Origin of the sequence: Paraclostridium sordellii, from assembly GCF_000953675.1 — a bacterium.
Lineage (GTDB): Bacteria > Bacillota > Clostridia > Peptostreptococcales > Peptostreptococcaceae > Paraclostridium > Paraclostridium sordellii.
This window is the reverse complement of sequence record NZ_LN679998.1, coordinates 1376327-1491669: the sequence shown is the minus strand read 5'-3', so window position 1 is coordinate 1491669 and position 115343 is coordinate 1376327. Positions and strand designations below refer to the sequence as shown.

Annotated in this window: 122 protein-coding genes, 1 riboswitch and 1 other annotated feature; of the genes, 28 read left to right on the top strand and 94 right to left on the bottom strand. The window is 25.6% G+C overall.

From position 1 onward, the window contains the following. Positions 1-36: 36 nt before the first annotated feature. The 12 genes from ATCC9714_RS07235 to ATCC9714_RS07190 form a co-directional block, all read right to left on the bottom strand. Positions 37-930, bottom strand: coding sequence for a sensor histidine kinase (locus ATCC9714_RS07235; protein WP_057574281.1), 894 nt, complete (start codon positions 928-930; stop codon positions 37-39). A 26-nt stretch (positions 931-956) separates the two neighbouring features. Beyond that, positions 957-1646, bottom strand: coding sequence for an ABC transporter permease subunit (locus tag ATCC9714_RS07230; protein ID WP_054630034.1), 690 nt, complete (start codon positions 1644-1646; stop codon positions 957-959). Beyond that, positions 1639-2562: an ABC transporter ATP-binding protein gene (locus tag ATCC9714_RS07225; protein WP_054630033.1), complete on the bottom strand. Its 924-nt coding sequence runs from the start codon at positions 2560-2562 to the stop codon at positions 1639-1641. The genes ATCC9714_RS07230 and ATCC9714_RS07225 overlap by 8 nt, the downstream gene beginning before the upstream one ends. Before the next feature lie 82 nt (positions 2563-2644). Next, entirely contained in the window at positions 2645-3307 is a 663-nt protein-coding gene (locus ATCC9714_RS07220) for a response regulator transcription factor (protein WP_054630032.1), read from the bottom strand. Between the two features lie 348 nt (positions 3308-3655). Further along, a complete protein-coding gene (locus tag ATCC9714_RS07215; RefSeq protein ID WP_021124354.1) occupies positions 3656-4021 on the bottom strand; it encodes a zinc ribbon domain-containing protein in 366 nt (121 codons plus the stop codon). Between the two features lie 182 nt (positions 4022-4203). After that, positions 4204-4392: a hypothetical protein gene (locus tag ATCC9714_RS07210; RefSeq protein ID WP_021124353.1), complete on the bottom strand. Its 189-nt coding sequence runs from the start codon at positions 4390-4392 to the stop codon at positions 4204-4206. Between the two features lie 316 nt (positions 4393-4708). Next, complete coding sequence (locus tag ATCC9714_RS17710) at positions 4709-4843, bottom strand: hypothetical protein (protein ID WP_021124352.1); 135 nt, start codon at positions 4841-4843, stop codon at positions 4709-4711. Positions 4844-4945: 102 nt separating this feature from the next. Further along, positions 4946-5146 carry a cold-shock protein gene (locus tag ATCC9714_RS07205; RefSeq protein WP_021124347.1) on the bottom strand — a complete coding sequence of 67 codons (201 nt, stop codon included), beginning with the start codon at positions 5144-5146 and terminating at the stop codon, positions 4946-4948. A 794-nt stretch (positions 5147-5940) separates the two neighbouring features. Next, positions 5941-6450 (bottom strand): DUF3278 domain-containing protein, encoded by a 510-nt coding sequence (locus tag ATCC9714_RS07200; protein ID WP_021124350.1) that lies wholly within the window; start codon positions 6448-6450, stop codon positions 5941-5943. Positions 6451-6454: 4 nt separating this feature from the next. Then, positions 6455-6646, bottom strand: a complete 192-nt coding sequence (locus ATCC9714_RS07195; protein ID WP_021129927.1) for a helix-turn-helix transcriptional regulator — start codon at positions 6644-6646, stop codon at positions 6455-6457. 350 nt (positions 6647-6996) lie between these two features. Continuing rightward, positions 6997-7128 carry a hypothetical protein gene (locus ATCC9714_RS17705; protein WP_021124348.1) on the bottom strand — a complete coding sequence of 44 codons (132 nt, stop codon included), beginning with the start codon at positions 7126-7128 and terminating at the stop codon, positions 6997-6999. A 102-nt stretch (positions 7129-7230) separates the two neighbouring features. Continuing rightward, positions 7231-7431, bottom strand: coding sequence for a cold-shock protein (locus ATCC9714_RS07190; RefSeq protein WP_021124347.1), 201 nt, complete (start codon positions 7429-7431; stop codon positions 7231-7233). Positions 7432-7733: 302 nt separating this feature from the next. Between ATCC9714_RS07190 and ATCC9714_RS07185 the strand changes: the two genes are divergently transcribed. Beyond that, positions 7734-8048, top strand: coding sequence for a hypothetical protein (locus ATCC9714_RS07185; protein WP_057544879.1), 315 nt, complete (start codon positions 7734-7736; stop codon positions 8046-8048). A gap of 188 nt (positions 8049-8236) precedes the next feature. Here ATCC9714_RS07185 and ATCC9714_RS07180 read toward each other — a convergent pair whose 3' ends face one another. Further along, positions 8237-8635 carry a hypothetical protein gene (locus ATCC9714_RS07180; protein WP_057544878.1) on the bottom strand — a complete coding sequence of 133 codons (399 nt, stop codon included), beginning with the start codon at positions 8633-8635 and terminating at the stop codon, positions 8237-8239. A gap of 260 nt (positions 8636-8895) precedes the next feature. Between ATCC9714_RS07180 and ATCC9714_RS07175 the strand changes: the two genes are divergently transcribed. Beyond that, positions 8896-9324, top strand: a complete 429-nt coding sequence (locus tag ATCC9714_RS07175) for a GNAT family N-acetyltransferase (RefSeq protein WP_021124344.1) — start codon at positions 8896-8898, stop codon at positions 9322-9324. 140 nt (positions 9325-9464) lie between these two features. Here ATCC9714_RS07175 and ATCC9714_RS07170 read toward each other — a convergent pair whose 3' ends face one another. Together ATCC9714_RS07170 and ATCC9714_RS07165 are read right to left on the bottom strand one after the other, a co-directional pair. Beyond that, positions 9465-11606, bottom strand: coding sequence for a leucine-rich repeat domain-containing protein (locus ATCC9714_RS07170; protein ID WP_057544877.1), 2142 nt, complete (start codon positions 11604-11606; stop codon positions 9465-9467). Positions 11607-11921: 315 nt separating this feature from the next. Next, a complete protein-coding gene (locus ATCC9714_RS07165) occupies positions 11922-13091 on the bottom strand; it encodes an aminotransferase class V-fold PLP-dependent enzyme (RefSeq protein WP_057544876.1) in 1170 nt (389 codons plus the stop codon). A 184-nt stretch (positions 13092-13275) separates the two neighbouring features. On the opposite strand from ATCC9714_RS07165, the gene yedE reads away from it, so the two are divergent. The 5 genes from yedE to ATCC9714_RS07140 all read left to right on the top strand — a co-directional run bounded on the left by yedE (position 13276) and on the right by ATCC9714_RS07140 (position 16598). Further along, positions 13276-14364, top strand: coding sequence for a YedE family putative selenium transporter (gene yedE / locus ATCC9714_RS07160; protein WP_057544875.1), 1089 nt, complete (start codon positions 13276-13278; stop codon positions 14362-14364). Next, positions 14348-14566: a sulfurtransferase TusA family protein gene (locus ATCC9714_RS07155; RefSeq protein ID WP_057544874.1), complete on the top strand. Its 219-nt coding sequence runs from the start codon at positions 14348-14350 to the stop codon at positions 14564-14566. The genes yedE and ATCC9714_RS07155 overlap by 17 nt, the downstream gene beginning before the upstream one ends. Position 14567: 1 nt before the next feature. Further along, a complete protein-coding gene (locus ATCC9714_RS07150; protein WP_021124336.1) occupies positions 14568-14807 on the top strand; it encodes a DUF3343 domain-containing protein in 240 nt (79 codons plus the stop codon). Between the two features lie 545 nt (positions 14808-15352). After that, entirely contained in the window at positions 15353-15835 is a 483-nt protein-coding gene (locus ATCC9714_RS07145) for an RNA polymerase sigma factor (RefSeq protein ID WP_057544872.1), read from the top strand. Next, positions 15828-16598, top strand: a complete 771-nt coding sequence (locus tag ATCC9714_RS07140) for a hypothetical protein (protein ID WP_057544871.1) — start codon at positions 15828-15830, stop codon at positions 16596-16598. Before ATCC9714_RS07145 ends, ATCC9714_RS07140 begins: the two co-directional genes overlap by 8 nt. 109 nt (positions 16599-16707) lie before the next feature. Here ATCC9714_RS07140 and metG read toward each other — a convergent pair whose 3' ends face one another. From metG to ATCC9714_RS07120, 5 genes are all read right to left on the bottom strand, one after another. Next, positions 16708-18339, bottom strand: coding sequence for a methionine--tRNA ligase (gene metG / locus ATCC9714_RS07135; RefSeq protein ID WP_057544870.1), 1632 nt, complete (start codon positions 18337-18339; stop codon positions 16708-16710). Positions 18340-18399: 60 nt separating this feature from the next. Beyond that, positions 18400-18657, bottom strand: a binding site (T-box leader). A 418-nt stretch (positions 18658-19075) separates the two neighbouring features. Next, positions 19076-19414, bottom strand: coding sequence for a hypothetical protein (locus tag ATCC9714_RS07130; RefSeq protein WP_021124329.1), 339 nt, complete (start codon positions 19412-19414; stop codon positions 19076-19078). A 198-nt stretch (positions 19415-19612) separates the two neighbouring features. Further along, a complete protein-coding gene (locus ATCC9714_RS17450) occupies positions 19613-20092 on the bottom strand; it encodes a hypothetical protein (protein WP_206541462.1) in 480 nt (159 codons plus the stop codon). Positions 20093-20103: 11 nt separating this feature from the next. After that, complete coding sequence (locus tag ATCC9714_RS17445) at positions 20104-20400, bottom strand: helix-turn-helix domain-containing protein (RefSeq protein WP_021124326.1); 297 nt, start codon at positions 20398-20400, stop codon at positions 20104-20106. A gap of 144 nt (positions 20401-20544) precedes the next feature. Next, a complete protein-coding gene (locus tag ATCC9714_RS07120; RefSeq protein WP_057544869.1) occupies positions 20545-21246 on the bottom strand; it encodes a hypothetical protein in 702 nt (233 codons plus the stop codon). Positions 21247-21393: 147 nt separating this feature from the next. Between ATCC9714_RS07120 and ATCC9714_RS07115 the strand changes: the two genes are divergently transcribed. The 4 genes from ATCC9714_RS07115 to ATCC9714_RS07100 all read left to right on the top strand — a co-directional run bounded on the left by ATCC9714_RS07115 (position 21394) and on the right by ATCC9714_RS07100 (position 24646). Continuing rightward, positions 21394-22560: a YkvI family membrane protein gene (locus ATCC9714_RS07115; protein WP_057544868.1), complete on the top strand. Its 1167-nt coding sequence runs from the start codon at positions 21394-21396 to the stop codon at positions 22558-22560. A 341-nt stretch (positions 22561-22901) separates the two neighbouring features. Then, positions 22902-23321, top strand: coding sequence for a hypothetical protein (locus ATCC9714_RS07110; protein WP_057544867.1), 420 nt, complete (start codon positions 22902-22904; stop codon positions 23319-23321). Positions 23322-23415: 94 nt separating this feature from the next. Further along, entirely contained in the window at positions 23416-23706 is a 291-nt protein-coding gene (locus ATCC9714_RS07105) for a hypothetical protein (protein ID WP_021124320.1), read from the top strand. A 226-nt stretch (positions 23707-23932) separates the two neighbouring features. Beyond that, complete coding sequence (locus tag ATCC9714_RS07100) at positions 23933-24646, top strand: hypothetical protein (RefSeq protein WP_057544866.1); 714 nt, start codon at positions 23933-23935, stop codon at positions 24644-24646. Positions 24647-24936: 290 nt separating this feature from the next. On the opposite strand, the gene ATCC9714_RS07095 is transcribed toward ATCC9714_RS07100, so the two are convergent. The 3 genes from ATCC9714_RS07095 to ATCC9714_RS07085 all read right to left on the bottom strand — a co-directional run bounded on the left by ATCC9714_RS07095 (position 24937) and on the right by ATCC9714_RS07085 (position 27296). Continuing rightward, positions 24937-25266 (bottom strand): hypothetical protein, encoded by a 330-nt coding sequence (locus ATCC9714_RS07095; RefSeq protein ID WP_057544865.1) that lies wholly within the window; start codon positions 25264-25266, stop codon positions 24937-24939. Positions 25267-25445: 179 nt separating this feature from the next. After that, complete coding sequence (locus ATCC9714_RS07090) at positions 25446-26675, bottom strand: MFS transporter (protein WP_057544864.1); 1230 nt, start codon at positions 26673-26675, stop codon at positions 25446-25448. A gap of 147 nt (positions 26676-26822) precedes the next feature. Beyond that, positions 26823-27296, bottom strand: coding sequence for a MarR family transcriptional regulator (locus tag ATCC9714_RS07085; protein ID WP_057544863.1), 474 nt, complete (start codon positions 27294-27296; stop codon positions 26823-26825). A 156-nt stretch (positions 27297-27452) separates the two neighbouring features. On the opposite strand from ATCC9714_RS07085, the gene ATCC9714_RS07080 reads away from it, so the two are divergent. Beyond that, positions 27453-27890, top strand: coding sequence for a hypothetical protein (locus tag ATCC9714_RS07080; RefSeq protein WP_021124310.1), 438 nt, complete (start codon positions 27453-27455; stop codon positions 27888-27890). A 566-nt stretch (positions 27891-28456) separates the two neighbouring features. Here the strand turns inward: ATCC9714_RS07080 and ATCC9714_RS07075 are convergent. Further along, positions 28457-28894: a GNAT family N-acetyltransferase gene (locus tag ATCC9714_RS07075; protein ID WP_021124308.1), complete on the bottom strand. Its 438-nt coding sequence runs from the start codon at positions 28892-28894 to the stop codon at positions 28457-28459. A gap of 519 nt (positions 28895-29413) precedes the next feature. Between ATCC9714_RS07075 and ATCC9714_RS07070 the strand changes: the two genes are divergently transcribed. Next, on the top strand, positions 29414-29620 hold the full coding sequence (locus ATCC9714_RS07070) for a hypothetical protein (RefSeq protein ID WP_057544862.1): 207 nt from the start codon (positions 29414-29416) through the stop codon (positions 29618-29620). 212 nt (positions 29621-29832) lie between these two features. Beyond that, positions 29833-30291 carry a hypothetical protein gene (locus tag ATCC9714_RS07065; protein WP_057544861.1) on the top strand — a complete coding sequence of 153 codons (459 nt, stop codon included), beginning with the start codon at positions 29833-29835 and terminating at the stop codon, positions 30289-30291. Between the two features lie 146 nt (positions 30292-30437). Here ATCC9714_RS07065 and ATCC9714_RS07060 read toward each other — a convergent pair whose 3' ends face one another. The 8 genes from ATCC9714_RS07060 to ATCC9714_RS07025 form a co-directional block, all read right to left on the bottom strand. Continuing rightward, positions 30438-31007 carry an HD domain-containing protein gene (locus ATCC9714_RS07060; RefSeq protein WP_021124305.1) on the bottom strand — a complete coding sequence of 190 codons (570 nt, stop codon included), beginning with the start codon at positions 31005-31007 and terminating at the stop codon, positions 30438-30440. Between the two features lie 371 nt (positions 31008-31378). Beyond that, on the bottom strand, positions 31379-36451 hold the full coding sequence (locus ATCC9714_RS07055; protein WP_057544860.1) for an NPCBM/NEW2 domain-containing protein: 5073 nt from the start codon (positions 36449-36451) through the stop codon (positions 31379-31381). Positions 36452-36857: 406 nt separating this feature from the next. Beyond that, positions 36858-37526 (bottom strand): ABC transporter ATP-binding protein, encoded by a 669-nt coding sequence (locus ATCC9714_RS07050; RefSeq protein ID WP_057544859.1) that lies wholly within the window; start codon positions 37524-37526, stop codon positions 36858-36860. A gap of 13 nt (positions 37527-37539) precedes the next feature. After that, positions 37540-40083, bottom strand: coding sequence for an ABC transporter permease (locus tag ATCC9714_RS07045; protein WP_057544858.1), 2544 nt, complete (start codon positions 40081-40083; stop codon positions 37540-37542). A 23-nt stretch (positions 40084-40106) separates the two neighbouring features. Beyond that, entirely contained in the window at positions 40107-40496 is a 390-nt protein-coding gene (locus ATCC9714_RS07040; protein ID WP_021124292.1) for a DUF3139 domain-containing protein, read from the bottom strand. Between the two features lie 10 nt (positions 40497-40506). Beyond that, a complete protein-coding gene (locus ATCC9714_RS07035) occupies positions 40507-41091 on the bottom strand; it encodes a hypothetical protein (RefSeq protein WP_077065670.1) in 585 nt (194 codons plus the stop codon). A gap of 162 nt (positions 41092-41253) precedes the next feature. Beyond that, the gene (locus ATCC9714_RS07030; protein ID WP_244465163.1) at positions 41254-42294 is read right to left on the bottom strand and encodes an ATP-binding protein; all 1041 of its coding nucleotides are present in this window, start codon (positions 42292-42294) and stop codon (positions 41254-41256) included. Positions 42295-42629: 335 nt separating this feature from the next. Next, positions 42630-43340 carry a LytR/AlgR family response regulator transcription factor gene (locus ATCC9714_RS07025; protein WP_021124288.1) on the bottom strand — a complete coding sequence of 237 codons (711 nt, stop codon included), beginning with the start codon at positions 43338-43340 and terminating at the stop codon, positions 42630-42632. Between the two features lie 216 nt (positions 43341-43556). On the opposite strand from ATCC9714_RS07025, the gene ATCC9714_RS07020 reads away from it, so the two are divergent. Continuing rightward, a complete protein-coding gene (locus ATCC9714_RS07020; RefSeq protein ID WP_057544856.1) occupies positions 43557-43766 on the top strand; it encodes a hypothetical protein in 210 nt (69 codons plus the stop codon). A gap of 167 nt (positions 43767-43933) precedes the next feature. On the opposite strand, the gene ATCC9714_RS07015 is transcribed toward ATCC9714_RS07020, so the two are convergent. Then, positions 43934-44239, bottom strand: coding sequence for a nitrous oxide-stimulated promoter family protein (locus tag ATCC9714_RS07015; protein WP_055331792.1), 306 nt, complete (start codon positions 44237-44239; stop codon positions 43934-43936). A 179-nt stretch (positions 44240-44418) separates the two neighbouring features. Between ATCC9714_RS07015 and ATCC9714_RS07010 the strand changes: the two genes are divergently transcribed. Together ATCC9714_RS07010 and ATCC9714_RS07005 are read left to right on the top strand one after the other, a co-directional pair. Then, entirely contained in the window at positions 44419-44796 is a 378-nt protein-coding gene (locus ATCC9714_RS07010; RefSeq protein WP_057539337.1) for a hypothetical protein, read from the top strand. A 284-nt stretch (positions 44797-45080) separates the two neighbouring features. Beyond that, a complete protein-coding gene (locus ATCC9714_RS07005) occupies positions 45081-45590 on the top strand; it encodes a GNAT family N-acetyltransferase (protein ID WP_021124285.1) in 510 nt (169 codons plus the stop codon). A 172-nt stretch (positions 45591-45762) separates the two neighbouring features. Here ATCC9714_RS07005 and ATCC9714_RS07000 read toward each other — a convergent pair whose 3' ends face one another. The 4 genes from ATCC9714_RS07000 to ATCC9714_RS06985 form a co-directional block, all read right to left on the bottom strand. Further along, a complete protein-coding gene (locus tag ATCC9714_RS07000) occupies positions 45763-46371 on the bottom strand; it encodes a histidine phosphatase family protein (RefSeq protein ID WP_021124284.1) in 609 nt (202 codons plus the stop codon). Positions 46372-46404: 33 nt separating this feature from the next. Next, a complete protein-coding gene (locus ATCC9714_RS06995) occupies positions 46405-46938 on the bottom strand; it encodes a GNAT family N-acetyltransferase (protein WP_057544855.1) in 534 nt (177 codons plus the stop codon). A gap of 38 nt (positions 46939-46976) precedes the next feature. Next, the gene (locus tag ATCC9714_RS06990) at positions 46977-47180 is read right to left on the bottom strand and encodes a helix-turn-helix transcriptional regulator (protein WP_021124281.1); all 204 of its coding nucleotides are present in this window, start codon (positions 47178-47180) and stop codon (positions 46977-46979) included. Positions 47181-47398: 218 nt separating this feature from the next. Then, positions 47399-47914 (bottom strand): GNAT family N-acetyltransferase, encoded by a 516-nt coding sequence (locus tag ATCC9714_RS06985; RefSeq protein ID WP_057544854.1) that lies wholly within the window; start codon positions 47912-47914, stop codon positions 47399-47401. Positions 47915-49021: 1107 nt separating this feature from the next. Between ATCC9714_RS06985 and ATCC9714_RS06980 the strand changes: the two genes are divergently transcribed. Further along, entirely contained in the window at positions 49022-49381 is a 360-nt protein-coding gene (locus ATCC9714_RS06980; protein ID WP_021124278.1) for a hypothetical protein, read from the top strand. A gap of 86 nt (positions 49382-49467) precedes the next feature. On the opposite strand, the gene mreB is transcribed toward ATCC9714_RS06980, so the two are convergent. Together mreB and ATCC9714_RS06970 are read right to left on the bottom strand one after the other, a co-directional pair. Beyond that, on the bottom strand, positions 49468-50484 hold the full coding sequence (mreB, locus tag ATCC9714_RS06975) for a rod shape-determining protein (RefSeq protein ID WP_021129981.1): 1017 nt from the start codon (positions 50482-50484) through the stop codon (positions 49468-49470). Positions 50485-51324: 840 nt separating this feature from the next. Continuing rightward, positions 51325-51876, bottom strand: a complete 552-nt coding sequence (locus tag ATCC9714_RS06970) for a class I SAM-dependent methyltransferase (RefSeq protein ID WP_057544853.1) — start codon at positions 51874-51876, stop codon at positions 51325-51327. Between the two features lie 229 nt (positions 51877-52105). Here ATCC9714_RS06970 and ATCC9714_RS06965 point away from each other — a divergent pair, with 229 nt between their 5' ends. Then, on the top strand, positions 52106-53773 hold the full coding sequence (locus ATCC9714_RS06965) for an ABC transporter substrate-binding protein (RefSeq protein ID WP_057544852.1): 1668 nt from the start codon (positions 52106-52108) through the stop codon (positions 53771-53773). 291 nt (positions 53774-54064) lie between these two features. Here ATCC9714_RS06965 and ATCC9714_RS06960 read toward each other — a convergent pair whose 3' ends face one another. Next, positions 54065-54937 (bottom strand): tetratricopeptide repeat protein, encoded by an 873-nt coding sequence (locus ATCC9714_RS06960; protein ID WP_057544851.1) that lies wholly within the window; start codon positions 54935-54937, stop codon positions 54065-54067. Positions 54938-55139: 202 nt separating this feature from the next. Here ATCC9714_RS06960 and ATCC9714_RS06955 point away from each other — a divergent pair, with 202 nt between their 5' ends. Further along, positions 55140-56510 carry a glycosyltransferase family 2 protein gene (locus ATCC9714_RS06955; protein WP_057544850.1) on the top strand — a complete coding sequence of 457 codons (1371 nt, stop codon included), beginning with the start codon at positions 55140-55142 and terminating at the stop codon, positions 56508-56510. 85 nt (positions 56511-56595) lie between these two features. Here ATCC9714_RS06955 and ATCC9714_RS06950 read toward each other — a convergent pair whose 3' ends face one another. The 25 genes from ATCC9714_RS06950 to ATCC9714_RS06840 form a co-directional block, all read right to left on the bottom strand. Next, a complete protein-coding gene (locus ATCC9714_RS06950) occupies positions 56596-57774 on the bottom strand; it encodes an alginate O-acetyltransferase AlgX-related protein (RefSeq protein ID WP_057544849.1) in 1179 nt (392 codons plus the stop codon). A gap of 14 nt (positions 57775-57788) precedes the next feature. After that, the gene (locus ATCC9714_RS06945; protein WP_057544848.1) at positions 57789-59195 is read right to left on the bottom strand and encodes an MBOAT family O-acyltransferase; all 1407 of its coding nucleotides are present in this window, start codon (positions 59193-59195) and stop codon (positions 57789-57791) included. Positions 59196-59749: 554 nt separating this feature from the next. Next, complete coding sequence (locus ATCC9714_RS06940) at positions 59750-60526, bottom strand: MFS transporter (protein ID WP_057544847.1); 777 nt, start codon at positions 60524-60526, stop codon at positions 59750-59752. Next, the gene (locus tag ATCC9714_RS17560; RefSeq protein WP_151433016.1) at positions 60523-60714 is read right to left on the bottom strand and encodes an MFS transporter; all 192 of its coding nucleotides are present in this window, start codon (positions 60712-60714) and stop codon (positions 60523-60525) included. The genes ATCC9714_RS06940 and ATCC9714_RS17560 overlap by 4 nt, the downstream gene beginning before the upstream one ends. A gap of 443 nt (positions 60715-61157) precedes the next feature. Beyond that, positions 61158-62564: a HAMP domain-containing sensor histidine kinase gene (locus tag ATCC9714_RS06935; protein ID WP_057544846.1), complete on the bottom strand. Its 1407-nt coding sequence runs from the start codon at positions 62562-62564 to the stop codon at positions 61158-61160. After that, entirely contained in the window at positions 62546-63232 is a 687-nt protein-coding gene (locus ATCC9714_RS06930) for a response regulator transcription factor (RefSeq protein ID WP_057544845.1), read from the bottom strand. Before ATCC9714_RS06930 ends, ATCC9714_RS06935 begins: the two co-directional genes overlap by 19 nt. Before the next feature lie 28 nt (positions 63233-63260). Further along, on the bottom strand, positions 63261-64016 hold the full coding sequence (locus tag ATCC9714_RS06925) for an ABC transporter ATP-binding protein (RefSeq protein ID WP_057544844.1): 756 nt from the start codon (positions 64014-64016) through the stop codon (positions 63261-63263). Between the two features lie 11 nt (positions 64017-64027). Next, on the bottom strand, positions 64028-66373 hold the full coding sequence (locus ATCC9714_RS06920; RefSeq protein WP_057544843.1) for an ABC transporter permease: 2346 nt from the start codon (positions 66371-66373) through the stop codon (positions 64028-64030). A 206-nt stretch (positions 66374-66579) separates the two neighbouring features. Further along, a complete protein-coding gene (locus tag ATCC9714_RS06915) occupies positions 66580-67338 on the bottom strand; it encodes a GNAT family N-acetyltransferase (protein WP_057544842.1) in 759 nt (252 codons plus the stop codon). A 29-nt stretch (positions 67339-67367) separates the two neighbouring features. Further along, complete coding sequence (locus tag ATCC9714_RS06910; protein WP_057544841.1) at positions 67368-67988, bottom strand: GyrI-like domain-containing protein; 621 nt, start codon at positions 67986-67988, stop codon at positions 67368-67370. Positions 67989-68171: 183 nt separating this feature from the next. Beyond that, the gene (locus ATCC9714_RS06905) at positions 68172-68516 is read right to left on the bottom strand and encodes a GyrI-like domain-containing protein (RefSeq protein ID WP_021124246.1); all 345 of its coding nucleotides are present in this window, start codon (positions 68514-68516) and stop codon (positions 68172-68174) included. Positions 68517-68604: 88 nt separating this feature from the next. Beyond that, positions 68605-69522: a helix-turn-helix transcriptional regulator gene (locus ATCC9714_RS06900; protein ID WP_057544840.1), complete on the bottom strand. Its 918-nt coding sequence runs from the start codon at positions 69520-69522 to the stop codon at positions 68605-68607. Between the two features lie 116 nt (positions 69523-69638). Continuing rightward, entirely contained in the window at positions 69639-70055 is a 417-nt protein-coding gene (locus tag ATCC9714_RS06895; protein WP_057544839.1) for a hypothetical protein, read from the bottom strand. Between the two features lie 25 nt (positions 70056-70080). Then, a complete protein-coding gene (locus tag ATCC9714_RS17555) occupies positions 70081-70335 on the bottom strand; it encodes a MerR family DNA-binding transcriptional regulator (RefSeq protein ID WP_057544838.1) in 255 nt (84 codons plus the stop codon). Positions 70336-70459: 124 nt separating this feature from the next. Next, entirely contained in the window at positions 70460-71998 is a 1539-nt protein-coding gene (locus ATCC9714_RS06885; protein ID WP_057544837.1) for a M4 family metallopeptidase, read from the bottom strand. Between the two features lie 938 nt (positions 71999-72936). Then, the gene (locus ATCC9714_RS06880; protein WP_057544836.1) at positions 72937-73701 is read right to left on the bottom strand and encodes a transglutaminase-like domain-containing protein; all 765 of its coding nucleotides are present in this window, start codon (positions 73699-73701) and stop codon (positions 72937-72939) included. 199 nt (positions 73702-73900) lie between these two features. Further along, on the bottom strand, positions 73901-75805 hold the full coding sequence (locus ATCC9714_RS06875) for an endonuclease MutS2 (RefSeq protein WP_057544835.1): 1905 nt from the start codon (positions 75803-75805) through the stop codon (positions 73901-73903). Then, complete coding sequence (locus tag ATCC9714_RS06870; RefSeq protein WP_057544834.1) at positions 75798-76118, bottom strand: CD3324 family protein; 321 nt, start codon at positions 76116-76118, stop codon at positions 75798-75800. The genes ATCC9714_RS06875 and ATCC9714_RS06870 overlap by 8 nt, the downstream gene beginning before the upstream one ends. 319 nt (positions 76119-76437) lie before the next feature. Continuing rightward, a complete protein-coding gene (locus ATCC9714_RS06865; RefSeq protein ID WP_021130009.1) occupies positions 76438-76728 on the bottom strand; it encodes a hypothetical protein in 291 nt (96 codons plus the stop codon). 135 nt (positions 76729-76863) lie between these two features. Continuing rightward, complete coding sequence (locus ATCC9714_RS06860; RefSeq protein ID WP_057544833.1) at positions 76864-77571, bottom strand: hypothetical protein; 708 nt, start codon at positions 77569-77571, stop codon at positions 76864-76866. Between the two features lie 15 nt (positions 77572-77586). Beyond that, positions 77587-78858: a S41 family peptidase gene (locus tag ATCC9714_RS06855; protein WP_057544832.1), complete on the bottom strand. Its 1272-nt coding sequence runs from the start codon at positions 78856-78858 to the stop codon at positions 77587-77589. A 27-nt stretch (positions 78859-78885) separates the two neighbouring features. Next, entirely contained in the window at positions 78886-80148 is a 1263-nt protein-coding gene (locus tag ATCC9714_RS06850) for an MFS transporter (RefSeq protein ID WP_021130012.1), read from the bottom strand. Between the two features lie 17 nt (positions 80149-80165). Beyond that, on the bottom strand, positions 80166-80795 hold the full coding sequence (locus ATCC9714_RS06845; protein WP_057544831.1) for a hypothetical protein: 630 nt from the start codon (positions 80793-80795) through the stop codon (positions 80166-80168). A gap of 112 nt (positions 80796-80907) precedes the next feature. After that, positions 80908-81030, bottom strand: a complete 123-nt coding sequence (locus ATCC9714_RS17700) for a hypothetical protein (RefSeq protein ID WP_021124222.1) — start codon at positions 81028-81030, stop codon at positions 80908-80910. After that, positions 81027-81563 (bottom strand): GNAT family N-acetyltransferase, encoded by a 537-nt coding sequence (locus ATCC9714_RS06840; protein WP_054629759.1) that lies wholly within the window; start codon positions 81561-81563, stop codon positions 81027-81029. The genes ATCC9714_RS17700 and ATCC9714_RS06840 overlap by 4 nt, the downstream gene beginning before the upstream one ends. A 331-nt stretch (positions 81564-81894) precedes the next feature. Between ATCC9714_RS06840 and ATCC9714_RS06835 the strand changes: the two genes are divergently transcribed. The 3 genes from ATCC9714_RS06835 to ATCC9714_RS06825 are packed head-to-tail and all read left to right on the top strand — an operon-like array spanning position 81895 to position 84273. Next, positions 81895-82689 carry a MerR family transcriptional regulator gene (locus ATCC9714_RS06835; protein WP_054629758.1) on the top strand — a complete coding sequence of 265 codons (795 nt, stop codon included), beginning with the start codon at positions 81895-81897 and terminating at the stop codon, positions 82687-82689. A 4-nt stretch (positions 82690-82693) separates the two neighbouring features. Continuing rightward, positions 82694-83557 carry an ABC transporter ATP-binding protein gene (locus ATCC9714_RS06830; RefSeq protein ID WP_057544830.1) on the top strand — a complete coding sequence of 288 codons (864 nt, stop codon included), beginning with the start codon at positions 82694-82696 and terminating at the stop codon, positions 83555-83557. Further along, complete coding sequence (locus ATCC9714_RS06825; protein WP_021124216.1) at positions 83557-84273, top strand: ABC transporter permease; 717 nt, start codon at positions 83557-83559, stop codon at positions 84271-84273. Before ATCC9714_RS06830 ends, ATCC9714_RS06825 begins: the two co-directional genes overlap by 1 nt. A 50-nt stretch (positions 84274-84323) precedes the next feature. Here the strand turns inward: ATCC9714_RS06825 and ATCC9714_RS06820 are convergent, their stop codons facing one another. From ATCC9714_RS06820 to ATCC9714_RS06775, 10 genes are all read right to left on the bottom strand, one after another. Further along, a complete protein-coding gene (locus ATCC9714_RS06820; protein WP_057544829.1) occupies positions 84324-84812 on the bottom strand; it encodes a hypothetical protein in 489 nt (162 codons plus the stop codon). Positions 84813-85084: 272 nt separating this feature from the next. Further along, the gene (locus ATCC9714_RS06815; protein ID WP_054629754.1) at positions 85085-86245 is read right to left on the bottom strand and encodes an iron-containing alcohol dehydrogenase; all 1161 of its coding nucleotides are present in this window, start codon (positions 86243-86245) and stop codon (positions 85085-85087) included. A 140-nt stretch (positions 86246-86385) separates the two neighbouring features. Continuing rightward, positions 86386-87078, bottom strand: coding sequence for a ferric reductase-like transmembrane domain-containing protein (locus tag ATCC9714_RS06810; RefSeq protein ID WP_057544828.1), 693 nt, complete (start codon positions 87076-87078; stop codon positions 86386-86388). 199 nt (positions 87079-87277) lie between these two features. Beyond that, positions 87278-88312, bottom strand: a complete 1035-nt coding sequence (locus ATCC9714_RS06805; RefSeq protein ID WP_057544827.1) for a hypothetical protein — start codon at positions 88310-88312, stop codon at positions 87278-87280. A 223-nt stretch (positions 88313-88535) separates the two neighbouring features. Beyond that, a complete protein-coding gene (locus tag ATCC9714_RS06800; protein WP_057544826.1) occupies positions 88536-88727 on the bottom strand; it encodes a DUF4829 domain-containing protein in 192 nt (63 codons plus the stop codon). 329 nt (positions 88728-89056) lie between these two features. Next, complete coding sequence (locus tag ATCC9714_RS06795) at positions 89057-89299, bottom strand: hypothetical protein (protein ID WP_021124206.1); 243 nt, start codon at positions 89297-89299, stop codon at positions 89057-89059. A gap of 161 nt (positions 89300-89460) precedes the next feature. Then, positions 89461-89853, bottom strand: coding sequence for a DUF3887 domain-containing protein (locus ATCC9714_RS06790; protein WP_057544825.1), 393 nt, complete (start codon positions 89851-89853; stop codon positions 89461-89463). Further along, positions 89840-90610, bottom strand: a complete 771-nt coding sequence (locus tag ATCC9714_RS06785) for a YhfC family intramembrane metalloprotease (RefSeq protein ID WP_057574282.1) — start codon at positions 90608-90610, stop codon at positions 89840-89842. Before ATCC9714_RS06785 ends, ATCC9714_RS06790 begins: the two co-directional genes overlap by 14 nt. 23 nt (positions 90611-90633) lie before the next feature. Then, positions 90634-91938, bottom strand: coding sequence for a sensor histidine kinase (locus tag ATCC9714_RS06780; RefSeq protein WP_057544822.1), 1305 nt, complete (start codon positions 91936-91938; stop codon positions 90634-90636). A 5-nt stretch (positions 91939-91943) separates the two neighbouring features. Further along, entirely contained in the window at positions 91944-92657 is a 714-nt protein-coding gene (locus ATCC9714_RS06775; RefSeq protein WP_057544821.1) for a LytR/AlgR family response regulator transcription factor, read from the bottom strand. A gap of 244 nt (positions 92658-92901) precedes the next feature. Continuing rightward, positions 92902-92963, top strand: a riboswitch (Fluoride riboswitch). A 57-nt stretch (positions 92964-93020) separates the two neighbouring features. Between ATCC9714_RS06775 and ATCC9714_RS06770 the strand changes: the two genes are divergently transcribed. Then, complete coding sequence (locus ATCC9714_RS06770) at positions 93021-94250, top strand: chloride channel protein (protein WP_054629747.1); 1230 nt, start codon at positions 93021-93023, stop codon at positions 94248-94250. A 441-nt stretch (positions 94251-94691) separates the two neighbouring features. On the opposite strand, the gene ATCC9714_RS06765 is transcribed toward ATCC9714_RS06770, so the two are convergent. The 13 genes from ATCC9714_RS06765 to ATCC9714_RS06705 all read right to left on the bottom strand — a co-directional run bounded on the left by ATCC9714_RS06765 (position 94692) and on the right by ATCC9714_RS06705 (position 107283). Then, positions 94692-95180 (bottom strand): dCTP deaminase/dUTPase family protein, encoded by a 489-nt coding sequence (locus ATCC9714_RS06765; RefSeq protein ID WP_054629746.1) that lies wholly within the window; start codon positions 95178-95180, stop codon positions 94692-94694. Between the two features lie 114 nt (positions 95181-95294). Continuing rightward, positions 95295-96488 carry an MFS transporter gene (locus ATCC9714_RS06760; RefSeq protein ID WP_057544820.1) on the bottom strand — a complete coding sequence of 398 codons (1194 nt, stop codon included), beginning with the start codon at positions 96486-96488 and terminating at the stop codon, positions 95295-95297. 67 nt (positions 96489-96555) lie between these two features. Next, positions 96556-97377 carry a MerR family transcriptional regulator gene (locus tag ATCC9714_RS06755; protein WP_057544819.1) on the bottom strand — a complete coding sequence of 274 codons (822 nt, stop codon included), beginning with the start codon at positions 97375-97377 and terminating at the stop codon, positions 96556-96558. Between the two features lie 71 nt (positions 97378-97448). Further along, positions 97449-98339, bottom strand: coding sequence for an FAD-dependent oxidoreductase (locus tag ATCC9714_RS06750; protein WP_057544818.1), 891 nt, complete (start codon positions 98337-98339; stop codon positions 97449-97451). Positions 98340-98343: 4 nt separating this feature from the next. Continuing rightward, entirely contained in the window at positions 98344-99765 is a 1422-nt protein-coding gene (locus ATCC9714_RS06745) for an NAD(P)/FAD-dependent oxidoreductase (protein WP_057544817.1), read from the bottom strand. 192 nt (positions 99766-99957) lie between these two features. Further along, positions 99958-102015, bottom strand: a complete 2058-nt coding sequence (locus ATCC9714_RS06740) for an ABC transporter permease subunit/CPBP intramembrane protease (protein ID WP_057544816.1) — start codon at positions 102013-102015, stop codon at positions 99958-99960. Next, complete coding sequence (locus tag ATCC9714_RS06735; RefSeq protein ID WP_057548597.1) at positions 102005-102808, bottom strand: ABC transporter ATP-binding protein; 804 nt, start codon at positions 102806-102808, stop codon at positions 102005-102007. The genes ATCC9714_RS06740 and ATCC9714_RS06735 overlap by 11 nt, the downstream gene beginning before the upstream one ends. Positions 102809-103168: 360 nt before the next feature. Then, positions 103169-103534: a hypothetical protein gene (locus ATCC9714_RS06730; protein WP_057544815.1), complete on the bottom strand. Its 366-nt coding sequence runs from the start codon at positions 103532-103534 to the stop codon at positions 103169-103171. Positions 103535-103778: 244 nt separating this feature from the next. Then, positions 103779-104189, bottom strand: coding sequence for a PH domain-containing protein (locus ATCC9714_RS06725; RefSeq protein WP_021130037.1), 411 nt, complete (start codon positions 104187-104189; stop codon positions 103779-103781). 83 nt (positions 104190-104272) lie between these two features. Then, a complete protein-coding gene (locus ATCC9714_RS06720; protein ID WP_021124181.1) occupies positions 104273-104581 on the bottom strand; it encodes a DUF3784 domain-containing protein in 309 nt (102 codons plus the stop codon). Positions 104582-104603: 22 nt separating this feature from the next. Next, positions 104604-105395 carry a GNAT family N-acetyltransferase gene (locus ATCC9714_RS06715; protein WP_057544814.1) on the bottom strand — a complete coding sequence of 264 codons (792 nt, stop codon included), beginning with the start codon at positions 105393-105395 and terminating at the stop codon, positions 104604-104606. 41 nt (positions 105396-105436) lie between these two features. Further along, complete coding sequence (locus tag ATCC9714_RS06710) at positions 105437-106369, bottom strand: peptidase associated/transthyretin-like domain-containing protein (RefSeq protein WP_057544813.1); 933 nt, start codon at positions 106367-106369, stop codon at positions 105437-105439. Between the two features lie 110 nt (positions 106370-106479). Continuing rightward, positions 106480-107283, bottom strand: a complete 804-nt coding sequence (locus ATCC9714_RS06705) for an EcsC family protein (protein ID WP_021130041.1) — start codon at positions 107281-107283, stop codon at positions 106480-106482. A gap of 174 nt (positions 107284-107457) precedes the next feature. Here ATCC9714_RS06705 and ATCC9714_RS06700 point away from each other — a divergent pair, with 174 nt between their 5' ends. Next, on the top strand, positions 107458-108090 hold the full coding sequence (locus ATCC9714_RS06700; protein ID WP_242853398.1) for a biliverdin-producing heme oxygenase: 633 nt from the start codon (positions 107458-107460) through the stop codon (positions 108088-108090). A 77-nt stretch (positions 108091-108167) separates the two neighbouring features. Here ATCC9714_RS06700 and epsC read toward each other — a convergent pair whose 3' ends face one another. The 5 genes from epsC to ATCC9714_RS06675 form a co-directional block, all read right to left on the bottom strand. After that, entirely contained in the window at positions 108168-108689 is a 522-nt protein-coding gene (gene epsC / locus ATCC9714_RS06695; RefSeq protein ID WP_057544812.1) for a serine O-acetyltransferase EpsC, read from the bottom strand. A 24-nt stretch (positions 108690-108713) separates the two neighbouring features. Then, a complete protein-coding gene (gene cysK / locus ATCC9714_RS06690; RefSeq protein WP_057544811.1) occupies positions 108714-109610 on the bottom strand; it encodes a cysteine synthase A in 897 nt (298 codons plus the stop codon). Between the two features lie 207 nt (positions 109611-109817). Beyond that, positions 109818-110384 carry a PepSY domain-containing protein gene (locus ATCC9714_RS06685; RefSeq protein WP_021130045.1) on the bottom strand — a complete coding sequence of 189 codons (567 nt, stop codon included), beginning with the start codon at positions 110382-110384 and terminating at the stop codon, positions 109818-109820. 132 nt (positions 110385-110516) lie between these two features. Next, positions 110517-111713, bottom strand: a complete 1197-nt coding sequence (locus ATCC9714_RS06680; RefSeq protein ID WP_054629735.1) for a S41 family peptidase — start codon at positions 111711-111713, stop codon at positions 110517-110519. A gap of 148 nt (positions 111714-111861) precedes the next feature. Then, positions 111862-112632 carry a sugar phosphate isomerase/epimerase family protein gene (locus ATCC9714_RS06675; protein ID WP_057544810.1) on the bottom strand — a complete coding sequence of 257 codons (771 nt, stop codon included), beginning with the start codon at positions 112630-112632 and terminating at the stop codon, positions 111862-111864. A gap of 139 nt (positions 112633-112771) precedes the next feature. Between ATCC9714_RS06675 and ATCC9714_RS06670 the strand changes: the two genes are divergently transcribed. Continuing rightward, entirely contained in the window at positions 112772-113095 is a 324-nt protein-coding gene (locus ATCC9714_RS06670; RefSeq protein WP_021124165.1) for a hypothetical protein, read from the top strand. A gap of 132 nt (positions 113096-113227) precedes the next feature. On the opposite strand, the gene ATCC9714_RS06665 is transcribed toward ATCC9714_RS06670, so the two are convergent. Further along, a complete protein-coding gene (locus tag ATCC9714_RS06665; protein WP_057544809.1) occupies positions 113228-114067 on the bottom strand; it encodes a DegV family protein in 840 nt (279 codons plus the stop codon). Positions 114068-114317: 250 nt separating this feature from the next. On the opposite strand from ATCC9714_RS06665, the gene ATCC9714_RS06660 reads away from it, so the two are divergent. Beyond that, a complete protein-coding gene (locus ATCC9714_RS06660) occupies positions 114318-114866 on the top strand; it encodes a TetR/AcrR family transcriptional regulator (protein WP_057544808.1) in 549 nt (182 codons plus the stop codon). A 169-nt stretch (positions 114867-115035) separates the two neighbouring features. Next, positions 115036-115338, top strand: coding sequence for a hypothetical protein (locus ATCC9714_RS06655; RefSeq protein WP_055331845.1), 303 nt, complete (start codon positions 115036-115038; stop codon positions 115336-115338). The last annotated feature ends 5 nt before the right edge of the window (positions 115339-115343 follow it).

The following is a 115343-nucleotide window of genomic DNA, read 5'->3' as shown; positions in this document are numbered from 1 at the left end:
AAACTACATATCCTAGTATTTCTGTATATGTACTTTTTATAATTCTTTGTCTAATTCAACAAAAGCTTTAAACATAATTGAAATACTTAAAATACCATCTTCTAAACTTATGTCCCTTACTTCGCCACCAATTTTTTTTAATAATAGTTTTACAATATATAATCCTAATCCACTACCACTACGGTTACGAGATTTATCTACAGTGTAAAATCTTTCAAATAAATGATCTAAATTCGATTCTTTTAATTCCAAAACACTATTTCTAATAGTAAATACTACTTCATTGTCAAATTCGTCAAGTTGTATTGAAATATATCCATTTGAGTATTTAATTGAATTAGATATTAAGTTTTGTATTATTCTTTTACAAGTAAGTTCTTCCCCATAAATTTTTATTTGCTTCTCTGGCAATCTATTGTCTATTTCAATTTCATTATTTTTTATCAAAGCATAATTAGAAATAACAATTTCCATAATTACTTGAACAATATCTATTGATGTAGTCTGTATTTTTAGACTACTATTATCAAATAAGGATATTTCATAAAAATTATTAATTAATAATTTTAACTCTTCAGATTTTCTTTCAATAATATTTATGTATTCTTTCTTTTCTTGTTCTGTACAATTATCTAAAAGAGTTATATAACCTCTAATTGATGCAAGTGGTGTTCTTAAATCGTGAGCTATATCAGAAATATCCTGTTTTAATCTCTCTTCTCTATTCATAATATCTATTTCAACCTGTTTTTGCTCTTGCACATTGTTATTTATAGTCGCAGCTAAATTTTCTATATCTTTATCATTTAGAGTGATATTAACTCTTTCTTTATTGTAAACTTGTTTTTCAATTTTTCTTAATTGTTTTTTTAATGATATAAAACGGATTAAAGTATATAACATAATTATAATTATTAAAATCTCTAGCATACTATAATCCATCCTTTCATAGAAATTTATTGTATATCCATTTTCTTAAAATTATAATTACAAATTAAATATAATAAACATGTAATAACTATAAAAAATAGACTAAAAATAATAGAAGTAAATCCTAGAGAAGTATCTTTACTCCCCATACTATAAGCAACTGTGTCCCAAGGCATTTGAGATAATGCAAATATAAGTCCAATTACACCAGCAGATAATGCCATTGCAATACTTGAGTTTCTTATAAGCATGCATATAAAAAATGGAATAGATACAATACACAAGTCAAAAAATATACCCATTGATATATATACTATTACAAAGTATATCTCTGATCCATTAAAGGATTGTCCCCATCCATAAAGTAGGCTATATAATCCACCCATAAATAAGTAATTTGTTATTAAAATAATTATACAGGCTACAATGTATGATATATATTTGCTTAGTAATACTTTGTTTCTTCTATGGCCTGCTGTTAATGTATGATTTATAGTTTTAGATACAAAATCTTTCCCAATATATGTAATAGCAAACAAAGTACATGCCATAAGCCCAAACATTTCACGACTTTGACTTGATAAAGATTCCTTTCCAGTTGATTCTCCACCATAATAAATAGTTATTGCACCTAGTACAAATAATCCGATTATACAAGTTAATAACTCCTTGCTATATTTTAATTTGTAAGTCTCTGCCTTTAAAAGATTATACATAAAGTTTACCTCCTATTAAATTTTTGAAGTATGACTCTAAGCATTCTCCTTTAATACTGATTTCTTCGACTAATATACTATTTAATACTAAGGTTTTATTTATTTGCGAACATTTATCAAAATTACCATATATCTTAATAATATCATCATCACATACAATAAAATCATTAATTCCTAAATCTTTCTCTAATATCATAGATGCAATTTTAATATCAGAAACCTTTATAAAAATATGTTTTTTACACCTATCATCTAAAATTTCTGCTGATATCTCTTCAACTATTTTTCCTTTATGCATAATCCCATAGCAAGTTGCTAGTTTATAAAGTTCGCTAAGAATATGACTTGATAATATTATTGTAATATTTTTTTCAATATTTAATTTTTTTAAAAGATTTCTTAACTCAGAAATTCCAGTAGGATCAAGCCCATTTAACGGTTCATCTAAAACCAAAATCTCTGGATCATTTAATAAAGCCACTGCTAAAGCTAATCTCTGTTTCATTCCTAATGAAAAGTTCTTAACTTTCTTTTTATCAGTATCATTTAGATTCACCATACTTAGGACTTTATCAATATCACTAGTTCCTGGTATTCCCTTTTCTATACGTATCACCTCAAGATTTTGTCTTGCCGTCATATCCATATATAATGCAGGGGTTTCAATTGTATATCCAATTTTTTTTTGCAATCTACATAACTTATTTTCACTAGTTTCCCCAAATAATTTAACATTACCTTCTGTTGGTTTTATAAGTTGTGCAATAATTTTAATTAACGTAGTTTTCCCAGCACCATTTTCTCCAATTAGTCCATAAATTTCACCTTTTTTAATATTAATATTTACTTTTTCAAGTGATACAGTATCTTTATATTTTTTTGACAAATTTACTGTTTGGCAAATAATCTCTGACATTTATATCATCTCCTTTGCCTTATATAGTAATATTTATTATTTAAATTTTTCTAAAGTTATTTCTAAAGAATATCTAAAGATTTTACTTTAACTTATATCCCATTCCCCAAACAGTTTCAATTAAATCAATATTAATCTTTTTCCTAATATTGCTTATATGAGTATTTATTGTATCATTATCATATGTATACATGTCTTCCCATACAGCTTCATAAAGATTTTTTTTAGAAAATACTTTATTTGGATATTTAATTAATAAATACAAAATTTCAAATTCCTTTGAAGTAAGTTTTATTAGCTCTTCCCCTACTAACACCTCTTTTAAGTCATAATTTAATGTTAGATTTTTGTAGTTATATATTATTGTTTGATTAAATGATTTTACATACCTTTTTAAATTTGTTTCAATTCTAGCTAAAAGTTCAGATAAATCAAAAGGTTTTACTACATAGTCATCTGCACCTATTTTTAATAAATCTACCTTCATTTGTATACTCTCTTTTGCAGATAAAATAATTACAGGAGCATTAGAAAATTTCCTAATTTCTCTTAATACTTCATCGCCACTTTTATATGGCAACATTATATCAAGAATAATTAAATCAGGATTCTTTTCTTTTGTAATCTTAACTCCATTTACTCCATCTCTTGCTATATACGTATCATAATTATTTTTAGAAATATAATCATTTAGCATATTAGATATTTCTATATCATCTTCTATAATTAAAATTTTATTATTCATACTCCCCACCTCTAAATTCTATAACTCATATTTCACATTATATAACAATTATAAAATGTTTATATTATATTTTATTAAATTATTTACTAACTAAAAAATAATTTTACTAATAACTTCATGATTTTAAACTAATTCAATATATATCTCTCTAATAGAGTTTATAGTAATACAAGTCAAATGATTAGCTATTCGTTAGATATTATATTAAAAAGGTGTTCTATATCTCTTAAACCTTCATAACTAATACCTATATTGTAACTATTTTATACAGTAAATCACACAACAATCTACCATATACTTATAATAAAAAAAGCTAGTCAAGTTGACTAGCCCTATATATGTATTTAATTATAGTTTGTTTGAACATTTTGGACAGTATGTAAAGTCTTCTGTAGTTTGATATCCACATACAGAGCATACTTTTACACTATTTTCACTACATCCAAAATCTAGATTTTCTGTATCAATATTTACTGGTTGTCCTTTTTCAATTTTTTTACCGATTTCTTCATCTATTTTAGCTATTTTATTACAACAAGTGGTTTTTACATAGTATTCTTTATTCCATTTTGCAATAGGTATAAAGAAAAACATAAAGTACCAATAGGTCATGTAAACTTCTAGGTTTGAATATTTACCACAACATTTACATATGTTTAGTTGTTTATAATCTAGCTTTTTTTGATTTTGGCTAACTCCCATTATGAAAAACACTATTTTTCCTCCTACTTTTCTAAAGCTTTATATAACTTATATTTACTAGTTATTTATTTTATATTAATTAAAAATCTTAATTGTTTTAAATTTGCCATTCATAGATTAATTATACCAAATTTCACTATATTTATAGTATATAAAAACTTCCTATAAATTTTGTATTATCTGATAAACCTATATTACTTTACCTCTTTAAATACTAATTTGCTCATATTAGCCACTAATATAGATGACATAATTAAAACAAATACTGATAGTCCTCGAATATATAAATTATCTACATAATAACCTACTATCCCAATCCCACCTACCATCGTAATTAAACTCATTATTAAAGCTAAAGTACTAATTACTTTAAAATTCTTCATCCTTAATCCCCCTATAATTTATATTTGTCAGATTATATTCCAATACCCATTTCAAATTTTATAACGATTTAAAATCTTGATTATATTATACATAATATTTAATTATTTCCAAATCACAAAATAGTTTCATAAATCTTTAAATAAAGTACCTTATTTTAAGAAGTAATAAAAGTAATGCCCTTAAAATCTATTAATAAATTTTAAGGGCATTACTACTATTTATGTCAAATAAGTTATTAGATAATGTTATCTTTAGAACTTTTGAATATTTTCTTTTGCTTAAAATCAAAATGATCTTAACTTAAATAATAAAAATTTATTTAAGATTTTTTATTATCTTAGTTATCTTTTTTTCAACAGAGCACATTGATTTATATCCAACATATAAAATCCCTACTAAAATAAAAGGATTTAATATTTGAAAAAATAATTTATGCGTAATACTAATCATAAAATTCACCACCTGCTATATTACATAATATGCAATATAAATGTTTTGTTTCTAAATAAAAAAAGACACAATTTGTGTCTTTTGAATTAACATGAATATATATTATAATATAGTTATGTTTTCTGCTTGAGGTCCTCTAGCACCTTTAACTATATTAAAGCTTACTTTTTGACCTTCTTCTAATGATTTAAACCCATCAGTTTGTATAGCTGAGAAATGAGCGAATACGTCTTCTCCTCCATCTACTGTTATGAAACCAAATCCTTTTTCATTGTTAAACCATTTTACTATTCCATTATTCATTAAATGTACTCCTATTAACCTATATCAAGATTTTATCTTGATTTACTTTTGTATCTCTACAAATATTATTATATCATATATTTTTAATATTAGCTATAGTTTTTTATTTATTTCTTTATTAATAATAATTTATCCTCTTAATCACTTTTTTCTAATACTTAAAACCACCTTATTAAAAATTATATTTCATTCCCTAATAATTAAATCTTAGTCCAAGTTTAATATTTATCCCTATTTAAATGTTAAACTCATTTTTAATATTTAAATATACAATAAATTTTATCTAAAGGAGAATTTCATGAATTTTTTTGCTTTTATATTTTTTACTTATGGACTATTTTGTATAATCTTAGCTCTATTACAAATAAGATACTTTTATAAAAATAAACCAGATAAAAAATTTATAAATTTTAAACAATATACAAAATCTATGGTTTCCTTACTTTTAACAGTAAGTATTTTATCTATTTTATTAAGCTTAATAATGTTTTTCAAATCACTACCTATAACTATTGCTAACTTATGTTTTTCGTTAATTTTATCTTTTTACATATTTACTCTTAATAAACTTAATAAAAAATATGTCATCCCTAAACAAAAAAACTAAAAAAATAACGAGGAAAGAGTTTTAGGTTATATAGCAATCTGATGAAACGTTAAAGCCTGCACCTTAGGCTTTCAGTGAAGGAAGATGCTATATAACCTCAAACTCCCCCACAAAGCAAACTAAAAAAGCACTAACCTAAAGTTTTAAACGCCTTAAATTAGTACTCTTAACAATAATTAAATATATCTTAATCTTCTAATTTCTTTAACTTTCCTTTTGCAAAAATATAACAAAGTACTCCAAATAAAATACCACCACAAATAAATATCATTATTTGAGTAAAATCCATATTTATTGGATCTCCCCATAAAGTTGGGAAAATATATCCCATTGCAACAACCATCCACAAAGTCCACTGTATAGCCCCTATTATAGTTTTATTTCTTAAAATCTTTACTTGTTCCTTATAATCCATATCATCATCAAATTCAGTTACATCTACTCCAGATTTTCTCATTTTACTTAAAACATAATAACAATTAAACTGTTGAATAAAAAACAAAGCAAAAGTTCCAAAGGTAAACTTATGATTAATAGAATCAAAAATAAGACTAATTACCATACAAATTGTAAGTAAGTAAAAAGTGTATAAATTTGCAGTTGTAAGTGTTTCATTAATTACACCTTGTTGATACTCATCCCTTGGTTGTTCATATCCTATGTAATGTTTTAAAAGTTTTGTCTCTAGCTTATTCATACTTTTACTCATCCTCCCAAAATAGTGTATTCAAGTCAGTTCCCAAAGCTTTTGCAATCCTAATGCATAAATCCAAAGATGGATTATACTTTTGATTCTCAATTAAATTTATAGTTTGTCTTGCAACCCCTACTTTTTTTGCCAGTTCTAACTGAGACATCTTCGCTAAAGTTCTATACTCTTTTACTTTATTCATAAAAAATCACCTCTACAATAAAAGTCATATATATATGACTTATTTCTATAATACTCTATATAAATTTTAGTGTCAATTATATATGACATTTATAAAAATTCATTTAACCAAATTAATATAAGATTTATTGAAAACGCTGATAAACTTAAGATTATAATTTTAGAAAGTAAAAAATTGCCGTTTATGTACTTTAAATAAAAGTAATGCCCTTAAAATCTAAATTAATAGATTCCAAGGGCATTACTTTTATCTATATTTAATAAGTTTTAGATAATATTATCTTTAAAACTTTTGAAAATTTTCTTTTGATTAAAATCAAAATGATCTTAACTTAAATAATAAAAAATTTATTAAAAATTCTTTATTATCTTAGTTATCTTTTTTTCAACAGAGCATATTGATTTATACCCAACAAATAAAATTCCTCCTAAAATAAAAGGATTTAATATTTGAAAAAATAATTTATGTGTAATACTAATCATTAAATTCACCACCTACTAGATTATATATTGTATAATCTAAACGTTTTGTTTCTTAAATAAAAAAAGACACAAATGTGTCTTTTGAATTAACATGAATATATATTATAATATAGTTATGTTTTCTGCTTGAGGTCCTCTAGCACCTTTAACTATATTAAAGCTTACTTTTTGACCTTCTTCTAATGATTTAAACCCATCAGTTTGTATAGCTGAGAAATGAGCGAATACGTCTTCTCCTCCATCTACTGTTATGAAACCAAATCCTTTTTCATTGTTAAACCATTTTACTATTCCATTATTCATTAAATGTACTCCTATTAACCTATATCAAGATTTTATCTTGATTTACTTTTGTATCTCTACAAATATTATTATATCATATATTTTTGATATTAGCTATAGTTTTTTATTTATTTCTTTATTAATAATAATTTACCATCTTAATCACTTTTTTTCCAATACTTATAACTTTCCCTTATACAAAGTCATATTTTAGTCTATAATATCTAAACCTTAGTCCAAGTTTCACACTTCTCCCTCTTTAAATGTTAAACTCATTTTTTAATATTTAAATATACAATAAATTTTATCTAAAGGAGAATTTTATGAAGTTTTTTGCTTTTATATTTTTTACTTATGGAATATTTTGTATAATCTTAGCTCTATTACAAATAAGATACTTTTATAAAAATAAATCAGATAAAAAATTTATAGATTTTAAACAATATACAAAATCTAGGGTTTCTTTACTTTTAACAGTAAGTATTTTATCTATTTTATTAAGCTTAATAATGCTTTTCAAATCACTACCTATAACTATTGTTAACCCCTGTTTTTCATTGATTTTAGCTTTTTACATATTTACTCTTAATAGACTTAATAAAAAATATGGTATCCCTAAACAAAAACTAAAAAAATAACGGTGAAAGAGTTTGAAATTATATAGCAATCTGACGAAACGTTAAAGCCTGCACTTTAGGCTTTCAGTGAAGGAAGATGCTATATAATCTCAAACTCCCCCACAAAGTATTCTAAAAAGGCACTAACCTAAAGCATAAAACCTTTCAAATTAGTACTTTTTATCAATAAATTAAATATATTATTATTTTTAATCAATTCTATATTCACCTATTACTGTTTTACCATCTTTTTCATAAACCGGAATTAACCTAGACCCTTCTTTTTCTCTTTTTTCCATATAAGCAATTGCTTCTTCAGGATTATTTGGCTGGTTTTCTTCATCATATAAATCAGCTTTTTTTACAAATCCCTCAACATCATTTACCCCAATAACTGCCATAAGGTCTGGTTCTTCATATTCACCCTCCCCCTTATCAATGTAAGTTCCATAAGTTTCTCCATTATCATTAGTTTTAAAGTAACCTCTAATAGTATCAATAGTTTTAGATATTTTACCATTATCATCCGCTGAACTACTAGTGATTATTCCATATCCTGAAACCAAAACTGACACTGCTAATCCCATTACACAAAATTTCAATTTCATTCAAATCCCCCCCTTTCCTATTTGTTTATATTATACGAAATATTCAATCATTTTCCAATTGTAAAATAGTTTCATTAATTCGAAATACAATGCCTTATTTTAAGTTATATAAATAAAAGTTTATTTATTATGTACATAACTAATTTTATTATCTAAATTATCACTTGTATCTTATCTAGATAATAATTAATAAGCTCTAAATCTGCTACAATTAAATTATCAATTATTCCATATCTTAAACTATTTTAGGGGGTGATAACATGAGTATATTAAGAAAAATGTCTAGCATTGAATTTGAAAACTACATAGATAATGCAGTAAAGTCTTATGCTAAAGAAAAGATTGAATCTGGAAATTGGACTGAAGATGATAAACTACTTCCTAATGGAGTAAACTCAAATAACAATTATTTATTTTCCATATTAAATGAAATTGATAAGGTTATTGGCATGATTTGGCTTAATGTAAAGGAAAATAATTTAGGCTTTATATATGACTTAAATATATACAAAGAATATCAAGGCAAAGGTTATGGATTAAAAGCAATGGAGGAAATTGAAAATATTGCAAGGTCATTGAAATTAGAAAAGATAGAACTTCATGTGTTTGGACATAATACAAAAGCTATAAATTTATATGAAAAGTTAAATTACAAAAAAACTAATATAATAATGAATAAGAAACTTTAATAATTCTATAAATATAAGAATTCTAAAAAAGCAAATGAAGAAAGTAAGTAAAATTGAATTTTAATTTATTAATAAAGGACTATGAATTTTAATTCATAGCCCTTTATATACATACTCTAATTTTACTTTTTAATAAATATTTATATCTCATTTACCTCTACTTTAGATATATCTTTAACTCCATCTTGAGTTATATCAAAAGTCATTTTTAAACTATACATACCATATTCTAATACTGCAGTAAATTTAGTATTAGTTTTTTTAGAACTAGTATTTTTACCTACTGTTAATTCCAGTTCATTAGTAAATTTATTATATCTAAGAGATATATTTTTATTTTCATCTTTATTAGATATTGCTGGAAGTCCTTCAGTTATTTCATAAGTTTTATAAATTTTTTCAATATATTTATCAGCTCCAGTAACTCGACATTTCATTTTATAAACAATTCCTTCACTTGGAGCTTCTACCTTAATATCTTCTTTAAGCATTTGTCCATACATATTAAAGAACTTATCTCCTGACCAATCTTCAAAAGAATCAGTAGCTAAAGCTTGTATATAACTTAAATCAGTTACATAATTGTTATTACAACTAAAAGTACTTAACTTTTTAAGATTTCTTACAAAACTAAGGTCATCAACAAAATCATCATCAATACTTAAAAACTCTAGATTTGTAAGACTTCCTAAATCTTCAAAAGTTACTCTAGCGCTACGTCTATTACAATAGTGCATATCAATAAAGTTTATTTTGTTAAGTTTAGAAATAGGTTCTAAATTAACTATTCCTTTATTGTTATATATATCTAAGTGTTCTAAATTTTTAAGGTTTTTTAATGGCGTTAAATCACTTATTTCATTTCTAAATACTTCTAAAAACTCTAAGTTTGTTAAATCTTTTATTGGAGTTAAATCAGTTATACTGTTCATACTTACTTTAAGAGTCTTAAGATTTTTAGCATACTCTAATCCTTCTAAGCTTTTAATACCTCTTCTTGGTTCTCCTTTTTCATCTGTGTATAATGCTAAAAACCCACTATCAATTTTAGTTATGTTTTCCATATCCTTTGCTGTAATTTTATCTTGAGAATTTTCATCTCTTCCTAAAGCCTTGTTAACAGCTTTTCTTAAATATTCATCATTTATATTAACTAATTCTTCATCTGGCTTGTTAACTTCATCTTTTGTCTTTTCATCTTCTTTTACTTCATTATCTGTATCTAGTTTATTGCCTTCGTCTTTTGTTTTTTCATCTTCTTTTACTTCTTTATCTTTATCTGGTTTGTTAACTTCATCTTTTGTTTTCTCATCTTCTTTTACTTCTTTATCTGTATCTGGTTTATTGCCTTCGTCTTTTGTCTTTTCGTCTTCTTTTACTTCTTTATCTGTATCTGGCTTATTAACTTCATCTTTTGTCTTTTCGTCTTCTTTTACTTCATTATCTGTATCTGGCTTATTAACTTCGTCTTTTGTTTTCTCATCTTCTTTTACTTCGTTATCTGTATCTGGTTTATTGCCTTCGTCTTTTGTTTTTTCATCTTCTTTTACTTCGTTATCTGTATCTGGTTTATTGCCTTCGTCTTTTGTTTTTTCATCTTCTTTTACTTCATTATCTGTATCTGGTTTATTGCCTTCGTCTTTTGTTTTTTCATCTTCTTTTACTTCATTGTCTGTATCTGGTTTGTTAACTTCATCTTTTGTTTTATCCTCTTTTCTTACTTGGTTGTCTATATCAGGTTTAGTATCTTCACCTTTTATTTTTTCAACTTCTCTCACTTCATTATCTTCTTTAGGCTTGTTATCTTCTTTTTTGACTATATTGTTTTCTTTTGCTTGATTATCTGCCTTATGTCTAATGTCCTCTTTTTTAATTTTATTGTCTTTTTTTACTTCCTTTTCTTCAATAAACTTGGTATCTTCACTTTTGATTTTATTGTATTTTTTATTGGCATTATGTACTTCATAACTATTTTTTGAAACTTCCTTTTTAGATACAATCCTATTTCCATCTGATTTGTTATTTACAGTTTTCTTATCTTGATTACTTAATATATCATCATTTAAGTAATCTTTTGTTGAAATTTCCTTTATAGTTTCATTGCTATGTTTTTTGGAAGTTAAGGTATCTGGAGCTTTTTTATTAGCTTTAACTACTTTCTTTTCATTAGTGCTAACACTACTATCTTGATTCTTATTTTTAGCTAAATTACAGCCTGTTAATAGCATAGAACTTAAAACTAATGATATTACCAAACTACAACTTTTTTTTAAAAATTTCATTTTTATCCCCCTTGTGTGATAACTCATTCTGTCAACTTTTATAACTAAAATCACAGTTTAACCTATCTGTTTCTAATTAACAGAATTTCATTTTAATAGAATCGTCTTAATTGGTAAAATTCTCCTTTTACTAGGATAGATATTATCATATGTTTATTTTTAATTCCAAAAGTTATTTTCTATATCAACAATTAAACCTATAAATAAAATCTATAGTTGTCTTTTTTATATCCTTTGATAATTTATATAAATACAAATATAACTGAGAATTAATTTTTAATAAATCACTCCCAGTTATATTTTCTAAACGTTAAATTATAGATTCTTACAATTATTTTTATTTAATATTTTCTTTATACAATCAATAACATAATCAACTTCTTTTTCACTGTTAAAATACCCAAAACTAAACCTAACTGTGCCATCAGGAAATGTTTTTAATGTTTTGTGGGCAGAAGGAGCACAATGAAGTCCACTTCTAGTTGATATATTATATTTTTTATCAAGTTCATGGCAAACTACACCATTATCAAGTTCCTTAAAATCAAGAGAAACCACACTAGTTCTATTATCAATATCCATTTTTCCAACTATTAAACTTTCATCAATAGCTTTTATTTCATCTATAAATTGTTTTGTAAGTTTCATTTCTTTTTTATGTATATTAGAAATCCCAATCTCTTTTATATATTTTAAAGCTCTATTAAGTCCATAAATTCCAATTATATTTAAAGTCCCACTTTCATACTTATCAGGCATATAATTTGGCTGAGTTTCATCTTCAGATAAACTACCAGTTCCACCTTGTATTAATGAATCAACTTTTGATACCAATTCATCTTTTATCAAGAATCCACCTATACCTTGAGGCCCTAGTAATCCTTTATGGCCTGTAAAACAAAGTATATCTATATTACATTCTTTCATGTCTATATCAATCACTCCACTAGTTTGAGCAGTGTCTAATATAAATATCTTATTATGCTTTTTACACAAAGCCCCTATTTCTTTTATAGGCAAAATAGTTCCACATACATTTGATGCATGATTTATAATTATAGCTTTGGTATTATCTTTAATTGCATTTTCCACATCTTCTAAATTAATTTCTCCTAAATTATTACACATAACCCTTGTAAAAGTTACATTTTTATCTTTTAAAAAATTTAAAGGTCTCATAACTGCATTATGTTCCATAGAGGAAACTACAACATGATCATTTTCTTTTAGTAATCCCTTAATAACTACATTTAAACTATTAGTAATATTAGGTGTGAAAACAACGTTTTCAGCTTTATCAAAATTAAATAACTCACATATTAATTCTCTTGTTTCATAAACAATATTTTCAGCTTCATAAGAAGTTGAATATGCCCCTCTATTTACATTACACCCTATATTATTTATATAATCTGAAATTACCTCTGCCATTAAAGGCGCTTTTGGATATGATGTTGCTCCATTGTCACAATATACTCTACTCAATTTTTGTCCTCCTATAAAAAATTATACTAAGTTTAATATAGCATTTACTTGAATTAATCTTTAATTGTTTTTTTCTATAGGTCATACCACTTCTATCAAATTTATATATACTCCAGTTTTTGACAAAATTTGACAATTTCTAATGTTATACTCTAATGGAAAATTTATCCAAGGGGGTTTTATTATGAAAGAAAAAAGAAATATAATTATTGGAGGTGCTCTAATCGGATTTATTTCGGTAATATCTGTATTTTTAGGAAATCCAAAGAATATGGGTATATGTATAGCGTGCTTCATAAGAGATATTGCAGGTTCTCTTGGTCTTCATAATGCTTCAGTAGTTCAATATATCAGGCCTGAAATAATTGGAATAGTTTTAGGGTCATTTATCTTATCATTATCAAGTCGTGAATTTAAATCTCGTGGTGGTTCATCAATATTTATAAGATTTTGCTTAGGCTTTATGATAATGGTAGGTGCTTTAATGTTTTTAGGTTGCCCTACTAGAATGGTACTTAGATTAGCTGGCGGAGATTTAAATGCTATATTTGGTATAGTTGGTTTTGTTGCTGGTATAGGTATTGGAATCTTTTGTCTACAAAAAGGCTTCTCTCTTAAAAGAAATTACAAACAAACCAAACTTGAAGGTTTCTTATTTCCTGCAATAAATGTTATATTGCTTGTCTTATTAATATCATCATCTTCTTTACTATTATTTTCAATAAAAGGACCAGGTTCTCAACACGCTCCAGTAATAGTTGCTTTAGCAGTAGGACTTGTAGTTGGGGTTGTATGCCAAAAAACTAGATTATGTATGGTTGGTGGATTTAGAGATTTATTTTTATTTAAAGATTCTTATCTTTTATTAGGATTTTTAGCTATGCTTGTAGCTGCATTTGTTGGAAACTTAATATTTGGATTTTTCAAACCAAGTTTTGTAAATCAACCAGTAGCTCATACAAATGGTTTATGGAACTTTTTAGGTATGGTAGTAGCAGGATGGGGTTCTGTATTATTAGGTGGATGCCCTATGAGACAGTTAGTTTTATCTGGTGAAGGTAATATCGACTCTGTAATAACAATATTAGGTATGCTTATAGGTGCTGCTTTCTGTCATAACTTTAAGTTAGCTTCTTCTCCAAAAGGCCCTACTCCAAATGGCCAAATAGCAGTTATTATCTGCTTTGTAATATTAGGTTTCATATCATATTATAGTTGTAAATCTGAAAAAACTAATAAAAATAAAATAAAAGGAGATGTTAATTTTGGTTAAAAAAATAGATGCTAGAGGATTTTCATGTCCTCAACCTGTTCTTATGTCTAAAAAAGGGCTAGAAGAAAGCCCAGATGGTATAGAGGTTTTAGTTGATAATCATGCTGCATGTCAAAACATTAAGAGATTTATGGAAAATTCAGGATATGAAGTTTACATAAAAGAAATTGATGATGAATTCATAATAGGATGTGGTAAGTAGTATGAATTATTTTGCTACATTTTTTACTCACTCTGGTGCTATAAAATTTTCTAGGTTTTTAACTAAAGTCAAAATAGTAAATGAGTCTTGTCCTGTTCCTCGAAAACTAAGTTCTAATTGTGGTATTGGTGTTAGTTTTTCTTATACAGGGGATATAGATGAACTTTATATTGATGATATAGAAAAAATTTATTTTATAGATAATGATAAATATTGTTTATACAAAGATTTCGATAATTAATTATAAGTTAGTGCCCTTAGAATTTAAACAAATAAATTCTAAGGGCATTTTTATTATCTTTAGATATGTTTTTTAACTAATTTAATTAGTTTTTATTTTTAAATTTTGTTCTTCAATTTCTATTTCTCTCTTATCAAGCCTTTCAAATAATATATAAATATCGCATGATAAATTATATTCTATATCTTCTATTTCACCCCATTTTTCATAACTAATATATATAATTCTTAAATTATCAGAAAATTCATGATATTATAAAGTTAATATAGTATTTATAATATCTTTTAATACCAATCATTTTAGAGTTTTATTTTAATTTCTAATTAACTAATAGATTTAAAATTCAAATAAATAGATTTTAAATGTATTTTTGCTATTAATCTTTAAATATTAATATACGAATACAAAACTACTAGTTCAACTCAAAATTATATTAATCTTATAAAAAAATTAAAAATAAAATGAACCTTTTACCCAGTAAAAATATCTAATTTAATGAAAGCAAATAGTAGCGCTACAATTTGTTAAGAAAGGTAGGAAATTAGTTGGATAGAAAAACATTTATAACCAAGGTTCTTGAATGTGAAAAAACTCTATACAATGTGTCAAAATCAATACTAATAAATGATGCAGATTGTGAGGATGCCGTTCAAGAAGCTATTTTAAAAGCCTTTAATAAATTACATACATTAAAAAATGAAGAATACTTTAAAACATGGTTAATTAGAATTTTAATGAATGAATGTTACAGGCTAAAGTCAAAGAAAAAAATAAGCATTCCTTATGAGGATTGTATCAATGACTTAAAATCAGAAAATGAAAAAGACTATAGTGAACTTTATATAGCAATAAAAAATTTACCTAAACGCATTAGTATAACTATGGTTCTTTACTATGTAGAAGGATATTCTATAGAAGAAATTAAACGAATTTTAAAAATACCATCTGGTACTGTTAAAAGCAGATTATCAAAAGGAAGAAAATTATTAAAAACAAATTTAGAAAATATGGAGGCACTTTATGAATAAAAAGGATTTAAATAGTGCATTTTTAGATCCCCCAGAAAGTTTTAAAAATATAGTTCGTACTACATTAAATAATTTACCTGAAAAAGGAGATGTTTATTATATGAAACCTAGAAAGTTATATAAAAGTTCATCGTTTATGAAAAAATCTGTGGCTGTAATAGCAGCTACATTTATATTAACTACATCAGCTTTTGCAATCGGTAAGATAACCTCTTTACTAGAGGTAACCAGTAATATACCTACTTACACAACTATTCCAAGCAATGAAAAAATAAGTTCCGATTTAGGATTTAATCCAAATTTAGTTGAAAAGTTTAAGAATGGATATGAATTTAAAGGCGGATATATTTCAAAAACAGAAGGTCTAGATGAAAATAATGAAGTCGCTGGAACATCAAAAGGTGTTAGTTTTAAATATACAAAAAATAAAGATACATTAATGCTTTTTATGAAAGGTAAAATGTTAGGAGAAAGCGATAAAAATAAAGAGTTGTTAGAAAATTACAAAAATATTAATTTATATTATTCTTCTTATACAAATAAGCTTGTCCCTGCTGATTATAAAATGACAGCTCAAGATAAATTAGATGAGCAATCTGGAAAATTTGTATTTAGCTATGGTTCATCAAAAATTGAAACTCAAAAACAAACTTTTTTAAATTGGAAAGACGGAGAAGTTTATTATTCATTCCTAGCAACAGATTCTGATTTAACTAAAGATGAATTAGTGAACATGGCTAAAGAAATAATAGATTCTAAATAAAAAATACTTTTTAAGTAAATTATTACTCTTAATTATCTATTTTTCATGAAATTAATGACCTTAGAATCCAAATAAATTCTAAGGTCATTTTCATTGTTTTTTAATTAATTTAATTAACTTTTACTTTTAAATTTTCTTCTTCAATTTCTATTACTTTCTTATCAAGTCTTTCAAATAATATAGAAATATCATCTGCTAAATTACAATGTATATTTTCTATCTCACTCCAATTACTATGATTAATAGATAACCAATCTTTTATTTTAAATGAAGAGTCTGGTAAAAAGGGCTCTAATAAATTAGCTAAATTAGAAATTGCATAAATACAAGTATATATACTATTTCTACACTTTTCATTATCCTCTTTTACTGTTAACCAAGGTGTACTTGTATCAAAATACTTATTTACACTTCTTATAACTTCAAAAATACTCTCCAGTGCAATTCTTAAGTTTCCTTTTTCTATAAGAACACCTACTTCATCATATAAATCTTTTATACTTTTCTTAATAGCTTCATCAATCTCACCATTAGTAACTTTATTATCATAATACTTTTTTATAAATACTAAAGTTCTGTTTACTAAATTCCCATAAGCTCCTAGTAACTCTCCATTATTGCTATTTACAAATTCCCTCCATGAAAAATCTGAATCTCGTTTTTCTGGAGCATTTATCAAGAAGAAGTACCTTAAGGAATCAGAGTTATAACTCTTTACTATATCAGGAACCCATACAGCCCAGTTGTTACTAGTTGAAATCTTTTTTCCTTGTAATGTTAGATATTCACTAGATACAATTCTATCAACTAATTTTTTATAACCAATACCTTTTAATAAAGCTGGTAGTATTATTGAGTGAAACGGAATATTATCTTTTCCATGGACATAATAAGAAATTGCATCCTCCTTCCAAAACTCTTCATATGACTTGTTATTATCTATTGACCATTTTTTACTCATAGTAAGATAACCAAGTACAGCATCTATCCAAACATAAACTTTCTTATCTTTAAATTTATCTATTTGTATATCTATACCTAGAGAAATATCTCTTGATATGGCTCTATCATGTAATCCTTCAAAAAGATATCTTTCTGTATTATTTACAGCATTTATTTTCCATTTATCTTTGTTTTTATCTAGATTATCTTTTATAACATCTTGAAATTTAGATAAAGCAAAGTATAGTTGTCTAGATTCTTTTACTGAAGGAAAGTCACCACATAACTTACATTTTCTATCTGATAGTTCTATTGGGTCTAGTAAAGAACCACAGTTGTCACATTGATCTCCCCTTGCATTTGATTTACAATTAGGACATATGCCTTCAACATATCTATCAGGTAAAAACTGCTTACAACTATTACAGTAAATCTGTTCTACATCTTTTTCATAAATCAAACCATTGTTATATAAAGAAGTTATTATATTTTGAACTTCAACTTTATGAAACTCATCATCAGTTCTTCCGTAACAATCATAGGAAAAGTTCAATTTATCAAAACAATACTTAAATTCACTATGATACTTGTTTGCTATTTCCTTTGGAGTAACTCCTTCTGACTTGGCTCTAATTGATATTGGTGTTCCATGACAGTCACTACCTGATACATAAAGTACATTATCTCCTTTTTTTCTATAGTATCTAGCTATAACATCTCCAGGTAATAATGCTACTATATGACCAATGTGAAGTGATCCATTAGCATATGGCCATGCTCCTCCTATAAAAACATTCATATTAAATACCTCCTAAATAATTTTTTATAATAAAAAAACTCTCATCCCTAAGAAATTAATCTTAGGAACGAGAGTTAAACTTCGTGTTACCATCCTAATTCATGTATATTTTACAATATACACCTCTTCAAGTACGCCATATTATATGGTTATACTCTATCACTATAACGGGTGAACCCGTTGCAGCCTTAATTTTATAAAAATCTCGGTGCACAGCTCCAAGGCCATTTTCACTTTAATATCCTCTGCTTCCTCTCACCAAATAGAAGTTCTCTGTAAAAGTATTCTTAAAGCTACTTTCCTTTTCATTGCCTTTATTATAATTTTAAATAATCTTTATATTATTATATACTATTTGGATAAAAAAATCCTCTAATACATTATATTTAATCAAATATCAATTAACTATAATATAACCAATTTGAAAATATTGAAATAAACTATAAGTAGGAGTATAATTTAGCTTAATATAATTAAATGTTTATTTCACAAAATTATAAAGGGGGTAAACTAAATGGCAGATTTTGTTCATGCTGCATTTCCTTGGGTTGCTTTTTCAATTGGTCTTGCTCTTTTTCTTACACATATGAATTCAAAAAAGATACATCAAGATAATAACTAAAATTGAATGTTAATTTATAAGCCAATAACTTAATCTATTATGCATAAATAAAAAAGAGATAATTTATTGAATTGATTTTCAATAAATTATCTCTTTTTTATTTATGCATATGCTTTACCCTTTGTAAAATTTAGTTGCTTTAAAAGTTGTTTTATACACATATGTGAATATAGTTATAATTATGATTATATCCATAAAAGAATATACGTTGTCCATAAATATAAAATATCTTGCAAGTATAGAAATTATACCTTGAATTATATATATAATTCCAACTAATATATGTAGTTTAAAATTAAACCTAATATAACCATCTTTATCTTTAATTTTATCAATATTAACCATATTATTTTTAATTAGTCCTATATCCCGAGTTGTTTGCAACCTTAATGCTAAATATATAAAATATACTCCTAGTACAATAAAAAATATTCCAAAAACAAATTTAAACATACGTTTGCCCTCCCAACTATTTTTAATTAGAATAACATACATATCAAAATTTTATTTTAAAATGCACTGAAACTACTAAATTTTGGACTAAAAAATAATTTTAAATAATAAGTTATTGCCCTTAGAATATATCTATTTAAATTCTAAGGGCGATTTTTAATATTTACTTTAAAATAGTTTTCTACTAAAATTATAGTCCTATATCATCGACTTTTTATCTCTAAACTTTTTTAATATTTTAAAGCTTAATTTATTAGTATATTCTTCATTTTTTACTATTAGCTCATAAGAATCCATAATAGAATAAAAATATATAAATGGGTATGCACCAATTAAGATCATAAGTGTAGATATTAATTGATAAAAAGGTATATTTATTCCAACTCCTAAACCTTTTTTTAGTAATAATAAAATAGTACCACCTGCAAATATAAAACAAATTCCTATGATTATTAAAGTAACATACCTTTTTCTAAGTGAATAATATTTCTCAGTAAACTCCTTTAAAAAGTTTTTATCAAAGATTAATGGTTCTTTTCTCAAAAATCCATACTCCTCACTCATAAAACTAGATTTTATAATTAATCCAAATCCCAATGTAGCCATAACTGCGATAATTACAGAATATATCTCAAATGACTGTTTAAATATTAAATAAGGTATATAAGATAATATCAATAGACTAATTCCTAAAGATAAATACTTATGTGATTTTTTTCATTAATCAAATATCCTTCAATAACTTCTTTACTTGCATAATATCCCTTTTTATTCTCTATATCTTGTTCTAATGTATCTTTTAATAAATAATCAATGGATACATTAAATATATTTCCGATTAAAAGTAACTTTTCAGTTTCCGGAAATCCTTGCCCATTTTCCCATTTGCTAATTGCTTGCCTACTTGTATTTAGTTTTTCAGATAGGGCTTCTTGAGACATCCCCTTTTCCTTTCTCAACCTTAATAGCTTATTCCCAAAATTCATATATTGCCTCCTACTTAGTATTTTACTTTTATTCTATATAATCAAAGGTTTATATGCTATCACTTACCAAATGCACTTTGTCAACTTAAAGTTGCAACTACGCAACTTTGTTCAAATTTACCCATTTGTAGCATAATCTACTTATTAAAAAGCATTCCATATAAAGCAAAATACAAATACACATCCCCATGCATTATTAGTTTTATCTTTTACTATAAGCATCCCATAAATAGCTATAAACATAGTAATTATTTCAACAATTCCCCAAAATGATGTGCTAAATGGATGAAATAAAATACATACTATAGCACAAATAATGGCTCCAACATTAAACCATTTGTTTTTAGATGGATATAAATTATTTAATTTATCACTAATAACAGCATAATTAAAGCCTTCAAAAAATCCCCATACTACAATAATTAATATCATTCCTAAAATATTAATTGGAACCCCACTATTTAATACATCATTTGTAAGAATAATACTAAAAGGCTTATAGCCTGTATATTGCCCCGATATAAAAATATACATTATATATGGCACAAAACATATAATTGAGTAAAAAATAGCTTTAATTGTATTTCTTTTTACCAATCCAAATTGAGAAAATCTTTCTTTTCTATAAATACATACCAATGTAATTCCTAGTCCAGCGATACCAAATTGAACTCCTCCATTAAGTGCCAAACGTAAAATAATAGAATTACTAGAATTTTTTATATAGTCCATCATCTGATTTCCAAACATCATGTAAAATAAAAACATTCCCATTGTTATTAATGCAATAATCCAAATATCAGTATCTAGCTTCTTCTGTTCTAAAGTTAAGTCCTTCTTTCCCACAATACCCCTCCCCTATAATAATTATAATTAAAACAAGTTCATGTACTTTTTTCCTTAATATCTGCTATAGTTTAATTATAATCATCTTTGTTGTTTTTGTAACAAATATGGTTATAATTAAAAGTATAACAAAGGGAGATGTTTATATTGAAAAGCAATAACTTAGACTCATTAAGTTCTAAGCCGAATGTAAAAGGTATTTTCGGTGTTGCTTCAGTTTGGTTTGCTGCTCATGTTGGTGGGGGCTTTGCCACAGGTAATCAGACAATGAACTTCTTTGTTAAGGAAGGTTGGTACACATTTTGGATACCAATCTTAATCATGGGTATTATAGCTTTAGTTTATAGGGAAACAATGATTATGGCTAGAAACCACCAAGCTTTTGATTATAGAACCTTATCTAAAAAACTCTACGAACCTTATGATAAAATTTTATCCATAGTATTTGAGATTTGTTATATTATAATAGTTTTACTTGCAACAGGTGGCTCTATTGCAGGTTCTGCTGCACTATTTAATAACTTTGGTCTTAACTATAATTTAGGGGTTGTAATTACAGGAGCTATATTATTTTTACTAACAATATTTGGAGCAACCCTAATTAGAAGCGCTTCTTCATTTATGACTATAATAATTGTCATTTGTCTTACTCTAATCTGTTACATAGGAATATCTGCCAACTCAAATAATTTTATAAATTTAGCAACAACTTATTATACTACTGAATCAGTTTGGAAGGCTCTCTGGTTAGGATTAAAATATGCCGGATTCCAATGCATAGTATTTTCAATAATCATAAGTGTTTGCCAACCTCTTAAATTAGATAGAGAAATTAATGCAACAACTATAATAGGATTTATATTGAATAGCATAATGATTGTACTTAGCTGTATGATGTTGTTTGCATGGCTTCCTCACACTTCAGATAAAACTCTTCCAATTCTTTATATTTGTAAGCAAATAGGAAAAGATTGGCTTGTAATATTATATACTGTTGTGCTTTTCCTAGCATTTATATCTACAGGTATAAGTTGTGTTTTTGGAGCAATTACAAGATTTGAAAATTTTATTAAAGTACCAGAAAATATAACAATTAGACGAGGTTTACTTTCTCTATGTTGTATGATTTTATCTATGGCTATATCTTTGTTTGGACTTACATCTATAGTTAAAATTGGTTATGGATATACTGGAGTATTAGGAATTTTTGTTGTAATAATCCCCGTGCTTACTGTCGGCCACATTAAAAATAAAAAATTCAAATTAGATCAACAAAATTCAGTAGAAGTTGAAGTTGAAATAGATAATATATAAATTTTTTAAAATCATTAAAATTAAAGCCCTTAGAATCTATGAACATAGATTCTAAGGGCTTTAATTTATAACAAATCTATAAATACATATTTTTAGAATATCATATGCTTTTTTACATTTCACTCCTCTATAAATCCATCTTAATCCACTTTTGATACTTTTTATCCAAATTTTTGTATAATTGCTAATAGTCTTAAAAAATTTAATAATTAGATTTAAAATCTAATTGTATTTTATAATCTTATAAAGTACTTTAATTTATTAAATATATTTTAACCTCACAATATACAAGAAAAGCTTTATATCTTGAGCTTAAACATCATCTAAGGAGGATTTACAAATTGAATAAGTCTCACAAAAAAATTCTAGGAGTGGTTTTAAGTTTACTACTTTTAATAGCTTTATTAATTATAATCAATGCTAAAAATCCAAAACAAGTTAATATTAATAATTCGCAAAAAACAGATATTAAAAATTCACAAGAAATTACAGATGAAAATCTAAAAGAAACAAATGATCTATATCAAAAAGGAATAGAGTTTGGAGCCATAGATCCATCCGAAGTTAGTAAGGAAGATTGGCAAAAACAAGAAAAAGATTATAGGGAAAATTATGATACAGCAATAAAAGAAGGTATATTACGAGATATTACATATGAACAGTGGTTAGAGGAAAACAATTATGGACAATTCCCAAAGGTGGACCCTGAAGTATTTGATGTGTTTATAATTCCTCCACAGTCTCAAGAAAATAAAAAATAAGTTTAAAACCATATACTCTATCTAGAGACATATTAGCTTCAAATGAAATAAGATTGTTTTACAATAAATTAATTTGAATGGAGTGAATTTATAAATGAGTACGTATAAGGACTGGAAAATGATAGATTGGATTGTATTAGACTTTGTAGGTATATCTTTTATAGTGGTACCCGATTTTATTCTTGACCATAATTTATATGAACTTCTTACAATGGCAACCGTTTATGATTACCCATATAATATTCCTATAATAGGATCAGGCATATTTTTAATATATTGTTTGTTATCAGGAATATATTGGATAAAAAATAAATCTGGTAATTCATTATTGATTATTAGCAACCATATATATAATACTTCCTATTCTATATGTTATTGCATATAACTCAGGCATGTAAAAAACATAATAAACATTTTAATTACATATGAATTTAATATCTGCAATTGGAGCACATTCAATAGTAGATATCATTCGTTTTTGTACTTTCGGTATATAGTTATCCATATGAATTTTCCATTTATTGTAAATTAGTTAAAGGTAATTTTTTATAAGTCGTACATTTATATTGAATTATATTTGAAGATTAATTATTAAATAAGGAGGTGAATACATGAACATTTTAAATGTAAATAGTAGTAATATACTATTAAAAAGTTATAACAGTAGTTCTTTAAACAAAATACAAATTAATGTTTCTAATAATAAAAATAATCCAGCTAAATCACTGAAAGAATTACCTATTATTATTAAAGGTAAGCACTTAGCTCGAGAAAACCTAGATGTTACATATAATTCAAATATAAATAAAAAAATGCAAGAATCTTTAGAACGTAAATTATCACAGCTTAGCAAACTAAAAGACAGGATTGAAAATAAAGATAAAAAAGATGATACAAAAGATAATGCAGTAGAAAATCCTAAAATTGATAGCTATGTCAATGTTACAGAAAAAATTAAGGATATAAAAGAAACTTCACTTAGTGAAGAAGAACCTTTACTTAGTGAAAAACAGATTAATCTTCAAGATATAAACAAGAAAATAATTGAAACTCATTTTGAATTAAAAGATATTAAAATTTCATCTCAAGAGTTAAGTAAACAGTCTGAGGTTATTGATGCCAAAATATATATGTTTAAAAAAATGTATGGCAATGATATGTTTAAAAAGGCGGAAAAAGAGGCAATTTTAAAACAAGTCTATGATACTCGAAACAATCCACTACTTCAAGAGTTAAAGAGTACTTTTAATGAAATTATAGAACTTGAAGAACAATTAAATGATAAATTAAATAAAGATCACCCAGAAGATAAAAAAGAAATATAATCATAAAACTTAATATTTAATATTTTAACTAAAATACTTCTCATACATTAAATAACAATATAAATTTTTATTAAAAATATAACTAGTCACTAAATTTATACTTTATTTATAATTAAATAAAACAGAGTGTATATACGGAAATTGATATATACACTCTGCTTTATTTTTACATAAATTAAATCTAATACAAACAACTCTATTTTAAGTTCATATATAAATTTATAATCTATTTCTAAAGTTTAAGTTATATTTTTAATTCGCGCCTACTCAGAATATACTTTATAATATTTCTAAAATTTTGGAGCTTTAAAGGTAACTTTATACGTATATACAAATATAGTTATAATTACAACTATACTCATAGAAGAATACAAGTTATCTACAGATATAAAATATCTACTTAATATACAAAGTATCCCTTGAATTGTATATAAAATTCCAATTACTATATGTAGTTTTAAATTAAACTTAATATAGCCATCTTTATCTTTAATTTTATCAATATTAACCATTTTATTTTTAATTAGTCCTAAATCTTTAGTTCTTTGTAACTTTAATCCTAAGTATATAAAATATAATCCTACTACAATAAAAAACATTCCAAAAACAATTTTAAACATACTCTTATCCCCTCAACTGTTTTAAATCTATAATAACATAAATTATAAACTTTTTTTCAAAATGCACTAAACCCTCTAATATTTGGACTGAAATCATATTTATCTCATATTTTACTGTATATATTTTTTAAATGATGTATATATGTTAAATTTATACTTGCCTAAATAAAATAAATAACTTATATATTTGCATTTGTACTCTTATACAAAACTGGTATTGCAGTTCCTATAAGTATTATCCCCATAAAAGCAGGTGCTGAATGACCAAGTGATACATAGATTTGACCTCCAATAATAGGTCCAATTATTCTAGCTAAAGCCTGAATCGATTGACTACCTCCTTGAATCCTTCCCTGTTCACTAGCATCCACAGACCTTGAAACCATTCCATTAAATGAAGGCCCAAATACAGAATCACCAAAACCAAATATAAACATTCCACCTATAAAAAGATGATAAAATGAGAATAAAGCCGATGCTGCAATAAGACCGTAACCTATAATTTCTGAAGTCATTCCAAGAACTGCTATTTGTACATCACTAAGTATTTTTAAAAGTTTTGGCATTATAAAACCTTGTGAAATAATATCTTGGATACCCATAATTGAAAACATAAGTCCAATTAGTGCAGGATCCCAATTGAAAGTATCTATTGTAAATTGTGAAAAAACTGCCTGTAAAGAACCGTTTGGTATCCAAAGTAAAAAAGCTGATATAAGTAACCTTTTTAAGTTTTTTATGGAAAGTATATCTATAAGTTGTGTAAATGGATTTAGCCTTACAAAAGTAATTTCCTTTAATCTATTGTTCTTAGCAAGGCTCTCCGGCATATAGACTATTCCATAAATAACATTTATTAAAGTTATTATTGCTCCAAAATACATAGGTACAGAATAACCAAACTTGGCAAGTAATCCTCCTAAAGTAGGTCCAATGGCACAACCTACACCGGCAACTGCACTCACCCAACCAAAGTATTTACTTCTCTGTTCCCTAGGAGTGATATCTGCAAAATATGCAAATATAGTACTTATACTCCCCCCTGTTATACCTTCTATTATTCTACCAGCAAATAGTACCCATAAAGCTCCTCCTATACCAAAAACTAGGTACCCTATTGCAGAACCTAAAAGGCATACTAAAAGTAATGGACGACGACCGTATCTATCACTTAAAGCTCCAAGTCCCGGTGCTGCAAAAAACACGCATACTGCATAAACAGATGTCAAAAAAGTAACCACTATAGCTTGATTTGATGGATTACTTATATAAGGTTTAACTAAAAATGGTACTACAGGTGTTATAATACTAAATCCTAATCCGCAAAGAAATACAGATATAAGCCCAAATATTAAAGCATGTTTATTTACGGTTTCTTCTTTGCTTTGTTTGTTGTTTAATTTTAACATTTAAATTCTCCTTCCAAAGTCTTATTGTTTCCTTGTCAACAAAATAATACCCTAATTTTGTTTCCTTGTCAACAAAATTTTAACAATAAAAAAGCAGCCTCTTCTCTATAGAATCAGACTGCTTATACTTTTTCTCATTATTTAAATTTATTCCGACTTAATATCTATACCAAGTTTCTTTATTTCTCCATCCAAATGACTACTATACTTTTCTATAAAATTAAGCATACTGTCAAATTGCTCTTCAGTTACCTGTTCAAATATAGCTTTATCTCTCTCTTGAAACTCTTTGTGTAGTTTCTCATGGGTTTTATACACTTCTTTTCCTTGCTCAGTAAGTCTAAAGTATATTTCTTTCTTATTATCCGGTTTTTGGTAGCTTTCGATAACGCCTTTTTTCATTAGCTTCTTAGTTAGTTTACTCATGGCACCTCTAGTCATATAAAAGTACTCTGAAAGTTTTGTCACATTTGTATCTACATTTCTTCCAATGTATTCGATACAATGTACTTCAGAAGACTTATACTCTTTAAGGCTCTTCTCCATCTTAAACTTATTAAGCCAAACTATCTTATTAAATAAGTCCCTAACACCCATTATAACCTGTTCTTCTTTGTTCATGGCCTATCCTCCTACCCATTAGTTCATTAACAATATTATATTAAAGTTTTGTTTCTATTTCAACAATCCTAAAACATTTTATACATATTTAAATTTTACTACTATGATATAATAATATAATTAATTTTTTTAATAGAATATGAGGTGTAGTAAAAAATGTTTGATACTTTAAGCTATATTGGAGATAAACTTAATAAAGCTAATATATTATGGGGAGTAGGTGCATCTATATTACTAAATCAGTTTGGCATGGTCGATACTCCTAATGATATAGACATTTTTATAGATATTAAGGATATACATAAATCAGATAAAATATTAAAAAAGCTTGGGAAAAAAAGAGAATATGAAGAAACTTCTACATATTCAACAAAATACTTTTATGAATATGTTATAAATGGAATTGATATTGATGTTATGGCAGGTTTTGCAATTAATCATGATAATGGCGTATATAATTATATATTTGATAATATGTCTATTTCAGAATATAAGCTAATTAATGGCGTAAGCATACCTTTTACATCTTTAGAAGACTGGTATGTAATATATCAATTGATTCCTAATAGAGAGATTAAGGTAGAAATGATATAAAAATACCTTTTAACTAATATAGTAAAAAAAGATAACTTGTTAAGAAGGTCTTTAGATTGTAATTTACCATCAATCGTTAAATGTAAAATAAATAATATTTTAACACCTAAAACTATATAGACAATAGAAAGAGTGGATATATTTTAATTTGTATATTCACTCTTTTTATTTAATTTAGAACTAGAAAACTTATCTAGTATAAAACATTGTGTTCTCTTTAGCAAAAACTTTGACCATATTTTCAAATGCATTTTATAAAGTAGTCTCTTGCTGAACTTTTATTTTTTATTTAATGATTTTAATGTTATTAAATTAAAATCTAATGTTAATATCTCTCCAATAAATAATTCAGTTGCAACATTATATGACTTAACTACATAAAGCACTATGATATCTAATATTTATTAAAATACCACAACTTCCGCTTAAAATAGAGCATTTTCTTCTTACTTCTAAAGTTGCTGTAAATATATTATAATCTTTGATAATTTTTTTGACTTTTACCACTGATTGTAAAATTTTTTCTTTAGATTTTAAATAATTGCATGTAGCTCCTTTGGATATTTCTAATCATTATATAAATTAAAATACCTACACTCATATCTATTAATATTTGAATGTTTTTCGCCTAAATTAACTATTTCAAATTGTTTCTTTTCATAAAATCCAACTGCATCATCATCTGTCTCTGCAACTAAAATCCTAGGTTTAAGCCCATAAATTACATAATTTAATAGTTCACTTCCTATTCCAAGTTTTTGTTTATCTTTTCTAACAGCTATATCTAGTATTATCATTTCATCATTACTGGTCTTATCTAAAACTATTAAACCTAAAATCATATCATCACAAATATACCCATATGAAACTATTCCCTCTTTACTTTCATAGTAATTGGCACTTTTTATTAATTTTTCTTTAGTTGGCTTAAATACACTTTCTTTAAGAATTTCTAATGTTAAATCATTTCTTAGACTACAACTTATATCAACTATTCTATACATAAATATCTCCCCCATAATATAATCTTTTATATTATTTTTATTTATATAATATATAAATAAATCTATATTATTATATAAATATAACTATTTACTAAGTTTGAAATTTCACTATAAATAGGTTATATATTTAAGTTACTATACAGACTCTTTTTTCATTTATATATAAATAGAACTTTACTTGATTTCTTCATAAAATTCAAAATAAATTTAATAAAACCTAAGGTCTACCTGTAATATTACTTGTTAGTTAGAAATGAATATATTTATCTACTCTTATATTTCACTCCTAAATAACTCTATCTTAATCCAAATTTTACTTTTATTTAAATTTACATGTTAAAATAAATTCAATATTTTAGATTAAAGGTGGTTATTTTTTATGGAAATCATTATAGATATAGTTTTAATTATCGCAGATTTCATACTTACTTCAGGGATAAGTTATGATAAAGGAGATTCTAAAACCTTAAAGTTATAAATTAATATAAATTCTTTATATGCTAGGAAGGTTAAATTATTATGAATATAAACAGGTCATACTTTACTATTTTAATAATTAGCTTAATATTAATGCTAGTTATAATAATTAGTAAGTCATATATATATATGATTGGAAAAATACTGTTAGGCTTTGCAGTTGCTTTTATAATTTCATCTCTTATGAATATAAAAAAAATAAGACTTGATTATAATAAAAATAATTTTGCATCTCCTAACGATATGTAACAATACTAAAGTTATAGTCCTTAGAATCTGAAAAAATGGATTCTAAGGGCTATTTTTACTAAAATCTTTAATATGAATTAAGTTGTTTTTATATTGTAATACATTCTTAATATTTTCTTAATAAATTTGAAGTAGTTTTGAAATAAATGTTTGATATACTTACTTTAAAAGTTTTAGGTAATCTTTAATAAAATTGAAAGGTGTGATAAATTATGAAAATTAAAAAAATTCTTAGTTTAAGTCTAGTTATTATTTCTATATCTTTATCTTTCGTTGGGTGTAGTAAACAAAGTGATAAATCAAATGATATTCAAAACTCTGTGGATAAAACTAATAGCACAGAAAAAAGTAATACTGATAAAGAAAATAAGATAAGCAGTAGTGAGGCAAAAAACATAGTCAACGATAAGTTTAAGAATATAGTTGATTCTGATAGCCTACTTATTGGTGGGGACTTTTTTAATTTAACTGATGTAATTGGTATAGAAAATCAAAATTATTATGTTTTTTATTTCAAAAATAAAGATCAAAGTATTAAAACTGATAAAAGAGTATTAGTTAATGCTACTACAGGCGAAATTTATGGAAACTATAACTCTAATAAAAATAAGTTAATACCTATAGATAATTTCATAAATGATTTGTCTAAAGACAAAAGTAATTTAAATTAATTTTAGGATGTATTAATCTACTTTGTAATAAATATTATATAAAAATAACTGTACCTTAGCAATTTCAATATTTTAGCTATAAGGTACAGTTATTTTCAAATTTTATATAGATGAGTTTATTATATATTGTTATCTATTCTAAATAACTAAGCTTCATTCTTTTTAGCTATTTTTTCTGTAGTCCTTTGGTCTATCTCTTTCTTTAACTTCTTTAAATACGGAGAAAATTCCACCTTATCCGAACCATAAGTAAACTGTAAGTCATATTCTAGAGGAATCCAAGTACTAATATCCGCCTCGTTATGCTGAATCACTGCTTCTAAATTATCTAATGCTTTGTAAAGCTTTGCTTCATCAGTTTTACGTTCATTCATTTCCTTTAAAAGTTCTGTAAATTCCTCACGATAAGGACTGGGGAAAGTTGCAATCCATTTAAAAAATATCTCATCCTCTTTTTCACTATCTTCTTCTTTCTTCTCAAAAGTAGGAATATCACCAGTAAAGGCTTCTCCTAAATCGTGAATCAAACACATACGAATTACCTTGTCCATATCAATTTCTGGAAATTCATCACGCATTAATAACGCCATTAATGCAATACGCCAGCTATGTTCAGCTACACTTTCATGGCGTCCACTTGATGTCCATGAGTGTCTAGTATTGCATTTTAGTTTTTCTGCTACTGTTAATATTTCTAAAAATATTGCTGTATTCATCCAAAGTTCCCCCTCATAAATTCATATTATCTATATCATATCTAAAATATCTTTATTTAACATTATATAATATAAAGCTTTTCTATACTTAAGAATTTGATATAAATGTTTAATAAATTTTAAATTTAGAATTTCAATATAGTTAAATAAAAAATAACAGATTAAAATGCTTATTTATAATAGAATGTTTTTATAAAAAACAAATAAAAAAGCTAGAGTTTTACCTCTAGCTTTTTCATTTTATATAATAATATAGTTTAACGATGAAAGAGTTTTATATTTATAGTAATCTAACGAAACATTAAAGCTTGTTCCTTAGGCTTTACAGTGAAGGCTGATGCTATAAACATAAAACTTTTCTAAACTAAAACTTATTTAGTACTAGCTATATTTATTAGTATCCCATTCATTTCATTACCCTCAAAATAAACATGAACACCATAAACACCTGGCTCTACATTAGAAACATCTAGATCAACCTCTTTAGTATTAGGTTCTAAGTTTTGTTCCTTAATTACCTTACCACTACGATCAACCATAACAACCTTAGTAGAAATGTTTTTACCTTCTCTATTATATGTTTCTGTATTAACTTTAATTTTACCGTCAATTGGATAAAGTTCTCCGACTTCTACATATTGATTTTTAAAGTTAACACTTTTTAGCTTATCTAACTTAGATAATACTCTAAGATCCTTAACTTGATTACCTTCACCATTTATACTCTCTAAGTTAATAGCATATTGTAATCCCTCAAGACTATTAACACCATGACTTATGTTAAGGTTAGTTAACTTACGCATATCACCTATTGTGAAATTACCATCTTTACCTAAAGCACTACTTAAAGATTTAACTAGATACTTATCAGGTACATTCACAACCTCATTAAGATTAATTAAAACTAAAGCTTTAATACTATCTTGAAGTTCTTTTGTCATATTATCGATAGCATCTTGTTTAGCATTTTTATCCTTTGATAATTCTTCTGCCTTAGTTAACTTATCATTTAAAGCCTTACAACTATCTTCAGTATAATTTTCTTTATTTATCTTCTTAGCTTCTTCTATAGTTTTTAATAATTCTTTATTATCTACTCTATCAGCATTAACATAATATAGTTTTGCATCACCCCAAGTAGCATGGTCAGAACCTATTCCATTTCCACCATCTTTAACTACTAACTTTAATTCCTTAACTCCTGCAACGTTTAACTCTACATACTTTTGTGTATCTTTAGAATTCATAACTCCACTATCAAAGGCTTTATCTCCATCTAAATAAACTTCAAATTGTACACTTCCTACTGTACCATACATTGCACGGTCTACTCCAACATAAGAACTAAAGAAATCTGCATTTTTACCTTCTAAGTTATAAACTATTGTAGAATTTGCATGTGTTCCTATCCCTTTTTCATATACAACTTCTTTTCCATTTTCATCTGTAAGTCTAAGCTTATTATCACTTACAGCTTTGTCTTTTTTTACACTTGACCAACTAGTTTGTGCTGACTTCCAGTCATAATCACTTAAGTACTTAAAGTCTTCCATATTAACTACACTTATTACTCTAGTTTTTTCAACTTTATTACCATCACTATCCGTCACACTATAAGTTAATTGATATTTACCTACTCTATTAAAATTAATTTTATCTTGCCCAGTTACTACTACCTTACTAGTTAAATCGCCATCTTCGCTATCTATAGCTTTGTAATTCCCTACTACGTTTTCTAATGTTTCTCCAACTTTAACACTTTGAGATTTAGGTATTTCTAAAGTTGGTTTAGCATTATTACTTGTAAGTTTTGGCTCAACTATTATACCATGGTCAGAGGTATTCCCATTTCCACCATTGTTAACCTCTATTTTAAGTTCCTTAACTCCTTTTACAGGAACCTTTATATATTGTAAATCATCTTCATGTTTTAATACTTTTGTTGTTGCTAACGTCTTTCCATCACCTATAACTTTAAAAGATATACTTGAGTTGTTTTGTGGTGCTATATTCATATCTACTCCTACTTTAACTTCAAAGTTATCATAGTTATGTTCACCTAAATCATAAACAACATTTCCATTAGCATGAATACCTATACCTTTTTCATAGTTTTTAGGTTCACCTAAAGTTCTTCCTTTTATATCTTTATTACGTCTAGGAGTTCCCCATTGAGTTTCTACACTCTTCCATTCTTTATCAGAAAGATAATCATACTTACTAACAACATCTACATTCATTGTTTTAGTAGTAACTACATCGTTAGCCTTTACTTCATAAGTAACTGTATAATTACCTTTTTTATTATTATCTACGTTACTTGTAACCTTAATATCACTTAATTTATTGCCTTCATAATCCGTTGCTTTTACATAATCTAGTGGGTTAAATTTTTCATGTAAACCTAAAGTAACTCCATCAGCTGTTTTTATAGAAGGTTTAAATGCTTTAACACTTGTTTCTTTAGCTTTGCTTAAATCCTTGGCATAAGCTATAACATCATATTTTGCATTTTCATTAACATCTACATTTTTAACAACAAATGTATTTGACTTAGTAAATCCTAAAACCTTTCCATCTTTACTTACTTCATAGCCTAATAAGTCTCCACTATTGTCTTTGTCTATATTAAGGTTTAATGTATTTGTTTTTGCTGATTTATCTAACTTAGAACTAACCTCTACTTTAACATCCTCAGTAAATCCTTTACCCTTATAATTCATTGCATCACTATTTAAATACCAAATCTTTTTATCTAATTTGGGATATTTATTTAACTTAGCTTTACACTCATCCGATAAAGTCATCCCATATCTAGTTATGTACTCTGTTAAATTTGCACCTAGTAATTCACTTGAGTACTCTGCAAATAAATCACACTTTTGTTGATAATTTTCAGCTTTAGGTTTTCTTTCTCTATACATTCTTTCTAAACTTTGCCAATAATCAGCTTTAGCTAATCTAAGTTGCCAAAACATTCCAAGCCTAGCTGATAAGTCAAAATCTTCATATTTATAGTTAGTGTCAACATCAGAACTAACTCTATCATAAATAGAATTATAGTTAACATTATCTCTAATTCCAGCCTTTATGTATTCTTCATTAGACCACATATTGTTAGTTACTTCTCCCCAAGTTCTAGGTATAATATCTAACTGATGTCCAAGTTCATGAACTGTCCCCCAACGTATACCATCCATGCTATGTTTATCTGTTCTTAAGAAGTCATCTGCTACATGATACTGTATACCCACATGATCTCCTGCTGCATAAGCTCCTCCAAAAGGTTGCATTACTCTTACAGTTGTTCTTATACCTGTGCTATCATGTTTAGGATCTTTAGAATTTTCTTCTAATCCTGCAAATTTTAACATATCATCTACAACTTTACTCCAAGCTAAAGTTGACTCAGCTACATTTACCTTTTCAACATTATAAACTTGATTAGCATCTGATGCTCTACCTGTAAATAATATTCTAGGTGAATTATATTCAAATATATCTACCGCTGTATCAGGATTAGCTTTAACATAATCACTATAATCTTTTAATTCTTTTAAGAAAGCTTGTTCATCGTCACCTTGATTGTATAATGGGAACTTTTGACCACCTTCTAAAACTATCTTAGGAGCTTTACCTTGTTGTTCTGTTGTGTAAGGATTTATAAAATATATAGCTCCACCTGGATTAGTTTTATGTGACCATTTTTCATCATATATCTTAGGAACTTCAAATTTATTATATCCTGGCTTTAAGTTATACTTACGTTGCCAATTTCCATAATGACCTTGTGATTGACTAAACATTATTTGTGGTAATGGCTTAGATCCATCTGCATCTACATAAACTTCTATAGTTTCTCCTGGTTTAGCTAATACACCTGTAGATATAAAGTTAGTACCAAAAGAAGACATTAATAAGTCATTTCTACAATGACCATGTACATCACCATTTTGTGGTAAAGTCATTTTAAGTATATTACCTTCAAACTTATTGTCTAATATCTTACGTGCTCTTTCGATGATCTTACCTAAATCTGACTTAAGTGGATGTGTTTTAACTTCTTTGTCTAGAGCATCTATTGCTTCCTTAGAATTATATTCTTTCTTTAATTCTGATTGTGTTTGGTCTGTAAATATATTATTAAGTTTATCTGATAATTTATCTTCCTTAAAAAACATTATTTCATTTAATGTAGCCCAATTTTGATTACTCTTAACAGCCTTTAATTTTATTCTTTTAAATGTTGTAGGTTTAAATTTAGCTTCAACTAATCCTTTATCCCTATTTGCTTTTCCTGTAGATACTAATTGGAAAGTTTCACCCTTACTAGTATTTGAGCCATAAACTTCAAACTCTTCTATAAATCCTTTTGTATCACTTTGTCTTGCCCCATAAACTATTTTATCTATAGTTATAGGGTTTACAAACTCAACTGTTATCTCATTATTCCAATCGTTATTATTGCTTTTATTAGTTTCCCAGTAAGTACTTACATCGTTATCTACTGCTTTTTGTATGTTTTGTGCTGCATAATGACCAGCATTATTACTTATACTTTTTATATTATTGTAAGGTATTCTAAATTGATTTATATATTCTTTATTATCTAGATAATTAAATTTTTTAGTAGAAGCTACTGATGATTCTAATTTTCCTTGTTCAATTACAACTTTAGCATTTTCTATATCTTCCTTAAAATCATTATAAAAAGGATGATTCTTACATTCATCTTCTAAAGCTTTTAGTTTATCCATTGTATTAAACTCATCACTTACTACATTCATGTTGCTATCTTTAAATAATCTACTCATCTTATCTAAAATCTTATCTTCTTTATAGAACCAAAATTCAGAAGCACTTGCCCAATTTTGATTTGCTTCTTTAAATACAAATTTAACTCTTTTTGCACTTACAGTATCGAATTTAAACTCAACCATTCCTCCTGTAACTTTACTTCCTTTTACTTCTCCTGCTAGTTCAAAGTTATCCCCTTTATCTTCTTTAGAAACATATATATCTGCACTTGTAGGATATCCTTTACCCTTAGCCCCATCTTGTCTTGTAGCATAGGCCAATCTGTTTATTTGTGCTATGTCATCAAATTCAAATGTAATTTCATTTTTAAAAGTTTCACTATTAGGTTTCCCTGTTTCCCAATGTGTACTTAGATTTCCATCTATAGCTTTTGTTAATGGTGCGTTTGGATAGTTTCCACCATTATTTGTTATAGATTTTACACCTACTTTATATAACTCGTTATACTTGTTAAAGTTAGGGTTATTTTTTATTTTAAAATCAGTAACAGTCATATTTTTAGAAACTGATTTTTCTATAGCTACAGCTTTATCCTTTACAACTTCATTTGCAAAAACATTTACAACCGGTATACTGTTTGTAGCTATCATAGACATAGCCAGTATTGACACTATTTTCTTCTTCATAAATTCCCTCCAATTTATTTCTTTAATTTTTATTTTCTCTTTCTAAAGTATAAATTGTTATTCATTCTAGGCTAAAATACCTATGCATCATTTGCAATATATTCATCCCCTTTCAAATATACTAAATAATTAAACATTAAAGTAAATTTGAAAATTGTTACATTCTAGATTTTTCATGATAGTTTTAATATTATTAATAATTAACTTTTAAAATCTATTTTATTTGATATTACAATTGTAAAAATTTTCATTTAATTTACTATTATATAAATCGGTTTTTGAAATTAAAACTTTATAATTTTTTTAAAATGATTTGAATATAAAAAGAGTGTATCTATTGAAATTGATGCATTTCATTAGGTACACTCTTTTTTATTATTAATATGTTTTTATAATTTATATTTCATTAATTATATATAATTTTCCCATCATTAATAGTTATAATATTATCGGCACTATTAGCTATATCATCATTATGAGTTATCATAACTAATGTCTGTTTATATTCATTAACGCAAAACTTCAATATATCAATTACCTCTTTAGTCGTTTTACTATCTAAGTTTCCAGTGGGTTCATCTGCAAATATTATTGATGGTTTGTTTGCAAGAGCTCTAGCAATTGCTACTCTCTGTTGTTGTCCTCCTGATAGTTCATTAAGAAATTTCTTAACTTGCGATTTAATACCTAATTTAATTATTAAATCTTCTATATAATCCTTATCTACTTTTTTACCACTAATTGAAATAGGAAGCACTATATTGTCATAAACATTTATAACTGGTATTAGATTATAACTTTGAAATATAAATCCAAATTCTTCACATCTTATCTTAGATAGTTTATCATCATTTAAAGTATATAAATCTAGATCATCCATAAGTACTTTCCCAGAAGTCGGTTTATCAAGACCTGCCATACAATGAAGTAATGTACTCTTTCCTGAACCACTTTGTCCAATTATAGCTGTAAACTTATGTGGTTCTATTTCTAAGTTTATTCCATCAATAGCTTTAACTTCACTATCATCTTTTCCATATATTTTTCTTAAATCTATAGTTTTTAAAGTTTTCATAACTTCCCCCTAATTAATCGTTATCTTTTATTCCTTGGATAATACTCATATTTTTTAAATCCCTACTACTTGTAGCTACTGCTATAAGACACACAATAACCGATAAAACAAAGAATACTATGGATTCCTTAACTGGGAATGTAAAATTCATAAAATGTTTTATTCCAAAATTTGTATAGGCATTATTGTTCCAATTTACAAATTTAACTAAATTTATTATGGATGGTATTAAAGCAATTGCAAAACTTATTATGGAATATGTCAATGCTTCATAAAGAACCATTTTCTTCATATTTTTAATGCTTAATCCTATTGCTCTAAGTGTTGAAATTTCTTTTTTCCTCATTAATAAATTTGTTCTTATTGTACAGAATATATTAATTCCTGCTATTATTAAAACTAATGATATTGTTGATATTTGAGACTTATAGTACTCTCTACTAGAATCTATTCCTCTTTGTTTAAAATTAAATCTACTGTCAAATCTAGATAAATGAATATTATTAGAAATTTTTTCTATTTTCTTATTTGCATTCTCATCATATGAATCTTTTAGATTTATTCCTAACTTAGTGTATTTATCTTTACCTGTAAGAACTATAGCATGATTTTTATCTGTTATAATCTCAATGCTAGTACCCCCATCTCCATTAGACATCCAATTTGGTGTTAAAGTTGCACACACTCTTACCTTATTTTCTTTATATATAGTTTCCCCATTTTCTGTAGTTTGAACTTTTACTGGTATAATATCTCCTACTTTTAAATTTTTGTAAACATCTTTATAAGTATGGTCTGTAACTATATCATAAAAATAATTGTATACTGCTACATTAGGATAACCATCGGTTACTTTTCCAATATCTTCTAAACTTCCATCTTGTATAAAATCTTTTATATTTTTATTTAAATCATTATTGTCATACAATCTTAATGTAAATTCAGCTTCCATATTATCTTGTTCTTTTACTCCAAAGTACCTTGGAAATTCTTTATTTACTTCCTTCTTTTTAAAATCAAACAAACCACTTACTATTTGTATAGGTTCTACGCTTTTCACCCCATATATATTTTTTATCTTATCTATATCACTATTTATATATTCTAAATTGTCCATATCTGAAGTTGATGGAATAAACTGCATTGTTATATCGTATTTATTGTATATATCTTCAATTTTATTATCTACCTCAGACTGCATACTTGAAAATGTAGTTAAATATACATATCCACCTAGTGCAATTGATAGTATAGATATAACTGATCTAGTTTTATTTCTCCCAATATTTTTAATCCCCATATATCCATAAAATCCAAATATATCATTTAAAGTTTTACTTAATTTATAAAATTTCCTATGTTTTTTCATCTTGTCTGTTGTCTTTGTAGATTCAATAATTGATATATTTGAAACCTTTATAATAGGTATAATACATGATGCCAGTACCGAAATTATACCTGCTATTATAGATGTCATAATAATTTCTTTACTTATATATAAACTTGGCCTTATTAATGCTTCTTGATATAATGAAAAATTGTATTTACTAATTCCTATATATGAATATATAAGCCCAAACATCAATCCAATTGTTATTCCTAAAGCCATTACAATTAACCCTTGATATATTATCATACCTCTAACACTTCTTTTGCTTGAACCTATTAATCTAAGTAAACCTGTTTCTTTTATTGTTTCATTTAGGGTAATATTAAAAATGTTAAATATTAAAATAGCTGATGTAATTACAATTAAAATTTGATTTTTAATAACTTGAGGACCATAACCTCTTTCCTCTATCTCCATTGTATTTTGCATAAGTGCTATATTTGGTGTATAACTATTTTTTCCTAAGTCATTTCTTTTGGTAATAGTTTTAATTTGTCCCTTAATATTTCTCCATCCACTTTTTAAAGTTAATATACTATCATAACTAATTATATCCTCTGGGATAATACTATTATTTCCATAAGTAAATGCTTCGAGATTTAGGTTCATATCATAAAATTTTTGTGGCTTTTCTATAATTCCTACAAGCTTAAATTTTTTATCTTCAGTATATACATTTTCATCTCCTTGTGAATCTTTGTATTTCTTTTTTATTTTTAAATCTATAGTAGAATTTAACTTTTCAGGTATACCCATAGCTTTTAAAGCTTTCTTTTCAAGTACTATCTCATCATTATTTTTAGGAAGTCTTCCATTTATTAATTTATTTAATTTACCTTTTACATAGTTTTCATCTACTGATTTTAACTGAAATGAGTTTCCTTTTTTGTCTAATACATTACCTAAGTTTTGTACTGTACTAGTTTTTAAAACATCCTTGTCGTTTTTTAATTTTCCAACTTCCTCATGATTTAAATCATTAAATTCTACGTGATATCCACCATATAGTTTATTTACAGCATTTAAATCATTTTTACTTTGGGATTCTCTTATTGTACTTGTCCCAAATATTAAAGCTACCCCTAACGCTACCGCTAGTATTAATAGTACAGTTCTAAGCTTATTTTTTCTTAAATATGCTATTGATAATTTTAAGTATATTCCCATGTCATCCCCCTATTTTTTATAATCTATTTATTCAAATATGTTGGAGGATACTTTACCTTTTTAAAGTCCTCTCTTTCTAATCGCTTATTATCATTTAAATTATAAATTCGTAATACAACTTTGTATTCTTTATTTAAAGCATAAATTTCATCACTGTAAAAATATTTATATTCATGATCCGAATCATCTTTATAAATTACCTTATAAAGGATTCCATTATAACTTTCTAATTTTGCTTTTTCTTTTGTAATTTTACTTATAGCATCTTTTGAAACTCCTTGTTTTACCATATATTTATTAATATTTTCCTCAGCTTCCTTCCAAGGCTTAGAATAATTATTATATATAAATAACCCTGTAAGTCCTATAATTACTATAATTAATGCTAATAAAATAGCTTTATATTTTTTCATATAAACCTCCTTATTTTAATATAAATTCATCCTCAAATCTTAACTCTAAAATCTTAGTTTCCTTATCTATTTCTTTTGCTGAGATATGTACATCACCCATATCAGGAAGTTCTACTATCCCTTCACCTTTATTAACAACTTTTTCAACTTTATTAAAAAATTCTTTTTCAGTTATATTGGTATCCGTTAAAAACTTATATATGTTATAGATTGCTTTAACGAACTTATCATCCTTTGATAATTTTTCATCCTTTAAGTAATCCTTAACACATTGAATAAATAGTATTTCCTTATCTTTTTTCTTATCTAAAGTCATAGAATAATTTAAAACTTGTTTAGGTTGTTCTTTAGAATATTCCAAATTACCTAAAGATAACACAAAACTTCCATCTGGTTTTACTTCAGCTACTCGAAGTCCACTATCTTCTATAGCTTTTGAAATCTTCTTTGATAAATCTTTTTTAATCTTTGATACTTCTGTAGTTGTATAAACTTTTTTATCATTGTCAATTGTATAAGATTCACAACCAACCAAAAAAGTTGAACTTATACTTGTAGCTAATAATATAGCTAGTATAATTTTTTTTACTTTCATATACATTTACCTCCATTTTTAAAATTTCATTAATTTATTAATTCCCTTCGTATTTCAAGGTTTTATAGCTATTTAATCGTAAAAAATAAGGACATTATCTTTTTCTATTAAAAGATAACATCCTTATTTTTTAGTCTCAATACATATGCCCCAACTAGCACCTTAATCGACCCAACTGTCAGTATTTTGATTAAGTGGTATGTATAGATTTAGTATAAATTTGTCTTTTTCATCTTCAAATAATAGCTCTCCATCATATTTGTCTAAAGATGATTTAATACTTTGAGTTCCTATTCCATGTACAAACTTGTCCATTTTATCTGTTAATAATTTATTCTTCTTAAACTTAATATTATTAACTTTACTATTTTCACATTTAATTACAAAATATGCTTTTGATATAGTTCCCTTAATTCTAATATATTTTTCAACATCTTCATCATGTATCTTATCACAAGCTTCTATTGCATTATCTAAAATATTAGCAAATATACTAGACACATCTATTGGTTTTATAAAATCAACCTTTGAGAAGTTTATATCACAAATAAATTTAATTCCTTTTTTACTGCATATATCACTTTTTTCATTGATTATAATGTCTAGTATCATATTCCCTGTATTATAATTATCTTTAAAAGATTTAATTTCATCTTTTAAATTATTTATATATTCACTAACTTCTTTATTATTATTTTTAAGATTATCTATACAGAAAATATGATTATTTATATCATGATAAAGTTTTTTAATCTTCATATGAGATTCTTGAATACTTAGATAATGTTCATATTGCATATCTAGCTTGTTTTTCATAAGTTCATATTGAGTTTTTTTCTTATTTTCTTTTACTATTTGTCTAAATAATAATATAAGAACTATACTACTAGCCACTACTAACTTTGGAGTTAAAAGAAAATCAAATACATAACGTTCTGAATATAAACTTCCAAATCTCTCAAGTTTGTAAAATATATAATTTCCAACTATACTAATTGAATTAACCATTAAAGCAAATATCAAATATATATAATTTCTTTTTTCGCTATCAAGTAATTGTAAACGCTTATTAAAAAAAGTAAATACCAAATATATAAATAAAATAACCAAGTTAGTATATATATCAACTTTTAATTGTTCAAAATTAGATACTAAAAGTGCCTCTTTTGATGATATAATATACCCTGTAATTAAAAAAAACAAAATTCTCTCTAATAGATAGCTTTTAATCAAATCGTAATATATATTAAATAAACAAAAGAATGTTATATATTTAATATATCTTATCTTATAAAAATACTTATAGTAACCTCCAAAAGCTATAAGTACTAAAGCATTAAATAAATAATTTCCATTTTTAAAATAACTATAACTCCCTTCTATATTAGACAATAGAGATATAATATAAATTAAAAACAATAAAATATAAAATACAGTTTTTCTATAGTTCTTACCATCTTTTTTATAAACTAATATGCTATTAAATATAGTAAAGCGTATAACTATTGATAAAGCTAATAATAAATTAGTCATGAAATTTAACATATTGAATCACCAAGAAATTTTAAAAATTTCTCCTTGACTTCTTTGTATCTATATCTACTAACAGGTACTTCTTCCCCACTTTCTAAAATAGCAGTATTTAGCTTTATATTTTCTACATAACTTAGATTAACTAAAAAGCTTTTATGACATCTTACAAATTTATCTAGTTTTAAATCTTTTTCTATTTTTTCTAGACTATATATTACATCAAAATCTTTATTTATGGTATGTATTATCATATTCTTTTTTTGAACTTCTATATATTTTATTTCTTCTAAGCAAATCTTATAATTGTTAGATTTATTTTTTATTAATATATAACTATTTTTATTTTCAATTTCTTTAATACATGTTAATACATGCTTTTTTAATTCTTCTTCTTCTATAGGTTTTAACAAATATCTATAAGCTCTTACCTCATAGCCTTCCTGTACATAATCTATTAATGAAGTTATAAATATTATCTCCATTTTATTATCTACTTTTCTAATTTTTCTTGCTGTATCCATTCCATTAATTTGTCCCATTTGAATATCTAGAAGTAATATATCTATTTCTTTTAAATTGCTTTCAAGTAACTCTTCTCCCAAATTATATTTTTTTATTTCATAATCTATATTTATACTTTTTAATATACTATGAAGATAAGTTTCTATTAAATCTTGTATTTCTTTTTCATCTTCACAAATTCCTATCCTAATCATAATTTCCCCCTTATAAACTCTTTCTATCACTATTAATATATCATATACTTTGATATTGAATCTTTAAATATTAATAATTTAAATAAATTGAACACCTTAAAATATATTTATTAGAATATTAAAATTATTTTAAATATTAATTTCTAAATGTGTTTTAAATGAGATTTGAACATGATAAAATAGAAAATATTAACATTAGTAAAGGAGGTGTCTTAAATGGATTCAGATCCATTAATAAGCGTTTCATACGAACTTTTTTTCCAGATTTTTAATACTGTTCTTATTCTATCAATTCTTGTAGTTATTATTTATATAATTTTTACTTTTTGTAAAAAGCTTACAAGTAAAAATAAATATGAAAATAAAATTAAAGAATTAGAAAACAAGGTTAACAATTTAGAAAATAAAATTAATGATAAACTATAATTTTTTGAATTTCTATTATACATAAACACTTAAATTTTTAAAACTATTTATATAAATGTATTTAGATTATAATAACAATTAACTTATATAAATAAAGTAGCACTATATTAATAATATAATGCTACTTTATTTATTGGATTTATCTTAATTAAAAACGCTTATATTTTTTATTTAAATATATGTCTTATGTATTCTAAAGGATTGTATATTAGTATTCTAGGTCCTGAAAATTTCATTACCTCTTTAACTTTCTCTCTCATATCTTTCTTATAACAATGAATAGGACACTTTTTGCAAGAGCTTTTTTCATTTCCAAACTTACAATAAGTTAATCTTTTATGTGCATATTCTTCTAAGTCCCTACATCCACTACATAGTTCATTATTTAAACTACCATGTTTTTTCTTACAATAAAGGTTTATCATCAATGTTATTATCTCTTTTTCCTTATCAATTCTGTCCAAAACTCCCACCTTCTTTTACTTTTTTTATTTTATTACTATCTTTGATTTTAATACAAATTAATCTTGCACATCTATGCAAATTTTCATATTTCATACCCAAATAACTCAATCTTAGTCCAAAATTTACTTTTCTACCTTTTTAAATGTTAAAATTTTCAGTATATTTCAAAAGATAGAAAGGTAAAAAAATGAAAAAAACTATAATAAATATTTTAAATTTAATTTTATCTGGAGTACCCTTTATATTTATATCAATGTATTTAGATTATACTAAAAGGTCAATGATAGGTTATTTAATTATGATTTTAACCTATATATTATTAGCTTCTATCAACTCCGCTAAAGTTAAAAAGACTATTATTTTAGGAAACCTAATATCATATTCACTGTCTTATGTGTTTATTATTAATATGCCAATAGGGCCATGGGATGGTTACTTTAAACCATTTTCAACTACTGATTTCTTGATGTTTGCAACTGCACTAAGCATATTGATGCAACTATCTTTAATGAAACCTATACATAAAATAAGTAGATTAATAAAAACTTTAGTACTTAAAAATTAAAAATAAAAATACCTTTAAACCCTATTTAGATAGATTTTAAAGGTATTTTTATTTTTAATCAATAATTTTTCACTTATTATCTCTTCTAAAAATCTTAATTTAATTGATATATATTTTCTAATACCAATTTTATATACCAAATCTAAATGGATTTAATATTTAAGTAAATTAAGTAATTATAGAATATTAAAGTTTTTGAAATAAATTAATAAGTATTAGTTGAAATTTTTTAATTTAAATATCATCATTAAATTAATAAAAAATTTTTTAATGGGGGGTTAGATATGTTTGAAAAAATAGAGTTAAAATCACCAAACATTATATATAAAGACAGTTTTTTAGAAAATATAAATGACTATAAAAAAAGTAGTAATACAGAATATTTTAATATATATAAAAAAGCATTAGATGATTTTGAACAATATGTAGAGATTTTAAATAATAATTCAAAAGGAATTGATTTACCTAAAGGCTATGTTCCTTGTTCTACTTTTTGGTTGGTAAATGGAGATAATAAAGTCTTAGGAGTAATTAGAATTAGACATAAAAGTATACCTCTTAATGGTCATATTGGATATGATATTGCTCAAAAGTATAGAGGTAGAGGATATGGTACTAAAATATTAGAACTAGCACTACCTATCTCAAAACAACTTGGTATAGATAAAGCTATATTAAGCTGTGAATCTATAAACATAGCTTCTGAAAAAGTTATAAAAGCCAACAATGGAATTTTATTTAATACTATAGAGGAAAATGGTAAAATATATAATCAATTTGTAATTAACTTATAATTATCTATACCTTAAAATTTCTACTTTATTAAATATATCTTAACAATAACTTTTAAATACTGGATAAAATTGATTAACATACAACTCTTGACTTGATTATAAGCCTGTCTATATTTTATAAATCATATAAAAATAAAAGGTGAATGAATATTTGCACTCACCTTTTATTTTATTAATTTTCTATATATGACGTATCTGCTTCTAATATAAATTTATACTTATCTTCATTATACTCTAATATGGTTAAACAGGTATTTTTTATATATGGAGAATTCCAAAAGTCCTTTAATTCATATTCATTAATAATTGCATATATAGCTTTTATAAAAATTGCATGTGTAACTAATAATATATTTTCACCCTTCTTTTCATTTATAATATCATTTAAAGTATTTTTAACTCTTTTTATGAGTTCTTCAAAAGTTTCTCCGCATATTGATTTATATAGGTGAGGTTCATTCCAAAATTTATAATACTCATCTTTATATTCTCTTCTAACATTATGACTATGCATACCTTCCCATACACCAAAATTCATTTCTTTTAAGTTTTCATATACCTCTATTGGTATATCTCGATTTCTTTTTATAAGTAATGCTGTATTGTATGTTCTTTTCAATGGACTAGTATATATGTAATCTATTTTAGTATATCTTAATTTATCCCCTAGATTTAATGCATCCTGTTTTCCTTGTTCTGTTAGATTTGAATTTTGACTTCCTTGTATCCTATCTTCTATGTTCCACTGTGTTTGTCCATGCCTTGTTATATATATTTTCAAATTTTATACCTCCTAGGTATTATACATTTTAATTTATATAAACTTAATACCTAAGTAATCCTCATTTGATAAATCAAGAATAATCTGATTTTTTTCAATACTAACTTCTTTAAAACCTACCTTTTTATGCCCTTTTATAGCATACTCCCTACCTAGTGGTATAACATTTCTTAATCTTTTAATATTAAAATCATTAAATGCTACATCTGCAAGCTTAATTAACCCATTTGAGCAATATCCTTTACCTCTATGTACACTTTCAATAACTATACCTATACGATACAACTTTTCTTCTTCCTCATAGTAAAAGCATACTTCTCCTACAAAATCGCCTGTATTACTTTCTACAATATATGCATAATACCTATCTTTAGCTTCTAAAATCCACTTAGCATACCACTTCTCCCAGTACTTTTTTGAAAAATCAATGCATCCAGTTTCATTATTATAATTTTCCATTAAAAGATTATATCCTTTATTATAAGACATGGTATCTTCCTGTCCTAAAATTTTTTGCCTATAATCTAGTTCATCAAATGTTGGAACATGTAAATACAAGTTTTCCATATTTTTCTCCTTTATATATTTTTATAATAAAACTTAATTTAAAACTCAAAAATAAATAGTTTTTCAAGTGAGATATTTAACTCATTTGAAATTCTAACAGCTAATTCAAGTGAGGGATTATATTTTGCATTTTCTAAACGAGCAATAGTTTCTCTTCTAACATTAACCTTATTGGCTAATTCTTCTTGAGTTAATTCATTAAACTGGCGATATTTCTTTAAATTACTAATAAATTTTGTCATATCCTTTAATTCCCTAACTTGTTACACCAAATATGAGAAAGTTGCCCAAATAATGCAAATACCCACGAATACTTTTTTAATCTATTCATAAAAATCCCCCCTTAAACTAATGTGATATATTTCTCTCTCTATATTACATATATATCACATTAATTTTATTTATGACTAAAATTTATAAAGTATATATTTTGCTTCTTATACTAAAAACGCCTATAAAATTATTTAATACTTGATATTAATATATCTAAATTATGTTTTTTATCTCCCATATCTATAGTTGTAGATTTTATTTTTTTATACCCTAATGAATCCCAAAACCTTTTACCTTTAATATTCTCCTCCATTACTCCAATTCTTAAAGTATTTGCCCCTTGACTTAGAGCATAATTTTTCACTTCTTCATGTATTATTTTACCTAAATTTTTATTTCTCTCCTCTGGTGAAAGTAAAAGTATACCTATCATCCAAGTATCTTCTTCAGGATAATTTTTAAATATATCTACCATCCCAATTAACAGCTCACACTGATTATATACTCCAAGTGTTAAGGAATTCTCAGCTGTCTTTTTATCATTATATTTAAAAATGTTGTCTACATCCTCATCAGTTGCATTTTTACCACTAGACATAATATGATAATCAGAACATAAATCATACAGTTTTTTTATTTCACTGCGATTTAGTATAGTCATGGGCTTAATTAAATAATTATTATCTACTATAGCTTTTACCAAAACTTCATCCCCTTTAGTTTAAAATATATAAGTTGTTAAATACTCGTTAATTTAATTTTAACATATGCTAGTTTTATAAATATTTCACTAAATAATATATTTGTTTATTACTCCTTCTCAGCCCTAAATAATTAAATACCCTTCTAACTCTTCTCTTTGAAACAATATAATTTGTCCTACCGTATTTATAAATTGACCGACTAGATAAATATAATTTTCAATCATGAACCCCTCCCCATATTTTTAAATTTATTAAATATCTTATTTAATAATATAATAGCTGAAATTTTTGATATACTCACTAATATATAAATTTCGCTACATTCATCTTAGCAAAATTTTAAATATTTTTTAATTACACTCAACTATTTGGCTAATAATTTATTTTTGAAATGGAATATCTAATTTATAAAACGTAATTTTTTAATAAATTTTTGATTTATAATTAATTTTTATTATTTTATTTATAGATTAATATATTTTATTCCATATATTTCCTTTTTTATCCTTATATGTTAAAATTTTTTATATATAAAATGTATTAAAAAATTTTAAAATTATTATTTTCTGAGGTGATAGAATGGGCGGTTCCAAATTGATCTTATTAATTTTTTCTATTTTACTAAGTTTATATAACGTGTATTCACTTTATAAAAATGAAAAAAGATAAATTATCTGTTTAATTAACTATAACTAATTCTAAAACAGATATAAAAATTGTATATTGTTTTCTTCTTAATGTGAAAAGTTTAGATGCTACTTCTACCATATTGTTAGTTAAATTTTAAAATATTATAAAGTAATTGATAGAGTAATAATATAAAAATTATTATTCTATTTTTATGTAAAAGTATATGACTTTTTATTTAATATTAAAAAATTCAGAATATATAATAATAAAATAAAATTCTTAAAATTTTTTCTTAAGTATATATTCAAATTTACGTATATATATAATAAAATTACTCCCAAATTTATTTATAAAAATAAATATAAAACTCAAATCATACAATAATTTAAAATATATTCAACAATTCAAATAAAATAATAAAAAACATAACTTATTTATATAAAAAATTGGGAGAATAAAATGAAAGGAGTATTAAGATGATCAACAGAATAGTAAATAATAACTTTTTTAATTCATCAAATTATAGTTTTTCTAAGTTAAAAAATGAAAAAGAAAGTAAAGACCCTATATTAAAAGCTATTGAAGAAATGGTAATGCGCAAATCTATAACTGAAAAAGAGATTAAGGGCGAAAAGCTTACTAAAAAAGAACAAGAATTTAAAGATAATAATATCGTAATTCCAGACCCTGACGTTCTTTTATTAAATATGCTAAAGTCAAAAGATATTAAAAGTCATAATTCTAAACAATCATATCTTAAAGATGAAAAAAATGAATGTTTTAAAGATAGTAATAATGATATTTTTAGACTAAGTGAAATTTCAAATAATTTTTAACATGAATTTAATGCACTTAAAATCTAAATAAGTAAATTTTAAGTGCATTTTTACTAAATATATTCAAATAAGTTTTTAATTAATAATTAATTAAACTCACTCTTTTTTACTTTTGCTAATAAATCTAGGGATTCAAGTGAAGCTCCCGTTCCTTTTGCAACACATAATAATGCATCTTCCGCAATTCTAACCTTTATATTAGTTTTCTCTTGTATTCTTTTATCTAATCCATTAAGAAGTGATCCTCCCCCAGTCATAATTATTCCATTTTCCCAGATATCTGATGCTAATTCAGGTGGTGTTTTTTCTAATACTGAACATGTAGTCGATAATATTTTTTGTGTACATTCTTCAATTGCATCTTTTATTTCTAATGAACTGATTTTTATTTTTTCAGGAAGCCTTGTAACTAAATTTATTCCACTTACTTCCATAAGCGTTTCTTCTTCACCATAACTTGTTCCAATTTCAATTTTTATTTTTTCAGCTGTTCTTTCACCTATAAGAAAATTGTGATGTTTTTTAATATACTTTACTATAGCATCATCAAACTTATCTCCACCTATCTTTATTGATTCACTAATCACAGCTCCACCTAAAGATATAATAGCTATATCTGCAGTTCCTCCTCCTATATCTATAACCATACTTCCAGTTGGATTAGAAATATCTATTCCTGAGCCAATAGCAGCAGCTATTGGTTCTTCAATTGTGTAAACTTCTCTTGCTCCAGTATTTCTAACAGCATCTTCTAAAGCTATTTTTTCAACGCCTGTTACTCCACTTGGTACACACACCATTATTCTTGGCATAAAAAACTTCTTCATACCTTTTTTGTCTAACACCTTGCTTATAAAGTAATTTAACATCTTTTCAGTAGCATCATAATCAGATATTACACCATTTTGTAATGGTCTTATAGATACTATATTACTAGGTGTTTTTCCTATCATGTTACATGCTTGTCTTCCAACTGCTAAAACGGTTCCGGTATTTTTTTCTATAGCAACTACTGATGGTTCTGATAGTACTATTCCTTTTCCAGAAACTGATATTAATACATTAGCAGTCCCTAAGTCTATACCTATATCATTACTATTCATGCTACTCAACTCCTCTTAATATGTCTGCATTTAAATTTTATTGTTTAAATCTATTTCTTTTAAATATTTATTTCTAGTTATAATACTTTATCTATTAAATTTTTACTCGTTATCTTATATTAAATTCTTATGCATTTAATAAATAATTTATTTATTTTATAAAGATAGTATATTATTAATGAATAAATATAACAATCATCAATATTTGTTAATTTTGTTGATTCTCTAAATAGGACATATGAAAATTCTTATACACTACACTCTGTTATTCCTAAAAATTCCCACATGTTTTTACAAAAACTACCTAATAGTTTTTAAAATCTACAATTATCTTTATTTATATATATTTCTTTAAATAGTTAGTTTCTATTTCCTAGGAAAACATTTTTAAAATTTCTCTATTAATTGGTAACTATAAATAAGTTAAATATGGCAAAATATACTTAAGTTTAAGTTAAAGGATGTGACATTATGTTTTTTAATATTAAAGAAAGTGGTAAAATAGCTATTGATGAAATTTTAGAAAAATCAAATAAAAAAGATAAAACTTTTAGAATCTACATCCGCCGAGTAAGCAATTGACTTGGTCCTGTATTTGATGTAGCTCTGGATGAGCCTACAGATAAAGATGATGTATTTGAATATGAAGATTATAAAATCATAATTAGAAAGGAACTTTCCGAGAAAATAAACTCTATTGAAATATTCTTCAAAGAAGGAATAAGTAAAAGTGGATTTAGAGTTTTAACTGATATTAATTGGCAATACAATTACAGATTTGAAGATTGGGCAAAGTAAAATATAGGAGTTGTTTCAAATTTGAAGCAACTCCTTTTATATTTACGGCTCAATTTTCATTAACTTTTTCGCATCTATTATAATAGATACCATACCTAATTTTTCTAAACTATTTCTAGTGTCAAATCTAAAAGAACGGCCTATCTTTCCATCTTCTTCATTCCAATACTTATAATGAAATACCCCTTCTTCATCACAATATTCTAAAAGTTCAACCTCAAAACCAGCTGCCTTAAATACTTCCACAAAACTTAAATAATCATATACTATTTTATGTGTATAAGCTGGATGATCAACTGGTCCTGGTCCGCCTACCTTAACCATATTTTGATACCATTCATTTTTAAAGTTTTTATCTGGTACCGCAACTCTTATATATCCACCTTCTTTTAAAAAGTCATAACAGTTTTTTGCAGCCACAATCCCCTCTTCCTTTGTCATATGCTCCCAAACATGTTCTGCAAGCATAGCATCAATACTACATTCTTCAAAATACTTTTTAAAATTACTTCTATCTAATAAATTCAAATCTTTTTCCTGGGTACTAATCCACCCATCTAATTTTGTATCCCCTGCTCCTAATATTACTTTCAATAAGTTTTCCCCCTTATAACTTCTCTCCTTATTTATTATGATATAGATTTTTATCGATATTTCAATATAAAAATTATATAAAGTTAAAATTTAGTATTTAATACATAAATAAGTATATTTATATATTAATATGTAAATCGAAATAGTTGGTTTTATCAAAGGAAAATTAAGATTTCAAAAGAATTATTTATACGGTTGTAAAATTATATATTCGTAGGGGGAATTTTTTATGTTACTAAAGAGAAAAGCATCAATTCTTTTAAGCTCACTTTTAATATCTAGTATTGTTTTAACAGGATGTAGTTCTACTAATAAAAAAGAAAGTACTTCTAAAAATCAAATTGATCCTTTTAAGGTTTTAGAAAATGAAGATGCAAGAAAAGCAATATCTTTAGCTATAGACAAAGAGCAAATGACCAATGTAATACTTAATGATGGTTCAAAACCTGTTAATAGATTTGTTCCTGATGGGTTAGCTTTTAATGAAGCTGGTAAAGATTATAGAGAAGTAGCTGGTGAAATGGGTTATGGCCATAATGATGACGAAGCTAAAAAATCTTGGGATAAAGTAAAAAAAGAACTTAATTTTGATACTGTAGAATTTGAGTTTTTAACTACTGATACAGAACAAAGTAAAAAAATAGCTGAGTTTATTCAATCAGAACTTCAAGATACCTTAGAAGGCGTTACTGTTAAAATTCAACAGTTACCTACAAAGTTAAAAACTGAAAAAGGTTCTGCTGGTGACTTCCAACTTTCAATAGCAGGATGGGGAGCTGATTATCCTGATCCACTAACATTTTTAGAGATTTATTATCCTGAAGTTGGAAGATATGCAATAAATGTTGGTTATAAGGATGAAGAATATAAGAATTTAATATCAAAAGCTAAGGAATCTACTACAATAGATGAGAGCTGGGATAGCTATATGAAGGCTGAGAAAATCTTATTAGATAGTGGATTTATAACTCCTCTATATCAAAAAGGAGGAGCTTATTTGGAAAAAGAATATGTAAAAGATGTGGCTAATTACTCTTTCGGTCCTCAAACGTCCTATAAATGGGCTAAAGTTTCTAATGGTAAAAATGAAATAAATACTACTTCTAGTTCAGATATATCTTCTATGGATACAGCAAAAGCTTCTGATTCAACTTCTTTTGAAGCTATAAATAACGTTATGGAAGGATTAGTAAGGGTTGATCTTAAAAATGAGTTAATACCTGGTATGGCAGAAAGTTGGGAAAAATCTTCTGATGCTAAAACTTGGACTTTTAAAATAAGACCTGATGCTAAATGGTCTAATGGTGATCCTGTAACTGCTCATGATTTTGAATATGCATTTATAAGAAATTTAACACCTGAAACAGCTTGTGAATATGCTTATGTAATGTATGATATAAAAGGAGCTGAAGATTTTAATTTAGGTAAAACTAAAGATTCAAGTTCTGTTGGTGTAAAGGCAATTGATGATCATACTTTAGAAGTTAAGTTAAACAGACCTGTTAACTATTTCGACCAACTTATGGCTTTTCCTGTATTCTTCCCTGTAAATCAAAAAGTTGTTGAAACTTATGGCGATGATTATGGTACTTCTAAGGATAATTTAGTTTTTAATGGTCCTTTCGTTATGGATAGTTGGAAAATTGAAGATCAATATGGTTTAAAGAAAAATGAAAAGTATTGGGATAATAAAACTGTTAATTTAGATAAAGTTAATTTTAAAGTCGTAAAAGATATTAATGCAGCTGTAAATTTATATGAAACTGGCGAAATTGATAAAGTCGTTTTAGCTTCTGAACATGTTGATAAATATAAGGATAGTAAAGAATTTAAAACTATAAAGTATGCAAGCTGTAACTTCCTTATGGTTAATGCTGGCAATCCCCCTAAAAAGTAATATTATAAATAATTTAAAAAGCTGTTTCAAAGATTATTACTTTGAAACAGCTTTTTATGATATTAAAATCCTCATTTTAATATCATTTTGTGGTTATTACCACACATAACTAATTAATTTCGTTATCTTCAGTGCGAAGAAGGTAATTCAATATACACACAAATCAAAACAGAAATGATAGTTAAAGGTTTTAATAGCTTATATAAACTAACTTTTCCTATGAAAATTTTACTGCCACCACCATAATAACATTTTAAAAAAACTTTTTCAACAGTTTTGTGTAAACGTTTTCTATTTTTCTTCAATCTTCTGTTTTGATAAAATTTCTTCAAACTTTTCTTTATTTCTTATATAAATCTTTGTATCGTCTCCATTTACTATATTATAATCTTTTTCATAAACTTGTAATATTAAATCGGTATATTTTAAAGCTTCTTCGTAATCTTTTTTTATTTCAAATATTTGAACTAAAGCTATCAAGGAATCTATCTTCCTAGGTATTTTTTGAACAAGAAAAGATTTTTTTAAATACTCTATGGATTCATCATATCTTGCAAAGTTAGCTAGCTGATTACCTATTGCCATATAGCATATATAGTTTTCACTATAAGCTCTACAAGTTTCACTCCAAATTTCAAAAGCTTCATCTATGTGTCCTTTTCTAAATAAAATTTCACCTTTATATATATGTAGTAAATAATTCTTTTCATTTTCAAATTTTAATCCATTTTCAATTGCTTCTAAAGCTTCTTCAAATCTGTAATTATCTATTAAGTTTGTAATTAACAGTCTTCTTCCTATAAAAACTTCTGGATGTTTTTTAGTAAAATAGTAATAAAATTCTATTAAATCATTATGATTTCTTTTTATAAAATCCGTCCAATATCCATTTGATGATATTGCAAAATTACCATGTAAAAAACTGTCATTTATATCTTCTTTTATTCCTTTTAAAGCATATTCTCTTGCATTTCTTTTATGAGAATTTGATTTATGTATGTGAAGTTCTGATATTATAGCAAAACATTCTGGATCATTAGTTTGTTCATACAACTGAATCAATTTTTCTTTTATAATGTTAAATTCATTATATCCAATTTCAGTAGTATCCCAAGTTGACCATAATAAGTTTTTAATTTCTTCTAAGTAATCTTTATACCCCATTAACTCACCTCTATTTCTATTTTTTAATAACTTCTATATATTAATGATAATAACCTTTAATCATTTCCTTTAAACATTTTATTGAATTTACTTTTACTGTAATTTTTACCTTATATTAACGCTAGTATATTAATGATTTTTCAATTAATATGTATTATTAGCTAGTAAATAGTTATTTTAAGTTTTAAGGTAGGTAGATAACATGGAAAAATTAATTGAAATTAATAATATAGATAATACAAAATTGGTTGATAAAACTTACTCTAAATTTTATATAAGCGTAAAAACTAAATTTTTCATAAATATAGTTTTATCAACTATTCTAACATTAGTAGCATTTTCATTATCATTTCCTTGGATTAAGGATTTATCTATTATCTTATCCCCTTTTGCCTCTATTTTTATAATTAGTGGTATAGCCCTTGTTCCCGGATTTATGAATGCCTTTTTAATAGTAAGTTTATTATCTGATAAACAACCTCAGATAAAAGATCCTACCATTGTAAATGATAATATAACCCTTTTGATTTCTGCTTACAACGAAGAAGCTAGTATATTCAATACCTTAAAGTATGTTAAAGATCAAGTTTATAATGGTAATATTTATACAATAGTAATTGATAACAACTCTAATGATAATACTAGCAACGAAGTATTAAGAGCTAAAAAAGAATTAGATATGGATATATTATTGCTAAAAGAACCTAAACCTGGAAAGTTTAATGCACTTAATTATGGTTTAAAATTTGTCGAAACAGAATATGTAATAACCCTAGATGCAGATACCTTAATCCCTAAACACTCTATTGGTTATTTGGTTTCTAGAATAAAGGTTTCTCCGAAAGAAGTTTGTGCAGTTGCAGGTTCTATGCTAGTCAGAAATAGTAGAGATAATTGGCTTTCTAAAGTACAAGAATGGGATTACTTTTTAAGCATAGCATCTATTAAAAGAATGCAAGGTTTATATCAAGGTACTTTGGTTGCTCAAGGTGCTTTTTCACTTTATAAAACAGAGGTAGTTTCTAATTTGGGTGGATGGTCTGATGCTATAGGAGAAGATATAGTTCTTACTTGGAAGATGCTTGCTGAGAATAGAAAAGTCTATTTTGAACCAATGGCTATAGCTTTTACGGATGTTCCTACTAAGCTTTCACATTTTGCTAAGCAACGTTCAAGATGGGCTAGGGGTATGATTGAAGGTTTAAGAGAAGTTAAACCTTGGGAACAACCTTCTATATTTTGTAAGTTTTCAACTGGTATAGATTTGATTATTCCTTATATGGATTTTAGTTATACTTTCTTTTGGATTCCAGGTTTATTTTTAGCTTTATTTTTAGGTAATTTTGCAATTGTAGGACCCATGATGCTTTTAGTTTTTCCTCTAACACTTATAAGTTTTAGTATTTTATATTATTATCAATATAAGATTATTTTTAAGAATTTAAATTTAAAAGTTAGAAGAAATATTTTGGGATTTTTACTTTTTATATTATTTTATCAAATGATTATGTCCCCAGTTTCTTTATATGGTTATATGCAAGAAATCTTTGGTGCTAAAAGGGTTTGGAAATAGTTATACATATAATTAAAATAGACCTCTTAAAATCAAAATTACTAATTAATTTTGTTTTAAAAAGGTCTATTACAAATCCTATTTATTATTTAATTAAATCAACCATACCACCATATGTTTCACTATTAAACATAAATACTACTACATCTGGATTACTTTCATTTACTACTTTAGATACATTTAAGTCAATATTATTTCTTGGATCTAGTATTTCTACTGAATTAAATAAATCTGCAAACAATAAAGTTGTTGGAGCTTGATATGAATCACGCACTATAAGAACTTTTTTATTTATAGGAGCGTCTTTATTTTCTATTTTATACAATGGAATATCACTCGTATATGCTCCTCCATAAGTAATCTCATCAAAGTTTTTTTCTGTTGAAATTAATTTACTCTCATCTGATATCTCATATCCTTGTCCATTATTATTAAAATATTCATATTTTTTTCTTCCCTTTGAATTTACATATGGAATATTTTCATCTTTACTGAATAAGGAAAATAAATTTCTATTGTAACTTCCTAAAAACTTTTTATTGGCTATTTCTGATATTTCAAAATTACTATCATCTATTAAATCTTTATTATTTTCATTTAATACATTCATATTTTTTATAATATATTTAAATCCTTCAAATGCACCTATTCCATTCCAATGGTGATCTGTCTTAAAATACATTTTTTCCTTTTCTTTCTCTGAAAATTCATTATGAAAATATTTATCTATATTTATAAAGTTTATATAATTTTCATCTAGATTTTGTCCAAATTTACTTACATTCTCTAATGCAAATCCCTTACCTGCAAACTTTGGATATAATCCATCTAGTGCTTGACTTTTGCAGGGAGTTGAAATATAGTATATTTCTCTACTATCTTTTTTAATTTTTTTAGAAAATTCATTAACTTTATCAGCAATATGCTTTATTTGCTCATCTTTTTGTTTTCCAACTTTATTTGGCATTATCCATTTGTTATCTATAATATAATATCCTCTCACAGTAGACTTATTCATTTTAATTTGTAATTTAGTATATAGCTTTAATAATGAATCTCTGTTAATAAATTGATCTGTATAATATGTTTCATATATCTTTGGATAATCTCTATTAATGATATTTTCTATACCAGGTGCTTGTTGTAAACTTCTATTTTCATTTAAACTTTCAGCTTTATCCTTTGATAAAAGGTTTAATATACCTACTCCAAATATAAAAACAATAAATGGAACTGTTAACCAAAAATGTTTTATTTTTTTCATTGTATTCTCCTACCTTAAAATCTAAAATATAAAAACGGATTATATGTTGAATTTACTAATTCTATTACTGTAGCTCCAAACATAGACATAAACACTATACTTTTTATAATGTAATATGCATGAGTTTCTTTGAATTCATGTAGTTTGTTTTTTAAAATAGGAATTATAGGAATACTAAAAATTACACTTAATATAAGAATATAACCATAATCATTCAAATACATGATTGTTAAATTATTATAAAGTAAATTATTATCTAATCCAAATAATAGTTTTATATAGTTAAATGCATAGTTAAAACTATTTGATCTAAAAAATATCCATCCAATCATGACAACTAATACTAAGTATAAATGACTAATAGGTGGATAAATCTTATCTAAAATTTTACCTAAAAAGGCTTTTTCAATAGCTATTAAAATTCCAAAATAAAGTCCCCATGCTATAAAAGTCCAACTAGCACCATGCCAAAATCCTGTTAAAAACCATACTATAAATAAATTAATATAATTTCTTAATTTTCCTTTCTTACTTCCACCTAATGGTATATATATGTAATCCTTAAACCATGACCCTAATGATATATGCCATCTTCTCCAAAATTCTGAAGCAGATTTAGATATATATGGATAGTTGAAGTTTTCTAAAAATTCAAATCCAAACATGTTACCAAGTCCTATTGCCATATCGCTATATCCACTAAAATCAAAGAATATTTGAAGAGAATATGCAATTATACCTAACCATGCCGATAATACAGTTAGTTCTGATATTTGAGTATTGAATACGCTGTCTGCTAACATACCTAATGAATTTGATAATAACACTTTTTTAGATAATCCAATTATAAATCTACTAACTCCATTTTCAAATTTTTGCACAGTATGTTTTCTATTTTCTATTTGGTCTGCAACTGTTTGATACCTAACTATAGGTCCTGCAACTAGTTGCGGAAATAAACTTATATATAATGCTAAGTGTAATAGATTTTTTTGAACCTTTGCATCATCTCTATATACATCTATAACATAGCTCATTGCCTGAAATGTAAAAAAAGATATTCCTAATGGCAGCGCTATTCCTGGGTTTGTAATATTATTTCCAAACATCCTATTTATATTTTCTATAAAAAATCCAGTATATTTAAATATACCTAGCATAGATATGTTAAACATAATGGACATAAATAACCAAATATTTCTATTGTTTTTATCATTATCTTTACATACTTTCTTTCCAAATATAAAGTTGACTACTATAGATATTAGCATTATAACAATATATATCGGCTCTCCCCATGCATAAAAAAATAAACTTGCCACTAAAATCAAATAATTTTTATAGTTATCTTTAGATATATAATATAAAAAAATTATTCCTGGCAAAAATACAAATAAAAAAACTAAACTACTAAATACCATTTCTTCCTCCTTGATTCTGTTTTAAATATACATTTTGGTATTTTCAAACTTGTCAAACTCTAATTGCTTAAATATTAACGACTTATCACATCATAAGTTTCTAAATACAAGTATTAATTACTAAAATATATTTTCTTGTGTATTAACTTTACTACAAATAACTTAATATTTTGGTAAATTTTAACTACTTAATTTTATCATTTTACATATAGTTTGTATATATTCTAAAATATTCACAATAAAAAATATTGTCACAACCCACAGTTGTGACAATGTTAATAATAAAAAATTCTTTATATAGATTTAATATACATAAACTCTTTCATCCCACTAAATATTATTGTTATATCTTTTATACATATATGATTTCCAATTATAAATTCTATATTTTTGATTGTCTATAGTAAAAAATTTCTCCCTAAAACACTTTACATATATTAATATAATGTAGATTTTAAAAACTTGGATTTTTAGTCAAAGTTTATATATGAAATTTTAAAAACCATTAAACTTTTTCATGTAAGTCTCTAGAAACTTAAAATTTGTATGATAATTTATTCTCTATCATTACAAACCTCAGGATAAACCTTGGTCTCTTTCAAATTACTAAAAATCTTTTTAGACATAAAGGCTATTAAACTTGAAATTAAAACAGCCCTAAAAATAATTATATAAGTATCATCTTTAAACACTTCAAATAAATATCCATAGATAATTTGACCAATAGGCTGTGAACACATTGTCATAGCCAGACAAAATGAAATAACTTTTCCAGTAAGATGGCTCGGTGTTTCACTTTGTATAAAAGTTAAAATTTGAATACTAAATAAAGTAGATACTGCCATTATTAAAAAACAACACGCCGTAATAACCACATAAGAAGTCATTGGAGTTACATTAAACATAATTACAAAGCCAATTGGAACTAGCCCTAATATTGCAATTAATAAAATTATATGACTATGATAAATCTTAATCTTCTTTACCAAAACGCCAGTCATAATTCCACCAAATAGTCCACCAAAAGCTAACAACCCTTGAGTTACACCATAAGCTTGACTAGACATATTTAATATTTGAGTAATAATAACTGGGATACCAATCATTATCAAAGAACTTAAAACTAAATTAAAACAAGAAATTATAAAAATCGTTTTAAAAATTACAGGTCTATCCTTAAAAATAAAAGTTAAACTAGTTTTAAAATCATCTTTTGCAATAGCAAAGGCACTAAATGTTGTTTGTCGCTTTTTATAAGGTATTTTTATAAAAATTTCCATAGCAGCAGATATAAAAAAGCATATTATACTTGCTATTAAAATAGATATCAATCCATAAAATCCATATAAAATTCCCCCATTATAGGCCCTAATAATCCTGCAAGTGAACTAACTTGATTTATAACTGCATTTCCTGGTAACAAATTCTCTCTATCTACTAAAAGTGGTATACTTGCTTGAACAGTTGGTTGATAAGCACCTTGTATTCCATATAAAGCCATCAATGTAATGATTAACATAAGTACTAAATTGAACTTTCCTATAGAAAATAAAAAGGCTAAAATTAATATTGCAGTTAAAAAATCTAAAAATAATTGTTATAGCTACTGCTAGTAAGTAGTAATATAAATAAAATATCTCCCCTTCCCCACCTATTCCATTCATAAACAAGTTTAGATTTGCACCTAGATGCAATGATACATAAATAATAATCTACCAAGAAGCAAAAACTCCTATAGATAAAATTAATGCTTTAGATTTTTTCATATTTATAAGTTCCCCCTATTTTATATTCTTAGGTAAATAATAAAATATACTTATATACTAAACCATTGATTTATCTTATAAGAATAAGGATTTAACTTACGTTTTTGTCACTTTAATAAAAAAACTTCTCACAAACCTTGCTAGGCTTATAAGAAGTTTTTATCCTACTTTTATTAAATTAAAATCAATTAGCAAACTATATTTTAGGTATAGTAAAGCTAATAGTTGTACCTTCTTCTAATGATGAATTACACTTAATAACACCCCCATGAGTTTCAACTATATACTTTGATATAGAAAGCCCAAGTCCTGATCCTGATATATTTGTATTTCTATGCTTTTCTCCTCTATAAAACTTATTAAAAACAAAGGGTATATCACCAATACTAATTCCACTACCATAATCCTTAATATTTACAGTAATACTGTTTATATCATCATCTACCCAAATATCTATTACTTTTCCTAAATCTGAATACTTAATAGCATTTGAAATAATATTACTTATAACTTGATTCATTCTTTTTTCATCTATATAAATTAAAGCCCTAGGTATCTCCCCTAAAACATTTAATTTCATATTCTTATTTGCCACATCAATAGATATATCCATGAGAGTTTCAACTAAGTAATCATTGGAATACATTTCTTTTCTTTCAATTTTCATTTCATTTAACTCAGTTTTTGATTGTTCTAATATATCATCTATTAATTTTGAAAGTTCCTTTGATTTTTTAATTATAATATTTGAGTACCTTTTTATACCCTCTTCATCACAAACAATCCCATCCCTTATACCCTCAACATATCCAAGTATTGAGGAAAGAGGTGTTTTTAGATCATGAGAAATACATGCTAATAACTCTTTTTCACTTCTCCTTAATCTTTCTTCTTTTTCTTTTGATACTATTATTTCATCTCTCATAGCTTCAAAATCATGACAAAACTCTCCTACTTCTCCATGATAATCATAACTTATCTTACAATTATAGTTACCACGAAGTATGTTTTTTGCACTTTTATGTATGTCTTTTATTGGATTTATCATATCTACTTTTATCAATCTTTTTATTATAATTGTAATTAATCCTATGGTAATTAACATTATCCATAAAGGTATAAGCTTTTTATAATTATAATCGTTTTCTAGTATTTCTATTGGCACATCTATGATTATAGTTCCTTTTTGGACATTATTAATTACTAATGGAGTGCTATATCTAACTAACTTATTTAATTTACCATCACTAGTTCTTTGTATAAAAGAATTATCATAACCTATATCATTTTCCAGATTTACTCTAGATTCTTTTTTAAAATCTTTTAAGTTAGAAAAAATAACTTCTCCTTTTAAATTTATAAATGCATAATTATAAAATGATTTTTCCATTCTAAAATTATTATCTTCATACATTTCTTTAATCTTTTCTCTTTGAATTGAAGTTTGTATTCTTAATATATTACTCTTTCCTTCTTCCTTACCATCATATTTTAAAATTATAATAGAGTATATAAATGAAATCATAATAAAAAGAAATATTAATCCTGTAAATATACTGATTTTCCTACATATATAATTGCTTTTTATTCTATACTTTCCCACTTATACCCTACTCCCCATATAGTTTTAATGGATTTTTCTCCATACTCCCCAAGCTTTTTTCTTATTCTTTTAACGTATACAGCTATAGTATTTTCGTCCATATACTCACTATATCCCCATACATTTTCATATACCTGTGCCTTTGAAAAAACTTGATATGGATTTGATGTAAAGAAATCTAATATCTGAAATTCCTTAGAAGTAAATGCTACTTCCTTTCCCTTTAATATTGCCTTGTATCCTTTAGAATCTACCATTAAATCTCCAAATTGCTTTATATATGATTGCTTTTCACTTGAAAACGAAGTGTACCTTCTTACATGTGCCTTAACTCTTGCTACTAGTTCCATAGGAGAAAATGGCTTTGTCATATAGTCATCTGCTCCTACACCTAAAGTTAATATTTTATCCATCTCTCCACTTTTTGCTGATAACATCAGTATCGGTATTTCCGATATAGTTCTAATTCTTTTACAAACTTCAATACCATCTAAAAGTGGGAGCATGATGTCTAAAATAATGAGTTTTATCTCAGGTTCATTAGCTAATTCTAATCCTTTTAAACCATCATTAGCTATTATTGCTTCAAAGCCACTTATTTTTAAATAATCTCTTATTAAATTCCCTAAATCAATATCATCTTCAATTACTAAAATTTTATCACTCACTCTAGTCACCCCCACTTTGATTATACCATTACCAACCTCTACTCTTTATAAATTCAAATATTTTTTCTTCTCTACCCTCTAAATCCTTTTCATTAAATTTCCCAAGATCTAAATCTCCATCAATTCTTCCATCTTTTAAGTAAATTAACCTACTTGCTCTTGATGCTGCTTTTAAATCATGAGTTACCATTACTATCGATTGACCTTCATTGTTTAACTCTGTTAGAATATCAAGTACTTTTTTACCTGTTGAAGAGTTAAGCGCTCCTGTTGGTTCATCTCCAAATATTACTTTTTGGGTATTTATTAAAGCTCTTGCAATTGCAACTCTCTGCTGTTGTCCTCCTGATATTTCTGATGGGTATTTATTTTCAATTTCTTTTAATTCTAATCTATTTATTAACTCTTCTGCTTTTTTATTTACGCTTTTTTTATCCTTATTATTTAAATAACCAGTATAAGTTATATTCTCTTTTATAGTTAAATCATAAAGTAAGTTTATACTTTGGAATATAAATGAGATATATTTATTTCTAATCTCTGTAGCTTCTTTTTCATTTAGATTTGTTATATCCTTGCCTAAAAGCTCAAGGCTACCTGCACTTGGATTATCCATAGTGCTTATAGAATATAAAAGTGTTGATTTTCCAGAACCTGAACTCCCCATTATTACAGTAAAGTCACCTTCATATATATCTAAATTTATATTTTTTAACACATTATTTGCTGTTTTGCCTAAAATAAATGATTTACAAAGTCCTCTTGCTTTTATAATACTTTTCATAACACTTCCCCCTATTCTTCCATAAGCTCTACTGTGGATATTTTTCTTATACTAAACATTGATATTATTGTTGTTAAAATAGTTATTATTGCAATAAATAATATTGTAGCTGAAACTAAGTTATATGGAATCATTAATCCATCTATTCCTGACATTGCTATCTTAAATATATTCTTTGATATAATTAAGTTTAGAGTAAATCCAAATAGTGATGATATAACTGTAAGTATAATAATTCTATATGAAGTCCTCCTTATAATGTATTTATTCGAAAACCCTAGGGATTTCATAATAGCATTGTTTCTTCTGTTATCGGTATTGTTCATCATTATAAGAGTTATTATATTTAAAATACTAAATATCAATATCCCTGTTAAAATAATACTAGTTACTGGAGTAATTGTTTCAACCACCGACTTAGCAGTTTGAACAATTAAACTAGGAGATATGTCTACACTTGCTACTTCGTACTTTTCTTTATAATCTTTTTTAACACTATCATAATCATTCTTATCCTTTAAAGTTGCGTTAAGATTTAAATTTAAAAGACTATTTCTCATATCCTTAGGCACTATGTCTAAAGTCATTCTCATAGAGTAGTTATTTGACATCATACTTGTATAACTACCAGTTATTAGCAATGACTTTTCCTCCCCTAATACCTTTACCTTTATATAATCTCCAATCTCTAAATTAGCATCTTTTAGAATTTGCTCTGTTAGTGCTATTTCATTTTTCAATTTTGGATTTCTACCTTCTTTAATTGATACATTAAAACCTTCATTATTCTCATAATTGTCTATTAAAGTAGTAATAACTTGAGCATTTTTTATGTTGTATTTAGTTGTGTCTAAGTATACAATTTGCCCTACATCAAAAGAACATTCTCTTACCTCCAATATCCTAGAATCATTTTTTAGTTCTTCTAGTGCTTTATCATAAGATTCATCTCCTGTTGGAAAATCTAATGCAATATCTCCTTGTATTGTTCCAAACACATTCCATGCATTATAATCTATATTTTCCATTGAGTAATTTCCACTTACTATAAATGCTGATACATACATTACCATAGAAAGTATAGTTACTATAATTAGGTTTTGCTTTTTATGTTTGAAAATATCATTTATAGCCATAGATAATGGTGATGAGGCATCTTTGATTAATGATTTTTTAAACTTTTCTTTAGATGATGTTACTCCTACTCTAAATGCTTCAACTGGATTGATTTTGTTTATTCTTCTAAGTAATAAATATATATTTATGATTAATACCAAACTCATTATAGCTATGGTTAAAAATATAAAGGTAAAATTATTGTTATTTCCTTCATATATACCAATATATTTAACGGATAGATTTACCATATAATTTATAAAAGCTATACTTAAAAAGCTTCCAATAGTAATAGAAATAATACCAACTATTCCATAACTTTTTAAATATATACTTCTTATTTGTTTTGAAGTATAACCAATAGATTTATATACTCCTATAGATTTATATACTCCTATAGATTTATATTCCTTTAAAAGGTTGCTCCATAAAACAAATCTTATTATTATAATTGATACAATAAATATTAATAATGCTATACTCATTCCTATTGCACCTGTAATCATACTTGTAGAATTTGCTACGAAGTTAGTTATCCATTTATCAAGCATAAGACCTTCAAAAGAATCTCCAATATAAGTACTTAATTCTTTAGTTGCATTCTCTGCTTCTTTTGATGAGTTGTATCCAATAAAATGAGATTTTACAAGGTTATTAAACGTCTTATAATCCTCTTTATTTATATATAAATTAGTAGAACCAACCATTGAATTTGGAATTAAAGATTCATTTACTAACGCTGATACACTTAAATATTTATATTCTTTTCCATCTTTTATTCTTAATTTGTCGCCTATTTTTATGTCCTTATGGTCTGCTATTATATTAGGTACCCAAATAGTACCCTTACTTGGTCTGTCTCTTTTTTCACCTTCTGTTGTTACTACATCCCAAGGGTGACTTTTTTTATTTTCAAAAGTTACTAAACTTGCCATGCTTAAATCCAGATTTTTACTTTCTAAAAAAACTTGCCTATCTACCATTAAGGCATCTGAATATCTTATATCATTTTCTTTAGGTTCTTTTTTTTCTATAAAATCCTCTATTCTAGAAATTATGTCTTTATTGTATGTTTGAACTACAATATCTTTTATATTCTCCCCTTTATAGTATTCATTTGTATATTCTTCTACTGTACTTGTAAGGTTTATAGATATTGCAAATATAGATGATGACACCATTAAGATAATAGCTATTAAAATAAATTGAATCTTTTTTTGTTTAATTTTCCTTTTCCACATTTCTTATCCCCTCCATACTTTATATAGTACAGATTAATTTTTAATATATTTTTTTCAAATTCTTAATAAATTCTTACATTATTATTTAAGTCTATATAATTTTTGTTATAAGTTAATATTCTAAAGTGATTTTTTCTAAAGTAGTAAAAAAGTATAGATCTAGATTTAGACCTATACTTTATAAAGCTTTTATAAAAAATACTATTTCACTTGTTATACTTACAAATTATACTTTCAAGTTTTTTCTCATTTAAAATTTCATGAGTTATAAATTTTCCATTATAATATATACTATATGTTGTAAATGGCGTAGTTGAGTTTTGTGCATGTTCTTTATTTTCATATTTAACTATACGAAAATCTATATCTTTATCTTTCATATAATTACTTAGTAAAGCTACATATTTAGCTGTAAAAGGACATTGATTAGAATAATATAAAGTAAATCCTAATTCATTAATATCCTTTGACTTTACTCTATCTTTAAACTTTGGAACATATACATTTTCTTCAAAAGGTAAATATAATAATTCAAAATAAGGCTCTGCCCTATCAGCTACAATAAGCCCCTTTTTCTTTAAATACTTTGGATCTGATAAATAAGGTCTTTTTTTATCAGAACTTAATACCACTAATCCTTTTTTACCTTTATCCTTACTATCATTTATACATTCTTCTAATAATCTACTTCCTATACCTTGCCCTTTAAATTTTCCTGAAACCCAAAAACAATTAATAAACATATATTCCTTTGCATCAATAGGAGTCCATGCGTTTTCAGCTGGTATGTATTCAATAAAAACTTTTCCTCTTACATCACCTTTTTTAAAAACAAGACCATCTTCAAAGCTATCTTTTAACCATAATTTTTTTGATGAAACTGGAATATCGTCTTTCTTATTAGAAATAGCACAGCATATATGTTCTTTATCTATATTCTCAATATTAACATCGATTAATTTCATTATATATTTCCCCTTAAATAAAATTCTTCTTATTTATATTCAACTCTATATCGTAAAACTGTTTTTAATCTTTCCTTAGGAATTCTTCTAAAATCAGATATGTAAATTTCTCTATGAGCTTTATTTTTTATTAATATATTATTGTCCTTACAAAATTTATTCATAACTTCAAAACTTTTATATTCATCATCAAAACTACCTATGTGCATCATTTGAACACACATACCCTCCTCTATACTAACAAATTCAACTTCATCTAATAAAGGATTATTTTTCTTTTTTAAAATTTCTATAGCTTCTTTAAAAACTTCTTCATTTACAAACTCTGGTTGCCTAATCATTATTGTATATACTAAATTATTTTTATCAAAGATTTCATAATCTCTTGCTTCATTAGTTAAATCCCATATTCCTTCTAAAGGATATACTGTATAATCAAAATACCCCTTTGGTGTTATCCCTTTTTTAGGCATCATTTTTATAGCATAAGATAATGAATATAAAGCTCCTACCTTTTGAGAAAATTCCTCACTATTTGGATTCCCACACCCTTTTATTTGAATAAATTTTAACTCTTGAATATTTACTATTTCAGGGTTAGTTTTTGGTAAGTAATAATACTTTTCTTTTTTTCTCCATTCATGTTTCATATTTAATCTCCTATTATCTTTCTTAGTTTTAAAACAATTGCAATAATTTGACTTTTTCTAGCAGTATTAATTTATAGAAATATAAATATGAATTTCTTGATTTTGTATATCTTCATCATTATTTTGATATTCTTCAAAATCACAAGAATACTTTCTATCTAAATTCATTTTCCACAATTTCATTCAAAACTCACCTACAGACTTTTGAACATCTCCCTTTATAATAAACTTAGCATATTTACCACCTGATATTATTTTTCTTACTAATGGATATTTTACATCATATGATTCATTTACTTCACAGCAGCAAAGAAAGTTGTAAGGCTTAGTAAAATCGCCTTTATAATCTGTATATAGACCAATAGGCTTGTTATCTCTCTTATTTTCTATATTTTTATAATATCCTTTCACAAAAAATCCTTCCCATAATATCCCTATATCTTTAATTGCCTTATTGTTGTTATTAGTAGTTTCTTTAACTAATCCAACAACTTGTTTTTCTTCTAAATTAACTATTTCATAATTCATAAATAATTCTCCTAATATACTTTTTTTCTAAAGTATAACTAATATAATATGACATCTATGTGTCATATTATAAATATTTATTAATTATTTATGATTTTTCTTCATACATTTTTATAGTTTCTTTCATTTTATTTAATATAATATTTCTTATGTGTTCTGGCTCTATAACTTCTACAAAGTTACCAAAAGAAAGAATGTACCCATACAACCATTCATTTTCTGGTATTTCTATACTTATCTCATAAGTCCCATCTTTATTATCAATTAATGAATCTTGGTTGAAATCATCAAACATTCTATATAATACTTCTTTTTTAAGTTTTAATCTTAGATTTATTATATTTTCTATCATTTTCTTTGATGGATTTGTATCTATATCTTTTATCTTTCTTCTAATAAAATTTTCCTCTTTCACATCTAAATCTTTCATTCTAGTTATTCTAAAAGTTCTAGTATCTTCTTTTAATTTACAAAATCCATATAAATACCAGGTTTGACCTTTATAAATAAGCTTCATTGGTTCAATAGTTCGTATTGATCTGTTTCCACAACTATTTACATAGCTAAACTCTATTATCTTATTATTTAATATTGCACTTTTTATTTTATTGAACTTATTGTTTTCATTGAAATCACTTCCCCAGTGAGAAAAATCTATATCTATCCAATTTGATAATTCTTCTTTATTTAACATAAAACTAATTTTATTTGTAATTGAGTCAATTTCAGGATACTTTGTTGCCTCTAGTGTTTTTAGTGCAATGATTAAACTTTGCTTATCCCTTTCAGATAATATAGTTTTATTTAATGAGTATTCCTCTAATAAGTATATCCCCCCATTTTTTCCCTTGTTCATATATACTGGAATACCTGATAATGATAGTTCTTCAATATCTCTATATATAGTTCTTGTTGATACTTGAAATTTATCTGCTAATTCTTTTGCTGTTACAATCTTTTTATTTAAAAGTAGAATTATTATTTCAGTTAGTCTATTAATCTTCATCTTTTACTCCTATATTATTAATTTATAATTATACAAAAACCGTATCACTTACCTGCGATACGGTTAATATACAAATCTTACTTTTCACTTTATCTAATTATTATTACTTTCATAAACTACTGTATTGTTTGTAATGCTATCCTAAGTACACACACTAATAATGTAAATGCTACTATACTCATCACATATCTTTCAAAATTTGTTCCTAAAAATTGCATTATAATACTAATTATAAGCATTAAAACCAAAATCCACAATACAGCACTTATTATGATAAACCATATATTATTGATATTAATAGTGATAATACTACTAGATATAAGTAAAAATGGTATTGTTATTATTAACACTATCATTCCAACCATAGATTGTTTCTTTTGTTCTTCATAAGATGTACTTCTTCCTCCATTAATCCATGTATAAGGAATTACTTTTAATATAACCAAACTATGACTTATCATAGTTATTACTACCATGAAAATTGCTAAATACCCAGCTATTTTGATGTTAATACTTTGTATTAACTCTAACATATCTCTCCCCCTATTTATCTTTTAATTAATTATCATCTTTAACTTCTTTCACATAATCCCAAGTCTTACCCTTATCCCTAGAAACATACAGAATAAATTGATCTATAGAATAATATCTATAGCCAGTTGTATTATCAATATGTCGTGGAATAAGAATTCCCATTTTATGATAATATCTTAATGCTTTTATTGTAACCCCTTTTATTTTAGAAACCTCACCAATAGAAAATAAATTTTTCATTATAATCACTACCTTTATATTTTTCTTTAATCTATACATCCCTCTTCCTTTAGGGTAAATTTTATTATAATTACAATATATTTACAATAAAAATTAACCACAATAATTCTAAACTTAATTACTGTGGTTAATTTCTTTAATATTTATTTTTAAACTTTATAAATTAATTTACTCCAACCTCATTCCATGCAGCTTGAACATCATTAGCTTCTTTATCTCCATAAAGATCTTTTGCTGATTGAGTTAAAGCATGACTAGCATCTGAGAAGTCTGATTGTCTTGTTAAATATTTAGTAAGAGCTCTATAGTAAATTTTTTCAGCTTTTTCTTTTCCTAATTTAGTTATAGTGTTATATGCTGCTTTGTTAGGAATACCACTATTTATATGAACTCCACCTCTATCATAATTTATACTATAATTTTTATATTCATTCATATGTTCTGGTTGATTATATTTTTTAGGTTCTTTTAAATCTCTTATAGCTGTATTAGGTGTTTTATATAAATCTTCACCCATTGTCCAATCATCACTATCTACAAAGTATCCAAATACATCTGAAAAAGATTCATTTAAAGCTCCTGGTTGATACTTATAAACTAAATTAGCTGTTGATGATGTAACTCCATGTGTAATTTCATGAGCAACAACATCATCTGCTGCTGAGAAAGAATTTTCTTCAACTTGATTACCATCTCCATAAATCATCTCTGCTCCAGTCCAAGCAGCATTACTCCAACTTTCACCTGTATCTGGATTTGGTACATGTACATAAGAGTATATATCTGATCCTTTGTCATCATAACTTTCTCTATTATGAACATCTTTATAATATTTATAAACTTTATCTGTAAAGTAGTGAGCATCTACGGCTGCTTTATCTTTTTCACCATCAAAACAATTTTTTATATTAGATATAACACTTCCTACTATACCATTATCATCAAATGCCTCAAAAGCTATAGTAGCTATTTTCCCTTTATGAGTAGTATCTAATAAATAGAACTTTCCTCCATCTTCTGTTATATTTAAAGGTGATTTAACTTGTCCATTGGCACCTATTCCAGTTCCTGTTGTTTGAGCTGCATTTTCTATAATATTTTGTTTTTCAATTATATTTCCATTTTCTGCATCTAACTTAATATTCCAATGAGCTGGCTCTGGTACAGTATACGCTATGTCTAAGCTATAAATTGCTCTATTACTTTGCTCATCTACGGCTATTTTAGCTTCTTGTACAACATCTTTACCTGATAAATTTTTAACTTCGTCACGTGATTTTTCTATTGCTTTAAAAGCTAATTCAATAGCTTTATCTTTATCTATTTTAGTTTGATTTTTAACTTCCAATTTACCTTGATCTAAATCTCCATTTACAAAGACAACTTTGCCAGACTTATCAGTATGTACTTTAACTTCTGCTGCTTCAGCAAAATAGCCATCAGCTTTAGGTTTTAAAGTATAATGAGTAAATCCTAAATCGTCTTTTTCTGTATCAACTAATTGATATTGATCAGTATTCTTTTTTATATTATATTCATCTGATACATTTTTCAAAACATCCTTTAAATCTTTTTCTGATTTAACATTATATGCTTGTGGTAAATCTTCTTTTGTTTGACTATCTGCATAACTTACTGAAGGTGCTAGAAAACTGAGAGTTAATCCTGCTACTGTTAAAATTGCTATATTTTTTTTAATCATTAAAATCCATCTCCCTTGTTAATTTTTTATTTAGTCAATCTTTAGTACCAATCCTGTAATTAAGTAAAGTAGCTTATTTTATATAGTAAATATTAATTAAGTCTTTAGATTGATGTTTTTCATTAAAATTCAAGATAATTTTTTAACAATAGTTATTAAATTTTTGAATAAGTATTATTTATATTAATTTTATAAACAATAAATTTAAGTTTTTAAATTATATATTTTTATTTATCTTGGTAAAGATTGAAAATTAAAGATTTGTTTCAGATTAAAAAGATTTTGTATACAAAATGTTATTTTTTGTTGCTAAAAACATAATTATGTTGGTTCTTTCACTATAAATGTTATAGAGATATGATTAGATTGTCAACTATTCTTCAAAACAAATATTTAGAATACTAACTTTTTTATAGATTATATCTATAATTATAGTTAAAATTTTTACAAATAATTTTACTTACAAAATAATTTTTAAATTCTACTTAATTAAATTTTTTCAAATGTACATACGAAATACTAAATTAAAAATATTTTTTCAAATCATATTAAATTTTATAATTTTCTGACATTATTTTATTATTATAAAATTTTTTAATTTTCCTTCAAATTAGTTCGAATATAAAAATTAAACTTATTTATTTCCATATCAATAATTTTAAAATTGATATTATAGAAATAAATGAGTTTAGCATATTTAGTTTTTAATAATGCATTTTCCGGTTAATATTTTCCAATAATAATTATTTAAATTTTAATTCAATATAAATATGATAATAAATAAAAAAAATTTATTATAAATTTTTTAAATACTATTTTTAAATTGACGTATAGATATTATCTATACACAATAATATATTCGCAAATTAAATTAATTCTAAATTTATTTACAAAAAATTAAACCCTCAATATAATCTGATATATTGAGAGTTTAATTTTTAAATTTCATCCTCATCCATGAACCATTTATTGTTATGATTTTCTTCAATTATTTTTATAGTATATTCATTTGGTCTAGACTCAGTAAATTTATTATTTTCATCCATAATATCATATTCATTTATAGCTATTTCTGAAAATAGTCCTTCAAAGTCATTCTCTTTTGAATAACCTTGATAATCTCTAGAATAACACTTTGTTACAAGATGTTTATCTAACTTCATTTCCCAAGCTGATATAGGCCCTTTATCATAACCAACTACACCATGTATAAAATCACATACCCCATAATTTTTTTCAAAAAATGCTTCACATATAACATGACCATTGTAAGCTTTATTAATATTAACAATATGTAAAATCCTAGCTGGGATATTGTTGCACTTTAATAAAACACATCCTACTCTTGCCATGTCAGCACACCAATCCGTTTTTCTCGATATAATATCTTTTTCTCGCCCTCCAAACTTCATATCTAAAAAATTTATATCATAATTTAAAGCCATATTAGATGTAAATTTTAAAATATTTTTAATCGTATCTAAATCATTACTTCCTTTAAACTTTTGAGCAAATTCAAATAATTCATGTTTACACACATCCTTAGAAACCTTAGGAATACCTTCATAAAATAAGTTTTTAGATTCTTCATCTACCAAAATCATATCTTTCATAAATTTATGATCTATAGAATCAGTTGCATGCAAATCATTTCTTAGCATTACTCCATACTCTTTTCCAAAGATATCATATCCTTTTTTCATATTTATCCCCCTTAAAATTATAATAAAGTTTAATTTTAAAATATAATAATATTATTTGTATTCTAATTTCTATTTTTTAATACCTTTTTATTTTTCACTTTATTTATTACATAGTTTTAAATCTTTGATATATAATTTACTTTTAAACTAAAAAATACAGCAGAATTTCATTAGAATCTGCTGTATTTTAATCAATATATTACTTAATTTTATTATTTTTTATTTCCTTTTGAATCTTTTTAAGCGCCTTTTTAGAACCTCTTTTAATATCTTTTTCTAGTTTTCTATCTTCATAGGAAATAAACAAACTATTAGTATCATAATCTTGAGGATATAGTTCCTGTGCTTTTAAATATAGCTCTGTTCTTCTTACATTTACAGTTATAAATTCACCCTTGTACAAAACTTCAACGTTATTGAATTTATCAACTTCTTTATAAACTATTGCAAAATCATCTTTATCTAATAACTTAACCTTATCCCCAACTTGATAACTAACTATCTCTTTAAGTTCTTCAACAACTGCTTCTTTACCTTCAATCTTACTTCTTTTAACCAAGTCCAAATTATAGTCTTTATCCTTTATATAAGCACTAGCTCTTTTCAATACTTTATCTCTTATACCCATCTTTTTAGATATAAACAAAGCATTACTATCTTCCGATTTTCCAATAACAAGCTTATATAAAGGTTCTAAAGTATCTTTATCAAACATCATTCCTGCATTTTCAAATTCTTCATGCATATTTGCAAAATTCTTTATCTCCCCATAATGAGTAGATGCAACTGTTATGCATCCCATTTGGTAAAACTCTTCTAGTATTGCAATAGCCAATGATGCTCCCTCATTTGGCTCTGTTCCACTTCCAATTTCATCAAATAACACTAAAGTAGACTTATTGCTAGCATTCATTATCTCAGCAATATTTTTTATATGAGAAGAAAATGTACTTAGTGCATTTTCAATACTTTGATTATCTCCTATATCTACAAATACATTTTCAAATACACTTATTTGGCTACTTTCATCTGCAATAATATCAAACCCACACTGTACCATTAAAGTTAATAGCCCCACAGTTTTCAATGATAGGGTCTTTCCACCTGCATTTGGACCTGTTATTATAAGACTTCTATAATTTTTTCCTATTTCAAAGTTAAGTGGTACCACATTTCCTTTTAGTAATGGATGTTTTCCATTTACTATTTTAGTATAACCCCTACCATTAATATTAGGGGTTATACAATTATTGTTCAAACTATATTTAGCCTTTGCAAAGACCATATCATATTCAGATACTATCTCTAAATTTAATTTAATTTGAACTATCTTTTCAAATATCAATTCAGTTAAGTATGAAAGTATTTTGTACTCTTCTATACTTTCATCGGATTTTAAACTAACAAGCTCTACACTGAATTTAGATACATTTGACGGCTCTATAAAAACTGTAGTTCCTTTTGATGAAGAATCTAAAACAGCTCCATCAACTTCATTTTTATAAGAAGATTTAATAGGTATTACGTATCTATCTCCTCTTTTGCTTATTATAGATTCTTGTATATATTTTTTATTGATACTTGATGTTATAAATTTATTTAATCGCTCTTTTATTTTAGCTTCACAAACCTCAATATTTCTTCTTATCTTTTTAAGTTCTTTAGAAGCATTTGAATCAACTTTATTATTTTTTATAATATAGTCTATTTCACTTTCTATAAAATCACATTCAGTTATGTTAAGTGCATAAGAACTTAGAGTTTTAGCGTAAAACTCCTTATCGAGCATGAAGTTTTTAATTTTTTTACATCCTCTTAAAAAATCTTGAACCTTTGTAAGTTCTATAGGATCTAAAATCATTCCTTTATCTACTTTTTCTATTATAGAATTTATATTAAATAAGCCTTCTAATGGTATATGATTGCTATTTGATAATACATTTCTAGCTTCTTTATTTTCCATCAGTCTTCTTTTTACTACATTTAAATTTTTACTTGGACTTAGTTTATCTATAAGTTCTTTTCCAAGTGAACTTACACAGTGTATTTTTACTAATTCTTTAAATTCGTTTAATTGTAGCTTTTCAATAGTTGTATTATTCATTGGTAACCCCTCCTAAGTCTAGTGTATTAGCATTTTCAATAGTTTCTTTTTTTATTTTAGATATAATTTTTCTTATGCTAGACTCTGATAGGTTGTATATATTTATTATCTCTTCTATTGAGTATCCATTTATATATAAATCAAATATATCTTTATTTCTTGTGTAAATGGCTTTTCTTGCACCATTTTTTGCTCCCCAAGGTATTTTATCTCCTTTTAGCTTTGGTATATATATAACATCCCCTTGGATATATTCTTGCACTTTTTCAAGTAATTCATTTGGTAGTAAATTTTTAGCATTTTTGTATTTCAATTTTTTATTCTCCTTTATTTTTAAGTTGTACAATAATCAACTTAACAAATAAGGAGTTATTTTATTTTGTAACTCCTTATTTGTTAAGAAGTACAACTCCCAGCTCTTTATAATTAGTTTTTTTCATAAACTACTCTCCTTTTTATAATTTTCTTTAATTTATATTATTTCATATAATTTTTCTTACTTCAATGGAAAAAACTATTATAATTATGTTTTCCAAGTATATTTCTTTAAATTACAAATACACCTGATTAAAACAGGTGTATTTGTAATTTAAAATATCTATTTGAGCTTATCTCTATTTAGTATGAAATTTCTAAAAAATTTTGTAAATATATATACACATTCCAAGTATATCTATAACTAATAATATAAGTGCAACTATACTAAATTTATTCAATAAATGCATTGCAATAAATAATATAAATATAATTAGATATCCCAAACCCATTATAGTGCTAGCTTTATTTATTTCTTCTTCAGTCTTATTTTCTAATTTCTTTTCATCTATTAATGATATTAAATTTAATCTTTTTTTAATCCCAATTGCATAAGCTATATTTAAAATAATTATCGAAACAATAAAAATTATTATTAATTTTAACAAAATATCTACCCCTTTTATTTATATTATTAATAAACTTTTAGTTTCTTTAAAAATCTTTTTCTGCCTCTTCTATCTTTGAAAACTTTAAACTTTCTTCTAATAATATTTTACCTATATCTCTTCTTCTAAAATTCTTTAACTTAATTTCTTTTCTATTAATTTCTCAATATCTTTATTTCTACTTAAAATATTTACATATCTTTTAAATTTTTCTTCAAAATCTTTTAGTGACACTTTAAAAGTTTCCTTAAAACACTCTTCAAAGTTATCATCTACATGGCTATAAAATTCTTTGAACTTATCTACTCCAAATGTACAAATTAGATAGTCAACAAATGCTCCAGCTATAGTGTAAGTTATAAAGTGACTAGCTTTATGAAACTTATCATTAACTATAAGTTCATTTATACTTACATACTTATTATTTAATATAAAATATCTTACCCAGCTATAATTATCTATTCCTAAATATCCCTTATCAAAAAACATTGATAATCCTTCTCTTAAAAAAGCTCTATTTGGAATACCTAGTGTATTGTATGAAATTATATGTGCATCCTCATGAAACCCAATACACTTAATATCTTCATTATAAACTGCATATATCTTATTAGGTTTGCTTGCAAAAGCATTACAAGGTTCATTATCTCCATAAATTTGACCAACATGTTCAGGTGATTCACATAAGTAATAATGAATTCTATCATTCATTTTAACATCTAAGTATTTGCATATAAATTCATAACAAAACTCTTGTGTTTCTATAATTTTGTCTATATATTTTTCTGCAATAGAATCTTTATTATATCTAAAAACATAATTTACACCTTCCCTTGTTTCCATAATTCCCCCTAGGTTTTACTTTATATTTTTTATAAATTCATAATAATCATCTATATCTTTTAAATAATTTTCATAACTTTGTTCTACCTTTATATCAGGCTTAACCCCTCCTAAATAACCTTTTTTATTATTTACCTCATTATAAGGATAGAATATTTTTAGCTTAGAATTAGGTAATGTAATAAATTCATTTTCTGTACCAAAGAAGTTTACATTACCTCCTGTTTCTTCTCCAACTATTGTAGCTCCTAACTCATACTGTAACTTCCAAGCTATATCAGCTGCAGCTGAAGCAGTACCTTTATTTGTTATAGCAAATATATCTTTGCCTTCTAATTCTGTTTTATATTTCAATTCATTAATAATAGAATCTACAATAGCCAATCTTCCTCCTCTATTGTCTCTTAAATCTATAACTAATTTTTCAAATTTGGTATCATTAATAGCCTTTATAAACTTTTGCTCAAAACTATAATAATTTACATCTTCAGTAGATAAACATTGTTTAAATCTAAAGTAAAAAATATTATCCTCTTCTATATATTCAAACCAATAGGGAATTTCTTCGTTCATATACTTTTTAAACTTAGGCTTTTCTAGATGTTCAAACTCAATATCTTTATTTTTTATAGTTTCAATATTAAGCATAACATTTTCATTATTATCATTTTCATATAAAAACTTAGCCTCCTTAGTCTTAACTATATCTAAAAACTTTAAGGCCTCGTATACTCCTATAAATTTTTTTGATTTTTCTTTTGCAGATTGCTCATTATCATAGTTTATTAAACTTGATAATTTTTTTATAACTTCATCAATAGATATATTATTTATAGATATTAGTTTGTATCCTAGAACTTGATCATACCTTTTATCACATCCTGCTACCCTTAATCCATCTTCAAAGTATTCTACATTTATTGGGAAAGTTTCTACTTCTTCAACTTTTGTACTATCTTCACTAAAAGTATTAATTGTATTTATTAAATCCATATATGTGTGTCCATCTTTAATAGAAGATATCATTTGAGCTATTCTAAGAGAAATTTCAAGGTCCGATAGTTTTCTTACATTTAATTTTAAATTTTTTATATTCATATCCCATTCTGACTGTGAAATATTTCTAAATAAATCGGGATGTTCTTTTTTTAAGCTTTCATCTAAATAAGTTATATCTTCTATCCATTTTTTATTTTCAATATTTTTATTACCTTCAACTCTGATAACTGTAAAGATTAAAAATATAATAAATATAATGGTCATAATAATAAATCTTATTTTTTTCATAAATCCCCCAGGTTAAGCTTAACTTTTCTATAATTTCATTAATTCTTCTAAATTATCGTATTCACTATCATATTCTATAAATCTTTTTAAATTTTTTATTCTAATATATAAAAATCCAATAATAAAACAACATAAAAACATAATAAAAAGTACAAGTCTAATAGGCATTAGATCTCCTAAAACTCCTGCTAGTAACTGACCAATAGGTACTAATCCCATACTTATAGCCGATGTTATTGCCATGACTTTTCCCCTTATATCTGATGGTATAGTTGACATAGCTGCAGTTGAAAAAATAGTATTAAAAATTACGTTAAAAAAGAATCCAAATAACCAGCAAAGAAGTAGTACTATATAGTTATTTGTAATAATGGCTCCTAATAATAATGTTGTACAAGATACTAAAGAAATATTAAACACTTTAAATTTATTCTCTCTTTTTATGCCTTTGATTGATAACAATATACTTCCAAAAACCATTCCCATAGCTAAAACCATCATTGCAAATCCATATTTTTGAGCTCCTAAAAACTCAGTTTCCTTAAAATATGGTATTAAAAGTATCATTCCGGCATTTCCAAAAAAATTTATTATAGAAGAGCATATAAACATCTTTTTATATACTTTAAAGTCATTTAAAAATTTAATTCCAAGCTTAAAATCTTCTATAAAAGTTATTTCTTTTTCTTCTCTTTTTACCTTTGGTATAGTTATAAATATTTCTGTAAAAGCTGAAAATAAGTAAGAAATTCCATTCAATAAAAACATATAAGGTGCCCCTATTAAAACATACAGTACTCCACCTACTGCATTTCCTATCATATCCATACCTGATTGAGCTAAACTTGTTACAGAATTTGCTTTTAATAACTTATCTTCTGGAACGATATCTGGTCTACTAGAGTTTATTGCAGGGTTGAAAAATGCAGCACAGATTCCACTTATAATCCCGACAATAAAAACCATCCAAACTTGAATAAATCCCATTACCCCTGCAATTCCTACAAAAGTTACTATAACACCTCTTATTAAATCTGTTAAAACTATTAATTTTTTCCTATCCCACCTATCTACAAATACACCTGCAAAAGGACCTAAAATTATTTTTGGTAGCATAGTGACAGCACTTAACATTCCCATAAGTGCTGTAGACCCAGTTATTTCTAACATCCAAAAGTTTAACGCCATGAGATAAAAGACATCTCCTAAAACTGATACCATCTGCCCTTGCCAAAGTAAAAAGAAATTTTTATTCCATAACTTAGTTTCCAAATTTTTCAATGTTTCCAATCTATCCCCCCTAAAATTTACCTTATTGGATACAGTAAAATTACATCATTCATTTTTTGAAGTTCCTTATATATAAAGTAGTTATGTTCCATACCAAAAGTACAAAGTATTTTGCTATCTTTATTTTTTTCTATAACTTTTTTTATTCTCAAGCTCATAATTTGATTTCTTACTATCCATACTAGATTTTGTATATCTTTATTAATTTCTTCAAGCCATAATTGTTTTTTCTCTACAATTTCATCAATTTTCAAATTATTAAATGGTATGTTTCTAACATTAACATTTTCAAATATTCTTTCATAAAATTCATCTAATTTATTTTCCAATTTTATTTGCTCACTTTTACAAAAACAATCAAAATGATTTAAGCCTATAAGTTCATCTTCAAACCAATCTATAGGTTCAAATTTTATATTATGTTTTTCACATAAAGGTAGTATACTTTTTCTGTATTCATTAGGTCCCAGATATCCATCATAATTTTTATCTATAATATATTTTTCAAAATCCTCAGGTCTTATTTCCCCACAAATTATATCTGGATTAAATTCTACTATTAAATCTTCTATATATTTTAATGAATAATTATATTTTTCTCTCATTTGTTCATTATGAATAGTTCCTAAAATTCCAACTATATTCAACTCTCTTTTATCCCCTCTAAATAAAATTTTTATTTTATAATCTATATTTGTAACAAATAAATAACACTTTTCATCTTTTCTGAGTATCCTTCATTCTTAAAATTTAATTTTTCTAATATACTTTTCTTTGATATTTCTTATAAAGTTCATTATTTCTATATTCATGTAAATAATATAAATCTTCTTCACAAAAATTTCGTAATACAAGTCTTTTGCTTTCTAAAATTTTTATCATTTTATCTCCTTAATATTAACTTTTTTATTAAATATATATTCACTAGACAATATTGACATAACAATTAATGATTCATATTCTCCATTATAAAAAATACATTCCCTTAAAATCCCCTCTACCTTAAAACCTTGAGATTCATAAACTCTTTTTGCTCTTTCATTTTTTAAACGTACATCAAGCCATAGTCGATGAGCATTTAATTCATTAAAAGCTAGTTCTTTAACTAAACTTAAAGACTCTTTTCCAAAACCTCTATCCTTTTCGCATATAACAAATCGCTTAAACTCAATACTTCTATTTAAACCTTTAAGTCCAGAAATAATAATATATCCTATTTTTTTGTTATCACAATCTTCAATTATTATATGTAATATATCTTCATCTTCTAATGCATTTATATGCTGTTGTTTTGTCCATTGTCCCACATACATAGAATTTTCTTTGTCACGTTCTGCTCTTATAACAAATTCTAAATCTTCTAAATTAGTTTTTCTTAAAATTATATTCTTTGATTTTTTTATAATAGATTTCATCTAACTCTCCTTATACTATTTTCTAGTAAATTATATAAAAATAGTAGATAACATCACTAAATGATATTACCTACTACTTTAAATATGTTTAACTTGTAGATTATATAGCTAATTTTTTCTTTATAAAGTAATTTATAGGCACATACCCTATTATAAATAAAACAATTATATTAATTATAGATTATTGCCTATAAAATCATATCTTTAAATATTTCGTCTTTTAATATACTATTCTATATAATTTTACTACTCCCTCTATTAATTTTATTTTATAAAATCCTTGATTGTGACGTAAGGTCATATGCTAACATAATATTATGGAGGTGGGTTTATGAAAAATAATAAGCTTTTAACAGTTGGTCAACTTGCAAAAGAAATGGATGTAACCGTTCGTACACTTCAATATTATGATAAAGAGGGATTACTTAAACCATCACAAAAAAGTGAAGGTGGAAGAAGACTTTATACTGATAAAGATATAGTAAAGCTTCATCAAATATTATCATTAAAATACTTAGGATTTTCATTAGATAAAATTAAAGATAATTTATTTTCACTTGATGATCCTATAGAAGTTGTAAAAATACTTGAACAACAAGGTGAAATAATAAAATCTCAAATAGATAAATTAAAATCTGCACTTGAAACTACCGAGGCACTTCATGATGAAGTTATTAAAATAAAAACTGTGGACTTTTCCAAATATGCAGATATAGTCTCTTTAATTAAACAACAAAATGAAAACTATTGGGTTGTAAAGCTTTTTGATGATAAGTTGTCATCACATATGCGTAAACGATTTAAAGATAGAGAAGATGATGGTTTAAACCTATTTAACAAGTATTCAAATATACTTGATAAGGCAGTTTTATTAAAAAAGCAAGGTGAATTACCAAATAGTGATAAAAGTATATCTGTGGCTAAAGAATGGTGGGGTATGATAAATGAATTTACTGAAGGTGACATGAGTATTTTACCTGAACTTATAAAGTTCAATGAGAATAAAGATGGATGGGATACTAAAATATCATCAAAGCAAAGATTTATTGATGACTTTATTGATAAGGCACTTATTGCCTATTTTGAAAAGGAAAATATAATAATTTCTGAAATGGAGAGTGTTTAAAAATATGAATTCTAAAGTTAAAGTATCTAACCTTCAAAAAAAATACAACAATAATACAGTATTAAAAGGTATATCTTTTGATGTAGATGATGGTACTATATTTGCACTGCTTGGAACAAACGGTGCAGGAAAGACCACAACACTAGAGTGTATGGAAGGAATTCTAAAACACAGTAGTGATCAAATATATATTAATGGTAAAATAGGTGTCCAACTACAATCCTCATCTCTTCCTGAAGGTATAAAAGCTATTGAAGCATTAAAGTTATTTGCAATGTGGAATAGTACTATTGTTGATATCGGTTTGATAGATAGACTTGGTTTAACTGGTATCCTTAAAAAACAATATAAAGAAATGTCCACAGGTCAAAAACGCCGATTACATTTAGCTCTAGCAATGACTGGAGACCCTGATGTTATCTTTCTTGATGAGCCAACAGCAGGATTAGACGTAGAAGGTAGAGTAGCCTTACATGAAGAAATAAAAAGATTAAAAAATCATGGTAAGACAATAATTATAGCAAGTCACGACATGGCAGAGGTTGAAGCTTTGTGCGATAAGTTGGCTATTTTAAAAGATGGTGAAATTGCTTTTCTTGGCACAGTAGATGAGCTTAAATCAAATGTAAAAAATATATATACAATAAAGTTAAATCTATCTTCTCAAATTATATTAGATGAATGTTTAACTTGTTGTTATAAAGGAAAAATACAAGATTATTATATATTTGAAAGTAATGAAGTTGGTGACGGACTTTTAAAATTACTTACTATAATTAAAACTCAAAACATTGATGTATATGATATAAAAATAGAACATTCAAGTTTAGAAGAATGCTTTATTGATATTGCAAGGGGGAATAAATAATGAGTGCATTTTTATATGGTATAATTGTTCAGTGGAAACTAGATTTAAGAAATAAAGGAATACTTTTAACCTACTATATAGTCCCAATTGTATTCTTTTTATTTATGAGTGGTATTTTCACATCTGTTGACCCTATGGCCTACAAAACACTTATTTCATCTATGACAGTTTTTGGTGTTACAATGGGGTCTATTATAGGTTCTCCAACTCCTTTAGTAGAATTTTTTAGTAGTCCTATAAAAAAAGCATATATTGTTGGTAAAATTCCTCTTTGGACAATAATAGTTAATAATTTTATTTCTAGTTTTATTCATCTTTTCATAATTGCACTTATTATATTCTTTCTTGCTCCAATTGCCTTTGATGCAGTTATCCCAAGTAATATTTTTGTATATTTTATTAATCTTTTCATATTTATATCTACATGCTTATCAGTTGGAACTGTACTTGGTTTATTTGTAAAAAATACTTCAAAGTTGACGATGATATCTCAATTTATATTTTTACCATCAATTATGCTTTCAGGAATTATGTTTCCATCAGATATGCTACCAAAATTTTTAAAAAGTATTGGTAGGTTATTCCCTGCCACATGGGGTTATGAGAATATGTATAGCTCTAAGTTTGATATATATACTCTACTACCATTAATAATAATATCGTTCGTTTGTATTTTAATTATCTTGCAAAAACTTAAAAATTTAAAATCAGATTAATAAAAAAGCACCTATATGATATGTCTTTGACATTTAGGTGCTTTTTTGTTTTATAATTTACTTATTTTTAAATATATAATAATATCTATAAAATTATTTAAAACATCATCGTTTTTTTCACTTGGTTTTACAAAGTCATTACCTAAGTTTACACTGTAAGTATTTCCATCTTTTCCTATACTAAAAGCTGCTATTGCAAATTTTTTTCCAAGTTCTAACTTATGTTCACTTTCTGAATCATTTTCAATCATATGCCATGAAGTTCCACTATCTTTTTTATCATACTTAGACAAATCTATTTCTTCTGAAGTTGAAGCCATAAATCCATCTTTGTCATTTTGGCTAATATCAAATACTAATACATCCTTATTATTTTTATTAATACCTACATTCAATATTCCTTCACTAGATTTCACTTCAATATCACTTGCAACTAGTATATCTCTTTTGTCTTTTAACTTTCCTTCCTTGTATTCTTCCATTGAAATACTAACCTTATATTTTCCTTTTTCTAAGTGATTTATATTATAAATCCCCATTGAACTTCTCATTAGTCTTTCTTTTATTTGATCTTTATGATTTGTAATATCTTTATTTATAGTTACTTCTTCTTTCTATTCACATCCTACTAACCCTAGTGTACCTATCATTATAAATATAATAAAAAACTTCTTCAAAATTTATCCCCCCTTAAATTTGTAGTCACTTATTAATTTCGACTTATATCTTTTAATTTCCTTGTTTTAAGAAATAAAAAGCTGTAGTCTTAAAAAATATAATACCACAGCTTTTTTATTAATAAATATTTAAATTAAAGTGCTTTTTCTATTACTTTACGACTTATATCTAATCCTAAATCTCCAGTTTCAGATAAATTAGTCATTCCATGACGCTCAAGTGAATCTACAACAGTGTCCACATCAGACTCTTTAAGTCCATAAGCACTTAAATGAGTTGGCATATCTAGGCTTTCAAAGAAATCACGAGTTTTATTTATAGCTAAATCTATTTTCTCGTCATCGCTACCTTCTTTTATATCCCATACACGCTCAGCATATTGAACTAACTTAGCACCTTTTTCTTTTCTTCTAACTTCCCAAAGTGCTGGAAGTACAGTTGCTAATGTTTTAGCATGGTCTATTCCATATATAGCAGTTAACTCATGTCCTATTTTATGAGTTGTCCAGTCTTGTGGAACTCCTGCTGCTATAAGTCCATTAAGTCCCATAGTTGCACACCAAACAAGATTAGCTCTTAAATCATAATCTGTAGGGTTATCAATTGTTGCTCTTCCTATTTCTATTAAAGTTTTTAATATACCTTCTGCTGTTCTATCTTGGAATCTTGCATCAACTGGATAAGTTGCATATTGCTCAAGTACATGTATAAATGTATCTACTACACCATTTGCAACTTGTGTTTTAGGTAGCGTAAATGTTAATGTAGGATCTAATATTGAGAAAGTTGGGAATGATAATGGACTTCTTACTGAAAATTTACCTCCATTATATGTAATAACTGCTCCCCCATTCATTTCTGATCCTGTAGCAGGTAATGTAACTACAGTTCCTATAGGTAGACCATTTTTAACTGGAACTGGAGTAAATCCATAATTTAATAAATCAGTTTTATCTTCTCCTTCATAGTTAGCGGCTAAGTTTACAAACTTAGTTCCATCCATTACAGAACCTCCACCAACAGCTAATAAAAAATCTATATTTTCTTTTTTAACTAATTCAGCGGCTTTCATTAATGTTTCATATTTAGGATTAGGTTCGATTCCTCCAAACTCAAAGATTTCTCGTCCCTTTAAAGCTTCTTTTACTTTATCTAAAGTTCCAAATTTTTTTATACTTCCTCCACCATATAATATTAAAACTCTAGCATTGTCTGGTATAAGATTATTCAATTCTTCTATTTTATCTTTTCCAAAAACTATTTTAGTTGGATTGTGAAAAGTAAAATCTAACATATAATCACTCCTTACATTTATATATGTATTTATAATACCATATTTTTTAATATAATTTATAAAAATAAGTTTTCTAATTAAAATTATAATACTTACCTTTTATTTTTTGCAAAATAAAAGGATGCATAATGCATCCTTTTTTATATATTTTTTAATTTCTGTCTTTTATTCTCATTTAAAGTTTTTATTAATTTTAATATGAAATATACCCCAAATGCTACTGTATATATACTTATACTCATTACATCAATTTTTTTACTATTTAAAAGTGCAAGTATTATATGGATATAAGCTAATAAATAAAATGGATATGCCCATCTTTGAAGCTTCTTCCACTCTTTGTATGTCATTTTTGACCTAAACTTCTTAAGAGAAGTTATAAATAGTGGTATCATTATTATAAATGCTATTAATCCTATTATTAAATATATTATGTACAGCGTTGTTATCGGCTTATGAAGTAATAGTTTATTTATAAATCTTACTAAATACATTATCCCATGAGGCACTAAAAGAATACATGCAAGTATTGCAGATTCAGCTCGTATCTTTAACAGTTTCTTTGTTATATTCCACTTAGGGTTTAATGCTCCAGCAAACATTACAATTAAGAAAAATGCTATCGAAACATTTCCTTTCATAAATGCCTTCTCAAAGTCACTGATAAATCCTTGTAATTTAGTATTTGTTATTAATCTATATATCTCATATATTATAGTCATTCCAGCTAAAACAGAAGCTATAGAGTAATAAGTTTTAGAATGCTTTTTTATGCTTGATGTAAAAAGTAGTGCAAATGCAACTACACATATTAATGAATAAACTAATCGCATATTGATTCTCCTTGTTATTTTATATTGATTATTATTAAGTATTGAAATTTATTTTCATTTAGAATTTTATTACATATGTAAATCTTTGTCAATACTTTTTGAAAATAATTATCATTTTTATCAATAAGAATACCACTATATAATTTAAAACTACATAGCGGTATTCTTATTGCTTTTAGTTATTACTGTGAATTTATATTCACATCTTACTTTTATAAAACTCTATGCTTATATCCTTTAATGAAGTTTTTTCTGGGTTAAAATCTTTTTCAATAAGATAATTACAAAACTCTAAATCATAAGTGTATAATGAATCATTTGACTTTTTGCCATAAAATTTGTATGATAAATATTCTGCAAATCCATTTACTAAATTTTCTTCACACCATCCTGTCCAATCATAAGCAGTTTTCCCTAATAAATCATAGCCTTCTGCAAGTTCTTCATTTTTTAAAAGTTCATTATTGATATCACTAAACTCCTTACTTGAAGTAAAAATGCTAAATAGCTCATGTGAGTATTCGTGAAAAGGTGTTTGTAATAATGTTTTTGAATCTATATTAGGTTGAATTGTAGAAATTTTATAATTGTCAACATCAAACCCCATAGCTCCTATTGGTGATATATCATAATAAAATAAAGCTTTATAATCCTTTTTAAATTCTATTCCTGAGTTTTTTTCCATGAATGAAAAAATATCTATATCATTTTTTTCTATAAATTTGTTTGCTTCTTTAACCGATTTATTTATTTTAGATTTATTTTTATGTATTAAATCTTTAAAATATTCGTTATAAAAGTAATTGAAAAACAACTCTACATCTGATTTCATATTTTCATCCAAACTTAAACCTTCATTAATAGCACTTGTTATTTCCTCTACACTTGCATCATCGTCTAAAGCTATCGTCTTATCAATGTATGTCCAATCTCCATAATCTTTAAATATATTTCTTAGTTTTATCTTCATATCATTGTTCATAGAAGTATAGGTTTCTCCTGCCCAATTATAATAATCTAATGAATCTTTACCTGGTTTTTCATATAGTTCTTCATTAAAAACTCCAGGTAATAAAACATTTATTCTATAGATGTCATATGCAGTTGTAATTAATGAAATTTTAGGGGTTATACCCCTAACTTCTATATTTTTATTCTCTTCTATGCTTGTACTTTTACATCCCGAAAATATACACGATATAGCTATTAAAGCTGTAATTAGTATTTTTTTCATATATTCCCCCTAAGAAATTAATAAAATAATCTAACTTTAATTTAATTATATACGTATAAATTAGCTTCGTGTCTAAGTTTAAATCTCTTTTAATTTTTAAATTTCTACATAATTAAGTCAATTTCTCATAAAATTCTCTATAATATATATAATTTTACTTAATATAAGTTTTTATAATAATATCTACTTTTTCTATTATTTTTAATTATTTAATTTCAATTTTCTAATATCCCCACTGATTAACTTTCCATTTTCCTGTTTTGTTATATCTTATAACTACCCATTGCCAATTTGTATAAGTTGAGTTTGGCTCTAAACTCCCATCTCCTCCTTCAGAACCAACTTCAAAGTTAGAAAGAAAAACAATTACATTTTCTTTTTTAGTATGGTTTTCTTTACCTCCTCCATATTCCATATAATCTTGTGTAAGCTTATCTGATTTTTTTCGTCATACCAAATATCAGTTAGCTTGCATCCCGTAAATCCTTTAAATTTAATTTTTACAGAATCTATTGTCTGGTTTATTTCCTTTTCACTAAACTTTTCAGATTCTCCAATAGTTACTTTAATATTGTCAGTTTTTCCAACTTGATTGTAACCAACCAAAGAAAATACTATTAAAAATATACCCATAAAAATATTAATTTTTTCATATAAGTATCTCCTTAAATTTTTAATATTGTATTTATATAATATATACTTAACATTAACATATATTAAATTTATATAAATATACCATTTGTACTAAAACCTATTTAAAATATTTAATATAATCATAATTGTTGAAGTTATGCCTAGAGTCCAGTATAAAAAATTAACTACTTTATTTTTATTTATTAAGTTGTCTTTTATTATAACTAAAATCAAAAATAAGCATATTATAGAATTTTTAAATACATTATTTAAATTTCCTACATAAATATCAGAAATTATACTCAAACAAATTATGACTATTAAAATAAATTGAAACTTACTTATATTTTTCAAAATATATACCTCCAATGTTTTTTAATATAAACTCATCTTAGCATATATAACTTTTTAAAAATAAAATTTGGAGAAAAGTTGAATTATTTTGACCTAAAATTAAAAAATACTTTAAATAAAAGTAAAAAGGTAGCAATTTTAAAATTGCTACCTTTTTACTTTTATTTCATGAAAAATCCTTCTATTTTCATATCTTTATTATAGCTTATAGTAAACTTACACTTGCCATTTTCAAATTCATCTAAAATAACAACTGTTGCTAATCCCTTATTTCCAACTACAGCTATCTTATCTTCAGACTTAAATTTTCCAATCTTACTATATATAGGCTTCCAAGCATCTTTTATTAAATTTATAGCATCTTCTTTCATCATGACCTCAGACATTTTAGATTCTAAACCTTTATAATCCTTATCTAAAAGCATACTAATCACATTTTTCGCATCTTTTTTTAGAACATCTTCATTATATTCATCATCTAATTTAGAGCTACTACATCCTACCATTATAGCGCCTACTAATATCATACATAATAATATTTTAATTTTTTTCATAAGTTTTCCCCTCTTTATTGTACAGTTTCTTTGATTTAAATATAAATAAAAGTAAAACTAATGCACACATTAATATATAAAGTTCAATCCCTAAAATTCCAACATTAAAAACTGCTGGTAAAATCACCAGAGGTGCATTAACAATTGTATGAATCAATATAGCAATTCCTAAGTATATAAGCTTTTTGGCTCTTATTCCATACAGAACTATCAACGATAGACCTATGTGTATTATCATTGCACAAATTCTTTCAATCCCACTTAATATAACTTCCATTCCACCAAGAGCTGTAATTTGATTATAGATTCCACTTGGTAGATTTCCTCCACTATTTATTATAAGTGAACATATTAATGTACTAAAAAGAGATGCTCCTGTAATTAATATAGCCTCTATTCCTCCATGGCCAAAACCATAAGAAATACCATCTATCCATCTATGATTTTTCTTTAATAAATACTTAAACCCTAAATACCTTCCAACTTCTTCAAATATACCTGCTGTAAGTCCTAAAAAAATTCCATATAAGTATGGATTTGTACTTAGTTTTAAGTACAAAGTAGAATTTGGAAGTATATACGATATTATAGGTATTCTAATTAATATTTGTGAAACAAAAAATACTAACATCCCTATTAGAAAAGGTCTTATAGTATTATTTTTTAATCTAGCAAAATATATTAAACTCCCCAATGGTATTAAAAAACATATAGCTGTACTAACTATCAGCAAATTTATCATAGATTTATCTACCATAAAACATCCCCCTAATTACCTATCTAAGTAGGTATTACTATATTTACTTTAAATTTATTTTCACAATAATCTACAACCATTGTGCCCCCATATACTTTTATTGCTCTTATCGTATTCTCAAGCCCTAATCCCTGGTGGCTTTTTTTAGTTGATTTAAATCGTCCTCCTTTTTTTACTGGCATATCATTAGTCGAGTTTTCTATGTTTATAACTATAAATTCATTAAACTTATCAACATCAATTTTAATATAGCTATTATTTTTCACAGCTATTGCTGCATCTATTGCATTATCCAATAAGTTTGCAAATACTGTGGTAATATCTATATCACGTATAAAACCTAAGTCTATATTTCCTATTCTATAATCTAAATCTATATGTGTATTTTTTATCTTTTGAAACTTGTCATTTAGTATAATATTTAAAACTTTATTACTAGTATAATACTTTTGATTTAATTCATTTAACATTTGATGTATATCTTGTGTATACGTTGTTCCAGCTTGAAGATCATTCATATTGTACAAATCCTCTATAGTATGTAAGTGATTTCTAATGTCATGAATTAATTTTCTTGATTCCTGGTACTTCATTTCTAGGTTATCATAATATTGATATTGTAATTTAGTTTGTTGATGGTATAAGTTAATCTCATTTTGTAAAATGTTATTTTTAGAAATAGAGTCAATTATATAAGTCATATATACATTTAAAATTAATATTAAAATAACATTTACCATAAATAATGACATTTCTTCAAAGCCTGCATAAATTTGCAAATACATTATTAATGTAAAAATATATACTATACTAAATATTGGTACTATTAAAGTTCTAATACATTGTTTTGCTGTTACATTAACTGCACTTCGTTTATTTATAAGTAGTGTAAATAACTTAGAGTATATATATTCTAAAAGCCTTAATGTAAGTATACTGAACATAACATAAGATTGTGGACTTGAAAAATATATACCAAGCTCAGTTACTAAAATTGAATTAACTATATTTATTAATAAATCACAAAATAATAAGCATATTGAGTATATAAAATAGTACAATAAATATAATTTAGTATTATTATATAAATAATGACCTATTAACATAGTTCCAACTATAATTGACATCCCGCTTAATATAGGCACCCCTAGTAAAGGTATACTACTTGCAATTATTGAAAATGCAATATATGAAATTATATAAGCAAACTTATGCTTATAGATATTTCTTTCAACCTTCCCCATAAACTCAAAAAACACATATATTAAAAATAAGTTTCCTATAAGAGGTACTATAATAAAAGCAACTACATCATTATTTGTAAACATACACTCTAGCCCCTCCTACTTTTATCAATATGCTTGCTTAAATATCTATTAAGACTGTCTCTAAATTGGCTAGATTTTTTTTGTGATAAAGGAATTACACTTCCATCCATCATATGTACGTCATATCCTTTTATAGTTTTTATATTATATAAATTCACTACAAAACTCTTATGAGGCATTTCAAATCCATAGTCTTTAATATCTTTTCCTATTTCTGATATTTTCTTTTTTAGTATATAGTTTTTATTAATCGTTTTCATAATCACTTTTCTCTGTTCATATTCAAAATAATATATACTATTAGTATCAATTCTTATAACTCCATCTCTAGTTATAAATTCTAAATTTTTTGAAATCTCTTCAGTATAAGAAAATGCTTCATCTAGTTGATTATGTAATTCTTTTTTATTCAGTGGTTTTACTAGATATCCAAATGCATGTACACTAAAAGCTGAGTAGGTATAGTCTGTATAATTTGTTACATATATAATCTTTACTTTTTTATCATATTCTCTTAGCTTTTTTGCTGTCTCTATTCCATCTAATCCTTTCATATCTATATCTAAAAATATTATATGAAATTCTTTATCGCTATTTATTAATTCCTCTCCATTTTCATAAACATAGATATCTATATCTTCCTTGTCATAATCTTGTATTAATTTCTTGGTTTTATTGATAATATTTATCTCATCATCACATATAGCTATATTTATCATTTTCTAAAATTCTCCAATTTATTTTATTAATAATTTAATTATAGCTTGTGATTAATTTAATATCTATAAATTTACTTGAAGTAAAGAATTTAATGTATAACTTACACTACTAATATATTTTAATCCGCTGTAAGTAAACAATTAACCTATAACTATATATCATTAAAATTTAACTTTATCATTTTTATAAGTACCTTTAAATTTTAATAGAAATTTTTAAGCATTTATAATATAATAAATTAGTAAACAAATCGGCGATGGAGTTCGCCATTAAATGCACAAGATGCTAATGACTCCTACTCTTATTAAAGTCTAAGGGTAGGAGTCTATTTTTTTGCAGATAATAAGTTAGGAGGAAAAAACTTGAACGAACTAAAAAAACATATTAAAGAAAGTGAACTTATATCAATTGTATTCTTAAGATGGTTTTTACTAGCATCTATATCAGGAACTGCAGTTGGAATTGTAATATCATTTTTTCTAAAAAGTTTACAATGGGCAACTAGCACTAGAGAGTCTAATCCATGGCTACTATACATACTCCCATTAGGTGGTGCTTTTGTAAGTTATTTATATTCTAAATACGGAAAAGATTCAGCAAAAGGAAATAATTTAATAATTGAAAGAATTAATAAAGGTGAAGGTAGAATTCCTTTTAGAATGGCACCTCTTGTGTTCTTTGGTACATTTATAACACATTTATTTGGAGGTTCTGCTGGTCGAGAGGGTACTGGAGTTCAAATAGGAGCTAGTTTATCTTCTAAAATAGGTGAGCTATTAAAGTTAAAAGGATTAGATTACACAATACTTATAATAAGTGGTGTAAGTAGTGGATTTGGTGTTGTATTTGGAACTCCAATTGCAGGAACAATATTTGGTCTTGAGGTTACTACTATTGGTAAGATGAGATATGAAGCAATCATACCTTGTTTTATATCAAGTTACATAGGAAATTTTATCGCAGAGCTTTTTAAAGTTCAGCATAGCCATTATAATATGGGCTCCTCTTTAAGCGGAGTTGACGTATTTTTTAAAGTTATCTTTTGTGCTGTTTTATTTGGACTTACTAGCAAACTTTTTGCAGAACTTACTCATTCTTTAAAGAAGTTTTTTACAAATAAGATGCCTAATAGTTCATTAAAAAGCTTTATAGGTGGAGTTATAATAATTATAATAGTTTTAATCCTTGGAACTAGAATTTACCTTGGATTAAGTTTAAACTTATTAAGTGATGCATTTAACCAACCAGTTCCAAAAGAAGCATTTATGATCAAATTACTTTTAACATCACTTACTCTTTCTGTAGGATTTCAAGGTGGTGAAGTTACTCCATTATTTGTAATCGGAGCAACACTAGGAAACTTACTTGCAGGGATACTTGGACTTCCTATTGAATTTTTAGCAGGACTTGGAATGATAGGTGTATTTGCAGGAGCAACAAAAACTCCTATAACATCCTTTGTAATGGGAATTGAATTGTTCGGTTCAGCAAATATCGGATTTATATTTATTTCATGTGTAGTGAGTTATTTATTTGCAGGAAAAAGTACTATATATACATCACAAGATAGAAGTCTTTTAGATCGAGAGTAAATAACTAAATACTTTAGAGTAAAAATGATTTATAATTAACTATGATAAAAAGCCACTAGCCAATTAATCAATCTAGTGTCTTTTTAAGTTATTTATTTAAATTGTAACCTATATTTAATCTGTAATATGTTCTACTATATTTTTACAATTAAAAAGAAAACTATACAAATCAAACTTAGATTTCATACTATATTGATCGTCTTTGATATAGTCTCATTGGCTAGCATGTGAGCTTTCAAAGTAGTCTTTTCTCCTTATGGAGATCTGTTTTAAATCTTAAAGTTGATTTGTTTAGTTTTCTATATTAAATATATACCTAAATTTTTTTACTTTAAACATAAATTTATAAAATTTTTCAATAAATATATCTAGCATAATTAACGAATAGAAAACTTCTATATTTTCCATAAGTTCTCATGCTAGAAGTATTATTAAAATTATCTATTTTTTAGCTTTATCAGTAGACCCAAATCCACCAATTCTCTCTTCACCCATATCAAAATCATCACCATCAGCTAAAAGTATTGGCATAAATATAGCTTGTCCTATACCATCTCCTACTTTAACCTCCCAAACCTTGCTTCCTCTATTAACTAACTTTATAAAGTAATGTCCTTCATTAGACTCACAATTATAGTAATCTCCATCACCTATACCTACAGTATTAGCTAATTGTATTTGATACTTAAATCCCATACCACTTCTTGGGTATAATGATAACATCTCTCCTGGTTGCATATATGCCTTAAATCCTGTTGGTATAACTATATCTTCACCTGGTTCTAATTTAAAATTTAGCGTGCTTTTTATATCATACCCAGCAGCAAACTTAGTTGCTCTTTTAGGTAACTCTAACTCTTCATAGTTAACATCTGTATTTACTTTTGCAAATTCTTCTTTTGATACTAATTCAAATCCTCTTATTTTCATCTTTGTTGCTCCTTTAAAAATATCGTTAGTATTTATAATACCATAACAAAATTTCTATAACAATAAAAAGCCAGCTTATGACATATAATTAAAAGCTGACTATTTTTTATAAATTTATTCAACTTCTTTTAAAACTCCTTTGTTTACAGCTTTGTAAAGTATAGTAAAACTTATTAAAAATGCAATACTTGCTACGAAAAAAGCAAATACTATTGATGCATATTTCATAAATATTCCTGAAAAAATAGTTCCAACCATTATACCAAATGTCATTAAAGTTGAAGTTACTCCATTTACTTTTCCTAAATACTCTTGATCTGTAACCTTTGTTATAAGTGTCATAACATAACCACTCAAAATTCCACCTAATACGTTATCTATAAACTGAAGCATCATAGTAAGTACTGCATTTGTAGAATACCCCTCAAAGAAAACTGTAATAGAAAATACCCCTATTAAAATGTATAACACCTTAATATTCATATGTTTAGAAACTAATAAATAAATTCCTCCTCCAACTATTACTCCTACTCCAGCTATTCCTGAGAAAAACTGATAAAATTCTTCACTTAATCCCAGTCTATCTGTAACTAAAAATATATCTAGATTATTTGCTATACCCATTGCAAAAGAGACTACAAAGAACATTTTAGTTAATAGTTTTAATATTTCTTTTTCATTTAAATATTTAAAAGTTAAACCTATATCTTCAATAAAACCACTACTTTTTATTTTTTCAAAATTTTTATTAGGTAGTGTTAATATTAGAGCTATGGATATTAAAAACAATAAAGATATTATCATAAGTGTTTTATCAATTCCAAAATTGAAGTAAAACTGTGATCCTATAAAGGGTCCTATAACAAAAAATCCTGAACTTAGTAACTGGCTTATACCAATAGCTTTATCTATACTATCTTCATCTACATATTCTTTAAAATACTTTTGTGATGATGGATATGAAAACTGTGTAACACTTGCTGAAACTAAAACTACTAAAAATATAGCCCCTATATATCCTTTAGATATGACAACTCCCAGTATAATAAAAGATATAAAACTAAATAAATCACCAAAAAACATTATCTTCTTAGGATTATATCTATCGGCTATTATTCCTCCTACAAAGGTAAGTAAAAACATAGGTAAATACTCTATAAAATTAAGTGCAGATATAGCTAAAGGATCTTTGTTAGTTAAGTCCATTATGAAAAACATTATAGCAATATTTCTTATCCATATAGCCATTTGTTGTATTATATCTGTTACTAATATAGTTACAAATACTCTATTTTTTATTAAATTCAAATTAATTCCTCCTAAAACTCATCGATGAGTTAATTCTAAGGTGTAGACCTACTCCACAGTCAATATATTATTTTATATTTAATAAAATTTCTACAAAGTATTTTTCACCTTCACTCTTTTTCGGTATGTAAAAATCACATTTTATAAATAATTCTTTTATATATTCACCATTAAAATATTTATTAACTAAAATTAAATAATCATCTAATTCTTTTGAATTTCCATAAAAATTAACACGTACAAATTTTCCACTTATATTTTTTTCTACTAGCTCTAAATTTTCTTTTTTATATTTTTTAGCTATATGTTTATTTCTTTCTTCTTCTTTTATAAATATAATACTTTCATCTTCTTTAATTTCATTATCTCTACTAATACTATATAAAGTGTAATAACATTTTTCACCCATACATTCTATATTTTCATCTATATAACTTGCATATTGTTTACTAAGACTTTTTGCTAAAACCTTTTTCATTTCTACTCCATAAAATTTATATTGAGTTTCAAATACTTCTAAATTATTAAATTTATATTCATTTTTAAAGTTTATTATGTTTTCTAAAGTTTCATTCCATTTTGATAGTTGCTTTTGCTTTCTTTTTAGATTTTCTATTTTTTCTTTTATTAATCTTTCTTGCTTATCAATCAAGTTTTTGTACTCACCTAAATCTTCACTTTCTATAGTTTCTTTTATAGCAGCTAAAGATATATCTAAGTCTTTAGCTGCTAGTATTAAATTCAATTGATCTATATGTTCTTGAGAATAATATCTATATCCATTTAATTTATTTATTTCTGGTTTTAAAATTCCTAATTTATCATAATGTCTTAGTGTATCTTTACTGATATCAAATAATTTACTAACTTGACCTGTTGAAAGTTTCATATTATCACCTCAAAATAATTATAGACTATGGAGTAACTCCATAGTCTATAATTATTTTTCATATTAAATTTTTAGTATAGGTTTTCTACTAACTGACTACATTCTTTTTCTATATCTTCTATATACTTATGTATGAATATCCCATTACCACAAGCATATATTCTATCTCTTGAAGTCATAAACTTATCATCAACCTCAGGTCCTGTAGTTCTTGGATTTAATTTTATATCACTTCTCATTGCTACTAATCCATCTGAAAGCATTGGATTTGCAAATATTAAAGTGTCACATTTAACTAATTCTTCTTTACCTTCTTTAACTAATTTAACACTACTTAGTCTACCTTCACCATATATAGCTTTTATAGTGTAATCAGCATAGATTTTATCAGTTAATCCGTAAGTATTTATATTCTTATCGTTAGTTATTATACCTACTACATTTATATTTTTATCTTGTAATTCTTTTTCTATCATATATAAAGTAGCATCTCCAGCTATGAGAATCTCCTTACCTGGTATCATATTTTCCATGCTAAAGATTTTTTTTGTCATTCCTACAGTAAGTATTCCTGAACATCTATCACCTACCATATCTACAGGCTTTCTTGCTCCTTCTTTAGACCCGTTTGCCAAAATTATATTTCTACCTTTAATTTTTTCTATTCCATCTGTTGGACTTGTACACAGTACTTCGTTATTTTCTTCTATTTTTAAAACCATAGTATTTAGTTTTGTATCTATTTTACAATTATCAAGTTCCTTTAATAAGTTTACTTTATATTCTTTACCAGTTATATTTTTTTTATTGCTTATATTGAAATTTCCTACATTTAAAGCTCCTCCTAAAACAGGATCTTTTTCTATTAATAAAATATCTTTAATTCCTTTTTTATAGGCATCTATGGCACATAATATACCTGCTGCTCCACCACCAACTATAATTAAGTTATATTCTATCATATCATTAAACCTCCTTATATCCAACAACTGTAGAAGATTTGCAGTTTTTGTTTACTTTACTTATATCTATTCCTAATTCTTTGCTTAATATCATACTTATAGGTATCATACATCCACTACCTTGGCATCCACCCATCATAGCTCTAGTTCTTCTTTTTATTCCATCTAGTGTAGTTGCTCCTAAAGGTCTTTTTATGGCATCTATAATTTCACCTTCTGTTACAAACTCACATTTACACACCATTTTTCCATAAGCTGGATTTTCAGCAATTAATTTATTTTTTTCATCCATACTTAATTCGCTCATTCTAACCATTTTTGTTCTAGTTTCTTTATAATTTCCTTTTTTGTGTAATTCTATATTTCTAGAAACTAATTCAATTACATAAGTAGCTATTGCTGGAGCTGCTGTTAATCCAGGTGAATCAATACCTATTACATTTATAAAGTTTTTAGAATCCTTGGCTTCTTCTATTATAAAATCTCCACCACAAACTTTAGGTCTTAGACCACTAAAAGTATTTAAAACTCTTGCAACTGGTATATCTTTCATTGTTTTCTTACTTTTGTTTAAAATTTCATCTATACCTTCTCTTGAAGTTTCTATGTTATCACTACTTTTTGCATTAGGTCCTACTAAAAGATTTCCATCAACTGTTGGTGTAACTAAAACTCCTTTACTTAACTTAGTTGGCACTTGAAATAGAGTTTTTTCACATAAATTTCCTGCTACTTTATCAAATAAACAATATTCTCCTTTAACAGGATCTATTTCATATTTTGTTCCACTAACTAAATAGCTTATATAACCTCCACCTAATCCAGATGCATTTATAACTATTTTACTATCTATTACTTTGTTGTCTTCAAGTTTAACCTTATATATTTCATCTTCTTTTTTTATATCTACTACAGCTTGTCCTAGTATAAATTCAACTCCATTTTCAACTGCATTTTCTCCAAATGCCAATGTCATTTCATATGGACTTACTATACCTGAAGTTTTTACATATAATGCACCTAATACATCTTTATTTATATTTTTTTCTAGGTTTAAAACTTCTTCTCTATTTAAAATTTCTAATCCCTTAACTCCGATTTCTTCTCCATTGGCTTTAAGTTCTTTTACTCTTTCTAATTCCTCTTCACTAAAAGCTAAAACTAAAGCACCATTTCTTTTAAAAGGAAATTGTAATTTCTCAGCTAACTCATCCATCATTTTATTTCCTTCTAAGTTAAGTTTTGCTTTTAAAGTTCCTTTTTTCTCGTTGTACCCTCCGTGTATAATTCCACTGTTAGCTTTTGATATACCTTCAGCTACATCTTCATTTTTATCAATTACAACTACATCTAAATCGTATTTAGATAATTCTCTTGCTATGGCGCAACCTACTACACCAGCTCCTATTACAGTAACATCTCTCATATTTGCATCCTCCTTTGTAAAGAGCTTATATATATAAATTGTTAATTTTTTCTTTAATACAGATAATAGTATATACCTAAACTTCCTATAAGTAAAATTTATAATTGTAATAATCATCATTAAAATTTTTAATAATTTTAAATAAAAAAAAAGAGCTATCTATATTTCAAGATAACTCCTTTAAAGATATATTTAAACTTGCTTTTCTTTATTATTTAATAGCTTACTTCCTATAAATGCTAAAATTATACTCAAAATTATTAACCCTAAAAATTTAATTGTATTAAAGTTATTAAAATCAATAGTTAATAAATCATTTATTTTTCCTATAAATCCACTATGACTTGTAGTATGCATTGCAAGTACAGCTACTGAATTATTTAAAAAGTGCATTAACATAGGTATAAATATAGATTTACTTTTGTAAACTGCATATCCAAGTGCTATACCTAAGATACTAGTCGGTATGACTCTTATAAAATCTATATGCATAAATCCAAATAGAACTCCACTACAAATTACTGCCCATATTTGAGCTTTTTTATTTTTCCCATTACTAAATGAGGTAAATACAAACCCTCTAAAGAAAAACTCTTCACATATAGCAGGCATAACCGCTACAACTAGTAAGTTTAATAAAAAACTTGAGTCTAATTTTAGTACATCATTTAAACCTTCTACAACTTGCATGTTTTGCGGGAATAAAAATAACATTATTTGAGTTATAAGATTAACTACTATGAATGTTCCAATCCATAAAACTATACCACCTAAAACATTAATTAATTTTGGAACTTTTATACTAAAAGCCTTTTTAAAGTCTGATTTTATATACCATACAAATAATAATGGAAGTCCTATTATCATTATCTGAGTTAGAGCTATTCCACCCATTTTAAATTTAAGTTGAATTAAACTTCCTACATAGATTAATAAAACTACACCAACAGCATATAATGTTACTCCATCACCTATTGATGGCATCGTTCCTTTTTTGATATTACTTCTCTTTTCAAGTAAGGCAAAACTTTTGCTACTACCAAATAAAATTTCTTCTGAATTAAACATCTTAGATAAAAGTAACACAGAGATTATAACAAAAACAAAGTTTGAAACTAAAACTAAAGCTATTAAACTTATATTGCTATTGAATGTAAGAACACTTTTTATAAGTAGTGAAATATTTACAACCGGTATAGTAGCTGTAAAGCTATTTAAGCTTATATTTGGTATCATAGATACATATGAAGGTATCATAACAAGTAAAGTTATTGGAGTTATGTAGTTTTGTGCATCTTTAAAGCTCTTTGCAAGAGAACATACGCACATACTTATAGCCGATACAACCATAGCAAATAAACATACACATATTAATGTTATTATTCCTGGAAGTATCATTTGTGATAAGTCTATATTAATCATTCCCATTTGACTTGCCATTCCCTGACTGGCAAACAAAAAGGCAATAGTTATAAATATAGATAAAAAGTTTAAAATTGCTGATGCCACTGCACATAAGGATACTGCCATGTATTTACCCATAACCAGTTCTAGATTTGTTATAGGAAGTGTAAATAATGTTTCTAGAGTTCCTCTTTCTTTCTCCCCTGCCATAACGTCTATTGCAGGATATATAGCTCCCATTAATAATCCTATAATTAATACAAATGGAAGTATTTGTCCCAGTAAATGACCTGCTACTTCTTCATTTTTTGCAACATCTACAGTTTTATAAGAAACTGGCTCTAGTGTAGATTTAACATCTAAACCACTTTCTCTTACTTTATTTTCAACTAAATCTTCTTTATATGTATTTAATATATTTTCAATTTCTTTTTCTGCCATTGAAGAAGAATTATTAGATGAATTTATATATACTTTAAAATCTTCAAATTTATCATTTTGGCTAATTTCTATAAAAGCAGATATTTTACCATCATTTAAATCCTTTTTATAGTCTTTACTTTCTTTAATTTTAATTTCTCCAATTTCACTATTATCCTTTTTTCTATTTACATTAGTTTCTTTTATAACTTCATTTAATATAGCATCTGGTTTTTTGTTAAATGCTATATTTATGTTTTCTTTTTCCATACTATTCATAGACATCGACATAACTTGCGTCATACCAACCATTAAAATGGGATATAAAATAATAGGTAGTATAATCATCATAAATATAGTCTTTTTATCTCTTAATATATCTAGAATTTCTTTTTTAAATATTTGATTTACTATTTTAGTCCTCAAATAAATCACCTCTTTCACTTGCAAGAGTTATAAATACATCTCTTAAATTATCTGTCTCTGTCTTTTCTTTTAACTCTGTTGGAGTTCCAATTGCAATTACTTCACCTTGGTGAATCATCATTATTCTATCACATAGAGTTTCAGCTTCTTCCATGTAGTGAGTTGAATATAAAACTGTTTTTCCTCTTTTTTTCTCATTTTTCATAAAATCTATAATAGATTTACTACTTATAACATCTAAACCTAATGTTGGCTCATCAAATATATAAATTTTAGGTGAGTGAATTAGGCATCTTGCTATTGAAGTTCTTTGAGTTTGACCTGTAGATAAATTTTCTATTCTATTATCTATAAAACTTTCCATGCCCATTATATCTATTACTTCATTTATAGACTTTTCTATCTCGTCCTTTGGCATTTCATATAAACTTGCAAAAGTTGTTAATAGCTCTCTTGGAGAAAGACGATTATACAACTTTGTATTTCCAGATAAATATCCAATTTCTTTTTTTGCTGAATTTTTATCAATTGAGTAATCATATCCACAAACATTTATACTACCTGATGTAGGAGTTAGTATTCCTCCAAGCATTCTAAGTAGAGTTGTTTTACCTGCTCCATTTGGTCCTAAAATTCCTAAGATTTCTCCTTCTTTAGCTTCAAAACTAATATTGTTTACAGCTAAGAAGTCCTCTTTCTTTGTTTTGTGCTTTGAAAATTTACTTTTTTTCTTTGAGCCATTATCTTTTACAACTCTAGTAAAAGATTTACATAAATTTCTTACTTCTATCATCTTTTCCTCCCATTGTTTTATTTAATGCCAACTTAATATAAGTTTTTCATAATCCATTATTTTCCTTTAATTAATTTAAATATTATCATAAATATAGATATATATGTATATTATGGAATAAAATCTAATATTTATGGTGTGAAATAATTTTTCACGCTGAAAAAACATTTATTAATGATTTATAAAAACCTTCAATTTAATTATACATTTATTTATTTTTTTCTGTTATCGAATTTATTATTGAATGACTTAATCTATGTAATATTGTATTACTTAATTTTGAAAAATTATTATCATTAGAAGTAATATGGTAGATAAAAAGACTAAGAATATATATTCTTAGTCTTTTTATCTACCATATTAAGCTTTTGCACCATTTTGTTTATCTATTATTTTTTTCATATTTAACCATCCACATAAAGCTACGACACCTAGTACTATTGAGAATATTACATATGGTAAAAATAAAATTCCACTTACAAAGTATAGTATCATAGATGTTAATCCTGCCCACGGCTTACTTGTAACTACTGCTACTATTGAGAATATAACTCCTATTGCAACACATGCCATATGTGGTATTACAAGTGTAGCTGCTATAGATGCTCCTATTGCCTCAGCTGCATCTGCAGATCCACCTATTGCACCTGCAAAATAGAATACTAAGTATAATGTATAGATTATACCTAAAACCATACTAGCTATTAGCATTTTACTTTTTTTCATTGAAAAACACCCCTTATATCTAAATTTATTCTTAGTAATTAAATAAAAAAATATTTAATTGCCGTTTGCATTATAACATATATTTTTGCCATATTTTGTAATTTTTTGTCGTAACACTTATATTTTTTTGTTTTTTTATCTGAAATCATTTGCTTTTAAATAATTTATTAAATTCATTTTTTTCTGTAAAATTAAATTTAATAAATAAAAAAAACATATAGCAACTGCTATATGCTTTTTCATTTTATTTAAATAAATAATGTTTTTTTACAAGTTTAACTATTTGCTTAGCTTCTTGAGCTTGAGTTTTTGGAACCTTAAATGAGATAGGTGCATTATATGGTATACCATTTTGACCCATAGTTGAATTTCCATCAACCCCTATTTTTATATCTACATCTAAATCAAATGTAGACGCACTTTCAAAAGAAATGCTTTTTACATTTTTAGATGGAAAAAACTTTACTTCTACTTTTTTACCACTAACCCCTTGAACATCTACTAAATATATTCCATAATTACTTAATATTATAGAGTCTCTTATAAATGTAAATGCTTGAATAACCTCTTCTCCATCTATTAAATAATCTTTTATTCTATCCCCTGCAGAATTATCTATTGACCCATATCCTGCTAACTTATTAAAAAAAGCCATTAGTTTGATCTCCTCCAAATTTTATTATGTATATATACATTAGCATAATTTTACTGACTTTTCAAACAATATATACTATTATCCTACTCTATTCTTGCATTTCTTTTAACCTTGAAATTTCCAGCCAAAGATGTTAATGTAGCTACTAAAACGATGCTAATTCCTATAATTTCTTTACACTCTCCATTTAAAATAAAGCTAATACTTCCTATAATTGTTATGCAAATTCCACAAAGCAAAGTAAAATTTCCCATTGTTTGTGAAGTTTTATCATTATCATATTTTTCTAAATCTATTCCTCTTACTAAGTAACCCATTTTATACTTTCTAACTGTTATTCCTAACATGACTCCAAGTAAACCTACTAATAAAACTATTGAGCTTGAAATCATACCTAAAACCCCCTTTAGAAATTTAATTCTTTCGTTCAACTAACATAATCCATGTTCCTATTTCCTCAAATCCAATTTTTTTATAAACGCTTCCTGCTTTTGGATTATCATAAAAAAGACACAGCGATTTGTTTTTATCAATAAAATCACTACATAGTTTAGATAAACATTTACTCATATATCCTTTTTCTCTATAATCCTTTCTTGTTGCTCCCCCTACAACCATAGCTGATTTACTATTTTCAGCAGTTATCTGAGATACTGTTATAATTTCTTTTTTCTCATTTTCAATATAGTAAACTACTTTGTTATTATCTCTAATCTTTTCCTCAATTTCTTTAACACTATCTTGAACAGAAAATTCATCTATAGTGTCTATTAATTCATGAATTCTTGGTGCATCTTTTTCTGTTGCCACCTTAATAGAATCATCCCATTTTAATAATTTACTTTTTTCTTTTAATTGACAAAAGTACATATATTTTTCTTCAAAGTCATTGAGTATGTCTTTAAATTTTTCAATTATATCGCTCTTACCTGATATAAACTTATTTCCTTTATATGATTTTATAATTTTCTTAAACTCCGATACATCTTTATTTAAGTTTTCTATGTAAGGAATGAAATTGTTGTTATATCTAAGTAAAACTCCAGTTAAGTTATTTTTTTCATCAAAACTTCCCCATACCTCTTGAAAGTCTTTATCAAATCCATATTGTTCGATATCCCCTATTATAAATAAATTTATGCTTGGTTCTTTTCCTACATAGTTTAAAACTATATCTTTATGTCTATCATTTAATTTTAAAATCATATATATCTCCCCCAATAAAAATATACATTATTTATATTCTATTAATAAAGATAATATCCCTCTCCAAAGTCTATAGTTATCTTTTCGTCTAAAATGAATTTATCTTTAAATCTTATTTTTATCAAATTATGATTATTCTCATCTAATTTTTCAACACATACTATATATCCATTTCTATATATATTATTTTCATTTATTCTAGCCAAAAAATCTTTAATTTTCCCAAAAGCTAAAAGTTCTAATTTTTTATCATTACAAAAGACTTCTACATCTTCCTTTCTAAGTTGTGGCCAAATATCTTTATCTAATATTAGTTCTGATTCCTTTTTACAAGTCTTTTCTGCAATTTTATTAACTCTAGTCATAGACATAGGTATAAAATGTATATATGTACTACATTCTTGATTCCAAACCCTTATATTGTAAACTTCTCCTCTATCCATAATTGTATCTATTTTTAAATCGTCATATAAGTCAATATTGTATAGCCATACTTCAAGAGTTTCTTTTGAGTATTCTTTATCAAAAATTCCAATACTATCTACATTGTCGCTTAAATATAGCTCAAAATAACCATTTTTATCACTTAAAACTACTATTTCACTTCCTGTACAGCTAATTACAGCATTTTTTACAGGAGTTTTATCTTTATACTTTACAAACCCATACAACTTATTTAATTTAATGTTAAATACTTCTTCGTAATTATCCAATATAATTTTTATGTTATTTGTATGCTGTAATCTTTCTTTTAAATATATTTTTATTGAAAAAGAATTTTTATCTATTTCTATATAACCACTAAATAATTTATTATTATCTTGAAAAATTTCTATACTAGTACTTTTTAGATTAATATCGTTTCCACTAACTATTAAAAATGGTTTGTTTTCTAATTCCCAAATTTCTTCTTTTACTATATTTTCTAAATGACACATACAATTTGTATTGTTGTTTATGAATAGATTTAACATACAATACCTCCTAAAAAAAGGTGATTCATACTTAATGTGTGAATCACCTTGTGCTTTTTATTAATTTTTAATTCTTCTTGTTTTGTGTGCATTCCTTTTTTATAAGTAAATTAATTTGATTTTTTATCAATTTTTTTATTAAAAATATATTTATATTGCCTAGATATCCAACTTTCTTTTTCTACTATACAGTTATTAGAATTAAGTAACCTCATATGATATGAATAAATTGCATACTCCCCTAATTTATCTACTAGTTTATTATTTACATAAGCTCCCACAAAAGCCCCGATACCTGGAACTAATTGAAGAAGTTTAGCCAAATCTATATAATCTCTATATTCTTGTTGAAATTTTCTCCAATCAAAATCATTTATATCATTAGATAGAGTTTCCTTTAAAAAATCGAAGTTTTCCATATTCTTAAAAATATCATTTACATGATTTTGACTAGAAAATGCTAATTGAAATATATTAAGTATATATATCCTTTCCTTATAGTCATTTGTATCAAATCCGTATATACTTGCAATTTCATAAAGTAGTTTTATCTTAATACTAAGAAGTAGTGGAAAATCAGCAAGCCCTATTAAAATACCTCCAGCTCCAGTTCCAGCACCTTCTAACATAGCTGTTTTTTTATACAGTCTTATTTTTTCATAAGCTAAATTATCTCGCTCTTCTATAGAAATATTTATAATTGGTGTTTTTGTAGTATATTTAGAACCAAATAAAACTACCTTTGTCATATTTTTTATTGCCGATGTGATTATACTATGATATTGTTCTGGTAATATAGAATTTAATTTATTTTGAGTTTCTTTAGAAGCTTTGTTTATTATAGAAGGTTTTTTCTTCATCTTAAGCTTCCACTTTTCCAATTCTTTTATTTTTATATATTCATAATCTTGCACACTATCACCTATCTTTAATTATCTAATAACTATTTTTATATTATAATATATTAATTATACACTTATATAATAAAAAAGTCTTTTATCTAATTTTAAGTTTTTGAAGTTTAATATAAATCCTTAAGGGTACTTATATAATAGATAATCAATATAATAAAGAAAGAAGATGATTTTATGGATATGAACTTTTTAAAAGTCATTCAACAAAGTACTAAAAAACTACATGATATGGCTGAAAATACAGGGTTCATAAAAAGATTAGTTGATGGAAATGCTACTGTAGAAAGTTATGGTGAGTATATCTATAATCTTTATTTTGTTTACAAAGCAATAGAGGAAAATCTAGAAAAGCATAAAAACGATATAGTCTTAAAAGAGTTTATAACTCCAGAAGTATTTAGAGCTGAGTCTTTACTTAAAGATTCTAAATTCTTACTAGGTTATGAACTTGATTCAGTAGAAATTTGCGATTCTACAAGAGTTTTTGTTGATAGATTAGAAGAAATATCTCAAATAAATCCAAAACTTTTAGTCGCACATGCCTATACTAGATATTTAGCAGATTTATTTGGTGGTAGAACAATTTTTAAAATAATTAAAGATAATTATGATATACATAATGATGGTCTTAATTATTACATGTTTGATGAAATACCAGACTTAAAAGCTTTTGTAATGGATTATCACAAAAAACTTGATTTAATAGATTTAAATGACGATGAGAAAGTTAAATTCTTAAATGAAATTTCTCTTTCTTATGTTTTTAATATAAGTATATCAAATGAGTTAGAATATATGAAATTTTAATTTGCACTCTATTCTACAACTTAAATTAAACTAAATTTTTTAAACTTTAAAAAATGGTTCATAAAATGAACCATTTTTTAGTTGTTTTTGTTATTTATTATTTTTCCTGGAATCCCAACTACCGTACTATTACTTGGAACATCTTTTAGAACTACGGAATTCGCACCTACCTTTGAATTATTACCTATGGTTATGGGTCCTAAGACTTTAGCACCTGCTCCAATTATAACGTCATTGCCTACAGTAGGGTGTCTTTTTCCACTTTCTTTACCTGTACCCCCTAAAGTAGTGCCATGGTATATAGTAACCCTATTTCCAACAACGGCAGTTTCTCCTATTACAACTCCCATACCATGGTCAATTAATATTCCACTTCCAATATTAGCCCCAGGGTGTATCTCTATCCCTGTTATAAATCTATTTATTTGAGATATAAATCTAGCTATAAGATATCTTTTATGATTATAAAAAAAATGTGATATCCTATGAGCTATAAGTGCATGAATTGATGGATAAAGAAAAAACACCTCTAATTTACTTCTTGCTGCGGGGTCATTCTCAAGTATATATTCAATATCCTCATTAATTTCTTTTATCATACTTCCTCCATGTTATAAACTTTTTTAAAATATATCCATAGATAAATATTTTTCTATTCCATCAGGTGATACTGTAACTATATTTTTACCTTTATATTTTTTACCAATTTCAATACTTGCAAATACATTAGCTCCTGAGGATATCCCAACTAATATTCCTTCTTTTTCCCCTAAAAGTTTAATAGTATTAATTGCATCATCATCTTTTACAGTTATTATTTCATCTATAATATTCATATCTAAATTCTTTGGTATAAAATTAGCTCCTATTCCTTGTATTTTATGAGCTCCACTATATCCTTTAGATATTAAAGGAGAACTTTCTGGTTCTACTCCTATTACTCTTATATTTGGATTTTTTTCCTTTAAATATTTTCCTATTCCACTTATAGTACCACCTGTTCCTATTCCAGCTATAAATATATCAATATTCTCTACATCTTCATAAATTTCTATAGCAGTAGTATTATAATGCTTTTTAGGATTACTTTCATTTTCAAATTGTTTTAATGATTTATAGCTTTCATTGGAATTTACAAGTTCTATTGATTTGTCTATAGATGCTTGCATACCACCTTTTTTAGTTAAAATAACTTCTGCACCATAAGCCTTCATTAAATCTATACGCTCTTTGCTCATAGAACTTGGCATAACGATTATTATATTTAATCCTTTTACCTTTCCAATCATTGAAAGTGCAATTCCTGTATTTCCACTAGTTGCTTCTACAATAGTATCACCTTGTTTAATTTTATTTTCTATCATTAAATCTTCAATCATACCAAGTACAGCTCTATCTTTAATGCTTCCTCCACTATTGTACTTTTCTAATTTTAAATATATATTATTGTTATCTTGTATATTATTTAATTTAAGAATTGGAGTTTTTCCTATAAGTTCTAAAACATTATTGTATATCATATTTATCCTCCTCTATTTATATCTTATATAAGTATTTTTCTAATGTTACTAAATTAAACATATACTTTCAACAATTATAGTTATTTTCTATATTTAATTAATCTGAAATAGTAATGAACTATATATTTATTTTTCTTTTAAATATATTTTCTAAAATAAAAAAAGTGTAAATATCTAAATTTATTAGATAGCTACACTTTTTTTATTTTAGTCATCTAGTTTTATATCACCATACTGATCATCATTTGTATCTTTTACTTTTATTTTTTCATGACTAAATTCTTTTATATTACCTGATTTTGCATCTACAGTAATTTCATATTTTGTATCAGCTTTTACGAGAACACCTTCATATTCTGGTTCTTTTCCATCTTTATCAAAGTCAAAGCTTTGAACTGTTGCTTTTGGAACTTTTTGAAGCATTATATCCATAGCTTTATCTTCACTTATTAGTTTATCTGGAGTTTTATCTTTATTAGTTTCTTTAAGTACCTCTTGTGAAAAGTTTACTATATCCCCTGTTTCAGCATCTACATCTACTTCATATTTAATATTATCTTTTACAACTTTTGAGTCATATTTAGGATTATTATCTTCATTATTATATGCAAATTCTAATATTTTACCATCCGGAACTTTTTCTAAAACTATACTTTTAGCTTGTTCTTTTGTTAAATATTCGGACTTATCATCTTTTGCTAATGAATAACTAACCCCAGCCCCGCACACAATCACCAATCCGAGTCCTATAATTAATGCTTTATTCATTTTCATGATGCTACCTCCCGAGTAACTATTTTTTATGTATTAACAATATTATATATACCTTATTTTTTATTTACTTAAACATTTTCCCTTTCTTTTACAAGTCAATTTAATATTTTAAATTTGAAATATTTTTATAGATTAGTTTTTGATGTTTTCAAGTTCTAATACTTTTTTTATACAATTATCATTTTCAAATTCTTTAGTTCTTTCATAATTTTTCATTTTAAAATCTGGTGAAGTTTTAAACTCTTCATCACATATTCCTTTTTCATTTAAGTACATTCCACTTGCCATTCTAACAATCAACCCAATATTTTTTAGTTTAAATAAAATAGGATCTAGTCCTCCACCATCTCCTCCAGTTGTTTGGCCGATTAGCTTTGCAAACTTAGTTTCTTTACAAAACATTGCAAATGTCTCGGATGACGAGTATACAGAGTTATCTATAAGTACATATATGTGTCCTTTAAATCTAGATTCCTTCTTAGATTTTATAGTATATGAGGTTTCTTCAAAATCACTAAATTTATTAAAAACTTCTTTAGGAGAATTTTGCTTCACATCATCAGGCAAATATTTTATAGGCTTTAATTTTAACTTTCTTATATTAGTATATCTTTTAACCAATTCACTATCACCTCTATAAACCCTATATCCAACTATTTTTGTATCTTTTTCAATAAGTTTAGAAACAACACCTTGCCAATAACTATCACTTCCCCCTTTATTTCCTCTTATATCTATAACTAAAGCTTTATGGTTATCTAAGCCATTTATATAATCACCTATCATTTTTAAATCTTTAGTTGTAGATCCATTTTTAGATGCCATTGATGGTAAATAAATATATCCAACCTCACCATCTTTTATATCCTTTAATATTAATTCTTTTTTCATAAAAATACCTTTTGGTATCTCTATTTTTTGTGTTATAGAATTATATCTATCTATAACATTTTTATCATCTAAAAAGTCATACCAATTATTTTTTGAATATGATTTTTTAAAAAGTTCATATCTGTTTTTATTATCTATTAATTCAGTATGTCTATTTTTTAAATCAGATATTATAGATGAAAGCTCTTCTATAAATTCATCATCATTTGTAGTTTTTTTAATTCTTTTTATGTATTCTTGTTTATTTTCTAGCCAATCTATATTGTCACTTCTTTTAATGACATCTAAATATGGATATCCGTTTTTTATATTTTCATAAACGCATTCAAAGTCTTCTATTTTTTCTATCTTAGATAATTGCCTATTTTCATTTAAACTACTTGAGCTTACAATAATAGTCGATATTAAAACTACGATTAATATTAATAACTTTTTCATAAAATTCACCTCCTATATACTATTTAATTCTATCCAATAAATTTTTTATAATTTCATTTTTAGATTCTTATTTTGTCAATAACCTTAAATATTATAATATAATACTAAATAAATAAAAAGCAGTGATTAAAATTTTAATCACTGCTTTTTATTTATTTAGTATCTCTCTTATTCTGGGAATTTCTTCTTTTGCATCCTCAATATTATACTCTAATGATATTATCGGTTTTATATTTACTTTTTCAATTATATGTTTAAACTTTACTAATTGATCATTTGTAGGCTTTGTATGAGAATCATCTTTGCCTTCATTAAAGTGTAGATGTACATATTTTATATAATCGTTTAATCCTAAAAACCAACTTTCTAAACTTTTATTAGAATATGCTAAAACATGACCTGTATCTAAGCAAATTTTTAATTTTGGTGAATTTACCTCTTTTATTATATAAAGTAACTCCTCATAACTATCTTCATATTCATTTTCTAAAAGTATAGTTATATCTAAATCATCAATTTCTTTAAGAAATTCTTTCCAAAATAATATCTGATTATTTATTTTTAGCTTTCTAATTTTATCTACACTTATTAATGGTGAAATTTGACTATGAAATATTACATACTTAGCTCCTATTTCCTTTGCAATATTAATAGATTGCATATATCTATATTTAGTTAACTCTATTACTTTTTTATCCGTACTTCCTGGATTTAAATCAAAAGAAGAACCATGTAATGATATTATATTATCAAAATTTCTAAGCTTAAATTTACACTCTTTTATAATATAACTATAATCTTCATCTAATATATTTTGTGGAAAACTTTGTATCTCAACTCCTACTTCTAATTTTCTTATTTCATCTATATTAACACTTTTTATGTCTCCTACTAACTTTACTAATTTTATATCCTTCATATATACCTCCGTGTATAATTTAGTTATCATAATCATTAGTTATATAAAATACTTATATATTAATAGTAAATTACCCTTTTTTATATAGGTTAAATCTATTCTAATATCTTAAGTCACACTAAATTAAGGAGGTTTTTTCTTGAAAAAAGCTTTTTCTGCCATCCTAACTTTATCTTTACTAATATTTTCAAATTACTTTCTAAGTAGTATCTTAAAAGTATCTTTTATTGATATGTCTTTAATAGTCGGAGTTTTATTTACTACCATTATTTGCTTTTTCTCAACAGAAGATAGTATATATAATCGTTTTTTAGACTATTGGACTGCTATTGCAATAGACAAGGAAACAACCAGGAATTATAATCTTAGATTTTTTAAAAGTATACCTTTTTTCATATCTATGATTTACACAATTTTAGCTTTAATTATAAGTATATATATTTATTGGGATTATTTCTTTTAAGTTATTTTATTAATGAGTTCATTTTTAATATATGGTTATAAAATCTAAACATTTTTACTTAAATTTAATTATGTAAACTTATTAAAAAATAAGAAAAATAGTATCTCTTAGAAATAGAGATACTATTTTCTTTTATAAAATACTTATTAATATAGCTCCTTTTGATGTATAAGTTCCCATAACTGAACCAACTTCACTAATAGTTATATCTTTAAAATCATATTGCTTTTCAAGCATATCTTTAACTTTTAAAGCCTTTTCTAAACAATTAGAATGCCCTATTGCTAAAACTCTCTTTTCTTTTTCATCAGCTCTTTTTAAAACATTATCGATAACTTTTTTTATAGAATTGTTATCTCCTCTTGCTTTATCAACAGGTTTTACTACCCCTTCTGAGACTTGTATTATAACTTTAAAGTTAAGAGCATTTATTATTTTACCTGCTATAGGATTTATTCTACCACCTTTTATAGCATTCTCTAAGGTTTCAAGAGATCCATAAAAAACAATATCTTTTTTTAACTTTTCAATTTCTTCTACTATTTCTTTTAACGTTTTTCCTTCTTCTACTAGCTGAGCAGCTTTTACTACTAAAAGCCCTTGACCCACTGAGCCACTCTCGCTGTCTATAATTTCTATACATTTATTTTTATTTTCTTCTAAAAACATGTTCTTTGCAAGTGTAGCTGTTGAGTATGTAGCAGATAATTTAGAAGTTATAGTAATTACTAAAACTTCATCTTCTTCACAGTTATAAGTATTTACGAATTTTTCAGGAGAAGGACAAGATGTCTTTGGAAGCTCTTTTTCTATTTCCATTCTTTCATAAAATGTATCATTATCCATTTCTCCATCAGTATATGTTTCATATCCAAAAGATACATTAAGGCCTACTACACCTATATTATATTTTTCAATTATATCTTTATTTAAGTCACATGAACTGTCTGTTATTATTTTTATTTTACTCATATACTCCCTCTCTTTGTATAAACATAATATCTATTTTATTTTTATCTCATGATTAATTATCAAATCAAATTTATCAGTCAGTCAGTCGACCGATATTTATTTTAATTGTACCTTCACTTTTGTAAAAAGTCAATAACTAAAAATTCTGTAAATTATTCAATTTTAATACTACCTTTGTTGACAACATTTTCTTATACGTTTATAATTGTTTTATCAAAAATAGCAAGTTTTTTTATGAAAGGTTGATTCTATGAAACCAAATAATATGAAAGAAAATATCTTATTAGCTGCAACTGAGTTAATTACTAAAAATGGAATAAAAAATACCAGTCTAGCAGATATTGCAAAGGCTGTGGATATAAGCAAAGGTACTTTATACTATCACTATTCTTCAAAAGACGATTTAATTTCAGATATAGCTAACATGCATCTAGAAGTTATAACTAGCTCCGTTTTAAACTGTGTCCAGGGTATTGATTCTGAAAATTCAAAAGATCAAATGATTAATCTTATATTAGATAAAATTTCTACAATAGAAAATCGTGGACGTATCCATATGTATATACTTTGTGAAGCAATCACAGGAAATGATAAATTAAAAGAACAAATTAAACTTAAATATATAGAGTGGCGCAATACTTTAAAATGCGAAATTATAAAAACTGGTACTCAAGATGCCGAAGCCCTATCATTTTTACTAGTATCAATAGTTGATGGATTAGTTATCCAAGGACTATTAAAAAATGAAAAAATACCATATGAAAGTATAGCAAACTTCTTGCTTTCCCATTGGTATTAATAAAAACCACAGATATAATTATCTGTGGCATTTATTTTTTAATATTAGATAAATAGGATAAAATATAAATACTTTATATATTTTAAATCCATCTGATATTAAATTATAATTTTAGCCAATACATTAATATAAATATTATAATATAAAACATAAAAAAGGAGTGACAACTATGAATAATATAAACTTTTTATATGTGTTCTTTGGTATAGCAGCATTTATATTTGGATTTATTCAAGTAAAATTTAGTAATTATGTCTTTAAAGAAGAGTACTTTGAAAGATTATCAAAAAGGCTTGGTAAAATAGACAGAAAAAAAACCATCCACTTTGAAGCCTTGACTATTGTATTAATGGGTGTAGTTTTCTTAATAGGTGGAATTTTAAACTTATCAGTCAATAATCTGATAATAGGTATAGGAGTAATAGCTATACTATATGCATTACTTAGAAAAAACTATATAACTAAAAATTAAAAAAT

Bases quoted from the DNA above. Each gene is read 5' to 3' on its own strand.
- ATCC9714_RS07235 (WP_057574281.1), bottom strand. From the start codon at position 930: ATGCTAGAGATTTTAATAATTATAATTATGTTATATACTTTAATCCGT.
- ATCC9714_RS07230 (WP_054630034.1), bottom strand. From the start codon at position 1,646: ATGTATAATCTTTTAAAGGCAGAGACTTACAAATTAAAATATAGCAAG.
- ATCC9714_RS07225 (WP_054630033.1), bottom strand. From the start codon at position 2,562: ATGTCAGAGATTATTTGCCAAACAGTAAATTTGTCAAAAAAATATAAA.
- ATCC9714_RS07220 (WP_054630032.1), bottom strand. From the start codon at position 3,307: ATGAATAATAAAATTTTAATTATAGAAGATGATATAGAAATATCTAAT.
- ATCC9714_RS07210 (WP_021124353.1), bottom strand. From the start codon at position 4,392: ATGAAGAATTTTAAAGTAATTAGTACTTTAGCTTTAATAATGAGTTTA.
- ATCC9714_RS17710 (WP_021124352.1), bottom strand. From the start codon at position 4,843: ATGATTAGTATTACGCATAAATTATTTTTTCAAATATTAAATCCTTTT.
- ATCC9714_RS07205 (WP_021124347.1), bottom strand. From the start codon at position 5,146: ATGAATAATGGAATAGTAAAATGGTTTAACAATGAAAAAGGATTTGGT.
- ATCC9714_RS07200 (WP_021124350.1), bottom strand. From the start codon at position 6,450: ATGAATAAGCTAGAGACAAAACTTTTAAAACATTACATAGGATATGAA.
- ATCC9714_RS07195 (WP_021129927.1), bottom strand. From the start codon at position 6,646: ATGAATAAAGTAAAAGAGTATAGAACTTTAGCGAAGATGTCTCAGTTA.
- ATCC9714_RS17705 (WP_021124348.1), bottom strand. From the start codon at position 7,128: ATGATTAGTATTACACATAAATTATTTTTTCAAATATTAAATCCTTTT.
- ATCC9714_RS07190 (WP_021124347.1), bottom strand. From the start codon at position 7,431: ATGAATAATGGAATAGTAAAATGGTTTAACAATGAAAAAGGATTTGGT.
- ATCC9714_RS07185 (WP_057544879.1), top strand. From the start codon at position 7,734: ATGAAGTTTTTTGCTTTTATATTTTTTACTTATGGAATATTTTGTATA.
- ATCC9714_RS07180 (WP_057544878.1), bottom strand. From the start codon at position 8,635: ATGAAATTGAAATTTTGTGTAATGGGATTAGCAGTGTCAGTTTTGGTT.
- ATCC9714_RS07175 (WP_021124344.1), top strand. From the start codon at position 8,896: ATGAGTATATTAAGAAAAATGTCTAGCATTGAATTTGAAAACTACATA.
- ATCC9714_RS07170 (WP_057544877.1), bottom strand. From the start codon at position 11,606: ATGAAATTTTTAAAAAAAAGTTGTAGTTTGGTAATATCATTAGTTTTA.
- yedE (WP_057544875.1), top strand. From the start codon at position 13,276: ATGAAAGAAAAAAGAAATATAATTATTGGAGGTGCTCTAATCGGATTT.
- ATCC9714_RS07155 (WP_057544874.1), top strand. From the start codon at position 14,348: ATGTTAATTTTGGTTAAAAAAATAGATGCTAGAGGATTTTCATGTCCT.
- ATCC9714_RS07150 (WP_021124336.1), top strand. From the start codon at position 14,568: ATGAATTATTTTGCTACATTTTTTACTCACTCTGGTGCTATAAAATTT.
- ATCC9714_RS07140 (WP_057544871.1), top strand. From the start codon at position 15,828: ATGAATAAAAAGGATTTAAATAGTGCATTTTTAGATCCCCCAGAAAGT.
- metG (WP_057544870.1), bottom strand. From the start codon at position 18,339: ATGAATGTTTTTATAGGAGGAGCATGGCCATATGCTAATGGATCACTT.
- ATCC9714_RS07130 (WP_021124329.1), bottom strand. From the start codon at position 19,414: ATGTTTAAATTTGTTTTTGGAATATTTTTTATTGTACTAGGAGTATAT.
- ATCC9714_RS17445 (WP_021124326.1), bottom strand. From the start codon at position 20,400: ATGAATTTTGGGAATAAGCTATTAAGGTTGAGAAAGGAAAAGGGGATG.
- ATCC9714_RS07105 (WP_021124320.1), top strand. From the start codon at position 23,416: ATGAGTACGTATAAGGACTGGAAAATGATAGATTGGATTGTATTAGAC.
- ATCC9714_RS07100 (WP_057544866.1), top strand. From the start codon at position 23,933: ATGAACATTTTAAATGTAAATAGTAGTAATATACTATTAAAAAGTTAT.
- ATCC9714_RS07095 (WP_057544865.1), bottom strand. From the start codon at position 25,266: ATGTTTAAAATTGTTTTTGGAATGTTTTTTATTGTAGTAGGATTATAT.
- ATCC9714_RS07090 (WP_057544864.1), bottom strand. From the start codon at position 26,675: ATGTTAAAATTAAACAACAAACAAAGCAAAGAAGAAACCGTAAATAAA.
- ATCC9714_RS07085 (WP_057544863.1), bottom strand. From the start codon at position 27,296: ATGAACAAAGAAGAACAGGTTATAATGGGTGTTAGGGACTTATTTAAT.
- ATCC9714_RS07080 (WP_021124310.1), top strand. From the start codon at position 27,453: ATGTTTGATACTTTAAGCTATATTGGAGATAAACTTAATAAAGCTAAT.
- ATCC9714_RS07075 (WP_021124308.1), bottom strand. From the start codon at position 28,894: ATGTATAGAATAGTTGATATAAGTTGTAGTCTAAGAAATGATTTAACA.
- ATCC9714_RS07070 (WP_057544862.1), top strand. From the start codon at position 29,414: ATGAATATAAACAGGTCATACTTTACTATTTTAATAATTAGCTTAATA.
- ATCC9714_RS07065 (WP_057544861.1), top strand. From the start codon at position 29,833: ATGAAAATTAAAAAAATTCTTAGTTTAAGTCTAGTTATTATTTCTATA.
- ATCC9714_RS07060 (WP_021124305.1), bottom strand. From the start codon at position 31,007: ATGAATACAGCAATATTTTTAGAAATATTAACAGTAGCAGAAAAACTA.
- ATCC9714_RS07055 (WP_057544860.1), bottom strand. From the start codon at position 36,451: ATGAAGAAGAAAATAGTGTCAATACTGGCTATGTCTATGATAGCTACA.
- ATCC9714_RS07050 (WP_057544859.1), bottom strand. From the start codon at position 37,526: ATGAAAACTTTAAAAACTATAGATTTAAGAAAAATATATGGAAAAGAT.
- ATCC9714_RS07045 (WP_057544858.1), bottom strand. From the start codon at position 40,083: ATGGGAATATACTTAAAATTATCAATAGCATATTTAAGAAAAAATAAG.
- ATCC9714_RS07040 (WP_021124292.1), bottom strand. From the start codon at position 40,496: ATGAAAAAATATAAAGCTATTTTATTAGCATTAATTATAGTAATTATA.
- ATCC9714_RS07035 (WP_077065670.1), bottom strand. From the start codon at position 41,091: ATGAAAGTAAAAAAAATTATACTAGCTATATTATTAGCTACAAGTATA.
- ATCC9714_RS07025 (WP_021124288.1), bottom strand. From the start codon at position 43,340: ATGATTAGGATAGGAATTTGTGAAGATGAAAAAGAAATACAAGATTTA.
- ATCC9714_RS07020 (WP_057544856.1), top strand. From the start codon at position 43,557: ATGGATTCAGATCCATTAATAAGCGTTTCATACGAACTTTTTTTCCAG.
- ATCC9714_RS07010 (WP_057539337.1), top strand. From the start codon at position 44,419: ATGAAAAAAACTATAATAAATATTTTAAATTTAATTTTATCTGGAGTA.
- ATCC9714_RS07005 (WP_021124285.1), top strand. From the start codon at position 45,081: ATGTTTGAAAAAATAGAGTTAAAATCACCAAACATTATATATAAAGAC.
- ATCC9714_RS06995 (WP_057544855.1), bottom strand. From the start codon at position 46,938: ATGGAAAACTTGTATTTACATGTTCCAACATTTGATGAACTAGATTAT.
- ATCC9714_RS06990 (WP_021124281.1), bottom strand. From the start codon at position 47,180: ATGACAAAATTTATTAGTAATTTAAAGAAATATCGCCAGTTTAATGAA.
- ATCC9714_RS06980 (WP_021124278.1), top strand. From the start codon at position 49,022: ATGATCAACAGAATAGTAAATAATAACTTTTTTAATTCATCAAATTAT.
- mreB (WP_021129981.1), bottom strand. From the start codon at position 50,484: ATGAATAGTAATGATATAGGTATAGACTTAGGGACTGCTAATGTATTA.
- ATCC9714_RS06965 (WP_057544852.1), top strand. From the start codon at position 52,106: ATGTTACTAAAGAGAAAAGCATCAATTCTTTTAAGCTCACTTTTAATA.
- ATCC9714_RS06960 (WP_057544851.1), bottom strand. From the start codon at position 54,937: ATGGGGTATAAAGATTACTTAGAAGAAATTAAAAACTTATTATGGTCA.
- ATCC9714_RS06955 (WP_057544850.1), top strand. From the start codon at position 55,140: ATGGAAAAATTAATTGAAATTAATAATATAGATAATACAAAATTGGTT.
- ATCC9714_RS06950 (WP_057544849.1), bottom strand. From the start codon at position 57,774: ATGAAAAAAATAAAACATTTTTGGTTAACAGTTCCATTTATTGTTTTT.
- ATCC9714_RS06945 (WP_057544848.1), bottom strand. From the start codon at position 59,195: ATGGTATTTAGTAGTTTAGTTTTTTTATTTGTATTTTTGCCAGGAATA.
- ATCC9714_RS17560 (WP_151433016.1), bottom strand. From the start codon at position 60,714: ATGTTAATCATTACATTGATGGCTTTATATGGAATACAAGGTGCTTAT.
- ATCC9714_RS06925 (WP_057544844.1), bottom strand. From the start codon at position 64,016: ATGAAAAGTATTATAAAAGCAAGAGGACTTTGTAAATCATTTATTTTA.
- ATCC9714_RS06920 (WP_057544843.1), bottom strand. From the start codon at position 66,373: ATGTGGAAAAGGAAAATTAAACAAAAAAAGATTCAATTTATTTTAATA.
- ATCC9714_RS06915 (WP_057544842.1), bottom strand. From the start codon at position 67,338: ATGAAATTAATCGATGTTAATATTGAGAATATAGATAAAGAACATATA.
- ATCC9714_RS06910 (WP_057544841.1), bottom strand. From the start codon at position 67,988: ATGAAACATGAATGGAGAAAAAAAGAAAAGTATTATTACTTACCAAAA.
- ATCC9714_RS06905 (WP_021124246.1), bottom strand. From the start codon at position 68,516: ATGAATTATGAAATAGTTAATTTAGAAGAAAAACAAGTTGTTGGATTA.
- ATCC9714_RS06900 (WP_057544840.1), bottom strand. From the start codon at position 69,522: ATGAAGATTAATAGACTAACTGAAATAATAATTCTACTTTTAAATAAA.
- ATCC9714_RS06895 (WP_057544839.1), bottom strand. From the start codon at position 70,055: ATGTTAGAGTTAATACAAAGTATTAACATCAAAATAGCTGGGTATTTA.
- ATCC9714_RS17555 (WP_057544838.1), bottom strand. From the start codon at position 70,335: ATGTATAGATTAAAGAAAAATATAAAGGTAGTGATTATAATGAAAAAT.
- ATCC9714_RS06885 (WP_057544837.1), bottom strand. From the start codon at position 71,998: ATGATTAAAAAAAATATAGCAATTTTAACAGTAGCAGGATTAACTCTC.
- ATCC9714_RS06880 (WP_057544836.1), bottom strand. From the start codon at position 73,701: ATGAAAAAAGGATATGATATCTTTGGAAAAGAGTATGGAGTAATGCTA.
- ATCC9714_RS06875 (WP_057544835.1), bottom strand. From the start codon at position 75,805: ATGAATAATACAACTATTGAAAAGCTACAATTAAACGAATTTAAAGAA.
- ATCC9714_RS06860 (WP_057544833.1), bottom strand. From the start codon at position 77,571: ATGGAAACAAGGGAAGGTGTAAATTATGTTTTTAGATATAATAAAGAT.
- ATCC9714_RS06855 (WP_057544832.1), bottom strand. From the start codon at position 78,858: ATGAAAAAAATAAGATTTATTATTATGACCATTATATTTATTATATTT.
- ATCC9714_RS17700 (WP_021124222.1), bottom strand. From the start codon at position 81,030: ATGATAAAAATTTTAGAAAGCAAAAGACTTGTATTACGAAATTTTTGT.
- ATCC9714_RS06840 (WP_054629759.1), bottom strand. From the start codon at position 81,563: ATGAAATCTATTATAAAAAAATCAAAGAATATAATTTTAAGAAAAACT.
- ATCC9714_RS06835 (WP_054629758.1), top strand. From the start codon at position 81,895: ATGAAAAATAATAAGCTTTTAACAGTTGGTCAACTTGCAAAAGAAATG.
- ATCC9714_RS06830 (WP_057544830.1), top strand. From the start codon at position 82,694: ATGAATTCTAAAGTTAAAGTATCTAACCTTCAAAAAAAATACAACAAT.
- ATCC9714_RS06825 (WP_021124216.1), top strand. From the start codon at position 83,557: ATGAGTGCATTTTTATATGGTATAATTGTTCAGTGGAAACTAGATTTA.
- ATCC9714_RS06820 (WP_057544829.1), bottom strand. From the start codon at position 84,812: ATGGGGATTTATAATATAAATCACTTAGAAAAAGGAAAATATAAGGTT.
- ATCC9714_RS06815 (WP_054629754.1), bottom strand. From the start codon at position 86,245: ATGTTAGATTTTACTTTTCACAATCCAACTAAAATAGTTTTTGGAAAA.
- ATCC9714_RS06810 (WP_057544828.1), bottom strand. From the start codon at position 87,078: ATGCGATTAGTTTATTCATTAATATGTGTAGTTGCATTTGCACTACTT.
- ATCC9714_RS06805 (WP_057544827.1), bottom strand. From the start codon at position 88,312: ATGAAAAAAATACTAATTACAGCTTTAATAGCTATATCGTGTATATTT.
- ATCC9714_RS06800 (WP_057544826.1), bottom strand. From the start codon at position 88,727: ATGGAATATGGAGGAGGTAAAGAAAACCATACTAAAAAAGAAAATGTA.
- ATCC9714_RS06790 (WP_057544825.1), bottom strand. From the start codon at position 89,853: ATGAAAAAAATTAAAATATTATTATGTATGATATTAGTAGGCGCTATA.
- ATCC9714_RS06785 (WP_057574282.1), bottom strand. From the start codon at position 90,610: ATGGTAGATAAATCTATGATAAATTTGCTGATAGTTAGTACAGCTATA.
- ATCC9714_RS06780 (WP_057544822.1), bottom strand. From the start codon at position 91,938: ATGTTTACAAATAATGATGTAGTTGCTTTTATTATAGTACCTCTTATA.
- ATCC9714_RS06775 (WP_057544821.1), bottom strand. From the start codon at position 92,657: ATGATAAATATAGCTATATGTGATGATGAGATAAATATTATCAATAAA.
- ATCC9714_RS06765 (WP_054629746.1), bottom strand. From the start codon at position 95,180: ATGAAAATAAGAGGATTTGAATTAGTATCAAAAGAAGAATTTGCAAAA.
- ATCC9714_RS06755 (WP_057544819.1), bottom strand. From the start codon at position 97,377: ATGAAACTTTCAACAGGTCAAGTTAGTAAATTATTTGATATCAGTAAA.
- ATCC9714_RS06750 (WP_057544818.1), bottom strand. From the start codon at position 98,339: ATGATAGAATATAACTTAATTATAGTTGGTGGTGGAGCAGCAGGTATA.
- ATCC9714_RS06745 (WP_057544817.1), bottom strand. From the start codon at position 99,765: ATGAGAGATGTTACTGTAATAGGAGCTGGTGTAGTAGGTTGCGCCATA.
- ATCC9714_RS06735 (WP_057548597.1), bottom strand. From the start codon at position 102,808: ATGATAGAAGTAAGAAATTTATGTAAATCTTTTACTAGAGTTGTAAAA.
- ATCC9714_RS06730 (WP_057544815.1), bottom strand. From the start codon at position 103,534: ATGAAAAAAAGTAAAATGCTAATAGCTAGTATGGTTTTAGGTATAATC.
- ATCC9714_RS06725 (WP_021130037.1), bottom strand. From the start codon at position 104,189: ATGGCTTTTTTTAATAAGTTAGCAGGATATGGGTCAATAGATAATTCT.
- ATCC9714_RS06720 (WP_021124181.1), bottom strand. From the start codon at position 104,581: ATGATTTCAAGCTCAATAGTTTTATTAGTAGGTTTACTTGGAGTCATG.
- ATCC9714_RS06715 (WP_057544814.1), bottom strand. From the start codon at position 105,395: ATGATTTTAAAATTAAATGATAGACATAAAGATATAGTTTTAAACTAT.
- ATCC9714_RS06710 (WP_057544813.1), bottom strand. From the start codon at position 106,369: ATGTTAAATCTATTCATAAACAACAATACAAATTGTATGTGTCATTTA.
- ATCC9714_RS06700 (WP_242853398.1), top strand. From the start codon at position 107,458: ATGGATATGAACTTTTTAAAAGTCATTCAACAAAGTACTAAAAAACTA.
- epsC (WP_057544812.1), bottom strand. From the start codon at position 108,689: ATGATAAAAGAAATTAATGAGGATATTGAATATATACTTGAGAATGAC.
- cysK (WP_057544811.1), bottom strand. From the start codon at position 109,610: ATGATATACAATAATGTTTTAGAACTTATAGGAAAAACTCCAATTCTT.
- ATCC9714_RS06685 (WP_021130045.1), bottom strand. From the start codon at position 110,384: ATGAAAATGAATAAAGCATTAATTATAGGACTCGGATTGGTGATTGTG.
- ATCC9714_RS06680 (WP_054629735.1), bottom strand. From the start codon at position 111,713: ATGAAAAAGTTATTAATATTAATCGTAGTTTTAATATCGACTATTATT.
- ATCC9714_RS06675 (WP_057544810.1), bottom strand. From the start codon at position 112,632: ATGAAGGATATAAAATTAGTAAAGTTAGTAGGAGACATAAAAAGTGTT.
- ATCC9714_RS06665 (WP_057544809.1), bottom strand. From the start codon at position 114,067: ATGAGTAAAATAAAAATAATAACAGACAGTTCATGTGACTTAAATAAA.
- ATCC9714_RS06660 (WP_057544808.1), top strand. From the start codon at position 114,318: ATGAAACCAAATAATATGAAAGAAAATATCTTATTAGCTGCAACTGAG.
- ATCC9714_RS06655 (WP_055331845.1), top strand. From the start codon at position 115,036: ATGAATAATATAAACTTTTTATATGTGTTCTTTGGTATAGCAGCATTT.